We start from the raw sequence: 109,222 nt of genomic DNA, 5'->3' as shown, positions 1-109,222 counted from the left end.
GCCTGGGCGCTGAGCTTGCCCTGGTCGAGCAGCTCCTGCACGGCTTCGGCCACCGGGCGGTACTGGCTGCTCTCGGCGCGGAAGGCTTGCAGATCATGGAAACGGTTGGGGTCGAGCAGGCGCAGACGGGCGAAGTGGCTGTCCTGGCCGAGCTGTTCCGGGGTGGCGGTGAGCAGCAGCACGCCGGGGATGACCTCGGCCAGTTGCTCGACCAGCGAGTATTCGGCGCTGGCCTGCTCCGGGTGCCAGACCAGGTGGTGGGCTTCGTCAACCACCAGCAGGTCCCAGCCTGCGGCGAACAGCGCGTCCTGGGCCTTCTCGTCGTCCTTCAGCCATTCCAGGGCGACCAGCGCCAGCTGGCAGTCCTCGAAGGGGTTGCTGGCGTCGCTTTCCATGAAACGCTCGGCGTCGAACAGCGCGACGTCGAGGTTGAAACGCCGGCGCATTTCCACCAGCCACTGGTGCTGCAGGTTTTCCGGCACCAGGATCAGCACGCGGCTGGCGCGACCGGAGAGCAGCTGGCGATGAATCACCAGGCCGGCTTCGATGGTCTTGCCCAGACCCACTTCGTCGGCCAGCAGTACGCGCGGGGCGATACGGTCAGCCACTTCACGGGCGATGTGCAGCTGGTGTGCAATCGGTTGCGCGCGAGCACCGCCCAGGCCCCAGAGGGACGACTGCAGCAGGCGGCTGTTGTGCTCGAGGCTGTGGTAACGCAGGGCGAACCAGGCCAGCGGGTCGATCTGGCCGGCGAACAGGCGGTCGCTGGCCAGGCGGAACTGGATGAAGTTCGACAGCTGGGTTTCCGGCATGGTCACCGGTTTATGCTGGGCATCGAGGCCGTGGTAGACCAGCAGGCCGTCGACGTCCTCAACTTCCTGCACGGTGAGCTTCCAGCCCTCGAAGTGGGTGATCTCGTCACCCGGGGCGAAGCGTACACGGGTCAACGGGGCATTGCGCGTAGCGTACTGGCGGGTTTCGCCGGTGGCCGGGTAGAGCACGGTGAGCAGGCGGCCGTCCTCGGCGAGGATGGTTCCCAGACCCAATTCCGCTTCGCTGTCACTGATCCAGCGTTGCCCCGGTTGATATTGCGCCATGCCTGTCTGTCTCCCGCGTGAAAAAGCCGGCTATGTTAACGGATGCGGCGTCACGGCCAAAGCGGTCATGGCACTATTGCCGTGCGGCTTAGTCAAAAGTGTAGCGAGCGCCGGCTAAAGTCGCGGCTCACGGGGCCGACAGCCTGACCAAAGGAGGTGCTGCAACGTGCTACCGCCTATCCCCCATAGCCTGGTGCCGGTCACTGCCACGCAGGACGTGATCAAGCCCAAGCCTGAGATTCCCCCGGTGACCCCGGCCGAAGGCAGCGCCAAGGAAAGTGCGCTTAGCCTCGACAAGCGTCATCCACAGGAAACCGAGGAGCTGCTGCGCGAAGAACAGCGCCGCCGCCAGCGTCGTGGCTACACCCCCGAGCAACTGGCTGAGGCCGAGCCGGAAGAGGTGGAGCAAGCGCTGGGTGATCTGCCCCGGCAGGGGCTGTGGGTAGACGTTGAAGTCTGAGACACTCCTTTTCATTCTTGTTCATGTAGATCGTCATGCTGTTCGCCGACCCCTTGCCCGCACTTGCCGATGCCGAGCTGGATTATCTGCCCGGCTGGGTCGACGCTGCCCTGGCCGATAGCTGGCTGCAAGCACTGGTCGAGCAAACGCCCTGGCAGCAACCTGAGTTGTTCATCCATGGTCGCTATCACCGCACGCCACGGCTGACGGCCTGGTATGGCGACCCCGAGGCGCGTTACCGCTATTCAGGGAAGATCCACGAGCCCTTGCCCTGGACGCCGCTGCTGAACGAGATTCGCCAACGGGTCGAGAAAGAAGTCGGTCAATCGCTCAATGCCGTGCTGCTCAATCATTACCGCGACGGCCAGGACTCCATGGGCTGGCACAGCGATGCCGAGCCGGAGCTGGGGCGTGATCCGCTGATCGCCTCGCTCAACCTGGGCGGCAGCCGGCGTTTCGATCTGCGCCGGGTTGGTAGCACGCGCATCGAACATTCGTTGACGCTGGAGCATGCTTCGCTACTGGTCATGCGCGGGCCGACCCAGCATCATTGGCAACATCAAGTGGCGAAGACGCGCCAAACCTGCGCGCCGCGCCTGAATCTGACCTTTCGCCTGATCCGGTTTCCGCTATGAGCCATGACGACAAGCTGATCGACTTTGCCGCCGAGCGCGACAAGCGTATCCACGACCTCAACGACAAGCGCCTCAACGAGATGCGCCAGGTTTTCGAGCAGGTGTTGCCGATCGGCAAGGCCAAGAAGAAGTCCAAGAGCAAACCCAAGAAACGCTGAAAATCCCGCCGTTCAATCGTTGTGCACGGCTGCCAGGCCGTGCTTCCCGCCTCGTACCCTCTCGATTTCTTGACCTGCGTCAGTATTCCCGTAGGCCCGCTCGCGCCTGCTCGTCGGCCATTGACCCAGATCAATTTTCCCGCCGCCAGCGCTGATAACGTGAAGCCATCCCAGACAGACAGGCACAACAGGAGGCAGCCATGTTCGTCGATACAGTGGTTCTCGCCGGAGTCGGCACCGTACTTCTGATGGTCGCGTTCTTCGGGGGTGTTGGTTACTTCATCTGGAAGGATGCGCACAAGCGCAAGCAGAGCTGATCCTTCCAGTTCAATGGGCACGCAAGGCAATTCGGGCGACTTCGGTCGCCCTTTTTTTATTTGCGCGTGGCCCTCCTGAGATCGCAGCACCTTCTGGACATAAATGCTTAGCTAGCTAATAATTGAGTTTCGCACGGAGGCGCAACTCAATCGCTACAGCTATGTTCAGGGCTGAGATTCTTTCAGGTAGCCATCGTGCGTGATTCCTTGCTGGCGTTTCTCGCGCCAAGCTCGCAAGCCGTTCAATTTGCCATCAAGACCCTGCTCGGCGGTGGTCTGGCGTTGTGGTGCGCGCTGCGTTTTGGCCTGGAGCAGCCGCAGTGGGCGCTGATGACCGCGTTCATCGTCGCCCAGCCGCTGTCTGGCATGGTGGTACAGAAGGGCCTGGCACGGCTGCTCGGCACGCTGGTCGGCACCTTCATGGCTGTGGTGATGATGGGACTGTTCGCCCAGGCGCCGCTGTTGTTCGTGCTGGCGTTCGCCCTATGGCTGGCGCTGTGCACGGCATCCTCGACCATGTTGCGCAGCGCCTGGTCGTACTCTTTCGTGCTGGCCGGCTACACCGTGGCGATCATCGCCCTGCCGGCCATCGGCAAGCCGCATGTGGTGTTCGACGAGGCCATCGCCCGTTGCACGGAAATCTGCCTGGGCATCACCTGCGCCACCCTGAGCAGCGCCTTGCTCTGGCCGCAGCGGGTCGAGCGGCAACTGGCGCAACAGGCGCGTAACGCCTGGCAGGCCGGCGTGGCAGCCTCGCGCCAGGCGCTGGCTGGCGAAGCCGACTCGCGGCAAGGCTTGCTGGAAGTGCTGGCGCGCATCGTCGCCGTGGATGCCCAGCGCGAGCACGCCTGGTTCGAGGGCGCGCGTGGTCGCCAGCGTGCTGTGGCGCTGCGCGTGCTGAGCCGTGATCTGCTCGGCATGCTGCGTCTGGCTCGTGGTGTGGCGCGGCAGTGGCGACAACTGAGCAGCAGCGAGGCGCAGGCTGTCGCGCCCTGGCTGCAAGTGGTGGATGAGCGCCTGCAGCAGGCACAACCGGTAGGCTTGCCGGAGTTGGTCAAGCAATTGCGCCAGGCGGCGCAGGATGAAGAACTGAGCAGTGGCCAGCAGCTTTGCCTGGAGCGGTTGATGGTGTTGCTGTTGCGTGTCGAGGATGCCAGTCGCGCCATGCTCGCGGTCGAGGAGGGCAGGGCACCGGACGATGCGCCGCGCGCCTTGTCCTGGCATTACGACTGGCAGACCGCGCTGGTCTACGGCTCGCGCAGCGCGCTGACCTTCCTGGTTCTGGCTGCATTCTGGCTGGCCACTGGCTGGACCCACGCTACTGGTGCGTTGCTGCTGGCCTGCGTGGTCTGCAGCCTGTTCGCCCGGCTCGAAGCGGCGCCGCAGATCGGCATGATGTTCCTGCGCGGCATCTTCTACGCGCTGCCAGTGGCGTTCTTCGTCGGGCAGATTCTGATGCCGCAGATCGACGGCTTCGTGATGCTCTGCATGGTGCTGGGTGTGCCGCTGTTCTTTGGTGTGCTGGGCATGGCCAAGCCAGCGACGGCTGCGACCTCGACCTCGTTTTGCCTGCACTTCATCGTGCTCTGCCTGCCGGCGCCGGGTGTCGGCTACAACGTCGAGTTCTTCCTCAATGAGGCGCCAGGCATGCTGATGGGTGTCGGTTGTGCGGTGCTGGCTTTCAAGCTGGTGGTGCTGCGCAATCCGGTCTGGCATGGCCGGCGCCTGATGCAGGCGATCCTGACCGACCTCGGCCGCTTGACCCGTCGTGACCTGGGCCGCGCCGAAAACTGGTTCGGCGGGCGCATGGCTGATCGTCTGCTGCAGTTGGCGCGGCATTATCCGGCGCGGCCGGATCAAACGCGTAGCGGCTGGGACGATGGCGTGGCTGGCCTTGATCTGGGTGACGAGTTGCTGCATCTGCGCAAGTGCCTGGCCAATGCCGATGCTGGCCTGGCACGGTCGCAGCAGCGTTTCCTGGAACGCCTCGACGACGCGCTGGAGCAAGGCCCCGCGCCAGGCCGCGAAGACGATCTGAACGCAGCGGTGGGCGAACTGCAGGAGGCCCTGCGCGCCTGCACGCCTAGCATCGACAAGCGCCTGGCCGAGGCGGCGCTGTTGCAGCTACAGAACGGCTGGCGCTCCTGGTGCCAGCTCAGAGGAGAGACTAATGGGCTTGCATGAATGGTCGCTGGGCGGCGTGTTGCTAAGCCCGATGGCGGCCTACGCGGTATTGGCGCTGTTGCTGACTGGCGTGTTGCGCCTGGGCTTGCAGCGCATAGGGTTGTCGCGCTGGATCTGGCACGAAGCCCTGTTCGATTGTGCCTTGTATGTCTGCGTGCTGGCGACCGTGATGGTCGTCCTGGCGCATTGAGGAGAGAAAGCATGCGTTCGACCATTCGAGTCGGCATCACCCTGGCCATGGTGGTGGCGGCGATCTTCGCCGGCTCCTGGATCTGGCAGCACTACATGTATTCGCCCTGGACGCGCGACGCCCGCGTGCGCGCCGACGTGGTGACCATCGCCCCGGACGTGTCCGGCTGGGTGGTCGAGCTCAAGGTGCGCGACAACCAGCAGGTCAAGGCTGGTGACCTGCTGATGAGCATCGACCGCGACCGCTATCAGGCGGCGGTAGAGAAGGCCAGGGCGGTGGTGGACATTCGCCGCCAGCAACTGAGCCTGCGTGAACACGAGGCCTCGCGCCGTTCCCGTCTGGGCGCCCAGGCGATCAGCGCCGAATTGCTGGAAAACGCGCAGATCAATGCCGAGATGGCGCGCAGCGAGTACCGCGAAGCGCAGGCTGATCTGCGTGTGGCCGAGCTGAATCTGGCGCGCAGCGAAGTGCATGCCCCGCGCGATGGACAGATCACCAACCTAGTGCTGGCGCAGGGCAACTACGTGAATGCCGGGCAGTCGGTGATGGCACTGGTCGATACCCAGTCGTTCTACGTACAGGCGTATTTCGAGGAGACCAAGCTGCCGCGCATTCAGGTCGGCGCGTCGGTGGAGGTCTGGTTGATGGGCGGTGATCAGCAGCTTCGTGGCCAGGTCGAAAGCATCAGTCGCGGCATCACCGACCGCAACGCCAGTCCGGACGGGCAGTTGCTGGCCGATGTCGAGCCGACCTTAAACTGGGTGCGCCTGGCGCAGCGCATTCCGGTGCGCATCAGGCTCGATGAAGTGCCGGATGGCATGGTGCTAAGCGCCGGCATGACTGCCAGCGTAAGGGTGGAATAGCGCGTTTTCGCAGTTGTAGGAGCGGCTTCAGCCGCGAGCTCTTCAAGGGTAATCGCGGCTGAAGCCGCTCCCACGGTCGCTGTTCGCATGAGTTCATAGGGTGGACTACGCGAAGCTTGTCCACCGCTTGCACTGACGCAATGATGGATGAAAGAAGCGTCATCCACCCTAGGATCCAATGAGCGTGATCAGGCGCGCTCGATGCTGGCCGGCGTACGGCGCATCAGCACCTTGCCGTGGCGGATGGATACCAGCGCGTGGCCCTGGCTGCGCACCATCTCGTAATCGTCCGGCGCCGAGAGGATCAGCAGGTTGGCCGGGCGACCCACTTCCAGGCCGTAACCTTCACCCAGGTTCAGCGCGCGCGCCGAGTTGTCGGTAATCAGGTCCAGGCTGCGCTTGAGGTCCTCGTAGCCGAGCATGTGGCAGATATGCAGGCCGGCTTCGAGGATGCGCAGGATGTTGCCGTTACCCAGCGGATACCAGGGGTCGACGATGGAATCCTGGCCGAAGCAGACGTTCATCCCGGCGCGGTCGATCTCCGCCACGCGGGTCAGGCCTCGGCGTTTCGGGTAGGTGTCGAAGCGCCCCTGCAGGTGGATGCTCTCGGTGGGGCAGGAGATGAAGCTGATGCCGCTCATCTTCAGCAGGCGGAACAGCTTGGAGCAGTAGGCGTTGTCGTAAGAGCCCATAGCGGTGGTGTGGCTGGCGGTGACGCGCGCGCCCATGCCACGCACGCGGGCTTCCTCGGCCAGCACTTCGAGAAAACGCGACTGCGGGTCGTCGGTCTCGTCGCAGTGCACGTCCACCAGGCAGCCGCTGCGCTCGGCCAGGTCCATGAGGAACTTGATCGACGATACGCCCTGGTCACGGGTGTTCTCGAAGTGCGGGATGCCGCCGACCACATCGGCGCCCAGCTCGATGGCCTGCTCCATCAGCGCGCGACCGTTCGCATAGGACTCGATGCCCTCCTGCGGGAAGGCGACGATCTGCAGGTCGATCAGGTGGCGGGTTTCTTCGCGCACTTCGAGCATGGCCTTGAGCGCGGCCAGGGTCGGGTCGGTGACGTCGACGTGGGTGCGCACGTGCTGGATACCGTGGTCGACCAGCATGTCGATGGTCTTCTTGGCGCGCGTCTTGGTGTCTTCATGGGTGACCAGCGCCTTGCGCTCGGCCCAGCGCTCGATGCCCTCGAACAGCGTGCCGCTCATGTTCCAGGCCGGCTCGCCAGCGGTGAGGGTGGCGTCGAGGTGGATATGCGGCTCGACGAAGGGCGGCACGACGAGATTGCCGGCAGCGTCCAGGTCGCCTTCTGCAATGGGATGCAGGGCATGCTGGGCCTCGATGACGGCGATGTGCTCATCGTCCAGGGTGATGCGGTGCAGGCCGTCGCAGCCACGCAGGCGGGCATTGTGGATGATCATGGAAGTTCCTCTCAGGCAGGCGACGACAGGCGCCGGATCAACAGCGCGACGCTGATGTTCAGGCGGTCGTGCGGGTCTTCGAACGAGCAGCCGGTCAGCGCTTCGATGCGCTGTAGGCGGTAGCTCAGGGTATTGCGGTGAACGTTCAGGCGTTGCGCGGCCAGGGCCAGGTTGCCGTTCTCGGCGAACCAGGCCTCCAGCGTCGGCATCAGCACAGGTTGGTGGCGCGAGTCGTCGCCGATCAGCGGGCCGACCACGCGCTCGACGAAGCGATCGAGCAGGCTGCGGTCGCGAATCGCGCCGAGCAGCTCCAGCACGCCTAATTCATTGAAACTGCACAGGCCCAGGCGCTCGGGAAAACGCTGCGCCACGCTCAAGGCCTGGCGTGCTTCACCCAGCCCCTGAGCGAAACGTGGCGCATCGCAACCGGCGCTGCCCAGGCCGAGGAACAGCCGTAGCGGGCCGAGCTGTGGGCGCAGCTCATCCAGCAGCACGGTCATAGCCTGGCGGTTACGCGCTTCGGCATGGGCATCGGGGCAGGGCAGCAGGGCGATCCAGTGGCGGCCCTGGCTGACCAGTGGCAGCGCGTCACCGAGTTCGCCCAGGCTCTGCTCCAGGCGCCGTTGCAGCAGTTGCTGACGGCTCTGCAACTGGCGCTCGGCGTCTTCGTCGGGCAGATCACCGAACAGTTGCTCGCTGCCGTCGAGGCGCAGCAGCGCCACCTGACGCGGCACATGCAGTGCCAGGCCGAGGCTGTCGCCGCGTTGCAGCAGCACGTCGAGTGACTGGTAATCGCCGTCGAGCACCTGCTCCAGCACGTGCTGGCGCGAACGGCCGAGCTGCTGTGCCTGTACCAGCGCCGTGCCGATGGCCTGGGTGACGACCACCATCTTCAGCGCGTAGGGCTGCTCGATCAGCGGCAGGTTCAGGCGCTCGGCTTCGGCGATGACGCTGGTCGGGATGGCTTGGATGAACTCGGCGCCGGTGAGGATGACCAGGCCGGCGACCACGCGCTCATGGCCCTCGCGCACCAGGCGCAGCAGGTTGGCTTCGTCACGCGGGTGGTTGATGCCGGTGACGAAGATCAGCTCGCCGCCCATCACCCAGTCGGCGATGCCTTCGTTCTCGGCCACGTAGGGCCAGCGCACGGCATTGTCGCGCCCGGCCTGGCCAGCACGCAGATGCATGCTGGCCAGGTCGGGCAGGGCGAGCACGTCGGCGACGGTCAGGCTCACGCGCCAGCGACCTGCTGGCGGCCGGCCAGGGCCTTGTTCAGCTCGAACAGTACCACGTAGGCCAGGGCAGCCACGGCGATGCCCACCAGCGGCGCGACCCAGGGCGAGAAGTAGGCGCTCACCGCACCGATCAGATAGGCGCCCAGGCCGACCCAATTGAATGCGGGCAAGCACACATCGGCCAGTTTTGGGTAGCGCGCGCGGTGGCCGTAGAAGAAGTCGGCCATGATCACGCCGCCAATCGGCGGGATGATCGAGCCGAGCAGGATCAGGAAGGGAATCAGCATTTCGTACATGCCGCCGATGGCCAGCAGCGTGCCGATGCCGGCGCCGACCAGGGTCACGGTCTTGCGCTTGCCGGTGCGCAGCAGGTTGCAGCCGGCGGCGGCGAAGTTGTAGATGGTGTTGTCCTGGGTGGTCCACAGATTGAGAAACAGCATGACCACAGCGGCCATGGACAGGCCCTGCAGCACCAGCACTTCGACCACGTCCGGTTGCTGATAGACGATGGCGCCATACGCACCGGCGACGATCATCAGGCCATTACCGATGAAGAAGCCGAACAGGCTGGCCAGCACCGCGACGCGGCCACTCTTGGCGAAACGCGTCCAGTTGGTGGCCTGGGTGGCGCCGCTGACGAAGGTGCCGAACACCAGGGTAATGGCCACGCTCAGGCTCATGCTCTCGGACGGTTCCACCGCGAGCAGGCCGGCGAGGCCGCCGATATCACGGGTGGCGATCCACAGCAAAGCCACCAGCAGCACCAGCATGGCCGGCACGGCGACCCGGGACAACAGATCCAGACCCTTGTAGCCGACGAAGGCGGTGAGGCAGAAACCGAAGCCGAACAGCACCATCAGCGGGATGGTAAGGCCTTCGGGCAGGTCGAGAATTTTCACCAGGACGATGGCGATGGTCGCCGTACCCCAGGCGTACCAGCCGATCTGGGTAAAGCCGAGAAGCATGTCGGACAGCTTGCTGCCCACCTCGCCGAAGCAGAAACGGCCCATCAGTACCGAGTTCAGCCCGCTGCGACAGGCGATCAGGCCCAGCACGGCGGCATACAGACCGAGCAGCAGGTTACCGATCACCGCAGCCCAGAGCAGGGTGGTGAAATCGAAGGCCATGCCGATCTTGCCGCCTGCGAACATGGTGGCGGTGAAGAAGGTGAAACCGAACAGCAGGATGGCGGTGGAGAACAGCCCCTTACGTGCGCCGTTGGGCACCTCGCTCAGGGGGTAATCGCTATCTGGGGTGGCGTTGCTCATGGACCTGGCTCCGGTTAAGGGTGTGAAGCCTTGGCGATAGCAGGGGACGTGCCAGAAAGCAGCGCAGCGGGCTGCTTGGTAAGGTAGTCAAAGGGTTTTGTGCTAAATGCACAAAGAAATGCGCTTATACGGCGCCAGGTCGCTCAAGGTTTGTGAGTGTAGAACAAAAGTGGTGCGCGACGCAGCGGTCGCGCACCAGTGTGTGGCGATTCAGTTGACGGTAACTTGCGGCATCGGTGGCATCGTTACGGTCTGCTCGCTGGTCGGGGCGAGCACTTCGGCTTCGCCGTCGACCACTTGCTTGCCGTCCTGGTTGAACACGCGGGTGGCGATGCGCACGCGGTTCTTCGGCAGTTTTTCCAGCACTTCCAGCTTCACCGTCAGGGTATCGCCGAGTTTTACCGGGCGGGTGAACTTCAGCTGTTGGCCAAGGTAGATGGTGCCCGGGCCAGGCAGGCGGCAGGCAATGGCGGCGCTGATCAGCGCACCGGTGAACATGCCGTGGGCGATGCGTTCCTTGAACATCGTTTCGGCAGCGAAGGCAGCGTCCAGGTGTACCGGGTTGTTGTCGCCGGAGACGGCGGCGAACAGCTGTACATCGCGCTCTTCCACAGTCTTCTCGAAGGCCGCTTGCTGGCCGACGCTGAGGGCCTCGTAAGGGATATTGGTGACCTGAGTCATGGACACTCCTTGATTGGGTTTCGACCATGGCTCAGCGCCTGCTGCAGCCAGTCGATCAGGTGGGCGGTGACCTCGTCGCGATTGCTCTCGTTGAGCAGCTCATGACGGGCCTCGGGATAAATCTTCAGTTGCACGTCGCACACACCGGCCTCGCGCAGGGCGCCAGCCAGATCACTCAGGCGCTTGCCGTCGCTGACCGGATCGCGCGAGCCGCCGATCACCAGTAGCGGCAGGTCAGCATCGATCTGCGCCAGGTTGCTGGGCGGGGTGATGTGCTGCAGGCCATCGAGCAGGTCGCACCACAGCTGCGTGGTGCAGACGAAACCGCACAGCGGGTCGGTCACGTATTTGTCCACTTCCGCCGGGTCGCGGCTGAGCCAGTCGAAGGCCGTGCGGTTGGGCTTGAAAGCCTTGTTGAACGAGCCGAAGGAGAGAAAATCGATGACCTTGCTGCGTCCTTTGGGGCCCAGACGCCAGCGCTCGAAGCCGGCGATCAGTCTGGCGGCCTTGTACAGCGCCACGGGCTGGTAATTGGAGCCACAGAGCACGGCGCCCTGCAGGCTGCAGCTATGGCCCAGCAGATAGGCCAGGCCGATGTAGCTGCCCATGCTGTGGCCGAACAGGAAGATTGGCGTATGCGGGTGCTGCTGGCGAATGTGGTGGTTGAGGGTGGACAGGTCGCCGACCACCTTGCTCCAGCCGTCTTCATCAGCAAAGTGGCCAAGGGTGCCACGTTCGGCGGTAGCGCCATGGCCGCGCTGGTCCAGCGCATAGAGCGCGAAGCCTGCCGCGACCAGGGCTTCAGCCAGGCGTGCGTAGCGCAGGCTGTGCTCGGCCATGCCATGGGCCAGCATGACCGCCGCGCGTGGCGGCTCGTCGCCGTACCAGTGATTGACCTGCAATGGTGTGCCATCGCTGGCGTTGATAACGAAGGCGTCGTGGCGCATGGCGAATCCTTGTGCCGGGAGTTGGCGGCATTGTGCACCTTGGCCGTCATCACGCAAAGCACAGTCGAATTTCTACCCAGCCGCAAAGATCGGTTACGAATCACTATATTTATTGCGAAATTCAGCCCATCAATGACGCCTTCGAGCTATTTGCGGCGCCGCTCTGAACTGCTACTTTCCGGGCAGTCCCGCACTGCGGGCCAGATCACTTCAGGGGAAGAGGACAAGAACAATGCAACCTGATTTCTGGGACGACAAGCGCGCTCCCGGCGTGCCTAACGATATCGACCTGTCCAGCTACAAGTCGGTGATCGAAGTATTCGAGCGCTCATGCAAGCGTTTCGCCGACCGTCCGGCCTTCAGCAACCTCGGCGTCACGCTGACCTATGCCGAGCTGGATCGTCTCTCCGCGACATTCGCCGCCTACCTGCAGAAGCACACCGACCTTAAGCCGGGCGATCGTATCGCGGTGCAGATGCCCAACGTGCTGCAGTACCCCATTGCCGTGTTCGGCGCCATGCGTGCCGGGCTGATCGTGGTCAATACCAACCCGCTGTACACCGCGCGCGAGATGCGCCACCAGTTCAAGGATGCCGGGGTGCGTGCGCTGGTATACCTGAACATGTTCGGCAAGTTGGTGCAGGAAGTGCTGCCGGATACCGAGATCGAGTACCTGATCGAAGCCAGGATGGGCGACATGTTGCCGAGCCTCAAGGGCTGGCTGGTCAACACCGTGGTGAAGAAGGTCAAGAAGATGGTGCCCGACTACCATCTGCCCCAGGCCATTGCCTTCAAGCAGGTGCTCAAGCAGGGCCACGGCCAGACGCTGACGCCGGTCAAGGCCAGCCACGACGACATCGCCGTGCTGCAATACACCGGCGGCACCACTGGTGTGGCCAAGGGCGCCATGCTCACCCACGGCAACCTGGTGGCCAATATGCTGCAGGTCGACGCCTGCCTGGCGCAGCTCGGTGATGACGGCACGCCGCTGATGAAACAGGGCCAGGAGATCATGATCGCGCCGCTGCCGCTGTACCACATCTATGCCTTCACCGCGAACTGCATGTGCATGATGGTCAACGGCAACCAGAACGTGTTGATCACCAATCCGCGCGACATCCCCGGCTTCGTCAAGGAACTGGGCAAGTGGAAATTTTCTGCGTTGCTGGGTCTGAACACCCTGTTCGTCGCGCTGATGGATCACCCCGAGTTCAAGAACCTCGACTTCTCCAACCTCAAGGTTACCAACTCCGGTGGTACCGCGCTGGTCAAGGCCACCGCCGAGCGTTGGCAGCAGATGACCGGCTGCACCGTGGTGGAAGGCTACGGCCTGACCGAAACCTCGCCGGTGGCCAGTACCAACCCCTATGGTGACAAGGCGCGTCTGGGTACTGTCGGCATTCCGGTGCCGGGCACGGCGTTCAAGGTGATCGACGACGACGGCAACGAGATGCCGCTGGGCGAGCGCGGCGAGCTGTGCATCAAGGGGCCGCAGGTGATGAAGGGCTACTGGCAGCGCGAGGAAGCGACCGCCGAAGTGCTCGACGCCGAGGGCTGGTTCAAGACTGGCGACATTGCCGTGATCGACGCCGACGGCTTCGTGCGTATCGTCGACCGCAAGAAGGACATGATCATCGTCTCCGGCTTCAACGTGTACCCCAATGAGATCGAGGACGTGGTCATGGCCCACCCGAAAGTCGCCAGCTGCGCGGCCATCGGCGTGCCGGACGAGAAGTCCGGGGAAGTGGTCAAACTGTTCGTGGTGCCGCGTGATGGCGGCGTTACCGTCGAGGAGCTCAAGGCCTACTGCAAGGAAAACTTCACCGGTTACAAGGTGCCCAAGCACATCGTGTTCAAGGACTCGCTGCCGATGACCCCGGTCGGCAAGATCCTGCGTCGAGAGCTGCGCGACATCGCCTGACCCAAAGCCCCTCCCCACCGTTGGGGGAGGGGCTTTCCCGCCTCAACTGCCCTCGGGCAGTCCAATTGTTGTGATTTGGTAACTACCTTCGCATGTTTCATGCAGCCCAGTGCTGCATCACCGGCAGAGACGAGCTAGGCTCTACGCGCTGCAATATGCGAGCTAGAGGCTTTTCGCGGGGTAACTAAGACAAGGATGGCCTGTGACTGCGCGGTCTTTTTTGGTCACTTTTGCGACTCTAAAGGCCATGTTTGGTGCTGGTCGGCCTCTGGCAAAGCTGCTACTCTCGGCGCGCTTCCGGGCCCTGGGCCAGCGGGAAAGCGAGCTATACACACAACAAACAACCGCCGTCGCGCGGTGAAGATCAGCTGTTGCTTAGGAGTGGGCTTCCATGACCGAAAACTTCTGGAAGGACAAGTATCCCGTTGGGGTTGCTGCCGAAATCAATCCCGATCAGTACCCGAACATCCTCGCGGTATTGAAAGAGTCCTGCCAACGCTTCGCCGACAAGCCTGCTTTCAGCAACCTGGGCAAGACGCTCACCTACGGCGAGATCTACAAGCTCTCCGGTGACTTCGCCGCCTACCTGCAGAAGCACACCGATCTCAAGCCCGGCGACCGCATCGCCGTACAACTGCCCAACGTCCTGCAGTACCCCATCGTGGTATTTGGTGCCATGCGCGCCGGCCTGGTGGTGGTCAACACCAACCCGCTGTACACCGCGCGGGAAATGGAGCACCAGTTCAACGACTCCGGCGCCAAGGCGCTGATCTGCCTGGCCAACATGGCCCACCTGGCCGAACAGGTCGTGCCCAAGACCGGTGTCAAAACCGTGATCGTCACCGAAGTTGGCGACATGCTGCCGACCTTCAAGCGTCTGCTGGTCAATGCCGTGATCAAGCACGTGAAGAAGATGGTGCCGGCCTACAACCTGCCCAAGGCGGTCAAACTCAACGACGCCCTGGCCAAGGGCCGTGGTCAGAGTTTTGCCGAGGCCACTCCGAGCAACGATGACATCGCCGTGCTGCAGTACACCGGCGGCACCACCGGCGTGGCCAAGGGCGCGATGCTCACCCATCGCAACCTGGTGGCCAATATGCTGCAGGTCAAGGCGCTGATGGGGGCCAACCTCAATGAAGGTTGCGAAGTGCTGATCGCGCCGCTGCCGCTTTATCACATCTACGCCTTCACCTTTCACTGCATGGCGATGATGCTGATCGGTGGCCACAACATCCTGCTGACCAACCCGCGCGACCTGCCGGCGGTGGTCAAGGATCTGGCCAAGTACCGCTTCACCGGTTTCGTCGGCCTCAATACCCTGTTCGTTGCCCTGTGCAATAACGAAGACTTCCGCAAGCTGGACTTCTCCAGCCTCAAGCTCACCGTCTCCGGCGGCATGGCCCTGCAACTGGCCACCGCCGAGCGCTGGAAGGAAGTCACTGGCTGCGCCATCTGCGAAGGCTTCGGCATGACCGAGACCAGCCCGGTGGCTACGGTCAACCCGTTCAGCGCCATCCAGCTCGGCACCATAGGCATTCCGCTGCCATCGACCCTGTGCAAGATCGTCAACGACGACGGCCAGGAACTGGCGATCGGCGAGATCGGCGAGCTGTGCGTGAAAGGTCCGCAGGTGATGAAGGGCTACTGGCAGCGTCAGGAAGCCACCGACGAAATCCTCGACGCCGAAGGCTGGCTGAAGACCGGCGACATCGGTCTGATCCAGGAAGACGGCTACCTGCGCATCGTCGACCGCAAGAAGGACATGATTCTGGTGTCCGGCTTCAACGTCTACCCGAACGAACTGGAAGACGTGCTGGCAACCCTGCCGGGCGTGCTGCAGTGCGCCGCCATCGGTATTCCGGACGAAAAATCTGGTGAAGCGATCAAGGTGTTCGTGGTGGTCAAGCCGGGCGAAAGCGTGACCAAGGAGCAGGTGATGGAGCACATGCGCGCCAACCTCACCGGCTACAAGGTGCCCAAGGCTGTGGAATTCCGCGATGTGCTGCCGACCACCAACGTTGGCAAGATCCTGCGCCGCGAACTGCGTGACGAAGAGCTGAAGAAGCTGGGCAAGAAGTGATTCGAGCCTGCTGAAACGAAAACCCGCTACGGCGGGTTTTTTATTGCCTGGCGACCTGGATGGTAGGGCCGGTAGGGCGTACTCGGCTTTGGCTTCCTGCGTCGCTCTACCTCCTGCATTCATGCAGTCGTCGCGAAGCAGTACGCCGCCAAGTTTTCGCTGGAACGTCGTGCTGCCAGGCGTGGCATGGCTGGGCGGGCTACTCGCTTCGCTCGTTAGGCCGCTCTACGCGACGCGAAGAGGGCGAGTGCGGAACTGTCCACTGTCAGGGGTGAAACGGGACGCCAAGAGCATCAACACAAGCGTTGCAGCGGCCATCGCCATCCAGCTCAGGCGCAGGTCGTCGGTGTACTGGCGTAGCAGACCAGCCAGCAGCGGCGCGGTGGCGGCGATCAGATAGCCACCGCCTTGCACGAACGCCAGCAGATCACCGGTCTGACGTGGGTCGTCCAGGTGGTCTTGGGCCACCACCAGCGAAAGCGGGAACAGCGCGCCGATGCCCACGCCCAGCAACATGCAGATCGGCACCACCAGTTGCAGCGGTGCCAGCATCAGACCGAGCAGCCCGGCCAGCAGCGCCAGCAAGACCACCGCCAGCAACACGCGTCGATCCGGGTAGCGTGGCAGCAGGCTCGATGCCAGCAGGCCGGCGACTACTTCGCAGAGCGTCAGCGCAGCCAGCAGCAGGCCGCTGGCCTGTGCGCTCCAACCCAGTGAGGTGTAGTAAGGCGGCAGCCAGGCCAGCACCAGCGTGTAGCCGGCGGTGCCGATGCCGAAGAAACTCATCAATAGCCAGGCCCTCGGTGAGCGCCAGACATCCAGGTGTGGCAGCGCGCTCGACATTGCGACTGCCTGTGCAGGCGCGGCGCGGTGCCAGGATACGGCAGCGAGCAGAGCGGGTAATGTCCAGCTCGCCAGCGCCCACGACCAGCCTATCGACTGCGCCAGCCAGGGCGTCAGCGCCGCGCCGAATGCGGCGCCACCCATGATCGCGCAGCTGTAGAAACCGATCAGGCGGCCGCTGTCAGTGGGGAAGCGCGACTTGATCAGGCCTGGCAAAAGCGCCTGAACGAACGCGATTCCCGCGCCAGCCAGCAATGCGGTGATGATCAGGGTGCTGGAGTCAGGCAGTAAGCCGCGCACCAGGCAGGCGAGGGCGATCAGCAGTACGCCGAAGAGAATTCCGTTGCTCTCACCCAAACGTTTGCGCAGCAGGCCGGCGGCCAGAGCGCCAATGCCCATGATCACCACTGGCAGGCTTGTCAGCAGACTGGCACCGGCATGATCCAGACTGGTATCGAGCTGAATACGGTCGAGCAACGGACCGATGGCCGCCAGCACCGGGCGTAGATTCAGGCCGAGCAGGACGATGGCGATGAGCAGCAAAGTCTGGCGCTTCATGCTTGTGCTTCCTTCGCGCCACGCCAGGCCACCAGCAGCACGCCGCCGACGATGCACAGCGCCGCCAGCAGCATCGACAAGCTGCCCTGTTCGCCGAGCAGGCCGATGGCGATAGCGGCGCCGGTGATTGCCGCCACCGAGCCGATCTGGCTGAGAAACACCGTGCCAGCTAGGTTCTGCAAGACGAAGAACAGCGCATAGACCGCCGCGAACAGCAACATTTGCAAGGCCAGCAGGCCCACTGCCGCGGTGTTTTCCAGACGTGGTGCGAGGTCGACGCCGAACAGGCCCAGCGGTACCAGCAGCAGTGCGCCGCCGAGCAGCATGCCGGGGGCCAGGGACAGCGGGCTCGCGCCAGCCGGCCAGTAGCGGGCGCGGTAGATGTTGCCGAGTGCCAGGAACACCGGCACGCAGAGCGCCGCCAGCACCCATAGCAAGGGGCTGTCACCGGCGTTGAGCTTGCCCAGGGCCAATAGCAGGCTGCCGGCCAGACCGATGCAGATGCCCAGCAGACGAATGCGGCTCAACCTTTCCATGCGTAAGGCCAGGGCCAGCAGATAGGTGATCAGGGGCGGGAAGGCCAGGCACATCGAGGCGAACCCGGCACCGACATGGCCAATCGAGCTGAACAGCAAGCCGTTCGGCACCGCGATGCTGAGCAGACCCGAGGCGAGGTAATAACCCAGCAATCCGGGGCTGATGCCAGGGCGCTCGCTGCGTATCCAGGTGAACAGCAACAGCAGCAAACCGCCGCCCAGCAGGCTCCAGAACAGGTAGGCCATGGCCGGCCAGCCGATGTTGCCGGCCAGTTTCACCAAGATGCTGGTCAGCCCCATCAGGGCGCCGATGGCCAGCAATAATGACAAGGCGAGAACGGGACGAAAATGGGAGCCGGGCATGCAGCTGCCTCCTGAGGGTGGATGCGTTACGATGCGAACATTCTTTTTGAAAAGTATCTTGATGGCAAGATAAATCGAGGGCGATATGCAAGACCGCGCACAATTGGCTGCCGAACAGTGGCTTCGACAGCGGCCAGATCTGGATGGTTTTTCCATGGCGGTGATCGGCCGCCTGGGCGAGCTCAGCCAGGTGATCACGCGTGATCACCTGTTGCCATTCTTCACCGAGCACGGCTTGCAGGCCGGGGAGTTCGACCTGCTTGCGACCTTGCGCCGCTCGGGTGAGCCCTATGCACTGATGCCCACGGCGCTGTACGAGAGCGCGATGATTTCCTCGGGCGGCATGACCAGCCGCATCGACCGCCTGGAGAAGGCCGGGTTGATCGAACGGCGCAAACACCCCAGTGACCGCCGTGGCGTGCTGGTGGCACTGACCCCGGCCGGCTTCGAATTGATCGACGGCATTCTCGAAGCCCATGTGGCCAACCTGCAGCATGTGCTCTCAGGATTGACCGCCGCCGAGCAGCGGACCTTGCATGAATTGCATGGCAAGTTGTTGGCGGGGCTGGTTCAACAGGGCGCCGAGTGATTGTCGATGACACCCGCGCACCTGCGTGTTAGCGAGTCCGTCGCTAAGGAAGGTGCACCTCCAGTGGTGGACGCTGGAGCGTCGAAAGCTGTGTCCCCACGCAGAGTGGGAACCATCATCCGGGCACAGGGAGGCCGCCGATATCGTTATGAAAAAGAGTGCAATCCTGCTCGGGATGGCTCTGGCATTGACCGCGCTATGGCTGAATTTGGGGTTCTATGAGACCTACTTTGCCGAAGACAATCGTGCTGTGTTCTTCATCAAGAAATACCCGACATTGCAGGTTCGGTTCGAGAACATCTTCCTGTCGGATCAGGATGACAAACCCTTGGAGCGCCTCAGCGATGAAGAGCGAAGCGTGGTGATCGATACTGCAAATACCGGCTAGGTATCGAGACTGAGCTGAAGACGCAGGATGAGTTGGATGCTTGCAAGGAGAAGTAAGCAGGTGGGCTGGGTTGCGCGTGGCGATACCCGGATTGCTGGGTCGACGGATTTTGCTGTCGATGACTCCCGCGCTCCAGCGTGGCCGTTATCAAGCGGTCTTTCTTCCGGCAACTACCTATCGCCTGCCTCTTGATCAGCTCACATCCGGTGATGTTCCAGCAAAAAATCCACAAACACCCGTACCCGCGCCGGCATCGCCGAGCCGCCGACGAACACCGCATGAATCGGTTCCCGATCTCCGGGGTTGAAGGCTTGCAGCAGCGGCACCAGATCGCCGCGTTGCAGGTCTTCAGCCACGCTGAATTCGCCGATGCGGGCGATGCCGGCGCCGACCCGGGCGAACTGCGCCAGCGCCTCGCCGCTGCTGCATTCGATATTGCCGCAAACCTTCAGTGAAAACGCCTGGCCGTCGCGGGTAAAAGGCCAGTTGGGTTCGGCGCGGCGGAAGTTGAAGCGCAGGCAGTTGTGCTGCAACAGGTCTTCCGGTCGCTGCGGCGTGCCGTGGCGTTGCAGGTAGTCGGGGGAGGCCACTACTACCTGGCCGGTTTCGCCGATCTTGCGGGCGGTCAGCGGGCTGTCCGGCAGGTGGCCGAAACGCACGGCCACGTCAGCCTGGCCACCAAGGATGTCGACCACCTCGTCGCCCAGGCTGAGGTCGACGGTGATGTTCGGGTAGCGCGCGCTGAACGCCGCCACCATCGGCACGATGGTCATCCGGCCATGGCCGAGCGCGGCACTCACGCGCAGGCGACCTTGCGGCACGCCCTGATCGGCGATGGCTTCTTCGACCTCCGCCATATCGGCAAGGATGCGCCGGGCGCCGCGCAGATACGCCTCGCCCTCGGCGGTAAAGGTGATCGCGCGGGTGGTGCGCAGCAGAAGGCGCGTGCCAAGGCGTTGCTCGGTGCGCGCGATGATGCGGCTGACCGCCGAAGGTGTCAGCCCCAGTGCGCGTGCAGCGGCCGACAGGCTGCCTTCCTCCGCCACGGTGGCGAACACCACCATTTCACCTGACCTGCCGTTGAAATCCATTTGTGCTCCGTAAGCAAAGGTGTTTGCCAGAAATGCCATCTACCGCCGTCAAGGTTTGGATCCTAGCATTCGCGGCATAGATGAGGAGACTTCCATGCGTATCAATCCACCCCTTGTTGCACTCTCCATCGGTGCCTTCGGCATCGGCGTTACCGAGTTCGCCCCCATGGGCATGTTGCCGGGCATCGCCAGCGATCTCGGCGTTTCCATTCCGGCTGCCGGCCTGCTGGTTAGCGCCTACGCGCTGGGCGTGCTGCTCGGCGCGCCATTGATGACCCTGACCACCGGCAAGATTCCCCGGCGCTACCTGCTGATCGGGCTGATGGCCATCTTCACCCTGGGCAACCTGATGTCGGCCCTGGCGACTGACTACACCAGCCTGCTGATCGCGCGGGTAGTGACCTCGTTGAACCACGGCGCTTTCTTCGGCGTCGGCTCCATCGTCGCCGCCAGCGTGGTCGCACCGGACAAACGCGCCGGAGCGGTGGCAGCGATGTTCATGGGCCTGACCCTGGCGACCATCGGCGGCGTACCGCTGGCAGCCTGGTTCGGTGAGGTACTCGGTTGGCGCACGGCGTTCTGGGGCATCACCGGCCTGGGCGTGTTGGCCATGCTCGCGCTGTGGTTCGCCTTGCCCAACGTGCCGCTACCGAAAAGCGACGGCGTGCTGGCTGAGATCCGCGTGCTGGGTCGTGGCCCGGTGCTGGCAGCCTTGGCCCTGACCGTGATCGGTTCCAGCGCGATGTTCACCGTATTCACCTACATCGCGCCGATCCTCAGCAGCGAGACCCACGCGTCCACCGCCTTCATCACCGCCATGCTGGTGCTGTACGGCATCGGCCTGACGCTGGGCAACGTGTGGGGCGGCAAGGCGGCGGATCGCTCCGTCGACCGCACCCTGATCGTCTCGCTCAGTGCGCTGATCCTGGTCTTGCTGGCCTTCACCGTGCTGATGCGCTGGCCACTGCCGGCAGCCGTGGCCATCCTGATCTGGGGCATCGCCAGCTTCGCCATCGTGCCGCCGCTGCAAATGCGCGTGATGAAAGCCGCCAAGGCCGCGCCCAACCTGGCCTCGGCGGTGAATATCGGCGCCTTTAATCTGGGTAACGCGATTGGCGCAGCACTGGGCGGTGCGGTGATCAAGGCGGGGTTGGGCTACCCGGCGATCTCGCTGGCCGGTGCGGCGATGGCCGGGCTGGGGCTGCTGATGGTACTGGGGTTTGCCTGGCGTTCCAGGGCGGTGGCGGCTGCAGTGGTATGTCGGTGATCTGGGGTGAGGCTGCTAGGGTGTAGGGCGTACCGGGACGCCGGCCGCTCGGAAGCAGTACGCCAAGGGAGTTTCGCTGGAGCGTCGTGCTGCCAGGCTTGGTATGGACTGGCGGACTGTTCGCTGGCGCTCCTGAATCCGCCCTACGCGCTAGAGACTTGAGATGATTATTTGATATATTTATCTGTATGGATATACAGTTCTTGCTATGGTATCGCTATGACACTATGGAAGACCATCCAGAGAAGGATCTCCAAATGTTTGTCCTCAAGCACGCCATCATCCACAGCTTCACCAAAGAAGCTCACACCGACGTGATTGGTAAGGTCGTCAAAAAAGACATCGTTCTAGATACTGAGAACCGGGCGCTAATCGCGTTGGCGCAAGGCATTAATGGTCTGATTGGCACCACTGGCAATAGCGTTGTTTACGGCCAGTTTTCCAATGACGAGCGACAAGGGCCTTTCCCTGCTGCCTTTGATGCGTACACCGACAACCTGTCTGACACTACAGCATTTCTTTCGCTCTCACATCTTGTGATGGATCAACTGGTTGAGCAGGCAGCAAAGCGCGTGCTGTCGACCGGTGGCCATATCCTGTGTGCTCTATATGAGTCCCAAGGTTCCCAGTTCTTCCTGGTCGCCAGCATGAAGCAGAGGGGAGGTATCCAGCTCGATGAGAACTATGTACCCAAAGAGATTCAGGAAATTGATCTGAATAAGGTCCAGCAGGCTGCCCGTATCAACGTTAATGACTTTGCATACATCACGCACCAGCTTGCTCAGGAAGAGGCTGAAATTGAGGATGACGCGGAGGCTAAAGAAGCCCTGGAAGAGCGTATTGATACGACTTACCTGTGCTTCGTAAGCCGCGGGAGAGACAGCCAAGCGTCTGACTATTTCATCTACGCGCTTGGGTGTGTGAAAGGCGTTGCATCTGGCAGGGCTACGAAAGGAGCAATCGATGCTGTAGTCGCGTTCTTCCAGTCCAAGCCAGCGCTAAAGGGGTTTAGCTACAAAGCTAAAGAGGCGGTAATTAAGTACCTCGAAAAACAGCTGGAAGATAAAAAGCCAGCGCGACTGGATGGTGTTTGCCTCGCGGCTATAAAAAATGTGCCCGAGGATCTCGCTGAGCATATTGAAGAGATTAAGGATTTTCTTAATGATGAGAAATATAAGGTTCCGGTAGAGTTCTCTGTTAACGCAAAAGGTCTTAAAGAGAAGACTCGAATTAAATCTGAGGCTGCAAGTTGGTCCATTCAATTCGAGCGCGGCGCCTTAGGCAAGGAGGAAGTTGCGGACGTATTTTATGATGAGGGGGCTAAGAGGTTGGTCTTGAATAATTTGCCTGATTCTCTAATATCTCTGGTTGAAGAAGAGATAGCAAGCAGGGATAAATAATGTTCGCTAAGGTCGTTGATTTATACAGATCAACAGGTCGTAAGCCAGTTGTAGATGGCGCCTTTTCCTATGAGGGAGGGTACGACAAAGGCCTTGCGGATAAGCTTGAAGCTCTGAAAGATTTACCTCAGCACTTTGGCCGTTTTTTGGAAGTGGAGGCTTCGCCTGAAAAAGGGTGCTCATTTACTTTTAAGCTACCATCTAATGAGTATGGTAAGTTCTTTCCAGATATCAAGGCGCTCTTGGCTGGTAGCACCTCTATTAATAAAGGCGTTTTTCCTGAAAACATCTACATAGTAGATCTGGATTGGATGTTTTCAGATGAGAATGCACCTGAGCCGATAGCAAACCTCAAGAAGGTCTGTAGGCTGGTGCATCTGCTCTCGGAGCTGGCGATAGGGGTTGATCGGGAGACGAATCGGGCCTTTTTCAATCTGTTTTTCGCCTTACCTCAAGATGGAGTGAAGCCTCCGCGCACGTTCCTGATTGCTACGAAGGTTACTCCTGAAATGGCAGAGGTACGTCTGAAGCATTTAGACCTACTGGAGCAGATTCTCCACCCTAAAAATTCCAGCAAGCCTAACCTGTTTGAGCGCGTGATGATGTTCAGGTTGTCCATAGCTGATGTTTTAGATGCGGCCGGGGACTGTGGTAATCCATTCATGGTTGTAGTTCAAGAGTGGAGTAAAATTCTTTCTCAATACCGAATTAATCTTCAGTCTTATGTTCATGGGTTTTCATTTGAGAAAGTTCGGCAGGAGGTCGCTCGCGCTGAGTTAGAGTATGCGAAGAGCTTAAGCGAAATTCTTGGTGATATTGCAGGTAAGTTACTTGCGTTGCCTGTGTCTGTCGCTGGGATTATATTGGTATACAAGAGCAATGACCCATTGGAAGTGTGGGTGTTGTCAGTTGGGTTGGTGGTTGTTTCGTTCATTCTGCTGTCAACGATTAAGAATCAGAAGCTTCAGGTAAAAAGGCTTCAGCATAGTTTTACCATGGCTTTTGAAGGTTTTGAGTCTAGGATGAATACATACCCTAGAAGAATTCAGGAGTTGCTTGCGGAAACCGCAGCCCAGCTTGATGTGCAAGTAAAATCGTTAAATAATACTTTCGAAATATTGGGCAAGGTGTCATGGTTGCCCGTATGGGGCGTTGCGGTAATTCTTGTAAGCAAGGTAGTACTCTTTTTCAATGGGTGACGGCTATCGCCTGATAGCGTGCACATCGCAAGGCCTCTAGCCTGCTAAAAAGCGTCTGAATAACAGGGGCAGACCGCTATATTGGTTATCAGGAGGCGGCTTTTTGCCGAAAGCCGCCACACCCTTACGCCTTTATTCCGCGCTCTTCCACTGCGTTACAGCCTGCCCGCCATAAGCCGTAATCTGCGACAATCCCGCCTTTGCCCTGATTGCCCCGATCCAGATGACTGACCTCGCCACGCTGCAGAACAACCTCGACCACGTAATGATTGCCGAGCGCCATCGCTTGCGCCGGCAGTTGCATGAGCTGCAGAAGCATCCCGACGAGGCCAAACTGGCGCAGTGGCTGGAGCGTTTTCAGGCGTCCAGCGACAAGGTGGCGGCACGCAGGGCGAGCATCCCGGCGATGCGTTACGACGATGCGCTGCCGATTGCCGCCAAGCGCGACGAAATCAAGGCCGCGCTGGAAAAGAGCCAGGTGGTGGTGATCGCCGGTGAGACCGGTTCGGGCAAGACCACGCAGTTACCGAAGATCTGCCTGGAGCTGGGCCGTGGCGTGCATGGGCTGATCGGCCATACCCAGCCGCGCCGCCTGGCAGCGCGCAGTGTGGCGACTCGGGTAGCGGAAGAGATCGGTACGCCGCTGGGCGAGTTGGTCGGTTATCAGGTGCGTTTCGAGGATCAGAGCAAGGACGGCACGCTGATCAAGCTGATGACCGACGGCATCCTGCTCGCCGAAACCCAGCACGATCGCTTTCTGGAAAAGTACGACACCATCATCGTCGACGAGGCGCACGAACGTAGCCTCAATATCGACTTCCTGCTCGGCTACCTGAAGACCCTGCTGCCGCGTCGCCCGGAGCTGAAGCTGATCATCACGTCGGCGACCATCGATCTGGAGCGGTTCAGCAAGCACTTCAATGACGCGCCGATCATCGAGGTGTCCGGTCGCACCTATCCGGTGGAAACCTGGTATCGCCCGTTGGCGGCGGAGGTGGACGAGGAGGGCGAGCGTCTGCTCGATGACCTGTCCATCGACCAGGGCATTCTTGCCGCGCTGGACGAGATCGCCGAGCACGAGCGCAGCGTGGGCAAGCGCCCCGGCGATGTGCTGGTGTTCCTGCCCGGTGAGCGCGAGATTCGCGAGGCGGCCGAGGTGCTGCGCAAGGCCAACCTGCGTTTTACCGAGGTGCTGCCGCTGTATGCACGGCTGACGCCGGCCGAGCAACAGAAGATTTTCGCGCCCATGGCCGGACGCAAGATCGTGCTGGCCACCAACGTCGCGGAAACCTCGCTGACCGTGCCGGGCATCCGCTACGTGATCGACAGCGGCACGGCGCGTATCAGCCGCTACAGCTACCGCGCCAAGGTGCAGCGCCTGCCCATCGAGCCGGTGTCGCAGGCCAGCGCCAACCAGCGCAAGGGCCGCTGCGGGCGGGTCGAGCCGGGCATCTGCATTCGTTTGTACAGCGAGGAGGATTTTCTCGGCCGCCCGGAATTTACCGACCCGGAGATTCTGCGCACCAACCTGGCGGCGGTGATTCTGCAGATGCTGCACCTGCGCCTGGGCAGTATCGAGGACTTCCCCTTTATCGAGCCGCCAGATGGCAAGGCCATCAGCGATGGCTTCAACCTGTTGCAGGAGCTGTCGGCGGTCAACCGCGAAAGCCAGCTCACGCCCATCGGCCGGCAACTGGCACGCCTGCCCATCGACCCGCGTCTGGGGCGCATGGTGCTGGAAGGTGCCAAGCAGGGCAGTCTGGAGGAAATCCTCATCGTCGCCGCCGCGCTGTCGGTGCAGGACCCGCGCGAGCGACCGATGGATCGCCAGCAGGCCGCCGACCAGGCGCACGCACAGTGGAAGGATGTCGATTCCGACTTCGCCGCGTTGATCAATCTGTGGCGCGGTTTCGAGGAGAAGCGCCAGGAGCTGGGCAGCAACCCGCTGCGCACCTGGTGCAAGAAGAACTTCCTCAACTACATGCGCCTGCGCGAATGGCGCGATGCGCACCGGCAACTGGTGCTGATCGCCCGTGACCTGCAACTGCTGGGCAAGGGCAGCCAGAACCGCTCGGAAGCGCAGGGCGAGCAAACGGCGAACACGCCGCAGCCGACCAAGGACACCCGCGTCAACGCCATCGCTCGTCAGCAGGCCGAGGCTAGCGAGGCGGCGGTGCGGGCGAAGAACTACGCCGCCGTGCACAAGGCAATTCTCGCCGGCCTGCTCAGCCAGATCGGCCAGAAGACCGAGGAGGGTGACTACCTCGGCGCGCGCCAGCGACGTTTCTGGATTCATCCATCGAGCGTGATCGGGCGTAAGAAGCCTAACTGGGTGATGGCCGCCGAGCTGGTGGAAACCACCAAGCTGTTCGCCCGTATGGTGGCGAAGATCGAGCCGGACTGGATCGAGCCACTGGCGGGGCATCTGGTGAAGAAGAACCATCTGGAACCGCACTGGGAGAAGAAGCGCGGCCAGGTGGTGGCGTACGAGCAGGTCACCCTGTACGGCATGATCATCGTCGGTCGTCGCCCGGTGCATTACGGCCCCATCGACCCGCCGGTGGCGCGCGAGATGTTCATTCGCGAGGGCCTGGTGCGCGGCGAGATCAACAGCCGCGTGCGCTGCCTGACCGCCAACCGCCAGTTGCTCGAACGCCTCGACGAGCTGGAGGCCAAGTCGCGCCGCCGCGACATTCTCGCCGACGAGGAAACCCTGTTCGGCTACTACGAGGCGCGCATTCCGCAGGACATCTACCAGGCCGCGAGTTTCGAGAGCTGGTACAAGAAGGGCAGCGCCGCCGACCCGCAACTGCTGATCATGCGCGAGGAAGACGCCCTGGCCCGCGATGCCAAGGAAATCACCGCCGCGCAGTACCCGGACACCTTGCGCATCGGCGAGCTGCAGTTGCCGCTGAGCTATCACTTCGAGCCCAATCACCCGCGTGACGGCGTGACCCTGCGCGTGCCGGCGCCGCTGTTGCCGCAGCTGCAACCCGAGCGCCTGGAGTGGCTGGTGCCAGGCCTGCTGGAAGCCAAGTGTATCGCCCTGGTGCGCGGCCTGCCCAAGGCGCTACGCAAGAACTTCGTGCCGGTGCCGGACTTCGTCGGCGCCGCGCTGGACAAGCTGGTGTTTGGCCAGGGTTCGTTGCCACAGGCCCTCGGTCATGAGCTGCTGCGCATGACGGGCGCGCGGGTATCCGACGAGGCCTGGGCGGAAGCGGCCGAAAGCATCGAAAACCACCTGAAGATGAATATCGAGGTGGTGGATGCGCGCGGCAAGTTCCTCGGTGAAGGCCGCGACCTGGCCGAGCTGACCGCTCGTTTCGCCGAGGCCAGCCAGGCCGCCTTGGCCATCCCGCAGCAGAGCGACAAGCCGAAAGCGGTGGAGGCCAAGGCCTTCGCCGAGGTGGCCGAGAAGGCCCAGCAGAAGATCGCCGGGCTTTCCATGACCGTCTACCCGGCGCTGGTGGAAGAGGGCGGGGTAGTGAAGGAAGGACGCTTCCCGACCCAGGCCGAGGCCGACTTCCAGCACCGCCGAGCGTTGCAACGCCTGCTGCTGCAGCAACTGGCCGAGCAGGCCAAGTTCCTGCGCGGCAAGCTGCCGGGGCTGACCGAGTTGGGCCTGCTGTATCGCGACATCGGCCGTGTCGAGGCGTTGGTCGAGGACATTCTGCTGGCCAGCCTGGATGCCTGCATCCTCGAAGGTGAGGCCACGCTGCCGCGCGACGGTGCGGCCTTGGCGCAACTGGCCGAGCGCAAGCGTGGCGACTGGACGGCGCATGCTGAGCGCATCGCCCGCCTGGTGCTGGAAATCCTCAAGTTGCACCATGGCCTGCAGAAGCGCTTCAAGGGCAAGATCGACCTGGCCCAGGCCATGGCGCTCAACGACATCAAGCAGCAACTGGCCAACCTGGTCTATGCCGGCTTCGTGCGCGAAACGCCGGGCGAGTGGCTCAAGGAGATTCCGCGCTATCTCAAGGCCATCGAACAGCGCCTGGACAAGGTCGGCGCGCAGGTACAGCGCGACCGCGTATGGGCGGGCGAGCTGACCGGCTATTGGGAACAGTACCAGGCGCGTGCTGCCAAACATGCCCAGGAAGGCAAGCGCGACCCGCAGCTCACGCTGTATCGCTGGATGCTGGAGGAATACCGCGTGTCGCTGTTCGCCCAGCAACTGGGCACCAAGATGGCGGTATCGGACAAGCGCCTGAGCAAGCAGTGGACGCTGGTTGAAGGTTGATGATCGGCGCTCGCCCCGGTACTGGGGCGAGCTACCCACTGATGAATGCGGAAACCGAGAAAGATGAGCGCAAGTGAAGAAAACTCTGGGCTGGGGCGCCGTGGCTGCCTGGGCCTGTTCCTGGTCGGCCTGGCCTTTGTCGTACTGATTTTCGCCGGGCTGATCTACATCATGACCCGCCCGCAGGACAGCCAGATCGAAGCCGGCGAGCGCACGGCCATCGAGGCCTGCTGGAAGAGCGCGCAGGCCACCGAGCGCAGTTTCACCGAGGAAAGTTGCCAGGAGATGGAGAAGCAGTTCCTGCGCAAGTTCGGCCATCAGCCATGAACCTACTCAAGCGCCTGAGCTTCAAGCATCTGGTGGTGGGCTTCTGCGTATTGGCGCTGGGCATCGTGGTGCTGATCTGGTGGCTTAGCGGCGCGGCTTATTTGCGGCCCTATGCCGAGCAGACGGTGATCTTCGGTCAGGGTGAGCTGAAGCTGCCGCCTGAACTGGCTGGCCCTGGTCCCATTCGCGTGGTGCACTTCTGGGACCCGGATTGCCCCTGCAACGCGGAAACCGACGCGCACCTGCGCTATCTGATCGGCCTGCATCGCAATGCCGATGTCGAGTTCTACAGCGTGCAGAGGCCGGGCAGCACAGGTGAGATCGCGCCGTTCCTGCGTGGGCGGATGAAGCCCCTGCCGGGGATCGAGGGCATGGAGGCGCTGCCGGCCAGCCCGGCCCTGGCGATCTGGGATCGCGACGGCAACCTGGCTTATGCCGGCCCTTACAGCGAGGGGCTGGTATGCAATTCCAGCAACAGCTTCGTCGAGCCGGTGCTCGATGCGCTGACCCAGGGGCGCCATGTGTCGCTGGCCAGTGGGTTGGCGGTGGGGTGTTATTGCGCCTGGAAGTAGTAGGGGAGGCCGGTTGTCGGGTTGGGAGCAGGGTAGGGTTGCCTGTGCCTGTGGGAGGGGCTTTAGCCGCGATGCTTGTCGCGGCTGAAGTGGAATGCCGCCCAGCTCATCCCACAAAAGCCCCCGAGTCGGCCGCAATTGCGTAGCCCGGATGCAACCGGGGCATGCATCGAATCTGTATGCGGGTTTGGTATAGCTATCGCGGCTTCAGCCGCGATGCGTTTTGGCCGCGCTCAATTGCCCCGGATTGCATCCGGGCTACAACACCAGCCGTCCTCGCCTCTACTTGACCCCGCTCTGCACTCAGCCTTTCGCGAGGCTCACTCTCCTCGCCTACGCGTTCGAAAACCTCGAAATCTCCTAAATGTCAAGGCAGGTCGTGCGGTCAGCTAGAGGCATCTTTCCTTTCCATGATTCCTGTCAATTTGCTGACAAACAGCTCTAAATCGGGACTGTGATCATTTGTCGCACCCCTGTGCTTCTTTGCTGGCTTCTTGCTGCAAAGTGTTTCAAATCTTTGCGTAAATGTTTCGAAACATGTCACAGGGCTGCTGTAAGTTCACTCATAAGTAGGCCGCTAACGAATTGTATGAGGCCCTTTTAGCCGGCAACATCCGCGCTTCCCACGGTTTACCGCTTCGCTTGCACGGATGCTCAAGCTCTGAGTTCTCGCTGCCGGCCTTTTACTCGATGGGCCGCACGGCAACTGAAGCCGATTGTGGGGCTCACTCAGTTGAAGGTCGTGACATGAAAGAAGAGAAATACCATCGTTGTGTGCGCTGGCTGGTGATGGCGATTGCCTTCTCGGCGCTCGGTGGATGTGACTGGGCACTGTTCAACTCGAAAGGGCAGATCGGTGTCGAGCAGGGCAATCTGATCCTGATCTCCATCGGACTCATGCTGATCGTGGTGGTACCCGTGATCATCATGACCTTCCTGTTTGGCTGGCGTTATCGCGAGTCGAACGAGAAGGCCACCTACATGCCCGACTGGGCACATTCGCACAAGATCGAACTGGTCGTCTGGGGTGTTCCGCTGATCATCGTCGCGGTTCTGGCGGTCATCATCTGGCAAACCTCGCATTCGCTCGACCCCTATCGTCCGATCGAATCGGACAAGCCGGCGCTGAACATCGAAGTCGTCTCGCTCGACTGGAAATGGCTGTTCATCTATCCGGATCAAGGCGTGGCCGTGGTCAATGAGCTGGTGATTCCAGAGAAGACCCCGGTGACCTTCCACATCACCTCCGACACGGTGATGAACGCGCTGTCGATCCCGCAGCTCGGCGGGATGATCTACGCCATGGGCGGCCAGCGCACCCAGCTCAACCTGATCGCCAACGAGCAGGGTGAGTTCTTCGGCCAGTCCGGCAACTTCAGCGGCGAAGGCTTCTCGGCCATGCGCTTCACCACTCACTCGGTCAGCGACGAAGGCTTCGCGCAGTGGCTCGACAAGGTCAAGCAAGCGCCCGAGGTCATGGACTTCGCCGCCTTCAAGCAGGTGGGCGAGCCCGGCGAGATGGTCAACCACCGCTATCCGATCTACCCGATCCGTTACTTCGGCCAGGTCGAACCGAACCTGTTCAACAAGGTAATCGGCCAGTACGTGACCCTGAAAGATTCCCACAGCACGGCCATGCACGAAGCAGCGGAGGTGCAGGAGTGAATATGTTTGGAAAACTGACTCTGGACGCGATTCCGTACCACGAGCCCATCATCATGATCACCCTGGCCGTCGTGGCGCTGGGTGGTCTGGGGCTGTTCGCGGCGGTGACCTACTTCAAGAAGTGGGGCTACCTGTGGAGCGAGTGGCTCACCTCGGTGGACCACAAGAAAATCGGTGTGATGTACATCCTCGTCGCGCTGGTCATGCTGGTGCGTGGCTTCGCCGACGCCATCATGATGCGTACCCATCTGGCGATGGCCCACGGTGACGGCCAGGGCTACCTGCCGCCCGAGCACTACGACCAGATCTTCACCGCGCACGGCATCATCATGCTGATCTTCGTGGCCATGCCCTTGGTCACCGGCCTGATGAACATCGTCGTGCCGCTGCAGATCGGCGCGCGTGACGTGGCCTTCCCCTACCTGAACTCGCTGAGTTTCTGGCTGTTCGTCGGCGGCGCGCTGCTGATCAACCTGTCGCTGGGCCTGGGCGAGTTCGCCAAGACCGGCTGGGTGGCTTATCCGCCGTTATCGGGGATCAAGTTCAGTCCGGGCGTGGGGATGGACTACTACATCTGGAGCATGCAGCTATCGGGCTTGGGCACGACCCTGACGGGGGTCAACTTCATCGCCACCATCCTCAAGATGCGTGCACCGGGCATGAGCCTGATGAAGATGCCGATCTTCACCTGGACCATTCTCGTCACCTGCGTGCTGATCTGCGGCGCCTTCCCTCCGCTGACCGCGACCCTGGCGATGCTGTCGCTGGACCGCTACCTGGATTTCCACTTCTTCACCAATGAACTGGGCGGTAACCCGATGATGTACGCCAACCTGTTCTGGATCTGGGGGCACCCGGAGGTGTACATCCTGATCCTGCCGGCGTTTGGTGTGTTCTCCGAAGTGGTCGCGACCTTTTCGCGCAAGACCCTGTTCGGCTATGCCTCGATGGTCTGGGCGACCGCGGCCATCGGCGTGCTGTCGTTCGTGGTGTGGCTGCACCACTTCTTCACCATGGGCTCGGGGGCCAGCGTCAACGCCTTCTTCGGCATCATGACCTCGATCATCGCGATCCCGACCGGGGTGAAAATCTTCACCTGGCTGTTCACCATCTTCCGTGGCCGTCTGCAACTCAACGCCATGACCTGGATGACCCTGGGCTTTCTGGTGACCTTCTCCATCGGCGGTATGACTGGCGTGTTGATGGCGGTGCCGGCAGCGGACTTCGTGCTGCACAACAGCCTGTTTTTGATCGCCCACTTCCACAACGTGATCATCGGCGGTGCGGTGTTCGGCTACCTGGCCGGCATCATCTACTGGTTCCCGAAAGCCTTCGGCTTCAAGTTGCTCGACCGCTTCGGCCGCTACTCCTTCTGGTGCTGGCTGATCGGCTTCTACTTCGCCTTCATGCCGCTGTACGTGCTGGGCTTCATGGGCATGACCCGCCGCCTCAACCACTTCGACAACCCGGCCTGGGTGCCGTGGGTGCAGGTGGCCGTGGTCGGCGCAGTGCTGATCGGTATCGGCATCGTCTTCACCGTGGTGCAGTTCGTCACCAGCTACATCAAGCGCAAGGAAAACGTCGACGTGAGCGGCGACCCCTGGGACGGCCGCACTCTGGAATGGGCGACGTCCTCGCCGCCACCGTTCTACAACTTCGCGGTCATCCCGACGGCGGACAAGATCGACGCCTTCTATGAGGCGAAGAAGAACGGTGTCGAGCTGATGCCTGCGCCGGAGCACTACGAGCCGATCCATATGCCGAAGAACACCGGCAATGGCCTGATCGTTTCGGCGTTCGTCATCGCCTTCGGCTTCGCCATGATCTGGCACATATGGTGGCTCGCCATCGTTGGTCTGGTCGGCGCCGTGGTCAGCTTCATCGTGCGTTCCTACGACGAAGACATCGACTACTACGTGCAGCCCGAAGAGATCGCGCGGATCGAGCAGGCGCACCAGCAAACCAAAGCCAACGCAGTCGTACAGGCCTAACCATGACCGCTTACGAACCCCATTTTCCACATGACGCTCATGGCCACGGCCATGAGCACCACCACGACACCAGTGGCATCAAGCTGTTCGGCTTCTGGGTCTACCTGATGACCGACCTGCTGATCTTCGCCACGGTGTTCGCCACCTTCGCGGTACTCAGCAACTCCTTCGCCGGTGGCCCCACCGCCAAGGAAATGCTCGGTGGCGGCCTGCACCTGGTGCTGGTGGAAACCTTCGCGCTGCTGTTTTCCAGTATCACCTACGGCATGGCCATGCTGGCCACCTACCGTGGCGACAAGGGCGCGGTGCTGCGCTGGTTGGGTGTCACCTTCCTGTTCGGTGCGGCCTTCATCAGCATCGAGCTGTACGAGTTCCGCCACCTGATCCATGAAGGCGCCGGGCCGCAGGTCAGTGCCTACTGGTCGGCGTTCTTCACCCTGGTCGGCACCCACGGCCTGCACGTCAGTGCCGGCTTGCTGTGGATGCTGGTGCTGATGTTCCAGGTTGGCAGCCGTGGCCTGACCGACACCAACAAGACCCGCGTGGGCCTGCTCAGCCTGTTCTGGCACTTCCTCGACGTGGTGTGGATCTGCGTGTTTACCGTCGTCTACCTGATGGGGGTGCTGTAAATGGCTCATCAAGACAATCACGCCGCCCACGCCATGGGCTTCAAGGACTACCTGACCGGTTTCATCCTGTCGGTGATCCTCACCGTGATCCCTTTCATGCTGGTCATGCATCCTGAAGTGCTGGGCCTGAGCCGTGGCGCGACCCTGATCACCGTGGTGCTCTTCGGCCTGGCGCAGGTGCTCGTCCACCTCGTGTACTTCCTGCACATGAAGACCGACGCAGAAGGCCGCTGGAACGTCGTTTCGATGATCTTCACCGTGCTGATCATCGCGTTCGTGGTCGGCCTGTCGGTCTGGATCATGTGGAGCATGCACTATCACATGATGATCAACTGATGCTGGCGCTCCTGAAGCAGTACCTCAACCTCGCCAAGCCGGGCATCGTCTTCGGCAATCTGATTTCCGTCACGGGCGGTTTCTTCCTGGCTTCGCGTGGCGATATCGATCTGGCGCTGTACTTCGCGACAGCGCTGGGGGTTTCGCTGGTGATCGCCTCAGGCTGCGTGTTCAACAACTATATCGACAGGGACATCGACCAGAAGATGGAGCGCACCCGTAACCGGGTGTTGGCGCAGGGGCTGGTTTCACCTGCGCACGCCATCGTCTATGCCTGCGTGCTCGGTGTAGCGGGGGTGGCGTTGCTCTACGCCGCCACCAATACCCTGGCCGTGATGCTGGTGCTGATGGGCTTCGTGGTCTACGTCGGCCTCTACAGCCTGTGGCTCAAGCGCGGCTCGGTGTACGGCACCCTGGTCGGCAGCCTGTCTGGGGCGGCTCCGCCCGTGGTCGGCTACTGTGCGGTGAGCAACGAATTCGACGCTGGCGCCGCCATCCTGTTGTTGATCTTCAGCCTGTGGCAGATGCCGCATTCCTATGCCATCGCCATCTTCCGTTTCAATGACTACCAGGCCGCGAACATCCCGGTGCTGCCCGTCATCAAGGGGATCTCGGCTGCCAAGCGGCAGATCGTGCTGTACATCGCTGCCTTCGTGGTCGCGACCCTGATGCTGACGCTCAGCGGCTACGCCGGCTACAGCTACTTCGTGGTCGCCGCGCTGAGCGGTGCCTACTGGCTGTGGATGGGCGTGTCGGGCTACAAGGCCGTCGATGATCGCGTGTGGGCGCGCAAGCTGTTCACCTTCTCCATCATCAGTATCACCATGCTCAGCGTGATGATGTCGGTGGATTTCATCTCCTCGCCCGAGCAGGTATTGGTGACTTCCATCAATCACCTGTGCAGCCAGTTCGCCGGCAGCGCGCAGGGTATCTGCGCGGTGGTCGCCGGTATCTGACCGGTCTTGTGGGAGGGTTTCAGCCGCGATTGTCGCCGCTGAAGCGCCTCCCACGGCTGCCACGCTTCATTGTCTGTAGGAGCCCCGCCCCGGGGCGAAGCTTTGCCGACACCTGCCAGTCTGTCGCTACTGAAGCCCGATCTACCCTACGCAATCACCTGCAACTTTGGCCAGGTGGCCAGCCAGTTCTTGTCATGCAGGCGCTGTTGGTAGATCTGACTCTTCTCGTTCTGAAAGCGCCCGGCCGGGCGCACGATAAGGCCGAACAGATCCTCCAGGCCGAGCGGCGCGGCGACTTCCAGCCTGTCTTGTTCATCGAGCCTTATGGCCACCGCCGTCGCGGTCTCTGGCCAGTGCCGCATCGCTTCGGTAGCCGAGGCATAAGGTGCATCGCCATTGCGCAGATGCATGCGTGCCTGATTCTTCACCGACCACTGCAGCGATTCGTCCCTATGGCGCAGCACCGTCTCCAGTTCAGCGTCGCGAGCAGGGGTGGTTTGGCTGCGGTCGAACCAGATCACGTCGATATCTTCAGGTAGCGGGGATGGCGTGCGTTGGTGCAGGTCATCCCAGACTGCGCTGCGCACGAAACCGGCGGCCACCCAGCAATCGGGCAGGTCGAGCTCGCGCACCTGTTGCAGGATGCGCAAGCGCTGTGGGTCCTTGGCAATGAGGGTCTGGAGTTGAGCAGCGAGATTCATGTGCGCAGCCTATCAGCGGTGCCCGTTGCTTGCCTGCTCAGTTCATCCAGCGCTTCTGGCCTGCTTCCAGATCACGCAGCCTGCTGAATCGCATGGCACCGATACTGACCTTGAGGACCAACCCAGTGGTGGTCGGGCGTCGCTTTGCACTAAAGTCCCCGAGCCGGTCGCCGGGACGGATTTTCCCGGCCAGAGATTTTCGAGGGAGGCGCTTGATGCGTTTACCGCGCATGCGCAACGTGATGGCCTGGACGCTGGTGGTGGTGCTGTTGATCGTGGTGGTCTTGCTCGGCATACGCATTGCCGGGCTATCGTCGTTGCCCGCACTGGAGCCCTGGCACCGCCTGGTGCCGCAGGAGCTGGAGGTCAGCGAGCTGGACGCTGCCGACTGGCAAGCCTATCTGGCCGCCGAGGCGGCCTTGTTCGAGCGCCTGCAGAGTGAGTTGATCGAGCCGGTCACGGCCTCCGGCACGGCGCCATACAGCCGCTACGCCAGCGACAGCCCGGTCTACCCCGGCAATCTGCCGCGCGACTGGAATCGCTCCTTCACTCTGCAGCCGCCAGGTCCGGCGCGGGGCGTGGTGGTGTTGCTGCATGGCCTGACCGACTCGCCGTACAGCCTGCGCCATATCGCTCAACACCTGAGCGAACAGGGGCTGTTAGCGGTGGTGCCGCGTATGCCTGGCCATGGCACGGTGCCGGCGGCGCTCACTGCTGCGCACTGGGAGCAATGGCTGGCCGCTACCCGCCTGGCCGTTCGCGAGGCGCGGCGCCAGGTACCGGACGAGCCGCTGTATCTGATCGGCTATTCCAATGGCGGTGCGCTGGCGCTGCGCTACAGCCTCGCCGCGCTGGAGGACGAGCAGCTGGCCATGCCGCAACGCCTGGTGCTGATTTCGCCGATGATCGGTGTCACCAGCTACGCGCGTTACGCCGGGCTGGCGGCCCTGCCGGCGTTGCTGCCAGCCTTCGCCAAGTCGGCCTGGATGAACGTGCTGCCGGAGTTCAATCCGTTCAAGTACAACTCTTTTCCAGTGCATGCGGCGCGGCAGACCTATGAGCTGACCAGCGAGGTGCAGTCTGCCTTCGATGCCGCCGAAGCCGATGGCCGTCTGTCACGATTGCCACCGGTGCTGGCCTTTCAGTCGCTGGCCGACAGTACCGTGAGTACACCGGCCGTGGTGCGCCATTTGTTCGAGCGTTTACCGGCCAATGGCAGCGAACTGGTGATCTTCGACATCAATCGCTCGCAGGCGGCCAGCTCGCTGCTGCGGGCGGACATGAGTGGCTTGCTCGAGACCTTGCTGCCACCGGCCCAGCGTGACTACGACCTGACGGTGGTGGGCGTTGCACAGGGCGGTGGTCGTCAGGTCGAGGCGCGGCGAATCACCGCCGGCGAGCGTGAGGCGCGGGTGAAGCCATTGAACGTCGAATACCCGAGCCAGCTGTTTTCGCTGTCACACGTTGCACTGCCGTTTCCCACGGACGATCCGCTGTATGGCAGCGAACCGACCTCAGAGGAGTTCTACGGCGTAGCCCTTGGCACGCTGGCGCCGCGTGGTGAGCACGGCGTGCTGGTGGTGGGGCTCGATAGTTTGCAGCGTATGACGTCCAATCCCTTCTACGCCTATTTGCGCGAGCGCATCGACGAAGACCTGTAGGTGGCTCGGTGCGCACGGCGTCCGACCGTAGGGTGCACCGTGCGCACCGAGTGGTTTGAGGGGTTACAACCGGAAACGCCCCACCAGCCCATCGAGCTGCGTCGATAGCGCCTGCAGGTCGCTGCTGGCCTGGTTGAGCTGGTCGGCGATATGGGTGGTGCCGACGGTCAGCTCGTTGATGTCGACGATGTTGCGGTTGATGTCTTCCACCACGCTGGACTGTTCCTCGGTGGCGGTGGCGACCTGGATGTTCTGGTCGCTGATCTGGCCGATATGGCTGTTGATCTGCTCCAGTGCCGCCGACGCCTTGCTCGCATATTCCACCACCAGCGTGCTCTGCCGTTGGCCCTTGGCCATGGCCTCAACGGCCGAGCGTGATTCGTTCTGCAGGCGGTCGATGACCTGCTGGATTTCCTCGGTGGAGGCGCCGGAGCGGCTGGCCAGGGTGCGCACCTCGTCGGCCACGACGGCGAAGCCGCGGCCTTGCTCGCCAGCACGCGCCGCCTCGATGGCAGCGTTGAGGGCGAGCAGGTTGGTCTGCTCGGAAATGCTGCGGATGGTGTTGAGCGTGGTGCTGATGGCGTCGGTCTGGGCGGCCAGTGCCTCGATCACCTTGGCGGCTTGCTCCAGTTCGCCGTTGAGGGCATCGACCTGGCGATGCGCCTGGCTGACCACGGCGCTGCCGTCGCTGGCATGCTGGGTCGCCTCACGGGCGACTGCTGCGGCGTTCTCGGCGTTGCGCGCGATCTCGTTGACCGTCGAGCCCAGTTCGTTGATGGCGGTGGCCACCTGCACCGTGCGGTCGCTTTGCGCCGTGCAGTTGCTCTGGGTCAGGCGCGCGCGCTCGGCCACATCGCGGGCCATGCCCGAGAGCTGGCGCGAGTTGTCGGCGAGCTGGCGCATGGCGCCGTGCACCTTGTCGATGAACTGGTTGAAACTGCGGGCGATCTCGCTCAGCTCGTCCTGGCCGTGCAGTTCGATGCGGGTGTCCAGGGCCAGGTTGTCGGCCGCCTGGCCCAGGCTGCTCTGCAACACCGCCACACGGCGACGTAGCTGCACCACGATCAGCCAGGAAATGATGATCGACACCAGCAGGCCGGTGGCGATGATGGCGATCTGGCGGGTCAGGCCATCGTCATAGCTTTGCGCGCTGTGCAGGTTCTGCTGCTCAGCCTGTTGCAGCAGGGCATCGAGCAGGTCGTTGGCGCCCTGGCGCATCACGCCGTAGGTCTTGGCGTACTGGTCGCGGTAGATCTGCTGGGCCTTGGCCATGTCGCCGGCGTCGAAGGCGGCGAGCATCGGGTTCAGTTCATTGCTGACCATGGCCTCGAACTGATCAAGCAGTTGCTGCGCCTGGACCTTGCGCTCCGGGTTGACCTGGGCCGCCACGGCCTGGCGCATCGCTTCGCGCATGCCGGGCACATCTTCGTTGCGGGCATCCTGCACGCGCGATTTCACGCCGCGTTCGTCGCGTAGCGGAGTTTCCTGCAGCAGCATCATGTCGAGCCCGACGCGCATACGCGGGATGCGCGAGGCGACCTCGGCCATGGCGCGCATCGGCGCAGCCGTATTGAGATAGAGCACCTGCGTGTCCCGATGCATGCTCGACATGCTGCTCAGGCTGGTCAGCGCCACCAGCAGCAGGGCGATGCAGGGAATCGCCACCGCGATGATCAGGCGGGTTTTCAAAGAGAGGGCGTCGAGACGCATGGGCAGACTCCATTTCGAGATAGGGCGCAGGGCGACGCTCAGCCTATCGGGCCGATGTTGCCGCTTTTGTATCGGCAGCGATGGCCAGGTGCATGAGGGCAAAGACGAGCGCTTTGACGAAAAGCAGTAGGCCGGCACAGCTGTCGGCGCAGAAGGGGTGATGGCCGCCGGCAAGGTCGGCCATCAGGGTTCAGGCTTGCAGCAACGCATCCAGTTCGCCGCCACGTTCCAGTGCGGCGAGGTCATCGAAGCCGCCGACATGATGCTCGCCAATGAATATCTGCGGCACGCTGCGGCGCTTGCTGCGTTGCAGCATTTTCGCCAGCCGCTGTGGCGAACTGCCCACGTCGATTTCCTCGAAGGCCACGCCCTTGCGCGTCAGCAGCGCCTTGGCGTTGATGCAGTAAGGGCAGTATGCGGTGGTGTAGAGGGTGACGGCTTGCATGGTGTACCTCCGGCGTCATCAGACGGCTACTGGTGGAAAGTCGACAACGGTTTCGGCCAGGTTGTTGAGGTAATTGGTCAGCGTCATCAAGGCGACGTTGGCCACCACTTCGACGATAGCGGCCTCACTCAGCCCGTCATCGCGCGCGGCTTGTAGCTGCGCATCGCTGAGGCGGCCGCGGCTGTCGATGATCTGCCGGGTCAGGCGCGCCACGGCATCGAACTCGCCATCGCGGGCGCTGCGAATGTCCGCTGCGCTCAGGCCAGCCTTGCCGGCGAACAAGGTGTGCGCGGCCAGGCAGTACTCGCAGCCGTTGACCTGTGAGCTCGCCAGCGCCACCACTTCGCGCGCCTTGGCGTTCAGTGTGCCCTTGCCGAGGGCCTGGGACAGCGCCAGGTAGCCGCTCAGCGCGGCCGGGGCATTGGCCAGGGTGGCAAAGGTATTGGGGATGAAACCGAGGCCCTTGCGGACGCCTTCCAGTTGCGTCTGGGCGCTGGCAGCGGTTTGTTCGAATGGCAGTGCGGTGATGCGAGTCATGGTGATTCTCCAGTCTTGGGTGGGGAGCTTGTCGTTCAAGCCTGGAGCCATGTTAGGTAATCGATATGGCTTTTCGGAGTCAGATCGTCGATCTTATGCGACAGATCGTCCAATAGTGAGAGATGACCATGGATCGCCTTTCCAGCCTGCTGCATCACTTCAACCTGCACGCCAGCACCTTCCACCGGGGTGGTTTTTGCGGCACCAGCAGCCATGGCGAGCATGAGCCGCACGGCTACATCCACCTGCTGCGTGCCGGGCGCATGAGCTTTCGCGAGGGCGATGGCCGCGAACTGCGTCTGGACGAGCCGAGCCTGATTCTGGTGGCCAGGCCGCGCCTGCACCAGATGACAGCCAGCGAGGCTGACGGTGCCGAACTGGTCTGCGCGACGCTGGCCTTCGACGGCGGCATCGACAATCCGCTGTCGCGTTCACTGCCGGGTGCCATCGTCAAACCGCTGCGCGAGTTGCCGAGCCTGAGCGGTTGCCTGGACTGGCTATTCGCCGAGGCGGCGGGGGAGGATTGCGGGCGCGAACTGGTGCTCAATCGCCTGTTCGAGCTGATGGTGATCCAGCTGCTGCGTCATCTGATGAACAGCCGCGAACTGGCCTCGGGGATGATGGCGGGTCTGGCCGAACCACGCCTGGCGCGGGCGCTCAATCAGTTGCACGAGAAACCGCAGCATGGCTGGTCGGTGGCCGAGCTGGCGGCGCTGGCCGGCATGTCGCGCGCCAGTTTCGCCGCGCATTTTCACGATGTGGTCGGTGCTACACCGGCTGATTATCTGGTGGGCTGGCGCGTCAGCCTGGCGCAGAAGCGTCTGCGCGAGGGCCGGCCCATGGCGCTGATCGCCGACGAGGTCGGCTATGAAAGCCCCTCGGCCCTGGCCCGCGCATTTCGCCGCAAGGTGGGGGCGAGTCCCAGCGAGTGGTTGCGTCAGGTCGCTCAATAGGCGAAATGGGCGATGGCTTGCCTGACCTTGTCCAGCGCGTCTTCCAGTTGCGCCAGGGTGACCGAGCCAAGAGCCAGGCGCAGCGCATGGGGCACCTGTTCCGAGGTGCTGAACGGCTCAGCGGTGGAGACCGCCACCTGCTCGTGCAGCAGGCGCGCCACGACCTGATCGGCGCGCACCTCGGCCGGTAACGGCAGCCAGAGGAAGTAGCCGGCCTCATGCCCGATCGGTTGCAGGCCGGCCAGTACGCGCCGCGCCAGTGCTTGCCGGCAGCGGGCGTCCTCGCGCTTCTGCGCTTGCAGGCGGGCCAGTGTGCCGTCTTCGATCCAGGCGCAGACCAGCGCCGTCATGATGCCCGGGGTGTTCCAGGTGCTGGCGCGGATGCTGCGCTCCAGTGCTGCGACCCAGACGGCAGGCGCAGTCAGGTAGCCAACCCGCAAGCCGGTGGCGATGTTCTTCGAAAAGCCAGATACATGCACCGTGCGTTCGGGCGCCAGGGCGGCCAGTGGCGCGGGTGCCGAGCTGGCCAGGAAGGCGTAGGCGGCATCCTCGATGATCAGCAGATCGTGCTCGCGGGCGATGTCGATCAGGCGCTCGCGCTGTCGCTGATCGAGTACCCAGCCCAGCGGGTTGTGCAGGGTCGGCATGCTGTAGATCGCCCGTACCCGGCGCGTTCTGCACAGCGTCGCCAGGGCATCGAAATCGGGGCCGCTGGCGTCGCAGGGTACTGCCAGCAATTCCACGCCGCGCGCGGCGGCGGCTGCCTTGAAACCGGGGTAGGTGAGGGCGTCGACCGCGACCACGTCACCGGGCTTGAGCAAAGTCTGCAGGGTCAGCGCCAGTCCATGTTGGGCGCCGTTGACGATCAGCACCTGTTGCGCCGTGACCGGGATTCCCTGATCCGTCAGGTGTCTGGCCAGCAATGCCCGCTCATGGGGGCGCCCGGCATGCGGCTGGTAGCGCAGCAGCGCCTCCAGGTCACCGGACAATGCCAGTTGACGCAGGGCCTGGCGCAGCAGGTCGGCCTGCCCCGGCAGCGTGGGGTAGTTGAAGTTGAGGTCGAGCATGCCGCGCTCGGTCGCCGGCTGGTCGATACCGTGGCCAGGCGCCAGGCTGGTCTCGCGCACGAAGGTGCCGCGTCCGGTTTCGCCACTGACCAGGCCCATGGCGTGCAGCTCCGTGTAGACCCGTGATGCGGTGACCAGGGCGATGCCGTGCTGCGCGGCCAGTTCGCGATGCGTGGGCAGGCGTGTGCCGGGCGCGAGCGCGCCACAGCGGATGTCGGCGGCCAACTGATCGACCAGTTGCTTGTAGCGCGCGCGAGGCATGGGTTGTATCCATGACAATTATTTGATTGTCATGATCATTGCCCCGAAGCTGCGTGGCAACCCGTTTCATGACAGGAGCTGCCATGCACATCGCCATTCTGACCTTCGAGGGTTTCAACGAGCTCGACTCGCTGATCGCTTACGCCATTCTCAACCGCATTCGCCGGCCCGACTGGCGCGTCAGCATCGCCAGCCCAGCTGCGCGCGTGACATCCATGAACGGGTTGGTGATCGATAGTCAGATCGATCTGCAGCAGGCCTGCGCGGCCGATGCGGTGATCGTCGGCAGTGGCATGCGCACCCGTGAGGTGGTGGCGGATGAAGCGCTGATGGCGCAACTGCGCCTCGACCCGGCGCGCCAACTGCTGGCGGCGCAGTGTTCCGGCACGCTGCTACTGGCTCGGCTCGGCTTGCTCCACGGCGTCGCCGCCTGCACCGATCTGACCAGCAAACCCTGGGTGGAGGCAGCGGGCGTGGCAGTGCTCGATCAGCCACTGTTCGCCCATGGCAATGTCGCCACGGCGGGTGGCTGCCTGGCGTCGACCTATCTCGCTGCCTGGGTCATCGCCCGTCAGGTTGGCCTCGACGAGGCGCGCCAGGTGCTGCACTACGTGGCGCCGGTGGGTGAGAAGGTGCAGTACCTGGCGAGGGCGATGGCGGCGATCGGTCCTTATCTTCAAGGCCGTACAGAGGCGTGACGGGTTCATGCATCGCGGCAAGCTGTCGTACCATCGCCGACTGACCCCGCCACGAGCCTTCGCGCATGTTCGAAATCCAGCCCATCGACCCCGCCTACTACCGCCAGCAGACCCGCCGCAGCACCGTGGTGATCGCGGTCATCTTCGTGGCGCTGGCCATGCTCTGCGCCACGCTGAGCACGCAGGCATTCGGCACGCCCGGTGGCGACAACTTCAAGTGGAACCTGCTCGGTGTGCTGGCGGGGCTCGGCCTGACCATTGCCCTGGTGCGCCAGCAACTCTGGTCGCGGCCATTCATGGCGCCGGCCGTCTACGGCTGGCGACTCAAGCGCAGCCTGATGCGCGTCACCAACGTCATGCATCACGTCAAGGCGGGTGTGGCGCAGGGCGATGACAGCGCGATGAAGCTGCTGCGCTTCTACCACTTGGGGGTGACTCAGATGCATCAGCTCGATGGCAACTCCAGCGAGCTGAGCCAGATGGTGCGCGAGATCGACAGCCATCGCGAGGCGATGGAGCAGCAGGGGCTGGACATCGAGCAGACGCGGCTCGACCTGGCTTGGCTGGAGCGGGTCAAAACGTTTAGCTGAACACTTCTTGTCGATCCAGGTTTGGAGTCACAATGACTTTAAAGTGGTCATTGTGACTTTATTTCCTTGTTGTCATTAGTACCTGTTTTTTCTTATCTATCTGTTTTTGATAGAGAAAATGCATGGCATGGAATCTGACTATCTCCGGGTGCAATACCCATTAAAGGAGACATCAGATGAAATCGATTGCCTTGCTTGCCCTTTCCCTCGGCCTCGCGGCCGCCAATGTTCTGCAGGCTGCCGAAGTGCTGGCCGAACGTGAAGAAAACTCGGTGGGTGCCGGTTTCGGTGGTTTGTCCGGCCTGATGCTGGGCGCCGCCGCGGGTGGCCCTGTCGGTGCGCTGGTCGGTGGCGCCGCCGGGCTCTGGTCGGGCGCACAGGTGCAGGCTGCCACGGGCAATAGTGGCACCGCCTATATGGTGCGCCACGAAGACGGTCGTGAGCAGTGTGTGCGCTCGCCCAAGGAGCGCTTCGCGCTGGGTCAGCAGGTGGAGATGAACGGCATCCGCCTGCAAGCGCAGTAAGTCGATCTCAGCGCGGCTCTTGGAAGCCGCGGCACTCATGCTCTTTTTGCTTCGAGGAACTTCATGAATACGAATTTTCAGGGTCGTCTGGCTGTCGTCACCGGGGCCAGCTCGGGTATCGGCCTGGCTGTATGTGATCTGTTGCTGCAGCGCGGCGCGCGCGTGCTGGCTTTTTCACGGCGTCTGGGCGCGTTGGAAGCGCTGCAGGCGTTGCATCCAGAACAGCTGCATTGGTGTGCGGGGGACGTCACCGATATCGACGCGCTGCATGGGCTGGCCGAGCGGGCGGGGCGGCTCGGGGCAGTCGACTATCTGGTGCCCAACGCCGGAATCGCGCGGCTGGCGCCGGGCTGCGACATGCAGGCGTTCGAGCAGCAGTGGCAGGTCAACGGCGCCGGTGCAATCAATACCTTTCAGGTGCTCAGGCCGCATCTGGCGCGTCCTGCGTCGGTGGTGTTCATCAGTACCTTTCTGCGGCAACTGGGGTTTGCCGGGCTCGGCGGTTACATCGCCAGCAAGGCGGCGCTCTCGGCGCTGGTACGTAGTCTGGCGCTGGAACATGCCGGCGATGGGCTGCGGCTCAATCTGGTTTCACCAGGGCCGACGGCGACACCGATCTGGAACAGTCTGGGCCTGGCCGACGATGCCTTGGCGGGCGTCGCCAGTGAGGTTGGCAAGCGCCTGGTCGACGGTGAGTTCCTTGATCCGCAGGCGATTGCCGAGGTGGTGCTGTTCCAGCTGAGCAATGGTGCACGCGGCGTCCACGGCCAGGATTGGGTGGTGGACAAGGGCTACACACTGCAATAAGTCAAGTCGGGGTGGCAGGGCTGCCGCCCCGATTCGGCGACATATCCACTGACATTTGGCGTGGTGCACGCCCGCCGCTTAAAGGTTTTTGAAAGGTTCGCCTCTTAGCCTCCGCACGCGCCTTTCGCGTGCCTTACAAGAAAAAGAGGAGAAAGCGGTTTGTTGACCCTGATTGGCCTGTTGACCATCTGCAGCCTGGTTGTGCTGCTGCTTATCGGGCGCATGTCGCCTGTTCTGCCATTGATCGTGGTGCCGTTGCTGGGCGCTCTGGCCGCGGGCTTTGGCCCGGAGGCGATTTCCGGTTTCTTCACCGATGGCATCGGCCGCGTGACGGCGATTGCCACCATGTTCGTGTTTGCCATCACCTTTTTTGGCGTACTGCAGGACACCGGGCTGTTCCGCCCGCTGATCGGTGGCATGGTCCGGCTTACCCGTGGCAACGTGATCGCGGTGACCGTCGCCACGGCGGTGATCGGCATGCTGGCGCATCTCGACGGCGCCGGCGCCACCACCTTCCTGCTCACCGTTCCCGCCTTGCTGCCGCTGTACAAGCAGTTGCGCATGAGCCCCTACCTGATGCTTCTGTTGCTGGCGCTGGGTGCCGGCATCTTCAACATGCTGCCCTGGGCCGGGCCGCTGGGTCGTGCCTCGGCGGTGACCGGTATCGAGGTCACCGAGCTGTGGCGTCCGCTGATCACCATTCAGGGCATCGGCGTGGTGCTGTTGATTGTCCTGGCGGCGCTGCTGGGCTGGCGTGAACAGCGCCGTATCGCTGCCGGCAAGAGCGGGGACGAAGGTGTGCTGGTGGAAACCAGCACTGACCTGCATGAGCCGAGTGCCGAGGAGCGTGAGCTGGAGCGCCCGCGTCTGCTCTGGGCCAACGCCACGCTGTTCCTGGCGGTGCTGGTTTCACTGTTCTCTGGCGTGTTGCCGGCTGGCTACATCTTCATGATCGGCCTGTGTCTGGCGCTGCTGATCAACTATCCGGGCGGCAAGGCGCAGATGCAGCGCATCTCGGCGCATGCCCCGGCTGCCCTGAGCATGGGCATGATCATCCTGGCAGCGGGCTCGATGCTTGGCATCTTCACCGGCACCGGCATGCTCACTTCCATTGCCCAGGACCTGGCGCAGGTGCTGCCGGCACCGCTGGTGGGGCAGATGCACATCGTGCTGGGGCTGTTCGGCCTGCCGATGGAGCTGATGCTGAGCACCGATGCCTACTACTTCGGGCTGCTGCCGGTGACGCTGGAAGTGGTCGGTGCCCAGGGCGTCGAGCCGGCCAGCGTGGTCTATGCGCTGACCATCGGCAACATCATCGGCACCTTCATCAGCCCGTTCTCGCCGGCACTGTGGCTGGCACTGGGTCTGGCCGGGCTGGACCTGGGCCGGCACATTCGCTACTCGCTGTGGTGGATGTGGGGCTTCTCGCTGGTGCTGTTCGGCGCGGCCTGGGGGCTTGGGTTGTTCTAGCGACGGTCTGCAGTGCATCTGACGCCCGGGCTTGCCCGGGCGTTTTGCGTCAGGACAACGGCCTGTTAGCTGATTTCCACCTGGTAACGGAAGCTCTCCGCCGCCGCACGTGACAGGCGATATTCCAGCGGCGTGCGGTCGTAGCCCAATGCGGTGCGTTCGATGACCACGCTCGGGCTGGTTTCGGCCACATCCAGAATGACAGCGAGCTCTGCATCGGCTGCGGAGACGGTAAGGGTTTCCTGGGCCGAGGCGATGCGCTGGCCGCAATGCTGCTCGTAGAAGGGATAGAGCAATTGCGGGAAGTCGTCGGGGGCGATATCCAGCAGAGCGCTGAAGCGCGAGGCGGGCAGCCAGATACGTTCATGGAACAGCGGGCGGCCTTCGATCAGGCGCAGGCGCTGGAGAAAGACGCAGGGCTCGTCTTGGCCCAGTTTCAGGGCCTGGCTGACGGCGGCGTCGGCAGGCACCTGACGGCAGTCGAGGACACGGCTTTGCGGCACCTGAGGCTGGCCGCTGGCGCTGACCTGACGAAAGAAGCGAAACAGCGAGCCGTCGAAGTTCGGCCGCCGCACGAAGGTGCCGCGGCCCTGGGCACGCAGCAGCAGGCCTTCTGCGACCAGGGTTTCCACCGCCTTGCGCACCGTTCCCACGGCCACGCCGTACTGGCGGGTCAACTCCGCTTCGGTGGGGATGGCTTCGCCGGGCAGCCATTCGCCTGCGGCGATCTTGCCCAGCATTTCGTCGCGTAACCGCTGATACAGCGGCAGGCGTTCGTCCTGTCCGAGAGCCGTGGTGCTCATAAACCTCACATCCGCAATTCGACCGGCCGTCACTTTACCACCGGGTAGCGCGTTGACAGCACTCAATCTCTATCTATACAGTCATCTATTCATATATATGACTACATGTCTTTATAAAAATAGCCGCTTCATGTGATCGGCTCGAACAAGAATCGACAGAGGTATCGCTTCGTGACGCCCATGCCTTATGCCGCAATCGCCGGCATCGACACCCACGCGCACATCTTTCGCCAGGACCTGCCCATGGTTCCCGGCCGCCGCTACAACCCCAGCTATGACGCTTCCGTGGAGCGGTACCTGGCCCACCTGGAGGCTTGCGGGCTGTCCCACGGCGTGCTGATCCAGCCCAGCTTTCTCGGCACCGACAACCGCTACATGCTCGAGGCGTTGCAGCGTTTCCCGGAGCGTTTGCGTGGCGTCGCGGTGGTCGACGCGCAGGTCAGCGATGCCGAGCTGGACGAATTGGCCGCCGCGGGTGTGGTGGGCATACGCCTGAACCTGATCGGCAAGGTGCTGGAGGACCACACGGGGCCGGCCTGGAACGGCCTGTTCCGCCGCCTGGCGCGACGCGGCTGGCAGGTGGAGATCCAGCGTGGTTTCGACGACCTGGCGCTGATCGTGCCGGCGATTCTCGAGTCAGGCGTCACCCTGGTGATCGATCATTTCGGCCTGCCGGCACCGAGCGTGCAGCTGGACGATCCGAAGCATGACGCTTTCTTCGATCTGCTCGGCCAGGCGCCGGTGTGGATCAAGCTGTCGGCGGCCTATCGCAGCCAGTCCGATCTGAGCCGTGCCCAGGCCATCGAGGCGCGTCTGCGTGAGGCCTGTGGTGGCGTCGGTCGCTTCCTCTGGGGCAGCGATTGGCCTAACACCCAGTTCGAGTCGCAGACCCGTTACGATCAGCAGTTCGCGCTGCTCGAGGCCCTGCTGCCCAACCCCGAGGAGCGCCGTCGCGTTCTGGTGGACAACCCCGCAACCCTGTTCGGTTTCGCCTCGGCGTAACCGTCGCTCACATCAGAACAACAAAAGGAATCAAATCATGATGAGCCTGCTCGTCGTCGCCGCGATCGTCCTCGCCGTCGCGTTGGGGTACACCACCAAGATCAACATCGGCCTGTTCGCCATTGCCTTCGCCTACCTGCTGGGCTGCTTCGGCATGGGTCTGAGCCCGGGCGACATCATCAACATGTGGCCGCTGAAGATTTTCTTCGTGATCTTCTCGGTCTGTCTGTTCTACAGCTTCGCCACCGTCAACGGCACCCTGGAAAAACTCGCCGGGCATCTGCTGTATCGCTGCCGTGGCGTGCCGCACCTGCTGCCCTATGCCATTTTGCTGACCTCGGGGGTGATCGCTGCCATGGGCGCCGGTTACTACACCGTGCTGGCCTTCATGGCGCCGCTGACCCTGCTGCTGTGCCAGCGTACCGGCATGAGCCTGATTCTCGGCGGCATGGCGGTGAACTATGGTGCGCTGGCCGGGGCCAACTTCGTTTCCAGTCAGAGCGGCATCATCTTCCGCGGCCTGATGACCGGTGCCGGCATGCCCGAGAGCGAGGCCTTCGTCAACGCCCTGGCGATCTTCGCCAGTACCGCGATCATTCCGGTTCTGGTGATTTCCGCCTTCGTCTTCCTCGGCGGCCATGGCCGCAACCTGAAGAATGCTGTGCTCGCCGCCGACCTGCCGGAGGCCTTCAATCGCGAGCAGAAACTGACCCTGCTGCTGACCCTGCTGATGATGGTGCTGGTACTCGCCGCACCGCTGGCGCTGCTGGCCTTCCCGGACAACGCCACGGTCAGGTTCATCAACAGCAAGGTGGACATCGGTCTGATCGCCAGCGTGTTCTCGGTGATCGCACTGCTGCTCAAGCTCGGTGATGAGCGCAAGGCCATCGCTTCCGTGCCCTGGGCCACGCTGATCATGATCTGCGGCGTCGGCATGCTGATTTCGATCGCGATCAAGGCCGGCACCATCGACGCCCTGGCGTCCTGGATCGGCGGCAACATCCCACCGTTGATGGTTCCGGTGGCCTTCGGTGTGGTGGCGGCACTGATGTCGATCTTCGCCAGCACCCTCGGTGTGGTGACGCCGGCACTGTTCCCCATGGTGCTGCCGCTGGCGGCTTCGATGTCGATCGATCCGATGATCATCTTCATCGCCATCGTGGTCGGTGCCCAGGCCACCTCGATCTCGCCGTTCTCCTCGGGTGGCAGCCTGCTGCTGGGCTCGTGCACCGATGACAAGGCGCGCTCGACGCTGTTCTCGCAACTGCTGCTACGCGCCGCGCCCATCGGCTTCGTCGCCGCCATGCTGTTCAACCTGGCGCTGACTTTCCTGTTCTGATGTAAAGGGTTCTTCGTATAGTTGGGGAAGGTGTGAGTTGATACCGGACTGGCAAGTTTCTGTGCGTATCGCTTACTGGCTTAGCACTATCCATTACCGCGTCTGCTGAACGTTTGGGTTGCGCCCCTTACGGGCGCCACACCTTTCTTGCTTGCCCAAGAAAGGTGTGCCAAAGAAGGGCACCCCGACATCCGGGTTTCGCTACGCGAAACTTCCCTCGCTCCGGCGCTGCTCCGGGGGCCGGCTTACATGGGCCATCCCTGGCCCATTAAGCCTTTCGCCGCATCCATGCGGCTCATCCCCCTGCGCAACACCTCCACTCGGCCTCCTGAAGGGGACCGGGCCGCGAGCTTGCGTAATCTTCGCAAAATTGAAATTAGCGGCGTCTGGCTTTTGCCTTTGCTCTTCAACTGCGATGGGACAGACGACGCCCAAGTCCCCTTCAGGAGGCCGAGTGGAATCGCCGTGGAAGGGGTTGAGCGACATGGATGTCGCGAGAGCTGCGATGGGCCAGGGATGGCCCTTCGCAGCGTGCCCCTGGAGCGGTGATGGAGCGAGGGAACCCCGGCGTAGCCGGGGCCGTATGCAGGGGTGTGTTTCTTTGCTTACTTTCTTTGCACAAGCAAAGAAAGTGAGTCGCCCGTAAGGGGCGAAACCCATCAGTCCAGGCGACGCGTTAACGGATAGTGCCAGCACCGAAAGAACACACATAGTTGCCAGTCCGGTGCCAAGCGTATCCCCCGCGAGAGTGCGAAGAACCTGAAAAAAGCCCCGAAATCGCGTGATGCCGGGGCTCTATCCCCGCAAGTCCGTATCGCTATTTCAGCCGATAACGCGCCAGTTCATCCGGGCCCAGCAGGCGCAAGCGTCCCGGCTCTAGCTGATAGATGTCTTCCGCCAGACGCACGTCGACGCCCATGTCGCGCAAGTAATTGGCCGGGCTGAACGACTGGCTGCCATGGGCGGCCTGTGCCAGTGCCGAGTCACCAGCGGGGAAGGGTGGTCGGCGCAGGGCAACGTGGCCGTTGATGGTTCGTTTGGTGCCAGCAGCGAGCAGGTAGATGCAACTGCCCTGGCACAGGCCGCCTGAAGGCACCAACGCCTCGAAGCCGGTTTCCCGTAGCAAGCGGCCCATGCGTATGGCCTCCGGGGCGCTGCCGCCGATGCTGTCGAGCAGCACGACCTTGCGCTTGTGCTTGCCCGGGTTGGCGCGCAAGCCCTGCAGCAATTTCTCGTAGTCGCCCGGAACTATCTCTTCGGAAATCTTCACCGCCAGCAGGCCGGCGTTTGCTTCGACTTCCACCTGTGCGTGGGCGGTCAGCGCGGTGAACAGGGTGGTAGCGACCAGGACGAATCGTAAACGCTGGGCAATCATCGGGCGGGTTACGCGATAGTGGTTCGGGAGGTAGACGATACCTGCCGGCGCACCATCTCGCATCTGTCAGATTGGTCCGTCTTTGTGCTGCACCTTCCAGGCCCAGGCGAACAGCAGCAGGCCGCCGATGGCGGTGGCTGCACCGATGTAGCCGGTGACCGTCCAGCCCATGCCGGCGCTGATGGCCAGGCCGCCGAGCCAGGGGCCCAGCGCGTTGGCGACGTTGAACGCGGCGTGATTGGACGCGGCGGCGAGTGTCTGCGCGCCGGTGGCGACGTCCATCAGATGGGTCTGCAGGGCCGGGCCGAGGGCGATCATCGTGCCGAGGGCGAAGATCGCCGGCAGGATCGTCCACAGGCTGTGCGCGGCGAATGGGAAGACCAGCAGCACCAGGGTGCTCCAGGCCAGAATCCAGGCCACGGCGCGCAGGCGCAGGCGGTCGAACAGCCAGCCGCCGGCACTGTTGCCGACGATGCAGCCGGCGCCGAACACGCCCATGGCCAGGGGAATCCAGCCGGGGCCGACCTGGGTAACGTGGAGCAGAGTCGGCGCCATGTAGCTGAATACGCAGAACATCCCGGCGAAACCGATCGAGCCGATGCCCAGCGCCAGCCAGATCGGCGCGCGGTTGAAGGCGCGCAGTTCGCCCGAGGGGCTGCTGCGTTGCTCGTGCGGGTCGGCGGGGAGGAAGATCGCCACCATGGCGATGGTGGTGATGGCGATGATGCCGACCAGGGCGAAAGCGTAGCGCCAGCTCATGAACTGGCCGAGCCAGGTGGCCAACGGGTTGCCGATCAGGATGGCCACGGTCAGGCCGGCCAGCACCCGGCTCACTGCCTTGGCGCGCTTGTGCGGGGGCGCCATGGAGGCGGCCACCAGCATGGCGATGCCGAAGTAGGCGCCATGCGGCAGGCCGGCGATGAAGCGGAAGATCAGCAGCGGCTCGTAGCTCGGTGCCAGAGCGCTGGCGAAGTTGCCGAGGGCGAAGCAGCCCATCAGCAGCAGAAGCAGGATGCGCCTTGGCAGGCGGGCGCCGAGCAGGGCCAGCAGCGGCGCACCGACCACCACGCCGAGGGCATAGGCGCTGATCACATGGCCGACCTGCGGCTCGCTGACGCCAAGATCGGCGGCGACGTTGGGCATCAGGCCCATGATGGCGAACTCGCCGGTGCCGATGGCGAAGCCGCCGAGGGCCAGGGCGAGTTGAATGAGAAGGATCGCGCCCGGCGACAGACTCGTCGCGGCGTCGGATGCAGAACTGTTCATGAGAGACCTGGAAGGGCGAGAAGCAAGCGCGCAATTATAATCTCCGAGCGCCTTGCTTGGGTATTGGCCAGCGCTCTATTTCGGGCTTGGAGATGGATGGCCGGAGTCGTTCAGGGCCTTCACGTAGTCGACGAAGGCACGCAGCGGCGCCGGTACGTGACGCCTGCTGTGGTAGTACAGGTACGGCCCGTCGAAGTGCTGCCACCAGTCCTGCATGAAGGGTTGCAGCTGGCCGCTGGCGAGGTGCGCCGCGATGTACTCCTCGAAGGTGTAGAGAATGCCGTGACCGGCGCAGGCTGCAGCGATCAACAGATCCTGCGACGAGCTGACCAGGCGGCCCTCGGGGGCGATACGCAGGGTGCGTCCCTCCTGTTCGAACTCCCACACGCCGAGCTTGCCGCTGGCGAAGCGGTAGCCGAGCAGGCGATGTTCGCTCAGTTCGCTGGGGTGTTGCGGCGTGCCATGGCGCTGCAGGTAGCTGGGCGCCGCCACTGCCATGAAACACTGCCGGCGTGGCCCGATGGGGATGGCGATCATGTCCTTGGCCAGGCTTTCCTCGTAGCGAATACCGGCGTCGTAACCGGCGCCGATCACGTCGATGAAGGTATTGTCCATGTTCACTTCCAGCGCGATGCCAGGGTAGCGAGCGAGAAAACCGTCCAGCAGCTGCGGCAGGATGTGCCGCGCGATCACGCCGGGCACATGCAGGCGCAGTGAGCCGACCGGGTTCTGTGGATCTTCCTGCAGGTCGTTGAGCGCCGTGTTGATCTCGTCCAGCGCGGGGCGCAGGCGCTCCAGCAGGCGTGCGCCGATTTCCGTCGGCGTCAGGCCGCGGGTGGTGCGGTTGAGCAGGCGCACGTCCAGTTCCTTTTCCAGGCGGCGCACGCAATCGCTCAGCGACGAGGCCGACATGCCGCGGCGTTGCGCTGCGACGCGAAAGCCACCGGCCTCGACCACGGCAGCGAACAGAGCGACGTCGGATAGATTTGGTTGGCGCATGGGCGTCGACTGGGTGATGGCGAAGGGTCCGATAATGCGGCGCAGCGGCCGCTTTGCCAATCCTGAGGGGCGCATGCAGGGATGTAGCCCGGATGAAATCCGGGAATGTAGATCCATGACTCCGGATTGCATCCGGGCTAGGTTTTGCGTCCGCGAAACACCTGGTAACTGTCCGCCTGACCGTATGCGCTGTTCGGCTTTGGACGGCTTATCGTACGCGTCGTCTGCCCGCACTCTATGTCCTGTACGTGCGCCTGGTCTGGCGCATCGAGTCAACGGACACGAGGAATCAGCCGATGGACAAGAAGAATGCTGTGGGGCGAGGCCATTCGCGTCGTGATGCCCTGAAACTGTTTGGCGCCGTGGGCGGTAGCCTGGCCTTGCAAGGAGTGTTGGGCGGGATGCCGACATTCGCCTGGGCCAGTCCCACACCGGGGTGGCAGGCGAGCGACATGCCGGCGCTGACCGGCAAGCGCATGCTGGTCACCGGCGGCACCAGTGGTATGGGCTTCGAGGACGCCCTGGCCCTGAGCGGGGCTGGGGCGCAGGTGATCATCGCCGCGCGCAATGCACAGCGCGGCGCCGAGACTATCGAACGTATTCGTGCTCAGGTACCCGATGCGCGGGTGCGTTTCGAACAGCTGGATCTGGCCGACCTGGCTTCGGTACGCAGCCTGGCCCAGCGCCTGAACGCCGAAGGCGAGGTGTTGGATGTGCTGATCAACAACGCCGCGATCATGGCGCCGCCTCAGCGCGGCGTATCTCGCGATGGTTTCGAGATGCAGCTGGCAACCAACTTCCTCGGCCATTTCGCGCTCACTGGCTTGCTCCTGCCATCACTGCGCAAATCGCCCGACCCGCGCGTGGTGACGCTGGCGAGCATCGCCGTGAACCGTGGCCGTATCAACTTCGATGACCTGCAGTCGGAGAACAACTACAACCCCTACGCCGCCTATGCGCAGTCGAAGCTGGCCTGTCTGATGATGGCCTTCGAGCTGCAGCGGCGCAGCCTGGCCAATGGCTGGGGCGTGCGCAGCGTCGCCGCGCACCCTGGCGTCGCCGTTACCGAGCTGGTCGAGCGCGGGCCAGGACTGCAAAGCGAGTTCGCTCAGCAGTGGGCGAAGGATCGCGATGTCTATCACTCGGCGGCGCAGGGTGCGCTGTCGTCGCTGTTCGCGGCGACGGCTGCCGAGGCCGAGGGCGGGCGCTACTACGGGCCGACCGGCGAAGAGGAAAAACGCGGCCCTTTGGGGCTGGCCAAGGTGCCGGAGGCTGCGGCGGATGCCGATGATGCGGCGCGCCTGTGGTCGGTGGCCGAGCGCCTGACGGGCGTCAGGTACGGCTGAGTCATGCCGGCGCGCTGTACCGGCGCGCCCTTTCGAGGAATTTCGCATGTCATCGTCAACGATGGCGCAGCGCGTGGCCGTGGCCATCAACGCGCAGCGCAATGAGCTGTGGCCGGCGCTGGCCGGTTTCACCCTGTTCTTCTGCCTGTTCTCGGGCTATTTCATGCTGCGGCCGATCCGCGAGGCGATGGGCATCGTCTCGGGGGTGGAGAACCTGCAATGGCTGTTCACCGCCACCTTCGTGGTGATGCTGATCGCGGTGCCGTTGTTCGCCTGGCTGAGTTCGCGGGTGCCGCGGATTCACTTCATCGACTGGGTGTATGGTTTCTTCACCCTGAATCTGGCGTTGTTTGCCCTGTTGTTCTTCAGTGCTGAAGAGAGTGTGTGGCTGGCGCGCAGCTTCTACGTGTGGATTTCGGTCTATAACCTGTTCGTCGTCTCGGTGGCCTGGAGCCTGATGGCTGACGTGTTCGACAGTGAACAGGCCAAGCGCCTGTTCGCCTTCATCGCCGCCGGTGCCAGCGTTGGCGGCCTGGTCGGCCCGGCGTTGAGTGCCTTGCTGGTGAGTACGCTGGGGCAGAGTGGGCTGATTCTGCTGGCTGCAGTGCTGCTGGCCGTGGCGCTGTCGCTCAAGCAGGTGCTGATGCGCTGGCGCGAGGAGGGTGGCGCGGGGCGTGCCGGTGCCGTGCGGGCGGAAAGCCCGCGGCGCCCGGTGCCGGGCAATCCGTTCAGTGGCCTGATGCGCGTGCTGTCTTCGCCCTACCTGTTTGGCATCGCCGGTTTCGTTATCCTGCTGGCGACGGCCAGTACCTTTCTCTATTTCGAACAGGCCCGCCTGGTGGCCGAGCTGTTCCCGGATCGCGCCGCGCAGGTTCGGGTGTTCGGCGTGATCGACTTCGTGGTGCAGGCCGGCGCGCTGATTGCCCAGTTGTTCATCACTGGGCGTGTCGCGCGACGTATGGGCGTGCGGGTGTTGCTGGCCTGCGTGCCGCTGCTGGTGTGTGTCGGCTTCATCGGTCTGGCATTGATGCCGACCTTCGCCATGCTGGCGGCGCTGATGATCGTGCGCCGTATCGGTGAATACGCCTTCGTGCGGCCAGGACGGGAAATGCTCTTCGCGCCGCTGGATGCCGAGAGCAAGTACAAGGCGAAGAACTTCATCGACACGGTGGTCTATCGCGCGGGCGATGCCATGAGTGGCTGGCTCAAGAGCCTGCTCGACATGCTGGCTCAGGGCGCCTGGCTGGTGGCATTGGTGGGCGCTGCCTGTGCGGCGCTGTGGGGATTGCTCGGTTGGTACCTCGGCGGGCAGGCCGATCAGCGTAGTGCCGAGCAGCAGTTGGCGGCGACCAGCTAGCTCAGTGCAACTCTGCCTTTGCAGCGATACGGGAGTCGGTGGTCGACTCCCGTAACAACCCCATCAATCTCGTGCGGGGATGGTCAGGCCGCGTTGCACTGCCGGGCGGGCGAGGAAGGCATCGAGTACGCGGCGCACGTTGGCGAAGCGTTCGAACTGCACCAGGTCACCGGCCTTGTAGAAGTCCACCAGGCAGCGCACCCAGGGCAGCACGGCGATATCGGCAATGCTGTACTCGCCCATGATCCAGTCGCGGCCTTGCAGGCGCTGATCGAGTACGCCAAGCAGGCGTGCGGATTCGGCCACGTAGCGGTCACGCGGGCGTTTGTCCTCGTACTCGGCACCAGCAAATTTGTGGAAGAAACCGAGCTGGCCGAACATCGGTCCCAGGCCGCCCATCTGCCACATCAGCCATTGAATCGTCTCGTAGCGGGCAGCGGCGTCCTGTGGCAGCAGCTTGCCGGTCTTTTCCGCGAGGTAGATCAGAATTGCCCCGGACTCGAACAGCGCCAGCGGATGGCCATTGGGTCCATCGGGATCGAGGATGGCGGGAATCTTGTTGTTCGGCGCCAGCGAGAGAAACTCGGGGCTGAATTGATCGTCGCTGGCAAAGTCGACCAGGTGAGGTTCGTAGGGTAGGCCGATTTCTTCCAGCATGATCGAGGCCTTGACGCCGTTGGGCGTGGGCAGCGAGTAAAGCTGCAGGCGCTCGGGATGCTGGGCGGGCCATTTACGGGTGATGTGAAAGGGGCTGAGGTCGGTCATGTGGAGTTCCATGTCGAATGGGCCTAAGAGCCTGTTCACGATCTGCTGCGCGTCGGTGCTACTGCGTTAAAAACAAGCTCTAGCTCGCGAGATCCTGAACAGCCTCTACGAAAGGGGCGATCAGAACACGAGTGGCAGGGGGGCAGGAAATCGATCCAGTTGCTAGTAGTCATCGACTCGAGCAATCCTGCCTGGTTCCATGCGTGCGAGCGAGGCGGTATGGTGGGTTTTTCATCCACCCGGCACGGAACCCATCGGCATGAGCCTGCACGGTACTTACGATTCCCAGAACATCTTCGCCCTTATCATTCGTGGCGACTTGCCCTGCTACAAACTCTACGAGGACGACGATGTGCTGGCCTTCCTCGATCTATTCCCGCAATCCAGGGGCCACAGCCTGGTGATCCCCAAGCGCGCTGCTGCGCGCAATATTCTGGAAATCGACGACGCTAGCCTGGCCAAGGTCATGGCCGTGGTGAAGAAGGTCACCCAGGCAGTCGTCGACGAACTGCAACCCGCTGGTGTGCAGGTGGCACAGTTCAACGGCGCGCCTGCCGGGCAGACGGTGTTTCATATCCACATGCACGTGATCCCGCGCTTCGAGGGCGAGGGGCTGGGTATTCACGCGGCCACCAAGGCCGACCCGGCCGAGCTGGAAGCGCTGCAGGCACGTCTGGTCAAACGCCTGCAGGGCTGAAGCGGTATTGCCCCGGACGAGTGACTCGGCCGGGGCATCAGGCAACCTGTGGGTTAGCCGTTCTGGTTGCTCAGCCCGCCCCACTCCACGAAACGCACGGCGTGCACTTCGCCCTGGCTGTCGCGGTAGACCATGACGCTGGGCACTACACCGCTCTTGCGGCTGTTGTCGGTGCGCTGCAGAACCTGGTCGATGTCCAGCTGCATGCCGTACTGGTATTCCTGCACTTCCACTTTGGTGCTGGCAGGTGCTTTCTCGCTGGCGAAGGCCATGGGGGCGAAAGCGGCGAGGAGGGTGGCGTTGAGGGCTGCGAATTTCATCTGGGTAGTCTCCGATCAGTTGCGCCGACTCAGGTGGCGTTGGGTTCGAGAGAGATGAAAACACCGCGCCCTTCATTGCAGAAATCGATGCTTGTGCTAGCGAAAATCGCTGTCATCGATATCTTGCCCACAGGCTCGCCAAGCCCAATACTCAGGCGGCATTCATCTGCCCACGGAGGGCTTCATGCGCTCGATCCTCATCGCTCTACCGCTGTTGCTGCTGGCCGGTTGTTCATCGTTTCGGGGCGACCCCGAGCACATCAAACCGGTACCGGAAGATCGCCTGCTGGCCTTTCAGGAGGCGCAGGCGAACAGTGCGCAGATCGTGGTCAATCGCGACTTCGGGGTGATGGGAGGCGGCTGCTTCGTGGCCATCGAGGTGGATCGCAAGGTCGCTGCACGCATCGGCGTCGGCGAGGTCGCGACCTTCCAGGTGCCGCCCGGCACGCGCGTGGTCGGCATCACCCCAGACCGCATGGACGACACCCTGTGCGGCATGGGCCGCCTGCTGCGGGAGGTGGCAGTGCCGGTGAAAAGTGGGGAGATCCAGCACCTGCGCATCGTCAGCCAGAACAAGGGTGGCTTCGATATCCGCCCGGACAAGCCCTGATTCGGTGAGAGCGGTTGCGGGTCGGTGACCCTGCGCAAATGCTTCACTGACGATCAACCTCATCGGCCAGCAGCGTTTCCAGCCAGTTCATGAAGGCGCGCACCCGTCGCGGCAGATGACGCCCGTGCGGGTGCAGCAGATGCACCGGCATGGGCGGCGCGACCCAATCGTCCAGCAAGCGACACAGACTCCCACTCTGCAAATGTGTGCGCATGCCGATCAGCGGCGCTTGGATGATGCCCAGACCGCCGATGCAGGCCCCGTGGTACGCGTCGATATTGTTCACCGTTATCCGGCCACTCATGGGCAATTGCTGCAGCTTGCCGTCACGTTGATATTCGAAACCGTCTGGGCGTGTGCCAAAGGCGGTCACGTAGTGGATCAGGCTGTGCCCGCTGAGGTCGTCCAGGTTTTCGGGCGTTCCATGCTCGGCCAGATAAGCCGGGCTGGCACAGTTGACCATGGACAGCTGGCCCAGTGGTCGCGCTACCAGGCTATCGTCGTCGATGGCGCCAATGCGCAGCACGCAATCGAAACCTTCGCGCAGTGGGTCTACGCGGCGGTCACTGCAGCCTAGTTCGATCTCCAATGCCGGATGTTGCGCGAGAAATTCATCCAGACGTGGCGCCACCAGACGCCTGGCTATTTCCGTTGGCATATCCACTCGCAGGCGCCCGCTCAGTGCGCCGGCATCCTGGCGGAACAGGTTCTCCAGCTCGTCCATCTGTGCCAGCACTTCACGGGCGCGTTCGTACAGCGCCTGGCCGTCCTGGGTCGGACGCACCCGTCGGGTGGTGCGGTGCAACAGACGGGCATCGACCAGGCGTTCCAGGTCACGCACCTGTTCAGACACCGTCGAGCGCGGCAAGCCCAGACTTTCGGCGGCCTGGGTAAAACTGCTCAGTTCGGTGACACGTTGAAAGGTACGCAGCAGCTCCAGCTTGTTCATGATGGCGGCCCATATTGTTCGCTCGTGGCGATCAGTATTTCCGGTTTTTCTGGATTTATCAGTATTTGATCGATCAATAACCTGTGATTGAACTTCATCACCCATCACAGGAGATTCACCATGACTCGCAAAATCGCACTCATCACAGGCGCCAGCCGTGGCCTCGGCCGCAGTGCGGCTAAACATCTGGCTGCTCAAGGCGTGGATATCATAGGCACCTATCGCAGCCAGGCGGATGACGCGCAGCAGTTGGCCCACGAGATCGAAGCGCAGGGTGGCCGAGCGCTGATGCTGCAATTGGATGTCAGCGACAGCAGCAGCTTTGCCGCATTCGCCGAACGTGTGGCGGTTGGTTTGCGTGAGACCTTCGCGGCTGAGCGTTTCGATTTCCTGATCAATAACGCCGGTATCGGCATCCATGCCGCCTTCAGCGAAACCACTGAGCAGCAGTTCGACGAACTGATGAACATCCAGCTCAAGGGCCCATTCTTTCTCACCCAGCGCCTGCTGCCGCTGATGGTCGACGGCGGCCGGATCATCAATGTCTCTACCGGCTTGGCCCGTTTCAGCTTGCCGGGTTACAGCGCCTATGCGGCGATGAAAGGCGGCGTCGAAGTGTGGACGCGCTATCTGGCCAAGGAACTGGGTCCGCGCGGCATAAGCGTGAATGTACTGGCTCCCGGCGCCATCGAGACCGACTTCGGCCATGGCGTGGTCCGCGACAATGCTGAGGTCAATGCCTTTATCGCCGGCAATACGGCGCTGGGGCGAGTCGGTTTGCCCGATGATATCGGCGCAGCCTTCGCGCTGTTGCTTAGCGATGCTGGCCGCTGGATCAATGGCCAGCGTATCGAGGCGTCAGGCGGGATGTTCCTCTGAGAGCCTGAGCGGCAGTTCCCGACGGCACCGGCTGTGGCGGTTAGAATCTCTGAGCCAGAACAGGGAGATAAGCCGCAATGGGATTACCGATAGCGATAGTGGGAGCGGGTACAGCCGGCCTGGCCAGTGCCATATTCCTCGCCCGCCAGGGTTACGCGGTGCGTTTGTTGGAGCGTGTCGAACAGCTGCAGCCGGTGGGCGCCGGCATCCTCTTGCAGCCTTCCGGTCTGGCTGTGCTGCAGCGTCTGGGCCTGCTGGCCGAATGCACCGCGTTGGGTGCGCCGGTCAGCCGCCTGTGCGGCACCAGCTGTCAGGGCCGGGTGATCCTCGACACCCGTTATCACGACTGGCAGCCGGGTAGTTTCGGCCTTGGCATTCACCGCGGCGTGTTGATGACGGCATTGCTCAATGCCGCGCAGCGTAACGGTGTGCAGGTGGAAACCGGTGTGGCGGTGAGCCGCTTCGAGCAGGCCAGCGGCCATGTTCGCCTGCTGCAGGAGCAGGCGGGTGGCGGTGAACAACCGCTGGGTGATTTCGCCGCGCTGATCCTGGCCGATGGCACACGTTCGACCCTGCGTGCGCAGATGCAGGTGCGTCAGTGGTCGCGCCCCTATCCCTGGGGCGCTCTATGGAGCATGTTGCCAACTTCGCCTGCGACCGAGTCCGGCGAGCTGCGCCAGTGGTACCGCGGCTGCCGCGAGATGTTCGGGCTGATGCCGACCGGCTGCACCCATCAGGCACGCGAGACCTCGCTGACCAGCCTGTTCTGGAGCCTGCCGCTCAGTGAACATGATGCGTGGCGCAAGAATGGCCTGGAGGCCTGGAAAACCCGCGTGCGCAACCTCGCCGGCGAGGCTTCAGAGGCCTATCTGCAGCAGATCGATGATCCCGCGCAACTGACCCTGGCGGCCTATGCCGACGTGCGCATGCAGCGCTGGAACGATGGTCGCGTGCTGGCCATCGGTGATTGCGCCCACGCCATGAGCCCGCAACTGGGGCAGGGCGCCAATATGGCGCTGGTCGACGCCGCTGCACTGGCCGATGCGCTCGGCAATGCCGGTGACGAGCATCAGCACACGCTCGACTGGAACGCCATCTTCACCCGCTACGGTGATACGCGCCGTGATCACCTGCGCTACTACCGCCAGGCCAGCCGCTTGCTGACGCCGCTGTTCCAGTCCAACAGCAACGCCCTGGCGGTGTTGCGCGATATTGCCCTGATGTTGGCTCGGCACAACCGTTTCGGCCGCCAGCATGCCGTCAGCACCCTGGTCGGTGCACGCGGCGGCTGGCTATGGTCGGGGGCGCAGAAGCGCGAGCTGCATGCCTGGAAGGGTGAGCGCGAGGCGTGGGAGTAGCCTATCTGCCGCTGTCGCTGGCAAAGGGCTGTTCCAGAGCAGCGACGACTTGATGTAGCGCATCCATCGGATCGACATCGTTTTGCGCGTAGATGCTGCATGAGGCCATATCGTCCGGGTAGCCGAACTCCGCATAGAGTTCCTGCAACCGTTCGATCTTGTTCTCATCGGCAAGCGAGGAGTGTTGCAGTTCCGAGAGCATGGCTAGCCGCCATTTCTCCAGAGCATGCGGCCGTTTTTCCTGAAGATCGATACCCTCTTTCTTGCACAGGGTTGCCAGCAAGGCGACTACTTCGTCATCACTCAGGGCGTCGCTGCCGGCCAGAACGGCAATATCACTGTCCTGCTGACCAGCAGACAGTAGCTTGAAGGCATGCTCGGATACCGCGTCTTTGTTTATCCAGCCATTATTCAAGCCGATCGCCAGGGTCGGCCAGTCAACCAGGTTGCGCTTAGCAAGCTCGGGAATATATTCGTTCATTACTACCCCTTAAGGTCTGGCAACTTGGTTGGGGAGGTCTGTCACTTTCCCGCCAGGGCTGCACCTAATCGATGCCGGAGGTAGCTGGATCATTGTTGGCTTTCTTGCAATCAATAAGCTCGATGGTTGATCGTTGTACACGTGTGTTGCTCTATCAGCTGTGAAGAGTGCGCGTGTAGGTATCATTGATCCGTGCTTATGGCTATCAGGGGGTAGTCACTCCAGGCAACCTGGTTCTCAGCGAATAGGCTGTGGAGCGCTGCGACAAGCCCCTGACTTAGCTCCCCTTGAGGAAGATCACGAATTCCATACTTATCGATAAGGCTATGGCATCTGTCTGTGGCACTGATATCCCATAGATACCAATGTGAGGTTTCCTCGATGTCCGAGCTGAAAGGGTCATGACGGGCAAGTGACTTTATATAATCGAGTGCAGCAGACTTCATCATTGACGAGTCGTCAGCTTTCAACGCTGGGATATAGAGGAGGTCGCTAGCGAGAAGGCGATAGAGGGTGTCTACGGCTAGCTGCCAACGCAGAGTGGTGTCCTTGCTGTTTGTCAGCCCACTGGTCATGGCATCCGCGCAATAACTGTCGTAGCAGAACACACGCAGCCAATCTTGAATTTCCAGTGCTGGGTATTCAGGTACGCTCATTGGCTATTTCCGGTTTGTGGGAATTTAAGTTTCAACGGCTTTCCATTGTTTATCTGATTTCCGGCCTCTCTGTAGTTTATTTCAACCGTAGAGGTGGTGGGCGCTGTCTCGGCACTCGCTTTGCCTGCTGGCCGATAGGTAATGTAGCTTTTTCCTTCGTCAGGTGATGCAACCCAGCAGCCGGCACAATCGCCCTTGTTCATTCGGCTACCAATAGCTCTCTCGGCTTGTGTCGGATCTCTCCCCAACGCTTTTATTGCAAAGTCTTCTGCAGTAGCGCTCGGTGCGATTGATGCTGGCATCTCTCTGGGTGTGCCTGGGCCACCGATTGGCTGTCCGGGTAAACGACCTGCTTGCAGGTCGTTTACTGCTTGCTGGTTCGCCACTGTGCCTGGGGGCCTCTGACTGAGATCCGGGCCTTTGGGGTTGTTTCTGATTCGCTCAAGCGCCACACTTTCTGAATCCAGACGCGAAGATGGTCTGTCGACCTGAGAGGTCGGCGCGAGCGGCGGTCTTTCCACCTCAACCGTTCGTGCCCCAGTCCCGCTACCTGTCGCCCTGCCACCTCGTCTGATCCTTGCCCGTTTCAGCGCCGCGCCCAGGCGTCTGAAGGCATTGCCCAGACGTGCAAGCTTGTCCAGATAGCTTACCGATGCTGCACCGCGAGCGGCCAGGCCGACGCCGCCGGTGAAGACGATCAGCAGGGCTGCCAGTACGATTTCGAACAGTGCGCCGCCGCTGAACTCGGCCACTTCCTCGACGTTCTGCGCCTTGGCGTAGTCGACGGCGAAGCGGCCGAGCATGGCTTTGCTGGGGCCGTCTTCGTAGATGAAACAGGCCAGTTCGTAGGCTTCGGCCAGTTGCTCACGGGTGATGCTGCTCGGGTCGAAGCCCAGCGCCTCCACCAGCTCTCGATGCTGTTCAGCGCTGAACTGGCGATTGTATGCGGTCAGCCAGGTTTCTCCCTCGCTGGCGCGCGCCTGCCAGGCGCTGCGCAGGGCATTGGAGAAGGCGGTGAAAGGATTGACCAGGTCGGAGAATTCCTTGGCGGTCTTGAGCAGGCCCCAGGCGCCGAGGAAGAACCCTTTACCCACTGCGAGTCGGCGATGCACGTAGTTGGAGAGGGCGCTGCGCTGATCCTGAATGGCCTGCAGGCGGGCGGCTTCGGCCCTTTCCGCGGCGAGGATTTCATCCAGCACGGCCTGCAGTTCGGCGCGCGCGCTGGCGATGTCGCTGTCCACATCGGCATCGGCGAGTAGTTGCGCCTCGTATTCTCTGCCCTGGATGGTCTGAATCAGACTGCTTCGGGCGTCCAGGCTGCCGCGCACGGGGTTGCCGCCGGCCGGGGTGAGGCTGTAGGGCAGGTTGGCGCCAAGGCATTCGCCGTTGTCCCAGACGAAGCGCAGCCCGACCAGGCAACTGCTGTTCTGCGCGGCGGTGCCTTCCAGCGGGCGCGGTGCTTGTCTGTGGAAGTCGCCGTTGTAGGGCGCCGGCGTCGGTGCGGGGCGTTCGTTGCGATTGTTGGGGACGTAGCCGCTCATCGTCGTGCATCCATGCTGCAGCCGGCGATATGCCGGCAGGGTCGATCATCAACGCCGATGCTAACCAAGGACCTATGCGCAAAGTCTTGCGCAGTGGCGGGCCAGCTTTGCTTTTTGTGATCCATGCACGCAAAAAATGTCGTGGCGGTTCAGCCGCGCTGCAGCTCGAGCAGCGCCTTCTGGCTCAGGTCCAGCCACTCCTTGTGCAGAACTCGATAGTGCCGGGCGGAGCGGCGGGCGTGGGTCTGGATCTGCTGCAGCAGTTCGATGGCCTCGCGCTGGCGTCCCAGTCGGCGCAGCAGCAGGGCATAGCGATAGTTCGCTTCGGGGCTGGCGCAGTAGCTGCCGAGGGCGCGGTATTCCTCTTCGGCCTTGAGGTCGTTGCCCTGGCCTTCCAGCGCGCGGGCATACAGCAGGTGGCCGTCGGAGGAACGGAAGTCGGGGTTGTGGGCGATCAGTTGATCGAGGCTCGCCTGACAGCCGGCGAAGTCGCCCAGGGCGAAACGTGCCCGGGCCAGGCCGAGGAGGATATCCGGGGCGTCGCTGTGGATGCCGCGCAGGGCTGTCTGATACTGCTGGGCCGCTTCTTCGGCCTGCCCCATGCGCAGCAGTTCATCGGCCAGGTTGACGCGGGTATCACGGGTGTCGCGAATCTCCAGTTCGTCGCGCAGGGCGCGCAGGTGGCGCTCGGGGTCGATGCTGTCGTGCAGGCGGTTGAGTGTCTGCCGGCCGCGTCGGCTGCCGAGCAGATCCGGCAGCATGATGCCGAGGAAGTAGATCAGGCAGCCGAGGCCAGGCAGGGCGATGATCAGGTACAGCCAGTAGCGTTCCTGGCCACTGCGCACCACGTGGAGGCCGCAGGTGACTTGGCAGGCGATGACCAGCAGGGCGAGCAGAGGCATGAGGCGGTCCAGTCCTTTGGAGTGCGAGGGGAGGCTTATCAGAGCATGGATCGGCCCCGTTGTCAGGTGACGCATGCACGGCTGTGGCCTGCGTCACGTGGTAGGCTGCGCGGCGGATTCCATGTTCATAAGGATGCGTGCATGCCGTCGTCGCTGGAGATTTTCGCCAACCTTTTCTATCTGGTTTCGGTCGTGCTGGCGGCGCGCAATTCGGTGCACACCTGGGCCGTCGGCCTGGTCGGCTGCGTGCTGTTCGGTTGGCTGTTCTTCAGCGTGCAGCTGTATGCCGATGTCACCTTGCAGATCTTTTTCATCGCCACCAGCCTGCTGGGTTGGTGGAGCTGGGTGCGCGGGCGCCAGGGCGAGGCGTTGCCGATCAGCCGTGCCAGCATGGCCGGATTGGGCCTGGCGCTGCTGCTCGCGGTGGTCGTGGCGGGCGCATACGGCGCCCTGCTGCACTATTTCACCGACGCCTACGCACCTTTCATCGATTCCCTGGTGCTGACTTTCAGCGTGCTGGCGCAGTTGCTGCTGATGCGCCGCAAGCTGGAAACCTGGTACGGCTGGCTGCTGGTGAACACGCTCGCGGTGCCGCTGTTCGCCTCGCGCGAGCTGTACCTGACGGCGTTCATCTACCTGCTGTTCTGGTGCAATGCCTGGTACGGCCTGTATCGCTGGCGCCGTGAACTGAACGCGCAGGCTGCCTGAATGAGCAAGCGATTCGCCAAAGGGCTGGTGGTCGGCAAGTTCGCGCCGCTGCACCTGGGGCACGAATGGCTTATCCGCCAGGCGCAACAGCAGTGCGAGCAACTGGTGCTGCTCAGTTGGGCCTACCCGGAACTTGCCGGTTGCGAGCCGGATCGACGGGCGACCTGGCTGCGGCTGCGCTTTCCCGAACTGCGCAGCTGGGTGGTCACGCCTGAGTGGGTTGCCCAGCAACGCGCACGCGGCCTGGCGCTGCCAGAGCTTCCCCACGAATCCGATCCCGATGCTGTTCAGCGCCAGTTCGTCGCCGACTTTTGCCAGGCAGTGCTCGGCCACCCGGTGGACGCGGTGTTTACCAGCGAGGCCTACGGCGATGGCTTCGCCGCGCACTTGAGCGAATGTTTCGGTCGGCCGGTGCAACATGTCGAGATCGACCGCGCGCGCGTTCAGGTGCCGGTGTCCGGTACGCGTCTGCGCGCCGATATTCATAGCCTGCGCCACTACCTGGCGCCGCAGGTGTATGGCGATTTCGTCGAGCGCATCGCCTTGCTCGGCGGCGAGTCCACCGGCAAGAGCAGCCTCGCCCTGGCATTGGCCGAGGCCTTGGGTACGCGTCACGCCGCCGAGTACGGTCGCGAACTCTGGGAAGAGCGGGGCGGTGTGCTCGCCTATGACAACCTGCTGCGTATCGGCCGTACCCAGGTCGCCCGTGAGCAGAGCCTGGCCGGGCAGTGCCAGCGTTATCTGGTGTGCGACACCACGGCGCTGACCACGCTGTTCTATTGCCGCGAGCTGTTCGGTCGGGCCGAGGCTGAGCTGGAGCAGTTGGCCGAGCGGCACTATCACCACCTGTTCCTGTGCGCCGATGACTTCCCCTTCGTGCAGGACGGCACCCGTCAGGACGAGATCTTTCGCCGCCGGCAGAACCAGTGGTACGCGCAGGAGCTGACGCGGCGCGGCTGGCCATTCACACGGCTGACCGGCTCTCTGCAACAGCGCATCGAGCAGGTGCTGCATCGCCTGAGCGGAACCTAGTCGGAGGCAGTTGGTGCGCACGGCGCACCCTACGTTCGAACGAGCGAAGCACTTGCCGGGATAGCCGCAGGTGGTTTTGCGTAGGGTGCGCTGCGCGCACCGGCTTGTGGGACACGCCTGGAGTTCAGCCAGCCATAACTGCAATTAGCGGCGCGCAACGTCTGGTCGGCCTTGCGACACGCTACGAGACTTGTCGGCCATCCATGGCTGGGCGAGGATGCGCGTTTTCGACCGAATCGGGATCGTCATGCGTCGTCTGCCTTCGCTCACCGCCCTGCGCACTTTCGAAGCGGCCGCGCGGCATGCCCACTTCGGCCGCGCAGCTGCTGAGCTGTGCGTCACCGACAGCGCCGTCAGCCACCAGATTCGCCAGCTCGAAGAGCAACTCGGCAGCACGCTGTTCGAGCGCGACGGCCGTCAGGTACGCCCGACGCCGCAGGCCAGGCGCTTGCTGCACAGCCTGCAGCAGGCCTTCGAGCTGATTGGCGAAGCCTGCGACGAGCTGCGCGATCCCGGTTCGCAGGCGCAACTGCGCGTCGCGGTTACCGCAGAGTTGGCGCAGAAATGGCTGGTCGGGCGCCTGGCCGACTTCGCCGAGCGCCACCCGCAGATCACCCTGCATCTGCATGAGCAACCGCTGGAGGCGACGCTGCCGGGCAGCGAGATCGACATCGCCATCACCTATGGCACCGGCCCGGACGATGCCAGCGCCTATTTCGTGCGGCCGCTGCCTACTCTGCAGTTCTTCCCGGTGTGCAGCCCGGGCCTGTTCAACCAGTCGCCGCTCAAGCACCCGCGCGACCTGGCGCGTCATTGCCTGCTGCATGACGATCAGGACGGCAAGACCTGGACCGCCTGGCTGACCACTCATGCTGGCGATATCCAGCCGACCCGGCATCTGTACCTGGGCCATGCCGGCCTGACCATGGAGGCCGCAGCACGCGGCCAGGGCGTGGCCATCGGCGACAACCTGACCAGTGCCGAAGACCTGGCGAGTGGTCGCCTGGTGCGCCCCTTCGCGGCCCAGGTGCCGTCGCTCGGCCAATACGCGCTGGTGTGCGAGCGCCTGCGTCTGGACAAGCCGGCAGCCGCTCATTTTATCGAATGGTTCACTGATCAGCTGGTCGATCTGTGAATTGAATTCAAGGGTTCCGCGATTATCGTCATTGGTCGTAGTGGCATCGCCGGGCGTACTGTCGGGCTACTTCCAGCCACTGACGAGGAGCCGCGAGATGGCCCGTACCCTGACCTCCCTGCCCAAGGCCGACGGCTTTCGTCTGCCCGGCGAATTCGAAACCAAGAGCCGCTGCTGGCTCGGCTGGCCGGAGCGCCCGGACGTGTGGCGCAACGGCGGCAAGCCGGCGCAGAAGGTCTGGGTCGAGATCGTTGCGGCCATCGCCAGCAGCGAGCCGGTCACCGTCTGCGCCTCGGCGGCGCAGTACGCCAACGCTCGGCGCCTGCTGCCGGCGCATGTGCGGGTGGTGGAAATGACCTGCAACGACACCTGGTTCCGCGACAGCGGCCCGGCGTTTCTGGTGCATGACGAGACGGCCGAAGTGCGCGGCGTGGACTTCGAGTTCAACGCCTATGGCGGGCTCGATGGCGGGCTTTACTACCCCTGGGACAAGGACGACCAGATCGCGCAGAAGATTCTCGAAATCGAAGGCTTCGATCGCTATCGCGCGCCTTTCATTGCCGAAATGGGCGGTATCCAGAGTGACGGCCAGCGCACCCTGTTGACCACCGAACAGTGCCTGCTCAACCGCAATCGCAACGCCCATTTGGGCAAGGACGAGATGACCCGCAGGCTGTCGGATTACCTCGGTGCCGAGCAGGTGATCTGGCTGCCGCGCGGCTGCAAGTTCGACGAAACCGATGGCCATATCGATGACCTGGCCTGCTTCGTTCGCCCTGGTGTGGTGGTGATGCAGTGGACCGACGACCGCACCGACCCGCAATGGGAAATCTACCAGGAGGCTTACGACATCCTGCGCAGCGTGCGCGATGCCCGTGGCCGTGCGCTGGAAGTGCACAAGCTGCCGCAACCGCGCGTATTGGAGTGGACCGAGCAAGAGGCCGAAGGTCTGGATCAGGATGACACCACCCACACCCGTCAGGCCGGCACGCAGATCTGCGCCTCGTACATCAATTACTACGCCGGCAACTCGGCCATCGTCCTGCCGCTGTTCGGCGACGCCAACGACCGTGTGGCCCAGGCCACCCTGGCCGAGCTGTTCCCGCAGCATCGCATCCTCGGCATCGAGAACTCGCGGGAAATCCTGCTGGGTGGCGGTAACGTCGCCTGCATCACCATGCCGCAATACGCCGCGCCCCAGCGCGCCTAGGAGGCCCGGATGAAACTGCCCGTCAGTCTGCTGGCCGTGGCCCTTGCCGCCTGCGCACACGTGCAGGCCGGCGCGGCGCCGCAGCAGGTCAACCTGTATATCTGGAGCGAATACCTGGCCCCGGACACCCTGGCTTCATTCGAAGAGAAGACCGGTATCCGCGTGGTGGTCGATCACTTCGATTCGCTGGAAACCGTGGAAACCAAATTGCTCACCGGCGGCAGTGGTTACGACCTGGTGCTGACTGCCGGCCAGCACCTGAGTCGGGCCATCGCCAGCGGTGCGTTGCGTGAACTGGACAAGACGCAGCTGCCGCATTTTGCCGGGCTGGATGACGAGTTCACCCAGCACATGGCCAAGTTCGATCCGGGCAATCGCTACGCCGGACTCTACGTCTGGGGCACCACCGGTTTCGGCTACCAAGAGCAGGCCATCGCTCAGCGCATGGCTGATGCCCAGACCGATAGCTGGGCGATGCTGATGGACCCACAGGTGGTAGCGCGTTTCGCCGATTGCGGAGTGAGTTTCCTCAATGATCCCAATGAGGTATTCGCCGCTGCGTTTCGCTACCTGGGGCTGGATATCAACCGGCAGAATCTCGATGACCTGAAACAGGCCGAGGCCCATCTGGCCAAGGTGCGACCGTTCATTCGCTACTTCGACAATGACCGCAACATCAGCGATCTGGCCAACGGCAACACCTGCCTGGCGATGGCCTGGAATGGCAATGTCGCCATCGCCGCGGCACAGGCCGAGCAGGCCAACAAGGACTTCCAGCTGAGCTACCGCATCCCGCGTGAAGGGGCTCTGCTGTGGTTCGATGCCATGGTCATCCCGCGTGATGCGCCGCACCCGGAAGCCGGGCTGGCGTTGATGGACCACCTGATGACGCCTGAGGTGATCGGCGCCATCAGCAACAGCATCTACTACGCCAATGTGGTGCCAGCGGCCGACGCCTTCGTCGATCCGGCGATTCTCGCAGACGCCGGCACCTATCCGCCGGCCGAGCTGCGCGCCACGCTGTACACCAAGAATGACAACCGTCGCGAGTTCAACCGGGCGCTGACCCGTGCGTTCAGTCGGCTGAAGTCGGGTCGGTAGCTGTCAGCGATAGCGAGCGAGGATGGCCTCGAACTCGCCATCCTGTCTCATCTGCACCAGGGCACGCAGCAGCGCCTGGGTTGGTACATCCGGCTCGTCGCGGACGATGCAGGCGATCAGGTCAGCGCTGATTTCAGCGAGCGCATGCAGACGTTGCTCGGCTGGCCGGTCGCGATTGAACCAGGCCAACGCCAGGTGATTGCTGATGGCATAGCGGTAGCGGCCGGCTTCGAGTTTCTCCAGGGCCAGTTCCTGGGTGCGGGCGTCTTCGCGGTGTATGGCACCACTGGCCAGCAGCGTCTCCAGGTTTGGATAGCTGAAGCCCAGCACCGTACCCAGGCGCTCATCCCGCAACTGCTCCAGCTTGAAGTCAGGGTCGGCTTTGCGCGCGACGATCAGGTCGCGCTGCACCATGAAGGGCAGGCTCCAGATGTACTGATGATGGGATTCGACGAGCCAGTCTGGATTGACGTAGCAGCGCACGTCGATCCCGCCGCTGACCAGCAAACGTTGGACGCGCAGGCGCGGCAGCACCAGCATCTCTGCACGGCGGCCGACCTTCTGCGCCAGGCGCATTTGCAGATCGTAGAGAATCCCGCCCGTAGCCTGGCCATCGACGATCTTTATCATCGGCATGGCCCAGCTCTCGGACACCGAGAAACGTAGCGGGCGCTGCTCCTCGGCCGAGGCTGCGAGGCACAGTAGAAACAGCAGGGCGCAAAGCGAAAGGCGCATGCGGTTACCGGTTCAAGACGTTAAGCGATGCCGCGCCGAGCTTGGCCGTGACAGACTGGGCGACGACCTCTCAGGCAGGTGCCGGCTCGAAACTGTCGGCGCGCGCCATGCGCCACATGCGTTCGTAGAACTCTCCTGCGATCTGGCCGCTGAGCAACTCGCCCGGCGCGAGAAACACGTGCTGTTGGGCGAACAGCTTGATCTCTGTAGCCGACATGCGCTGCACCAGGTGCTTGGCATCGATCTGCGAGGGGTGGTCGAGGCCGGCGGCGGCGAGCATTTCGGCTAGCGCCTTGAGCGTGTTGCGGTGGAAGTTGTAGACGCGCTGGGCCTTGTCCTCGACCACCAGGGCGCGCTGGCGCAGTGGGTCCTGCGTCGCCACGCCTGTAGGGCACTTGTTGGTGTGGCACGACTGCGACTGGATGCAACCAATGGCGAACATGAAACCGCGCGCCGAGTTGGCCCAGTCGGCGCCGATGGCCAGCACGCGGGCGATGTCGAAGGCGCTGACGATCTTGCCGCTGGCGCCGAGCTTGATCTTGTCGCGCAGGTTGCTACCGACCAGGGTGTTGTGCACGAACAGCAGCCCTTCGCGCAGCGGCACGCCCAGGTGATCGGTGAATTCCAGCGGCGCCGCGCCAGTGCCGCCTTCCTTGCCGTCGACGACGATGAAGTCGGGCAGGATGCCGGTCTCCAGCATGGCCTTGACGATGCCCATGAACTCCCAGGGGTGGCCCAGGCAGAACTTGAAACCGACCGGCTTGCCGCCGGACAGTTCGCGTAGCTGGGCGATGAACTGCAGCATCTCGGTCGGCGTGGAGAAGGCGCTATGGCGCGAGGGCGAGATGCAGTCCTCACCCATGGGTACGCCGCGGGTGTTGGCGATTTCCTCGGTGACCTTGTGCTTGGGCAGGATGCCGCCATGGCCCGGTTTGGCGCCCTGGCTGAGTTTGATCTCGATCATCTTCACCTGCGGGCTGGCGGCCTGGGCGGCGAAACGCTCGGGGTCGAAGCGCCCGTCCGAGCTGCGGCAACCGAAGTAGCCGCTGCCCAGCTCCCAGACCAGATCGCCGCCGTGCTCGCGGTGATAGGGGCTGATGCTGCCTTCGCCGGTGTCGTGGTAGAACTCGCCGAGTTTCGCCCCTTCGTTGAGCGCGCGAATGGCGTTGGCGCTGAGCGAGCCGAAGCTCATTGCCGAGATGTTGAACAGCGACGCCGAGTACGGCTGGCTGCACTGCGGCCCGCCGATCTCCACGCGAAAGCTGCACGGGTCGGTCAGCGGCGCCGGGCGCATGGAGTGGCTGATGAACTCGAAGCCGTTCTGGTACACATCGCTCAGGGTGCCGAAGGGTTTGTCGGCGCCTTCGTTCTTGGCGCGGGAATACACCAGCGAGCGCTGTGCGCGGGAGAAGGGCAGTTGCTCGGCGTCGCCTTCGAGCAGGTACTGACGGATTTCCGGGCGAATGCCTTCGACCAGATAACGAATGTTGCCGAGGATCGGGTAGTTGCGCCGCACCGCATGGCGCGTCTGCAGCAGATCGCCGATGCCGATCAGGCTGAGCACGCCGCTGAGCAGGGTGAACGGCCACAGCCATTCATGGCCAAGGAAGGGTAGGCTGGCCAGGGTGAACAGCACGCAGAAGGCGAAGAATGCGTAGCGGCTGAGCAGGGAGAGGTTCATGCAAGCTCCAGATGCGCGGATCGAGATAAGACTTTAGACCAAACGGCTATATTGGGTCATGTTCTGTCCACCTAGACACTCTCAAGGGCTGAGGACGAACCCCCTCGCCCTGTGGCACACTCAGTGGCCCGGAGCCAACCGTCGCAAGAGCTTGGCCCAAGTCTCCCGATTTTCGGCCTGCGCCATTGTCGCCGGCCAACTGCCTGAGGCCGCCAGCGGCCGAGAAGAGGAATGAGCGTGCATAACGTCGTCATCAGTGGTACCGGCCTCTATACCCCGGCCAACAGCATTTCCAACGACGAGCTGGTGGCATCCTTCAATGCTTATGTACAGCAGTTCAACGCCGATAATGCCGAGGCCATCGCCCGCGGTGAGGTGGAGGCGCTGAGCGAGTCCAGCAGCGGCTTCATCGAAAAGGCGTCGGGCATCAAGAGCCGCTTCGTCATCGACAAGGAAGGCATTCTCGATCCGCTGCGCATGGTGCCGCGTATCCCTGAGCGTTCCAACGAAGACTGGGGCATCCTCTGCGAAATGGCCGTGGGCGCCGCCAAGGAAGCGCTGCAGCGCGCCGGCAAGACCGTCGCCGACATCGATGGGGTGATCGTCGCCTGCTCGAATTTGCAGCGCGCCTATCCGGCGGTGGCCATCGAAGTGCAGGCCGCGCTGGGCATCCAAGGCTGGGGCTACGACATGAACGTGGCCTGCTCATCGGCCACCTTCGGCATTCAGGCCGCGACCACCGCGATCCAGACCGGCCAGGCCCGCGCGATCCTCATGGTCAACCCGGAAATCTGCACCGGCCACCTGAATTTCCGCGACCGTGACAGCCACTTCATCTTCGGCGACGCCGCCACTGCGGTGATCATCGAGCGTGCCGACCTGGCCACCTCCAACCACCAGTTCGATGTGGTCGGCACCAAGTTGCTGACCCAGTTCTCCAACAACATCCGCAACAACTTCGGCTTCCTCAACCGAGCCGCGGAGGAGGGCATCGGCGCGCGCGACAAGCTGTTCGTGCAGGAAGGCCGCAAGGTGTTCAAGGACGTCTGCCCGATGGTCGCCGAGCTGATCGCCGCGCACCTGGCCGAGCACCAGCTCAACGTCAGCGACGTCAAGCGCTTTTGGCTGCATCAGGCCAACCTCAACATGAACCTGCTGATCGCGCGCAAACTGCTCGGTCGCGACGCCGAGCCGCACGAGGCGCCGGTGATTCTCGACACCTATGCCAACACCAGCTCGGCCGGTTCGGTGATCGCCCTGCACAAGAATCAGGACGACCTGCCAGCCGGCAGCCTGGGTGTTCTAAGCTCCTTTGGTGCCGGTTATTCGATTGGCAGTGTAATTTTGCGCAAGCGTTGAACTCTCTGTAGGAATGCCTGGCGCGTACGCAGAGTGTGATTGTGCGCGCAAGGCCCTACCCATGGGAGTTCTATGTCCGATACCGATCTGTTGGATCGTCTGCTCGCCGGTGAGCAGGCGGCCTATCGCGAGCTGGTAGCTCGCTACCAGGGGGCGATGCGCGCGGTGGCCTATGCCATCGTCGGCAGTCGCCACGCCGATGAGGTGGTTCAGGATGCCTGGCTCGCCGTGGTGCGCAGCCTCGGCGGCTTTCAGGGGCGCTCCAGCCTCAAGACCTGGCTGCTGACCATCACCGCCAATACCGCCAAGACGCGCCTCAAGCACAACCGCCGCGAGGTGCTGCTCGATGACTTGGCCGCACCGCACGGCACGGTGGGTGACGAGCGTTTTGCCGATGACGGCCACTGGCTGCTGGCGCCACATGCCTGGCATCAGGACAGCCCCGAAGCGCTGCTTACCGAAGACGAACTGCGCCAGTGCCTGGAACACACCCTGGCCAGCCTGTCCGAGTTGCAGGCCAGTGTGCTGGTGCTGCGCGAGCGTCAGGGCCTGGAGTTGGAGGCGATCTGTAATCTTCTCGACATCTCGCTCTCCAATGCCCGTGTGCTGCTGCATCGGGCACGCCTGAAAGTCTTTGCCACCCTGGAACATTTCGAGGAGACAGGCCAATGCTGACCTGCAAGGAATTGGTCGCTCATTCCAGCGATTATCTCGACGGCCAACTGACGCTACGCCAGCGCCTGGCCGTACGCGCGCACCTGGCGATGTGCGGCAACTGCCGTCGTTTCATCCGCCAGATGAAGCTGACCCAGGCGGTGATCCGGCAGATGCCGGATGAGGAGTTACCCGAACTCGACGCCCTGGCCGAGCGCTTGGCGCAGGACCGGCGTAATCAGGGGTGAGCGAGGGCGTTGTTGGTTTTCGGATGTTTATTCCGGGTGCAGCGTTTTGTTGAAAGCTATGGCGTCGCCCACCCAGGTGGGCACTGCGTAGGGTGGATCGGGGCGCGTAGCCGACGCTTTTTTCATCCACCGTTTGCGGTGGCTGTCCGGGCTACTTGCTAGCGCCCCGCAGCTAATTTACCGCTTTTAGAAAATTGTTCCTTAAGGCCAATTTTCAACCACAAACTACCACCTGACTGTATTGAAAGCGCTTTCGTCTTTTTTGCCTTGCGCTTCAATACGGATGGTTTCTCGTAATAACCAAATCTTCGCTTGTGCCAGCGCCGGTCTGTCTCGTGCTTTACCTTTTTCTTGAGCTTGCGTAATGCAACCTCAATTGATTCACCATCTTCTACGCTGATTGTTACTGTCATGCCTTGTGTTTTAAGGACTGACGCCTGTCCATGTTTGTTTTCTAACGCTCCACAACGAAGGTCCAGCCAAATTGCCGGAGTTTTTGAGCAATTTGTTAGGTTTTTTACAGGTCAATACTCACCATGTGCAACTCCTCTCAGGCCTGGTCAAGTTTGCAATCAACTCATATTCATTACCCTTAAGTTTTTTAATGCTAGATTTGACATAAGTTTCGCCGTGCAGAGTTATCAAGTATTCTTCATTTTCTTTGGGAGTGAATTCGATTGTAGAGTAATACCACGTTAAGTGCGAATTGGAGGTTTGAAGAAGACGAAATGTATTTATAAATTTCTTGCCAGCCTGAACGTATATCGTGTGTCGCTGCCTAGTCTCAGATTGTTTAAAAGACTTTATCATTTCGGGCTTGTTGCATTCGTACGATTTGAAATAAAATACCTGCAAAGCGTTGTTATTTGCTTCGGAAATATATGTTACCTTTGCTTGCGAGCCAGAGGTTGGTGGGGTGTACTGAGATGCGCAGCCGTTTATAAAAAAAGCAAAAGCTATCACTATGAATGTTTGTATATTTTTCATCCGTGACTCCATTTTCATTGAAATTTAACGCCGCATTCAGCGGCTTGTCCGCTGCAATGCATTGTTATGCGCCAACCTGCTTCACCCAGTCGCGCAGAAAAACACCAAGTCTTTCAATATCGCCTTGCTCAAGAATTCCACTATGCATGATTACGTTCCTTGACCTCTCTACAGCGTCAAAAACGCTAGCAACCCAATCTATAGAGCGAACATGGGGCTCAAAGTGGTCCCAGTTATTTCTCATTACATTTACAAGATCAGCCATTGTCGTGTAATTAATTGGGTTTACGCCCCTTTGTGTATGCCACTTTATTTTTCGTTCCTCTTCAGCGCGCTTTTCGGCCCGCCCTCTTACATTCTGAGAGACACATTGCTCCCACCACCCCTCTCCATAATTCTCTAAAAGAACTCCCGATATCAACTCTCGTACGGCATTTTCAAATGCCGCTACAGCAGTATAAATGACTGCCATAGAGCGAGCGTTGGCAACTAGATCTGATGGCAGTAAATCCAAGGATAAAGTGGCCGCTATGGCTTCATCTGATAGAGCGATTTCAGAACGATTCTTGCGTCCTGCTTTATCTAGAGATTCTTCAGTAAGGAGACCTTTTAGAACGAAGCTATAGAGCTGGTCATTCCCAGTCATGACAGATGCTCTTTAAGGCTTTTAAACAACGCGTCGTAAACAACTGGATCTCTCGACTCGGGAAGGACTATTTGAATGTTGTAGACGAGCCCTCCAAATTCGAGCTTACTTCCACCTCCATGGCCACTGGAGCTAGAGTCCATTTTGGTTTTATCGACTTCTTTTGGCTCACTTCTCTCTGTCTCAACTTTCGGCCTCTGCCGTACGCTATGACTAGTAAAATCCGCATTCTTAACCAGCGCGCCAAAGGTCATATAGTGGCAATCAATTACGCGGTCACTTAGCTGGCCCTGCGAAAGCGTCTTTAATTTACCCACGAATTCCGCTTTTTGCATTTGATGAGCGTTGACGTTTATCGCGAAAAGATCTGACCATGCCTCGCGGATACCTTCAGCCAGTACAGCACCTGAATGCGATTGATCTAGGAATCGGTAGTAGCGTTCAGTTGGGGTCCCCTTTTCATCTAGAAAGCCTAAGTCCTTCAGAACCCCTATAACTAGTCGATCTCCTTTCGATTTGAACCCTAGCTGCTCAAGAAATCTGGTATGAAATGTTTGAGGAGCTTGTGCAGTTTGAATCGCCTCCAAAATGTCTGGTATCCGCTTTACTGAGTTCATGTAAGAGGTAGGTAAACTCATTAATTATTCTCCTTGTTTCTACCGTGTATTGATTGCATAACGATTAAGCTAAAGGGCGGGCTTCAGCCCGTCCCAGCGAACGAAGTGAGCGATTTGAGCGCATAGTTAGAACCTTGCCTGACGGTGATTTTTTCTCTTACAAGTCTTGGTCCGTTCTCAGTGACAAGGGTAATGGCGTCCATCACTTTTTTGTAATGTTCTATAAGTGGCTCTGCGCTTATTTCAAGTTTTGCAATGTACATTGCTGATGCGAATATGTGATATTTGATTGCCATCAAAGCCATGTATAGAGAAAAATTGTACTGTTCAATGAAATGTGCCTCATCTAAGCCGTCGACACTTGCGCAAACTCGTGCGTAAATTTTGTTTAGTGCGTCCTCTGCATCATTGTGGGCCTGGGAGCAGAGAGCTGCATAGATGGTTCTATATCCAATCTCGTCGTTTATTGCGCAGAATCTGTCAAATATGCTTGGCCACTTTTCATTGATGTCATCAAAGCTAACTTGAACCAGCGAAAGAGATTCTCGGAGCATGTCTTCGTAATTGTTAAGAGCAATGTTTTTTTGATCTATTTTTTCAAAGTGATACTGTTTCAGTTCCTCGGAGTGGCTGCTGCTTGCTACGCTATTTTTCCAGTTGATGTTTTGTTTTCTTTCTGTCTCAAGGTGGTTCTTAAAGTATGCAATTTGTTTGCTTAAAGAGTCGCCAAGACTTGTGTAGTGTAAATTTACTGCGCCTTCAATAGCTGTTCTGCACAGGGCTTCGCTTGACTGAAATTGGGCGATTAAAAAGCATCCAAGTACGCCACAGCAATACTCATAACTTCTTTCGTACATGTCGTGTAGTGAAGGCCAATAAACAAGATCCTCAAGGAGTGCCTTGTTTGATTCAAGCAGTTCTCTGGCTAATTTGTCCGTTGCTTCTAGGCGATATATTGCTTCATGAAGCGGGGCATTTAGCTCCATGTCGGACGAAAGTGTTCTTTTGGTTATAAATTCTCTAACTAATTCGTTCATTTTCATGGCGTGGTTCTAACAGTGATTAGATAGTCTTCCGTACTAATCCAATAGCATGGAAGGCGGTATAACTCCGAAAAGTGGCAGCTTTAAACTCAGAAAAATTTAAAAATTTCAACGACTTAGAGCGTGAAGCATGCGTCAGCGCGTATTCGCTTGACCTCCACATTTCACGCTTTCATTACTACTGGATAGGTATACACAAAGGCACTGGAAAGGTGCAAGGCACACAAGAGACTGTGTCGAATCAAGGGGCGATGCAGAGTTGCAATGCATGGATGGCACCTTGTCCATCTAACGCTTGCACTGGCTGTTCGTGCCACTGGCTATCGAAAGCCTCGCCGCTGAAGCGCCTCCCACGGTGCGGTGGATGTTCCTATAACTGTGGGAGGGGCTCTCGGCTCTGACATCCTGCTTCGCTCTACCTCCTGCATCCATGCAGTCGTAGCCGCGACTGGTAGCGGGCAACGCTCACGGATTTCATCCGGGCTACGAAAAACTTTTTTCGCCCGCTGTAACGCCCGCATCTCTACCTCGTCAATTGCTGCGAGGGCGCCAACCTGGCCCCGCATTCGAAACCGATGGAGAGATGCCATGAAACAACTCAATACCCTGACTGCCACCCTGGGCGCTGCGCTGCTGACTTCCGTGGCCTTCACTGCCCATGCCGCCAGCAACCCCTTCGCTGCGCAGGAGCTGGCCAGCGGCTACAGCCTGGCCGCTGCCGAGAAGGCGCAGGAAGGTTCCTGTGGCGAAGGCAAATGCGGTGGCGAGATGAAAGCTGACAAGGAAGGCAAGTGCGGCGAGGGTAAGTGTGGCGGCGAGAAGAAGGCCGATGCCGAGGGTAAATGCGGCGAAGGCAAGTGCGGCGGCGAGAAGAGCGAGTAAGGGCAGGGGAGGACGGATCATGCACCTCGCACACCTCACCGGCGCCGGTCTCGGCCTGCGTCGCGGGCTGCTCGCCGAGCTAATCGGCGATCATGCCAGCGGCGCCGACTTTCTCGAAGTGGCGCCGGAGAACTGGATCGGTGTCGGTGGTCGGCTGGGCAAGCAGTTACGCGCCCTGAGCGAGTGCCGGCCGTTGCTATGCCATGGTCTGTCCCTCAACCTAGGCGGCTTCGCGCCGCTGAACCTGGAACTGCTACACGCCATCAAGGGCTTTCTCGACGAGCACGGCGTGCTGGCCTACAGCGAACACCTGTCGGCCTGCGCCGACGATGGCCAGCTGTATGACCTGATGCCGCTGCCGTTTTCCGAAGAGTCGGTGTTGCGCATCGCCGAGCGCGTGCGCATCGTCCAGGAGGTGCTGGAGCGGCCGCTGATCATCGAGAACGTATCGGCCTATGCGCGCCTGCCCGGCGAGCTGGACGAGGCAGATTTCGTTCGCGCCGTGCTGGAACGTGCCGACTGCCAGCTGCTGCTGGACGTCAACAACGTCTACGTCAACAGCCTGAACTTCGGCTTCGATGCCGAAGCCTACATTGCCGCGATGCCCAGCGAGCGCATCGCCTATCTGCATGTCGCCGGGCATTACGACCAGGCGGCAGACCTGAAGATCGACACCCACGGTGCGCCGGTGATCGACCCGGTGTGGGCGCTGCTGAGCAGCGCTTACGCGCGGCATGGCGTACGCCCGACGCTGCTGGAACGCGACTTCAATTTCCCGCCGCTGGCCGAGCTGTATGCCGAGCTGGCGCATATCCGCAGCCTGCAACAGGCTGCACAACCGCTGAGCAGGTACGGCACATGAGCGGCGTTCAGCAGCAGCGCGACTTCGCTGCGCGTATTCGTCAGCCCGAGGCGCAGTCTTTGCTGCCGGGCATCACGGCCGAGCGCATGGTGGTCTACGAGGAGCTGTTCTTCAACAACGTCGCCAGCCTGGTGGGCGGCGCCTTTCCGGTGCTGCGTGGGGTTCTCGGAGTCGAGCGCTGGCAGCGGCTGTTGCGCGCCTTCTTCGCCGAGCATCGGGCGAGCACGCCCTACTTTCTCGAGATCAGCCAGGAATTCATCGCCTGGCTGCAGCAGGGCTATCGCGCCGAGCCTGACGACCCTGCGTTCATGCTGGAGCTGGCCCACTACGAGTGGGTCGAGCTGGCGCTGGATGTCAGCGATGCGCAGTTGCCCGAGCGCGGTTGGTCGCCATTGGCCTGGCCGCTGGCGTATCGCTGGCCGGTGCAGATGATCGGTGTCGATCATCAACCCACTCAGCCGCCTGCCGAGCCGACCTGCCTGCTGGTCTGGCGCGACCGCCAGGATCAGGTGCGCTTCATGCAACTGGCGCCGTTCGCCTACCAACTGGCGCTGCGCTTACAGGCCGGCGAGCCGCCTGTGCAGGCGCAGCTGGAGTTGGCCACGGGCCATGGCCTGGCGGCGGATCGCGCCTATTTCGACAATGCCCGCGCGCTGCTGGATGACTGGCAGGCGCGCGATATCTGGTTTCCGTATTCCGAGGACTGACCACCATGATCGCTTTGCTCAATCGTTTCCAGGATGCGCTGGAGGCTACCCGGCGCCTGGATTTTCTCGGCCCGCTGTTGCTGCGCCTGTATCTGGTGCCGGTGTTCTGGATGGCCGGTACACAGAAACTGGCCGACATCGACGCTACCGCCGCCTGGTTCGGCAATCCGGACTGGGGCCTGGGCCTGCCATTCCCCGAACTGCTGGCCTGGGCGGCGGCGCTGACCGAGGCTGGCGGCGCGATTCTGCTACTGTTCGGCCTGGCGGTGCGCTGGGTGAGCATTCCACTGATCGTCACCATGCTGGTGGCGATCTTCGCCGTGCACTGGCCCTATGGCTGGCAGGCGATTGCCGACCCATCCGCGCCCTTTGCCAACGAGCGCGTGCTGGCAGCAGCAGAGAAACTCGAACGGGCGCGGGCGATTCTGCGCGAGCACGGCAATTACGACTGGCTGACCGCCAGCGGCAGGTTCGTGGTGTTGAACAACGGCATCGAGTTCGCCGCCACCTACCTGGTGATGCTGGTGGCGTTGTTCTTCAGCGGGGCAGGGCGCTGGTTGAGCGTCGATTACTGGCTCGCGCGGCGTTTCAGAACTCCGCGCTAACCCAGCGGATTACCCCGGCGCCGGCTCTCGCGAAACTCGCCCGGCGTCTGCCCGGTCCAGCTCTTGAAGCTGCGGTGGAACGAGCGTGACTCGGTGAAACCCAGGTAGCAGGCGATGTCCTGGATCGCCAGGTCGCTGCGCAGCAGGTAGTGCTCGGCCAGCTCCTGGCGTAGCTCGTCGAGTATCTGCTGGTAGCTGGTGCCGGCCTGCTGCAGGTGGCGCTGCAGGGTGCGCACGGTTATGTCGAACTTTTCCGCCACCCGTTCCTTGCGCGGCAGGCCGTCCTTGAGCAGCAGGCGCAGGGCGTTCTTCACCCGTCGCGGCAGCGGCTCGTCCTCGTCCAGCCCGGCCATCAGGGTCAGAGCATGTTCTTCCAGGGTGCGCAGCAGGTTGGCGTCGGCCTGGCGCAGCGGCACGCCAAGGTAGTCCAGCGGCACCAGCAGGGCGTTGCAGGGTTGCTCGAACAGTACGGGGCAGCCGAACAGTTGCTGGTATTCGGCCAGGTCGGTGGCAGCCGGTTGTACGTGCTCGAACCAGACTTCGCGCGGCGAATGCTCGGAATCGGCGATCCAGCGCGCGTACAGCAGCCAGGAGGCGAGCACGTTCTCCACCATGTGCCGGCGCACGTCCGGCGCCTGATGACGGCAGCTCCAGATCAGCCGCACGTGATCCTCGGCGGCTTCGATGCGGCTGGTGCCCATATCGCCCACCAGTTTCTCGTAGGGCACGATGCGGCCCATAGCTTCGCCCAATGTGGCGCAGTTCATGGCGATGTAACCGAGCACGCTCCACGAGCCGGGCTGGACGAAACGCGCGGCGTGCAGGCCGAACAGCGGGTCGCCGGACACCTCCAGCAGATGTGCCAGCAGGCGTTCGTGCACCTCGCTGGGCATGCGCTTGCCGTTGTCGGCCAGGTCCTGCGCGCCAATGCCGGCTGCGGCCAGGGCGCGGTCGATGTCCAGGCCGAGTTGTTCGGCCTGCCGCAGGTATTTGAGCAGGACGGGAACCGAGGTATAGCCGAGGTTTTCCATGGATTCTTCTTGTTCTGGGGTGCCTGTCTTGATTGGCGATAAGGCCTGTCCCGATTCGACAGTGACGGAAATCGGCGGCTGGCTAGTATAGGCAGCCATAAGTGCTGATCGAAATGGGGGATGCGATGCGACGCTGGAACGGATGGGGAGACGAAGCGACCGAGGTGGAACTGCCGGCCCATGGCGAGGCCTTTCTCGCCGAGCTGATCGGGCCGGGCCAGCGTCTGGCCGATGCCAGCTTGCAGGAGGTGCTGGCGCGCGTGCCGGCGTCGCGCCTGGCGCCGCATCCACTGATTTGTCAGGACGCCGAAGTGCGCGTGCGCCATGCCCGTGGCCAGAGCCTGCCGGACTGGCTGGCGATGCGCTCCGGTGAGTTCGGCCTGTTTCCCGATGGCGTCGCCTGCCCGGAAAGTGCCGAGCAGATCCGCGAGCTGCTGGCTTGGGCGCAAAAGCATGACGTCACCCTGATTCCCTACGGCGGCGGTACTTCAGTGGCCGGCCACATCAACCCGCAGGCCGGCCAGCGCCCCGTGCTGACCCTGTCGCTGGAGCGCATGACGCGCCTGCTGGATATCGACGAAGACAGCCTGATCGCCACCTTCGGCCCCGGCGCCAACGGCCCGCAAGTGGAGAGCCAACTGCGCGCCCGTGGCTATACGCTGGGGCATTTCCCGCAGTCCTGGGAGCTGTCGACCCTCGGCGGCTGGGTCGCCAGTCGCTCCAGCGGCCAGCAGTCGCTGCGCTACGGGCGTATCGAGCAACTGTTCGCTGGCGGCAAGCTGGAAACCTTCGCCGGCACTTTGGAGATTCCCACCTTCCCGGCGTCGGCCGCCGGCCCCGATCTGCGCGAGCTGGTGCTGGGTTCGGAAGGGCGCTTCGGGGTGATCTCTGAGGTGCGCGTACGCATCAGCCGCCTGGCCGAGCAGGAGCGCTTCTACGCCGTGTTCCTGCCCAGTTGGCAGCAGGCGCTGAGCGCCATTCGCAGCCTGGCCCAAGCACGCGTGCCGCTGTCCATGCTGCGCCTGTCCAACGCCATCGAAACCCGCACGCAACTGGCCCTGGCCGGCCACCCGCAGCAGATCGCCCTGCTGGAGAAGTATCTGGCCCTGCGCGGCGCCCGCGACGGCAAGTGCATGCTGACCTTCGGCGTCACCGGTAATCGGGTGCAGAACGCCGCCTCGCTGAAACAGGCGCGGCGCCTGCTGAAAGGCTTTGGCGGTGTGTTCACCGGCACCCTGCTGGGCAAGAAGTGGGAGCACAACCGCTTCCGCTTCCCCTACCTGCGTCATGGCCTGTGGGAGCGCGGCTACCTGGTGGACACCCTGGAAACCGCCACCGACTGGTCGAACGTCGACAACCTGCTGAACAAGGTCGAGGCCAGCCTGCGTGACGAGTTGGCCGGCGAGGGCGAGCGTGTGCATGTCTTCACCCATCTGTCGCATGTCTACGGCGAAGGTTCGAGCATCTACACCACCTACGTATTCCGCCCCGGCGCCGATTACGCCACCGCCATGGCGCGCTGGCAGCGGCTCAAGGCGGCGGCCAGCCGTACCATCGCCGAGAACCGCGGCACCATCAGTCATCAGCACGGTGTTGGTCGCGATCACGCGCCATACCTGGCGGCGGAGAAGGGCGAGCTGGGCATGGCCACGCTGCGCAGCCTGGCCATGCATTTCGACCCCGACCAGCGCCTGGCGCCTGGCGTGTTGCTGCAGGACTGAGCATGGAGCCCTGGAACGCCACCTGGCGCATGCGCGCGCTGCCCGAGTTGGCCGCGAATGACTGGGATCTGCTGGTGATCGGCGGCGGCATCTGCGGCGCCGGCATCCTGCGGGAGGCGGCGCGGCGTGGCTGGCGCTGCCTGCTGCTGGAACAGCGCGATTTTGCCTGGGGCACCTCCAGCCGCTCGTCGAAGATGGTCCATGGCGGGCTGCGTTACGTGGCCAAGGGGCAGTTGGGGCTGACCCGCGATTCGGTGCGCGAGCGCCAGCGCCTGCTTGGCGAGGCTCCAGGACTGGTAGAGTCGTTGAGTTTCGTCATGCCGCACTACCGCGGCGGCTTCCCTGGGCCGAAGGTATTCGGCGGCCTGCTCAGTCTATACGACGCCCTGGCCGGCAAGCGCAATCACCTGTTCTACCCGCTGCAGCAACTGCGTTACCTGGCGCCGGGCATTCGCGAAGATGGCCTGCTCGGTGGCACGCGCTTCTTCGACGCGGTAACCGATGACGCCCGCCTGGTGCAGCGCGTGCTGGGCGAGGCGCGCGCCGAAGGCGGCGAGGCGCTCAATGGCATGCGCGTGGTCGAGTTGTTGCGTGAAGCAGAGCAGGTGGTCGGCGTGCTGGCCGAGGATATCGAGACGGGCAACCGCTACCGTCTGCGCAGCCGCGCCGTTGCGCAGGCCACCGGCGCCTGGGCCGATCGCCTGCGCCAGCCCGGCAATGGTCGCATTCGTCCGCTGCGCGGCAGCCACCTGCTGCTGCCAAACTGGCGCCTGCCGGTGGCGCATGCCTTCAGCTTTATGCACGAGAGCGATGGGCGCCCGGTATTCGTCTTCCCTTGGGAAGGCGCGACGGTGATCGGCACCACCGATCTCGATCATGATGACGATCTCGATCATGAAGCCGCCATCAGCGCCGAGGAGGTCGACTACTTGCTGGCCGCCTGTGCCCAGCAGTTCCCGACCGCCGAGGTCACGCGTGCCGACGTGCTGTCGACCTGGGCCGGCGTGCGTCCGGTTGTGAGCGATGGTGGCAGCGCACTGAAACCCTCCGACGAGAAGCGCGAACATGCGCTATGGATCGAGCCGGGCAGCGTGACCCTGGCCGGCGGCAAGCTGACCACTTTCCGCCTGCTGGCGCTGGAGGTGCTGCGCGCCTGTGCCACGTTCGTCGGCAAGCCGGTGGATGATCAGGGCGGCGCGGTCTTCGCTGCGAGTACGCCGACACCGATGCCGGCATTGAGCCCGGCGCAGCAACGCCGTCTGGCCGGCCGCCATGGCCGCCAGTTGGATGAGGTGATGCGCCTGATCGACGAGGTGGGCGGCGATTGCGTCGCGGGTACGAACACCCTGTGGGCCGAACTGGCCTGGGCCGCCGAGGGCGAGCTGGTGCTGCACCTGGACGACCTACTGCTGCGCCGCACCCGCCTGGGCCTGCTCTTGGCAGGCGGCGGCCGCGCTGAGCTGCCGCGCATCCGCGCGCTGTGCCAACCACGCCTTGGCTGGAGCGATGCGCGCTGGCAGCAGGAAGAGACGGATTACCTGGCGCTGTGGCGGCGCTGTTACAGCCTGCCGGATGACAGCGAATGATGTGCGTAGGGTGCGCCGTGCGCACCGGCAATCCGCTGCCACCCGGTTGTAGCCCGGATGCAATCCGGGGATGAACGACGATGCAGCTCCCGGATTTCATCCGGGCTACGTAGCCACACGTATAACAAAAAGGACTGCACCTTGAGCGAACCAAGCTACCTGCTGAGCATCGACAACGGCACCCAGAGCGTGCGCGCGTTGTTGTTCGATACCCAGGGCAACCTGCTGGCCAAGGGCAAGGTGGAGCTGGATCCCTATTTTTCCAGCCAGCCGGGCTGGGCCGAGCAGGACCCGGAATACTACTGGGCCAGCCTCGGCGAGGCCTGCCGGCTGCTGTGGCAGCAGGTGGATATCGACCGCCGCCTGATCAAGGGAGTGGCCGTGACCACCCAGCGCGGCAGCATCATTCATGTCGATGAGCAGGGCACGCCGCTGCGCCCGGCGATGCTCTGGCTCGACCAACGCCGCGCCGAGGTTGCGGGGCGGATCAAAGGGCTCTGGGGCTGGCTGTTCAAGCTGGCGCGTGCCGAGGAGGCGGTCGATCATTTCCGTGGCCAGGCCGAGGTCAATTGGGTGGCTCAGCATCAGCCGGACATTGCGGCACGCACGCACAAGGTGCTGTTGCTTTCGGGTTTTCTCACCCATCGCCTGTGTGGTCGCTTCGTCGATTCGGCCAGCAGTTGCGTGGCCTACCTGCCGTTCGACTACAAGTGCCTGCGCTGGGCGGCGCCGGGCGACTGGAAATGGCAGGCGCTGAAGGTGCGCCCCGAGCAACTGCCCGAGCTGTTCAAGCCGGGCGAGCGACTGGGCCAGATCAGCGCCGAGGCCAGCCGCTATACCGGTATTCCCGAGGGCCTGCCGCTGATCGCCGCCGGGGCCGACAAGGCTTGCGAAGTGCTCGGCTCCGGCGCGCTGGAGGCCAGCACCGCGTGCCTGTCCTACGGCACCACGGCGACCATCAACACCATACGCAGCCGCTATCTGGAAACCATCCCGCTGATTCCGCCGTATCCGGCGGCGCTGCCGGATCACTTCAATACCGAGGTGATGATCTATCGCGGTTTCTGGATGGTCAGCTGGTTCAAGCGCGAGTTCGGCCTGCGCGAAATGCAGCGTGCAGAGGCCATGGGCGTGCCGCCCGAGGTGTTGTTCGACGAACTGGTCAACGCCGTGCCGCCTGGCTCCATGGGCCTGATGCTGCAGCCGTACTGGACGCCGGGCATCCGCGAGCCGGGCCTGGAGGCCAAGGGCTCGATCATCGGCTTCGGCGACGTACATACCCGCGCGCATCTGTATCGGGCGATTCTGGAGGGATTGGCCTACGCCCTGCGCCAGGGCAAGGAGCGTATCGAAAAACGCTCAGGCACCCGCATCGAGCGCCTGCGCGTGTCCGGCGGTGGTTCGCAGAGCGATGCGGCGATGCAGCTGACCGCCGACATCTTCGGCCTGCCGGCCGAGCGTCCGCACCTGTACGAGACCAGCGGCCTGGGCGCGGCGATCAACTGCGCGGTGGGCCTGGGACTGCACGCCGACTACCCGAGCGCCATCGCCGCCATGACCCGCGTCGGCCAGGTATTCCAGCCGAACCCGGAGGCCCAGCGGGTTTACCAGCAGCTCTACGGGCAGGTCTATCAGCGCATGTACCGTCAGCTCAAACCGCTGTACCAGCGCATTCGCAAGATCACTGGCTACCCGGCGTAGGGCGGACTCAGGAGCGAAGCGAACAGTCCGCCATTCTTTGGTGCTACACCAACTCAGCGGCGTACTGCTTCGCGACGACTGCATGGATGCAGGAGGTAGAGCGACGCAGGAAGCCAAAGCCAAGTACGCCCTACGTCACTTCAGAAAAAAGATCGCCCTCCGAAGTGGAGGGCGATTGGTTTGTGCATCAGGCGACATCCACCAGCACGATCTCGCTGTCTTCCTGCGCCTCGACGCGGATCAGCGTTTCATCGGCGATGGCCACGCCATCGCGTGCCTTGACGGCTACGCCGTTGACACTGAAAGCACCAGTCGCGCCCACCAGATAGGCCTTGCGACCCGGTTGCAGGGCGTATTCGGCGCTCTCTCCCGCCTTTACCGTGGCAGCTACCAGGCGTGCGTCGGTACGGATGCGCAGGGCGTCGACATCTTCCTCGTATCCACTGGCCAGGGTGACGAACGATCCCGAGCGGTCGCCTTTGGGGAAAGGCTTGGCGCCCCAGGAGGGCGGCAGGCCGGCCTGGTTCGGCTGGATCCAGATCTGGAAGATCTTGGTGGTTTCATCTTCCAGGTTGTACTCGCTGTGGGCGATGCCGGTGCCGGCGCTCATTACCTGCACATCGCCGGCTTCGGTACGGCCTTTGTTGCCCAGGTTGTCCTCATGGCTGATGGCACCTTCGCGAACGTAGGTGATGATCTCCATGTCGCGGTGCGGGTGCGGCGGGAAGCCCGAGTGCGGTGCGATCTCGTCGTCGTTCCAGACGCGCAGACGGCCCCAGTTCATCCGCTCGGCGTCGTAGTATTCAGCGAAGGAAAAGTGGTGACGGGCGTTGAGCCAGCCGTGGTGAGCACCACCGAGTTGTTCGAACGGACGTACATCGATCATGGTCAATCCTCCAGTCATGCACGAGTTCAGTCCCGTGCAGCGTTGATGGATGAATGATCCATTTGGATTGATCGATTTAAAAGCGCAATTTTTGCGGTATTGATATCGATTAATTTGATTAATTTCTGCGGGAGCCAGGCACTGGGCTTTCGCTGATCCTTTCAAGGAGGACGCGCAATGCGCGAACGCATGGCCTGGTTGATCCTGCATGGCAAGCAGGCGCTGAACGAAGAAGTGAGGGCAGCGGTGAACGGCCTGCGTGAGCGCGGCTGGGATCTGGCCGTGCGCCTGACCTGGGAGGCCGGCGACGCCGAGCGCCTGGTGCAGGAGGGGCTGGCCGGCGGCTACCCGACCGTGATCGCGGGCGGCGGCGACGGTACCTTGCGCGATGTCGCCGAGGCCATGCTGGAGGCCGGCGGCGAGGCCAGCCTGGCCATGCTGCCGCTGGGCACCGCCAACGACTTCGCCCGTGCTGCCGGGGTACCGCTGGCGCCGATGGAAGCCCTGCAGTTGCTCGAGATCGAAGCCCGCCCGGTGGATCTGGGCCTGGCGGACGGACGGGTATTTCTCAACATGGCGACCGGCGGCTTCGGCTCCACCGTTACCGCGCATACCTCCGAGGATCTGAAAAAGGTTTTCGGCGGCGCTGCCTATCTGCTCACCGGCCTCAGCCGATTTGCCGAACTGCGCTCGGCGTTCGGCCGTTTCCACGGGCCCGGTTTCGAGTGGGAAGGAGATTTTCTCGCCATGGGCATCGGCAATGGTCGTCAGGCCGGGGGCGGCCACGTGCTGTGCCCGGAAGCGCTTGCCGACGACGGCATGCTCGACCTGTGCATCGTGCCAGCGCCACAGGACATTCCGGCGACCCTTGGCACCCTGTTGTCGGGAGGCATGCTCGGGCTGGAGACGGTGTCGATCCGTGCGCGGCTGCCCCAGGTCGAGCTGGAGGCGCCGGAAGGCCTGGCCCTGAATCTCGATGGCGAGCCGACGCAAAGCAATCGCCTGCGTTTCGAAACCCGCCCGGCAGCGTTGCGCATGCACCTGCCGCCGGGGTGTGCGTTGCTGGGCGGTGCCGGCTAGGCAGCCGCTCAGTCGTCCGGGCTGATGATGCCCTCGCGTACCGCGTAGAGCACCAGGCTCGGCACGTCGTGGATCTGCAGACGTTTCATGATCTGTGCACGATGTGCCTCGACGGTCTTAACGCTCAGCCCCAGGCCGTTGGCGATGGAACGGGTCGATTCACCACGGGTTATCAGACGCAGGATCTCAAGCTGACGTTGGGTCAGGCCGTGCTCGGAATGGGCGTTGACCTTGGAGACCGCCTGTTCGATCACCGGTTGCACGATGGCCGAGCTCAGATAACGGTCGCCGCGGCGTACCGCCTCCAGTGCCAGGCGTAGCTCGAAGGCGGCGGCGTCCTTGAGCAGGTAACCGTGGGCACCTTTTTGCAGGGCTTCGAGTACCACTTCCGGGCCGGTGTGCATGGACAGGATCAGCACCTTGCAGTCCGGCGAGCGACGGTTCAGCACCTGCAGGGCTTCGAGGCCGCTGACCCGCTTCATGGAGATGTCCAGCAGGATGATGTCGGGCTCCAGCTCGCGGGCCAGTTCCACGGTTTCCTTGCCGTCCTCGGCCTCGCCGACGATGGTGTAGTCGTCGATGTCCTGGATCATCGCGCGCACGCCGGCGCGAATTACCGCATGGTCGTCGGCCAGCAATACCCGGCAGGTCATGGCCGCACCGCCCTGGCTGGTCGAAGTGGGATTTGAAGAGAGGAACTGTGCATGAGGGACGCTCCCTTTTTTGTCCGGACAGAAGTCCGGAGATCCATGGCAAGCGGCCGGCCTGCAGGTGACGCGGAGGGTGTTGCGAATCCGAGGGATAAAACTGCGGCGCCGCACCGGCAGAGCATAGTCGATGCTGCCGAGATGTCAGGTCGGGCCTGACGGATCGGTCAAGCCAAGCGGCCTCAGCCGCGCCCGTACTGCTCGATCAACCGCGGTATGCCCTGCAGCGATTCGGTGCCCTGTGCTGCGCCGAGGCGCAAGGCCTCCTTGGGCATGCCGAAGACCACACAGCTGGCCTCGTCCTGGGCCACGGTGCGCGCGCCGGCTTCGCGCATGCTGAGCAGACCGCGGGCGCCGTCGTCGCCCATGCCGGTCATGATCACCCCGAGTGCGTTGTGCCCGGCATGCCGGGCCACCGAGCGGAACAGCACGTCCACCGAAGGCCGGTGGCGGTTGACCGGCGGGCCGTCGAGCACTTCGACGAAGTACTGCGCGCCGCTGCGCTTGAGCTGCATGTGGCGGCCGCCCGGCGCCACCAGTGCCAGACCGGGGCGTACGCGGTCCATATGCCGCGCCTCGCGCACCTCGATGGCGCAGACGCTGTCCAGGCGCTGGGCGAAGGCGGCGGTGAACTTCTCCGGCATGTGCTGGACGATGACGATGCCGGGGCAATCCACCGGCAGTTGACGCAGCACCACCTCCAGGGCCTGGGTGCCGCCGGTGGAAGTGCCTAGCGCTACCACCCGGTCGGTGGTGGTCAGGTGAACAACAGCCGGGGCGCGTTCGCTTTTTACTGCCGCGGCGGGCGGCGCTTCGACGGCCTTGCGCGGCATGGCGCGTGGCTGACTGCGGGCGGCGATCTCGATCTGCCGGATCAGGTCGCCGGACATCTGCTGCAGGCTTTCGCGCAGGCCCAGCCTGGCCTTGGTGAACACGCCCACCGCGCCGGCTGCCAGTGCATCCAGGGTCACCGCGGCACCGGCCTCGGTGAGGGTGGAGCAGATGATCGCCGGCGTCGGCCGTTCGGCCATGATCTTGCGCAGGAAGGTGATGCCGTCCATGCGTGGCATTTCCACGTCCAGCACCAGCACGTCTGGCCATTGCTTGTGCATTTTCTCCAGGGCGAACAGCGGGTCGGCGGCCTGACCGATCACCTGAATGCCGGGATGGCTTTCCAGGCAGGCAGTCAGCACCTGGCGCACCAGCGCCGAGTCGTCGACGATGAATACCTTGATCTGTGCGGCGCTGGGCATCGTGGCACTCCAGGCTGTGGCGTCATTGGCGCTCGAAAACCGACGGGCGCAGGGTACGCAGCGGCAGGCCGAAACCATGCAGGCTTTCGGCATGGCCGATGAACAGCAGACCGCCCGGGCGCAGGCGCTCGAGTAGGCGGTTGACGATCTCGCGCTTCTGTTCAGCAGCGAAGTAGATCAGCACGTTGCGCAGGAAGATCACGTCGAACGGGCCGATGCCCTGAGGCAGCGGACGCATCAGGTTGACCTCGGCGAAGGTCACCCGATGGCGCAGCGGCTGGTTGATGCGCAGCAGCCCCTCGCTTTCCTCCACGCCGCGCAGGCAATGGCGCTTGAGCCAGCCGGCGGGAAACTGCCCGGCCTGGTCGATGGAGTAGGTGGCACTGCGCGCACGATCCAGCACCCGACGGCTGATATCGCTGGCGAACACCGACCAGTCCTGGGTGCGTGCATGTTCGGCCACCGTCATCGCCATGCTGAACGCCTCTTCGCCGGATGAGCTGGCAGCGCTCCATAGATGCAGCGGCCGGCGCTGCCTGGCCACCCACTCGCCGAGCACAGTGAAGTGCTGCGGCTCGCGGAAGAAGTAGGTTTCGTTGGTGGTCAGCAGATCGATCACGGTACGCCGTTCGTCCACCGATTCCGGCCGGTTGAGCAGTTGCAGATACTGGCTGTAGTCCTGCAGCTGCAGCGAGCGCAGGCGGCCCATCAGGCGTCCTGCGACCAGGGTGCGCTTCTGTTCGGCCATGCGAATGCCCGATTCCTCCAGCATCAGGCGCTGGAGGAAGCGGAAGTCTTGATCGTTGAGTTTGGGCAGGTGACCGCTGGGCATCAACTGGCCTGCTGGGCGAGGCTCAACTGGCGGATATCGTCGAGCGAGAGCACCCGCCGCACGTCGATGATGATGGTGAAACCACCATTGTCCCGTGCCATGCCGGCGATGAAGTCAGTGCGGATGCCGGCGCCGAACGGCGGCGCCTGCTCGACCTCGTCCGACTCGATGTCGAGCACCGCGTCGACCGCATCGACCACCAGGCCGATGCGCTGCTGTTGCTCATCCAGGTTCAGCTCGATGATCACGATGCAGGTGCGTTTGCCCGGCCGGGTCAGCTCGAAGCCGAAGCGCGCGGCCAGGTCCAGCACCGGTACCACGTTGCCCCGCAGGTTGATCACGCCGTGGATGAAGCTCGGCATCATCGGCACCGTGGTTACCTGGCCATACTCGATGATTTCCCGCACCAGTTCGATGGGCAGGGCGTAGCGGGCATCGCGCACGCGAAACGACAGGTGCTGCACGCTGTCCGGTGGCGCCACCTGATGGCTGGCGGATAGACCATTCATGTCGGGGCCCTCAGTTGAAGTTGACGAACTGGCCTTCATCGGCCGGTGCCGCAGACGTCTTGCGTTCGCTGCGGCGCAGCTCGCGCACGTTGCTCTGGCTGCGCTCGTCGCGCCGCGGCGCCTTGGCTGGGCTGCCGGTGCCCAGGTGGAAGTAGCTGATCAGCTCCTGCAGCTGGCTGGCCTGGGCGTTCATTTCCTCGGCGGTGGCCGCCAGCTCCTCGGAAGCCGAAGCGTTCTGCTGGGTGATCTGGTTCATCTGGCCCATGGCGATGTTGATCTGCCCGGCGCCGGTGCTCTGTTCCTGTGAGGCGGCGGTGATCTCCTGCACCAGGTCCGAGGTCTTCTGGATGTTCGGCACGATCTGATCGAGCAAGGCGCCGGCCTGTTCGGCCAGGTGCACGCTGTTGCTGGCCACGCCGCCGATTTCCTGGGCGGCCACCTGGCTGCGTTCGGCGAGCTTGCGCACCTCGGCCGCCACCACGGCGAAGCCTTTGCCGTGATCACCGGCGCGCGCCGCTTCGATCGCCGCGTTGAGGGCCAGCAGATTGGTCTGGTAAGCGATGTCGTCGATGATGCCGATCTTGTCGGCGATCTGCTTCATGGCCAGCACCATGTCGCGCACGGCCTGGCCGCCCTGCACGGCATCGTTGGCGGCCTTGCCGGCGATGCCGTCGGTGATCTGCGCGCTCTCGGTGTTCTGCGCGATGGAGGCGGACATCTGTTCTACCGAGGCGGTGGTTTCCTCGACACTGGCGGCTTGTTCGGTGGCGGCCTGGCTCAGTGATTGCGAAGTGGCGCTGACCTCCTCGGAAGCCGAGGACAGCGAGTCGGCGGCACTGCGCACGTCGGCCATGACGCTGCGCAGGCGCTCGGTCATGTGCTGCATCGAGGCCAGCAGGCGGCCGGTCTCGTCGCGGCTATCGACCTCTACGCTGACCGTCAGGTCACCCTCGGCCAGGCTGTTGGCGACGCCCACCGCGCGGTTCAGCGGCCGCGAGATGGAGCGGGTGATGAAGATGCCGATGGCGAAGCCGAGCGCGGCGGCGATCAGGATCAACACGATCATCTGGGTGCGCGAGCTCAGGTAGATATCGGTGATCTGCTGATTGGCATCCTTGGCCCGCTCGCGCTTGTGCACAACCACCTCGCTGAGCAGGTTGTCGATGATATCGCCGCGTCGGGCCAACTCGGGCATCTGCGCGCTGGCCAGCGTCTCCGAGGCTAGTGCGCCGGAGGCCAGATAGGACCTGAGTACCTGCTCCAGCAGCACGGCGTAGTCGTTCAGCGGATCGTCCAGACGATCCACGTAGGCCTTGCCTTCTGCGGTCAGGAAGGAGTTCTTGGATTGCTCGATCAGCGCCTTGGTGTCGCTCAGGGCCTTGAAAGCTCTGTTGGCAGCCGTGTCACGGCCGGCTTCGTCGCTGGCCAGCAGCGCGGCCCGCAGCGAGCGGCCGGCGACGATCAGCTGGGTATTGGCTTCCTGCAGGGCATTGAGACCGAGCATGTCGTTCTCGTACATGCGGTCGGACAGATGGCTGACCTCGGCCAGGTTGCGGATGCCCAGCGCACCGATGGCGACCGTGAGGATCACCACCAGGGTAAAGCCGGCGATCAGCCTGACACCGATCTTGAGATTGCGGATGAATTGCATGGTGGGTTACTCCTCAGGAGCCGCTGATGTGCGGATGCGACTGGCGACGATCGCCGCCGTTGGCTTCGACATGGTTTTGCAGATGACGGAAAAGGCTGGGGATATCCAGGATCAGGGCGACCTGCCCGCTGCCCAGGATGGTCGAGCCGCCGATGCCTTGGAGATGCTGGAACAGCAGGCCAAGCGGCTTGATCACGGTTTGCAGTTCGCCGTGCAGGTGGTCGACTACCAGCCCGGCCTGTTGCCGGCCGAGGTTGACCACCACGATGTTGCGGCGCTTGCTGCGACTGGCCGGCAGGTCGAAGTGCGCGGCCAGGGAAATGCACGGCAGCGGTTTGCCGCGCAGGGTCAGGTAACCGTAGGTGCTGTCGCCGAGCTGATCGGCATCCATTTCCAGGCACTCGGTGACCATGTCCAAAGGGACTACAAAGAATTCTTCGCCGAGGCTGATCAGGAAGCCGTCGATGATCGCCAGCGTCAGCGGCAGGCGGATGCGGAAGGTGCAGCCGGCGCCGAGCACGGAATCGATCTCGATGCTGCCGCGCAGGCCGTCGATGACGCTGCGCACCACATCCATGCCGACGCCACGGCCGGAGAGATCGGAGACACTGTCGGCGGTGGAGAAGCCGGCGGCGAACACCAGGGCGTGGATGTCCGGTTCGGCCAGGTTGGCCTGGGCGTCGATCAGGCCGCGGTCGATGGCCTTCTGGCGGATACGCTCGGTATTCAGCCCGCGGCCGTCGTCGGCCACTTCGATGACGATCATTCCCGACTCGTGGTAGGCATTGAGCTGCAGTTGGCCCTCGGCCGGCTTGCCGGCGGCCAGGCGCTGCTCGGCGGACTCGATGCCGTGGTCGATGGCGTTGCGTACCAGGTGGGTGAGCGGGTCGGCGAGCTTGTCGATCACCGACTTGTCCAGCTCGGTATCGGCACCACGGATCTGCAGGCGAATGTCCTTGCCCAACTGTTGGCTGACATCGCGCACCACCCGGTGGAAGCGGTTGAAGGTGTCGCCGATCTCGATCATGCGCAGTTTCAGCGCCGCCTCGCGGATCTGCTCGACGTGCTGGTTGACGGTCTGCGTGCTTTCCACGCAACCGGCATCGCCGTGGGCCTGGGCGCGCAGCTGGGCGCCGGCGGCGCTGATCACCAGCTCGCCGACCAGGTTGATCAGTTCGTCGAGCTTGTGCGCGGCGACGCGGATCTGCGTACTTTCCTGGCTGCGTTTTTCGCGCACCGACTGCTGCTTGGCCAGGGCGGCATTGACCACCTGCGGCGCCACCATGCCTTCTTCCACCAGCAGGCTGCCCAGTGGCGCCTTCTCCGGTTCTGCCTGTGCCTGCAGGGCCAGGCCCTGGTTGAGTTCGTGCTCGGTGAGCAGGCCGCTGGCGACCAGCATGCTGCCGATGCGCTGGTCGGTTTCCGGCAGCTCCTGGATCAGCCGCAGATAATCCTCCTGGGCGCCGTGTGGCGGCAGGATGCGCAGGGTGCAGAAGTCATGAATGAACGCGAAAACTTCCTCTATCTCGGCCTTGCTGGCTTCGCTGCACAGGTCGATTTCCAGACCGATGTAGCAGCTCTCCGGGTCCATCTCGGCCAGCGAAGGCAGGGCCTCGTCGATCACTTCGAGGCGAAGGATGTCGCCCAGACGCGTCAGGTAGCGAACGAAGGACGCTGGGTCGAAGCCGTTGCGCAGCAGATCCGCTTCGAATCGCAGGGAAATGTGCCAGGCTCCATCCGCGTCGCAGCCGGCGCAGCGCTCGAAGATGCCGCGTTGCGCACAGGAACGTGAAGGGACCACTGGCGCGGTAGTGGGCTCGACGCTTGCGGGCGCGCCATAGGCGGCGAGGGCGGCGAGCAGTTCGTTCTGGTGCGTCTCGTCCACCGGCAGCTCGCCGGAGTCGACGTCGATCAGCCCCACCATGCTGGCGATTTCGTCCAGGCAACGCAGCATCAGCGAGACCAGCGCGGGCTCCAGCGTGCGCTGGCTGTCACGCACCGACATCAGCAGGCTTTCCAGGTGATGGGTGAAACTGACCAGTGGCGTCAGGGAAAACAGCCCCGCCGAGCCCTTGAGGGTGTGCATGGCGCGGAACAGGCCGTTGACCGCATCTTCGTCCTCGGGCGTCTGGTCCAGCTGCAGCAGGTACTCCTCGGCCTGTTTGATCAGGTCGCCGGCTTCGTCGATGAAACCGCGGAGCAGTTGGCTCCATTGATCTCCATTGAGCATCTGCGTCTCCGGCTCAGGCCTGCGCCGTTGGGGGTGTGGGAAGGAGCGACTGCAGACGCAGCATCTCCAGCAGCTCGCGCGGAGCGTCGGCGGTGCTGACGACTTCCAGGCGCGTCTGCTGTTGCCTCAGCTGACGCTGCAGGGCCAGCAGCAGCTGGGCGCCGGCACTGTCCAGTTCTTCCAGCTGGCCGAGGTCGAGCTGCCAGTGGCCGCCCGCGGTGCTGCCGGTCAGCGCGGCCAGCAACGCCTCGTGGGCCTGGCGCACCTCGTAGATGGTCAGGCTGCCGACCAGCGCCAGGCGCTCGGGCTGCTGCCGTGGGTCATGGATCAGTTCGAACATTTCAGCTGGCCAGCTTGTCGACGGCCGCCAGCAATTGCTGCGGCTGGAACGGCTTGACGATCCAGGCCTTGGCACCGGCGGCCTGGCCTTCGGCTTTCTTGCCCTGTTCGCTCTCGGTGGTGAGCATGACGATGGGGGTGAAGCGGTATTCGTTGCGCGCCTTCACTTCCTTGACCAGGCCGATGCCGTCGAGGTTGGGCATGTTCACGTCGCTGATGATCAGGTTGATCTTCTGTCCGTTGAGCTTGCTCAGGGCGTCGCGCCCGTCCACCGCCTCGATGACGGTGTGGCCGGCGCCGGAGAGGGTCATCTTCACCAGTTGGCGCATGGAGAGGGAGTCGTCGACTATCAGAATGGTCTTGGCCATGCCGGGTTGCTCCTTGGCTGATCAGAAAAAGGTCACGTCGTCGTGCTGTTTGGCGCTGCGCCGGCCACCATGGCGCTCTTCATCGGTGGTGAAGCGGTCGCGCAGTTCCTTGAGCCAGCGTGTCGGGTTGGCGAGGATGCCGTCCTGCTCGCGTACGGCCTGCTGCAGGCGACCCAGGTCGATCTGCAGATGGTCGAGCATCTGGTCGCTGCGGTCCTGGAACTGCAGGCTGACGATGATTTCCTGGATGTCTGCCTGGGTGGTGCGGGCGTCCTGCTGCAGCTGCAGGGAGCTGCTGGACAGTTCGTCGAGGTTGGCGCTTAGGCGCTGCATCACTTCGCCGGCAACCTGGTCTAGGTAATCGAGATTGCTCTTCTCGCTGCCGGACAGTTCCTCGGCGGCGGTCACCGTGGCGCGGATCGCCTGGTTGATTTCGCCGACCTTCTCGCCCATGCGCTGGCCGGTTTCGGCGGACAGGCTGGAGAGCTTGCGCACTTCGTCGGCGACCACCGAGAAGCCGCGGCCATGCTCGCCGGCGCGAGCGGCCTCGATGGCGGCGTTGAGGGCAAGCAGGTTGGTCTGGCTGGCGATGTCCTGCACCAGTTTCGACATCTTCTGCAGCTCGCTGGCATAGCTATCGAGATGGGCGATGGTGCCAAGCAGCTCGTTCTTGCGCGCACTGGCGCCATGGAACGAGGCGATGACTTCGTCCAGGCGCTGATGCGCCTCGCGCAGGCTGTCGGCTACGCCGCCACCGCCGATGGCCTGTTCCGAACTGCTCAGGGTCTGCTCCAGGCGGCCGCTGAGGCCGGCGAAGCGTTCGAACAGACGCTGGATGTTTTCCTGTACCAGCTGGCGCACCTGGCCGAGGTTCTGGCTCCAGGCCGGCAGCACTTCGAGCAGCAGCGGCTCGACACTCGGCTGCGGCGCCGCGTCGATGGGGGCTTCATCCAGGCTTGCAGCGAGAGGCAGGGGCGCACGCACGGGGCGCTGAAAAATCGCGGCCAGCGCACTGATGGCGCAGCCTGCACCGATCAGCCAGGGCATGCCGGCGGCAAGCCCGGCGAGGCTGATGGCGATACCTGACCAGAGAGCGGAGTAGGCGAGCACGGGAGCTGATCTCTATCGGAGGGGGAATGCTTCAACGATAGAGACTGGTACGTCGGTGCGATATCGGGGACTCCCCTAGGGGCCCCTAGGGGCGCCCCGATGACGATTGCCCCAGGTAGGGCAGGCTGGTATCTGTAAAGGGCAGCGAGTATGGTGGCAGAAAGCCAAGCTGCGGCTTTTTCAGGGCCTGCCGATAACCTGGTACCAGGGCTTCGCGCCTGGTCCGCATCCGTTCATATTTCAGCAGGAGCAGGCGATGGCCGGCATTCTCGACTCCGTCGATCAACGTACACAGCTGGTCGGCGAGAACCGTCTGGAAATTCTCATGTTTCGCCTGGCAGGTCGTCAGTTGTTCGCGATCAACGTGTTCAAGGTGCAGGAAGTCCTGCAGATGCCCAAGCTGACGCTGATGCCGCAGCGCCACCGCTTCGTCTGCGGTGTGGTCAACCTGCGCGGTCAGACCTTGCCGGTAATCGATCTGTCCCAGGCCATCGGCATGCGTCCGCTGGTGCCGGATGAGCGCAGCACCATCATCGTCACCGAGTACAACCGTTCGGTTCAGGCCTTCCTGGTCGGCAGCGTCGACCGCATCCTCAACCTCAACTGGGAGTCGATTCTGCCGCCCCCGGGGGGCGCCGGACGTCAGCATTACCTGACCGCCATCACCAAGGTCGAGGACCAGATCGTCGAGATCATCGATGTGGAGAAGGTGCTCGCCGAGATCGTACCGATGAGTACCAAGGTTTCCGCGGAAAAGCTCGCCGACCCGCTGCTGGAGAAGGCGCGCGGGCGTGAAGTGCTGCTGGTGGATGATTCCAGCGTGGCGCTCAGCCAGCTGCGCGATACCCTGACGCAGTTGGGGCTTCGCCTGCACATGGCCAGTGACGGCCTCAAGGCCCTCAACCTGCTGAAGAAGTGGGCTGACACCGGTGAGGTGATGACCGACAAGCTGCTGATGATCTTCACCGATGCCGAGATGCCGGAGATGGACGGCTATCGCCTCACCAGTGAAATTCGCAACGACCCGCGCCTCAAGGATCTCTACGTGGTGCTGCACACATCGCTGTCGGGCAGCTTCAACGAGGCGATGGTGAAGAAGGTCGGCTGCGACAATTTCCTCTCCAAGTTCCAGCCGGACAAGTTGGTCGATGTGATCCGTCAACGTCTCGAGTTGGACGAACCTCGCTGAAGTGGCGGCAGGGCGGGTGAACCTGCCGAGCGTTGCCGTCGCACGGGCAGCGTTTTCCGGGGCTCGGTGCTTGTGAGCATCGCCGCCAGCTCGTATAACGGCGTTTTGCCGACAGGAAGCTGACCCATGCTGAGTCTCTCGGGGCTGTACCGTTACCCGCTCAAGTCCGGCCGCGGCGAAGCGCTGCAGCGCAGTGCGGTCGACGGACTTGGGCTGCATGGCGATCGGCGCTGGATGCTGGTCGACGCCGACAACGGCCGTTTCATCACCCAACGTCTGCTACCGCAGATGAGCCAGTTGAGCGCCCTGTACGATGCGCGCGGTGGCCTGACCCTGAGTGCGCCGGGTCGTGAGGATCTGTCCGTGGCGCTGCCCGACCCCGAGCAGGATCTGCGTGGCGTCGTCGTCTGGCGTGACAGCCTGCGCGTGCCGGATGCTGGCGATGCAGCGGCGGTCTGGCTCAGCGACTTGCTGGGCAAGCCTTGCCGCCTGGTGCAGGTGCCGGAAGGCCGCGCCCGCCAGGTCGACACTGCCTATGCGCAGCCGGGGGATCGCGTGGCCTTCGCCGATGGCTTTCCACTGTTGCTTATTGGCCAGGCATCGCTGGACGATCTTTCGCAGCGAGTCGGGCAACCCCTGTCCATGCTGCGTTTTCGCCCAAACCTGGTGGTCACCGGCGGTGAGCCTTATGCCGAAGACAGCTGGAAGCGCATCCGCATTGGCGACGTGGAGTTCGAGGTGGCCAAGGGCTGCTCGCGCTGCATCCTCACCACTATCGACCCGCAGACCGGCGAGCGCAACGCCCAGCGTGAGCCGCTGGCCACGCTCAAGACCTATCGTGAACGCGAGGGTGACGTTTTCTTCGGGCAGAATCTGTTGCCGCGCGGTGTCGGCGAACTGCAGTTGGGCATGACGGTAGAAGTGCTGGAATAGCAGGGCAGGCGTCATAGCAAGCCCCGATCAGACAGTATCTGATCGGGGCTTTTCTCTTACTGATCGTCGAAGAAGCGCTCGTTCCACGCCACCAACGGATGCGGCGCGTTGAGTTTCTGACCGTAGATCACCGAGTAGGACAGCACGTTCTGCACGTACTGGCGGGTTTCGTCGAACGGGATGTTCTCCACCCAGACGTCGTAACTCAGGTGATTGGCGCCGCGCAGCCACTGGCGGACACGGCCGGGGCCGGCGTTGTAAGCGGCCGAGGCGAGTACGCGGTTGCCGTTGAATTGGCCATATACCTGGCTCAGGTACGCAGCGCCCAGCTGGATATTGGTATCCGGGTTGAGTGCCTGTTGCGGCGACGCCAGGGGGATGCCGAACTTGCGCGCGGTTTCCTTGGCGGTGGCCGGCATCAGCTGCATCAGGCCCATGGCGCCTGCATGGGAGCGGGCGTCGGCCATGAACGCGCTTTCCTGGCGGGTGATGGCGAACACCCAGCTCGAATGCAGGTCACGGCGCTTGGCTTCGCGTACCAGCTCGTTGCGATGGGCCATGGGGAAGCGCACTTCCAGGTCGTCCCAGTACTGGGCCTGGCTGATGGTGCGGATGGCCGGGAAGTACCACTCCATTTCATAGGCCAGGCGTGCCTGGGCCACCAGTTCGTCACGGCTGAACAGGCGGCTGACGTGATACCACTCGCGGCGACCGTCGACGATCTGGCCACGCGCATGAAACTCCATCGCGCGCTTGATTCCGGCTGTGTTGCGTACCTTCTGCACCACCTTGGGATCGAGAACCAGCGGCTGGTTGTTCAACTGATAGGGCGCCTTGACCTGATCGGCGGCCATGAAGCCATAGAAGTCGCGTTCCTTCGCCAATGCCTGGAACAGCACCGCCGGTTGCTGGCTGTTGGGTTGTGCCAATTGCAGGCTGCGCGCATTCCAGTAACGCCAGCGGTTGCTGCTGGCCAGGTCGGACGGCATGTTCTGGGTCAGCTGATAGGCCTCTTCCCAGCGGCCGTGACGCAGCAGCAGGCGCGCACGCCATTCGCTGACGGTGTTGTCACGCAGTTGTGGGTCGTACTTGGCCATCACCTGAAGACCACGCAGGTCGAAGCGTTGTGCCAGGCGCAGGCCGATCTGCCGGGCGATGGCCACCTGCTCGTCGGCGGAGAACTTCATGCGTTGGGCATAGCCGTCGAGCAGGGCCAGGGCATCTTCCGGGTTCTGCCGAGCCAGGCGACGCAAGCCGAGGCCGACCACGTCGCTCATGGCGTCATCGGCGGGGGTGAAGCGCGCGGTGTTCTTCAGCAGTTGCGGTTTCTGCGCCACTTCGACCATCAGCTTGCCGCGCTCACCGAGCGTTGGCATGCCTTTGATCAGGAAGTTGGCCAGGCCGTAGTTGCCACTTTCCACCGCCAGCTTGGTGCGCTGCCAGCGACGCTGCTCGGTGAGCTGGCCATTGGCGGCCCAACGCTCGAACAGTGGGTCACAGGCGTTGGGTTGGGATTTGCCCACCAGCCAGAGCTTCTCGGCAGTGGCGTTGCCTTCGGCGGTCAGGCCGTGGCTGAGCTGGTATTGGCCGTACAGGCAGTCCAGCTCGGTGAAGTTGAGCTTGGCATCGTAGTGATCGAGGAAGGGCTTCCAGTCGCCACGCTCGGCCAGCCAGCGTAACCAGCGCAGTTTCATCCAGCTGGCCTGGGGCAGGTCACCGTGTTCGGCGAGAAATTTCTCGATCTCGGCATTGCTGGCCGACTTGAGTCGGTTGGTCAGTTCGTCATAGGCCAGATAAGGCGTCAGCGGGTAATCGCGTAGCGCGCTGGCGTACTGGCGATAAGGGCCGCTGTCGCCCTTGGCCAGGGCCCGCTTCGCCTCATCATAGTACTGGCGCTGCTGGGTGAGGCTGGCAGCTTCGACACCGGCGACGCCGGTGGCGGTGAGAATCAGACAGGAAACTACAGAGAGAAAGCGACTGCGCATGGCATTTCCAGGAGAAGCAGAGGTATGGGGCAACACGATCCGTGTCGTTGCATGGCTCTAGCTTAGCGCTTCATCGGTGCGTGGTGAATGCCGTCGGGCCAGATGGACACATGCAGCAAAGATGCGCTTTGCCTGCGCCAGATGATGAGCTGGGGCGACACCTGTTGCGTCTGTGGAAACGGCAACAGCCGGCCGGCAACTCGGGTAGAATGCGCCCCCTGTTTCTGGAGATGCCCATGACCCTGCTCAAGTTTGCCGACGTATCCCTCGCCTATGGCGCCATGCCCCTGCTCGATGGAGTGTCCTGGCAGATCGCACGGGGCGAGCGGGTGTGCATCATCGGCCGCAACGGCACCGGCAAATCGAGCATGCTGCGTCTGGTCAAGGGCGACCAGATGCCCGACGACGGTGAAATCTGGCGCGCCCCGGGATTGAAGATCGGCGAGCTACCGCAGGAGCTGCCGCGTGCCGACGAGCGCACGGTGTTCGACGTGGTTGCCGAAGGCCTGGCCGGCGTTGGCGAGCTGCTGGCGCGCTATCACCATCTGGCGCAGAACATCGACGGTGATGACGACCTCGAGCAGTTGATGCACGTGCAGCAGGAGCTGGAGGCCAAAGATGGCTGGCGCCTGCAGCAACTGGTCGACAGCACCCTGAGCCGCCTGCAGTTGCCGGCCGACAAGACTCTGGCCGAGCTCTCCGGGGGCTGGCGTCGTCGCGTGCTGCTGGCTCAGGCACTGGTGTCCGAGCCGGATCTGTTGCTGCTCGATGAGCCGACCAACCACCTGGACATCGGCGCCATCGCCTGGCTGGAAGAGGCGCTGAAAGACTTTGGCGGCGCCGTGCTGTTCATCACCCACGACCGCTCCTTCCTGCAGAACCTGGCTACGCGCATCCTCGAACTGGACCGTGGCGGCCTAATTGACTGGAACGGCGACTACGCCAGCTTCCTGGTGCACAAGGAGCAGCAATTGGCTGCCGAGGAAACCGCCAATGCGCTGTTCGACAAGCGCCTGGCCCAGGAAGAGGTGTGGATTCGTCAGGGCATCAAGGCCCGTCGCACCCGTAACGAAGGGCGTGTACGTGCGCTCAAGGCGATGCGTGCGGAACGCAGCGAGCGACGCGAGCGCCAGGGCAAGGCGAATATCCAGCTCGATACGGCGGACAAGTCCGGCAAGCAGGTGATGGTGGCGGAGAACGTCAGTTTCGCTCACGCCGGTGGACCCTTCCTGGTCAAGGATTTCTCCATGGTCCTGCAGCGCGGCGACCGTATCGGTCTGCTCGGCGCCAACGGTACCGGCAAGACCACTCTGCTCAAGCTGCTGCTCAGCGACCTGCAACCGAGCAGCGGCAAGATCGAGGTCGGCACCAAACTGGAAGTGGCGTATTTCGACCAATTACGTCACCAGCTTGAGCCGGAGAAGACGGTAATCGACAACGTCGCCGAAGGCCGCGATTTCATCACTATCGACGGCCAGAACCGTCATGTACTGAGCTATCTGGGCGACTTCCTGTTCAGCCCGCAACGCGCCCGTACGCCCGTCAAAGCACTATCGGGCGGTGAACGGGCACGACTGTTGCTGGCCAAGTTGTTCAGCAAGCCGGCCAACCTGCTGGTGCTCGACGAACCGACCAACGACCTGGACGTAGAAACCCTGGAACTGCTCGAAGAAGTACTGCTCAACTTCCCTGGCACCGTGCTGATGGTCAGCCACGACCGTGCCTTCCTCGACAACGTGGTGACCAGCACCCTGGTGTTCGAGGGTGAAGGCAAGGTGCGCGAGTACGTCGGCGGGTACCAGGACTGGCTGCGTCAGGGCGGCTCACCGCGTCTGCTCGGTGTGGGTGAAAGCAAGTCCGGCAAGGCCGAACTGGCCACGGCCATCGTCGAAGCGCCGGCCCCGGCCGCAGTGGCTCCCGTGCAAGAGAGCCTCGAACCAGCGAAGAAGAAACTAAGCTACAAGCTACAGCGCGAGCTGGAAGCGATTCCCGGGCAGATCGATGCCCTGGAGCAGGAAATGGCCACGGTACAGGAGCAGGTATCCGATCCTGCCTTCTACCAGCAGCCGGTGCAGGTCACCACGGAAGTATTGGCGCGTCTCGAGGGCTTGCAGAAGGAAATGGACGAGTTGCTCGAGCGCTGGGCAGAGCTGGAAGGCTGACGAAGGAACGAACGGGCAATGGCCATCGAGTACCGCATTACTCTCGACGACAATCATCAGTTCAGCTACCGGATCGAGCTGAACCGCGAATATGACCCAGTCCAGGCGCAACAGGCCCCCGCCTGGACGCGCCTTGAACATCAGCAATGCAGCAATTGCCCGCTGAGTCGCGAGCAGTTCAGCCATTGTCCGGCAGCGGTCGATCTGCATCGGGTGATCGAGGATTTTCGTGGCCTGCCAGCTTTCAAGAAGGCCAGCGTCTGGGTGCGCACACCGGAGCGTGAGTACACCAAGCAGGTCGGCCTGGAGGAGGGCCTGCGTGCGCTGCTCGGGGTTATCATGGCCACTAGCGCCTGTCCGGTGCTGGCGCGCCTGAAACCCATGGCGCAGCACCATCTGCCCTTTGCCAACAATCAGGAATTCATCCTGCGCGCGGTATCGCTGTACCTGACGCGGCAGTATTTCAACATGCGCGAGGGGCGTCTGGCCGATTGGGAGCTGAAAGGGCTGGTGCGCCTGTTCCAGCAACTGAAGCTGGTCAATCAGGCTTTCTGGCAGCGCATTCACGACACCTGTGAAGGTGACTCCAACCTCAAGGCCTTCCTCACTTTCTTCTCTATGTCATCGAGCATGACGGTGTCGCTGGAAACCCAGCTGCAGAAGATTCGCCCGCTGGTCATGAGCGCGGGTGATTCGTTCGAGTAAGAGGGTGTCTACAAAATGGCTGCACTTGGCAATACTGCGTTGTGTGCAGGCTTGAGAAAAATAACACAGGGAAAGCGCGATAAAGGCGGGATATAAAGGAACGAAGGGGAAAATAGCGGGACGGGTTTTGTAAGACCGTTGCCGTAGGTGAAACGGCGGCGACCGCTAGGAAGGGTCGTCGCCGAGGTCTAGTTTCTGCTGGTCTCGGTTTGCGTTGCGGCGCTGGTGCTCGCGCAACACTGAGTAGATCCAGTCCTCGGTGATGCTGTACTTGCGCACCAGCTCGTCAGCGTTCGATCCATTGTACTCCTTGACGACATGCAGCTTCAGCCGCTGATGTGCCAGCTCGTCCCTGGTCGGGAATGTGAAGGTGATCCCGCGCCAGCGGCGGTGAAGCTGGAAGCACAGATCCTCGGCTTCGTTCTTGGCCTTGGCCTCGTCCGCACCGTTGCGAACCAAGGCGACGGTCACCATCTCGCTCAGCTCTCGCAGCATCGAGTTGCGCCGGCGGATTTGCTGTGCTCTGACCTTCATGCGTTCCCCCTTGCCGCTGCAATGCGGCGTTCGGCTTCCTCTTCATTAATAAGGCCCAGGCGGCGATCGGCTTCGATGCGGCCGAGGGCGTCCTGCAGGATCTGTTGTGTGGTGGCAGCCGCGCGGGCCGGCTTGGCCGGCGCGGCGGCTTGGGCCTGGGCGGGGTCGCTGGCTATGCCAAAGACCACCACGCGCAGGTAGTTGTGGTTTTCCAGCGGCAGCGACAGGCGCTCGCGGCCGATCAGCATCTGCTCGATGCCGGCCACCCACAGCCGTGGCGGCGCGGGCTTGGTGTCGCTCTTGCGAGCGTCCTTTTGCACGGTGCCGGCGTTGACCAGGTCGAGCAGCTCCTCCAGCAGCTTGATGGCGCGGGTCATGCGCAGGCCGCGCTTGGCCGGGCTGAACAGGCGCAGGTAGTTGAGCACCGCCCGGCCCAGCTTCGGATCGAGGCCGGCGAGCATTGCCGCCAGCTTCTTGCCGTCCGCGTCTGCGAAGCCGGCCTCGATCGGAAACTGCTCACCGCAGCAAGGGCATTGCAGCTGCATCAGTCGCCCCTCCGCGCGATGACCAGGTTATTGAGGGCATCCACCAGGGCCTTGAGGATTGGACGCTGCCGCTTCCACCCCTTCGGCAGGGCTTCCAAACCGTCAATGCGTTCTGGATCGCTAACGCCCAATGCCTTACACAGCTCTTCCACCTGGTGGAGCAGCTCGCGCTTCTCCTGCTCGACGTGCAACGCCGCTAGTACCGCCGTTAGCTGCTTGGGCGTTTTCAGCCATGCGACCTTTTCTACGCCGAACTGGCGCTTGGCGATCGCATCGGCATAGCTCCAGGGCAGGCCCATGTTAGTGAGCTGAGCCTCGATCACCTCGATCTCGCCAGACAGCTGGGCGAAGTTGTGCGGCTTGCCCTTCGCCTTGCCGCTGGGCTTCGGTTTGAAGCCCAGACGCTCCAGCTCGACCATCAGCCGGCCGGCCTGGCGTGTGTTGAGGTCTTTTGCAGACTCGACGCCGGCCACGCGGCGCAGCAGTGCGCGATAGCTGTCGTCATCCATGCCCAGTTGGCCCTTGGCGATGTGGATCTTGCCGAGTACGCCTTTCGAGATACTCATGCGCGACCACCCATGGAGCAGCTCAGGCGATTAAGGCGGCGGTTGATGGCTGCAGTCTGCTTGCGCAAGGCGCGCAGCTCGGCACTGAGGTCGATAGTAGCCACCACCACCGGTTCGGCTGGCACCTCCGGTACCGGCTTGGCCTTCACCGGTGCAGCAGGCTTGGCCGGCTTTGCCTTGATGGGCGCAGCCTGGACGGGCTTCTGCTGCTCGGGATTGATCGACTTCGAGCGCCACGGACCACTCTCGACCTGGCGGCAGAGGTTGTCATAGGCCTTGATCTCGCCGCCCTTGGCCAGAAACTCAGCGATCTGCGCATTCAGCTCGTCCTGACGCTCCTGGGGCTTGGTCATGTCGGTGGACGGTGCGTCCCTGAATATTGGGTGGCTCATCGGATGGCCTCCCCTGGAACGATCAACCATTTGCTGTGCAGCCGGCCGACAGGCGAGCACGGCTGACGCTCAATGGTTTTATGGAAGTCAGGGAAGAGCTTGTCGGCCAGCCGCTCAACAGCCAGCTTGGCGTCATAGGTGCAGGATGCCTTCTTACCCTTGATGGTTTTGGTCCTGTAGCCGGAGTGATCCAGATGTACGAAGACCTCTACTGTGGTGTTGGTAGCCATCTCACACCTCCCACTCGATCAGGTGGCCAGCGAAGGTCTGGCCGTGCGTTGCGGCGAAGTACTCGAAGAAGTCGGCAGCAGTGGCGAAGCCGTCGGCCTGTGCAAGGTGATTGACCTCTTCCGCGTCCAGCTCGCCCATGACGTCGCCGGTCTGGACGCGAACGCGCCGGGCGGCCAGATCCATGGCGATCGGATAAACAGCCTTGCAGGGTGCGGTGCGCAGGAGGCGGCAGTTGCGCGTGCGCATGCCCGTGTACAGCTGCAGTTGCTCGCCACGACGTGGCGGACGACGCTTGCCTGCAGCGCGTATGGTTTGGCGCTTGGTGCCGTCCTCTACTGAGGGTGCGAACCGGGCCATAAAGTTGAAGGCGACCATCTCACACCCCCGCGATATCGAGCAGGATGGTCCGGTATGCCTTCTCGCCGACGCGCTCCTGGACTTGGATGTACACGGCCTTGCCGTTGACGATGATGCTGTCCTTCACCGCTTCCATGGCCTTCTTCCAGTCCTCATCGTCGATATCGACGCGAGTCATCTCCTGGACGCGGGACAGGCTGATCTCGCCTTGCCTGGTCAGGCGGAACGCGTTGGTGGCCAGAGTGAACAGGTGCCTATGCGCATCCTCACTGACGGTCTTGCCCCAGCGGCTGATGCACTCGAACACCTTGACCTTGGCCACTTCCATCTCTTCGGTGAAGGTCTGGACGTTGGAGTAAACACGCTTGACCTTATAGCGGCCATCGAAGCTGATGAGGCTGACGTTGCCCTTCGGCCCGCCCAGCTTCATGTCGAACTTCTCGCCAGCGATCGTGACTAGGTCATCAATCTCTTCCAAGGCGCGCTTCTTCAACGCCTTGAGTTCCTCATGCAGGCGGACGGCATCCTTGACGATGCCCATCACAACCATGTCGCGCATCTTGTCCTGCTCGCGGATTTCGCTTTCATGCTGCAGGCCGCCAGCGGCATTGCGCAGCCAACCTTCAGGGACTTGGATTTGCTCAGCCATGGGTTTCTTCCTCGGCTTGTTGGGTGGCGTTTTCGAGTTCGGCCTGGACGACTCGGCGGAACTCAACGATCTCGATGCTCAGCTTGTGGCCGCCGATGCTCGGATAGGCTGATGCGTAGCCGGCGCCGCGCTTGAGCAGCTCCAGGGCTTCGCGCAGGCGCCGTTCGACGGTTAGCTGTACGGCGGACTTGGCCATGGTGTTCATCAATGCACCCTCCGTTCGACGGGCTTGTTGTTCTGCTGGTACGCCGTGGCGAACCGGCCGATGCCGTTCAGCACGGTCTCGGTATCGCCGGCCAGGTAGGCTTCGCAGATTGCGGCGAGGTCATTGCCCAGGCGGTTGTTCCAGTAGATGAGGTTGGCCAGGCGCAGCGTGATTTGGGAGTTGAGCCGGCATTGCGTCTGCAGGTTCTCGTTGGCCTCCTGCAGCTCGCGCTGCAGGGATGCGATGCTTTCCTCAGGGGTCATGACGGCAGCCCCTTTGCCGGCGTCAGCCAGCAGACTTGGCAGCCGCCGAGGCGGACGCAGTTGATGTTGTGGACGCCCTTGGTGCTCCAGACCGGGCTGCGCCATTCGCTGCGGAACGATGCGGCGAGCTGATCGGAGTCCTCGGCGTTGATGAAGATCTTGGCGTCTAGCGGCGATGCGGCCTCGATGCGCACGCCCACCGCGCGCAGGCGGCGGGTCATGTCGTTGAGGGCGCGCAGCTTGTCGGCCAGTTCAGGGGTCAGCACGGTGCACATGGGCAGCGCGTGCTGGATGGAGATCTCGGCGGCGATCTTGGCGCTGAGCGGGATGACGTTGGGTGCGCGCATGGTCATGCCCCCTTGAACTCAAGATCGAGGTCGACTTGCACATCGGCATCAACCAGGCGGATGCCGCACCAGCCGAAGGGGTTGCCCTCTTCGCTGCCGCCCCAGCCTTCCTCTTCGTGTAGCGAGCGCTTAGTCCAGTGGCCTGCGTTCCAACCGTCTTTTTCGACGAAGGCGCCGCCGATTTCCAAGAAGGCGAAAACAAAGCGCTCGGCAGCCAGCTTGACTAATGCGCGGATCACATCGCCATCCGCATCGCTCAGGCGATCATCGTGACTGCTCCAGAACTCATTGATCTCGGTGGCGCGCTCTGTGGTGAGGATGTCGAGGTCAACTTCCAGTGTGATCGACCAGTCCTTCCAGTCGTCGCTCAGGGTGAATTTCTGCAGGTTGGCCATGGCTCACACCTCCGCAATGATGTCCGCCGACAGGCGGGTGGCGCCGACCAGGGCGGCCTGGTTGAAGGC

111 protein-coding genes (1 of these 111 cut by a window edge) are annotated in these 109,222 nt (G+C 62.7%); 57 read left to right on the top strand and 54 right to left on the bottom strand.

The features are described 5' to 3' along the window. On the bottom strand, positions 1-1,097 hold the start of the coding sequence (gene rapA / locus BM186_RS00545; RefSeq protein WP_074912995.1) for an RNA polymerase-associated protein RapA. The gene continues 1,747 nt to the left of window position 1, outside the view; 1,097 of the gene's 2,844 nt are visible here — the first part of the coding sequence; its start codon is at positions 1,095-1,097; its stop codon lies beyond the left edge, outside the window. Between the two features lie 166 nt (positions 1,098-1,263). Here rapA and BM186_RS00540 point away from each other — a divergent pair, with 166 nt between their 5' ends. The 7 genes from BM186_RS00540 to BM186_RS00520 all read left to right on the top strand — a co-directional run bounded on the left by BM186_RS00540 (position 1,264) and on the right by BM186_RS00520 (position 5,904). Next, complete coding sequence (locus tag BM186_RS00540; RefSeq protein ID WP_024307452.1) at positions 1,264-1,557, top strand: hypothetical protein; 294 nt, start codon at positions 1,264-1,266, stop codon at positions 1,555-1,557. A 35-nt stretch (positions 1,558-1,592) separates the two neighbouring features. After that, positions 1,593-2,192, top strand: a complete 600-nt coding sequence (locus BM186_RS00535; RefSeq protein WP_074912993.1) for an alpha-ketoglutarate-dependent dioxygenase AlkB family protein — start codon at positions 1,593-1,595, stop codon at positions 2,190-2,192. Next, positions 2,189-2,350 carry a hypothetical protein gene (locus tag BM186_RS26530; RefSeq protein ID WP_093049229.1) on the top strand — a complete coding sequence of 54 codons (162 nt, stop codon included), beginning with the start codon at positions 2,189-2,191 and terminating at the stop codon, positions 2,348-2,350. The genes BM186_RS00535 and BM186_RS26530 overlap by 4 nt, the downstream gene beginning before the upstream one ends. A 200-nt stretch (positions 2,351-2,550) precedes the next feature. After that, positions 2,551-2,667: a cytochrome c oxidase subunit CcoM gene (gene ccoM / locus BM186_RS26940; RefSeq protein WP_017361612.1), complete on the top strand. Its 117-nt coding sequence runs from the start codon at positions 2,551-2,553 to the stop codon at positions 2,665-2,667. Positions 2,668-2,862: 195 nt separating this feature from the next. Beyond that, on the top strand, positions 2,863-4,851 hold the full coding sequence (locus tag BM186_RS00530; RefSeq protein ID WP_074912991.1) for an FUSC family protein: 1,989 nt from the start codon (positions 2,863-2,865) through the stop codon (positions 4,849-4,851). Then, a complete protein-coding gene (locus tag BM186_RS00525) occupies positions 4,838-5,041 on the top strand; it encodes a DUF1656 domain-containing protein (protein WP_074912989.1) in 204 nt (67 codons plus the stop codon). Before BM186_RS00530 ends, BM186_RS00525 begins: the two co-directional genes overlap by 14 nt. 11 nt (positions 5,042-5,052) lie before the next feature. After that, the gene (locus BM186_RS00520; protein WP_074912987.1) at positions 5,053-5,904 is read left to right on the top strand and encodes an efflux RND transporter periplasmic adaptor subunit; all 852 of its coding nucleotides are present in this window, start codon (positions 5,053-5,055) and stop codon (positions 5,902-5,904) included. A 188-nt stretch (positions 5,905-6,092) separates the two neighbouring features. Here the strand turns inward: BM186_RS00520 and codA are convergent, their stop codons facing one another. The 5 genes from codA to BM186_RS00495 all read right to left on the bottom strand — a co-directional run bounded on the left by codA (position 6,093) and on the right by BM186_RS00495 (position 11,459). Then, positions 6,093-7,328 (bottom strand): cytosine deaminase, encoded by a 1,236-nt coding sequence (gene codA / locus BM186_RS00515; protein WP_074912985.1) that lies wholly within the window; start codon positions 7,326-7,328, stop codon positions 6,093-6,095. Between the two features lie 11 nt (positions 7,329-7,339). After that, positions 7,340-8,563 carry a PucR family transcriptional regulator gene (locus tag BM186_RS00510; RefSeq protein WP_074912983.1) on the bottom strand — a complete coding sequence of 408 codons (1,224 nt, stop codon included), beginning with the start codon at positions 8,561-8,563 and terminating at the stop codon, positions 7,340-7,342. Continuing rightward, a complete protein-coding gene (gene codB, locus BM186_RS00505; protein WP_074912981.1) occupies positions 8,560-9,831 on the bottom strand; it encodes a cytosine permease in 1,272 nt (423 codons plus the stop codon). Before codB ends, BM186_RS00510 begins: the two co-directional genes overlap by 4 nt. Positions 9,832-10,041: 210 nt before the next feature. Next, complete coding sequence (locus BM186_RS00500) at positions 10,042-10,512, bottom strand: MaoC family dehydratase (protein ID WP_074912979.1); 471 nt, start codon at positions 10,510-10,512, stop codon at positions 10,042-10,044. Further along, positions 10,509-11,459 (bottom strand): alpha/beta hydrolase, encoded by a 951-nt coding sequence (locus BM186_RS00495; protein ID WP_074912977.1) that lies wholly within the window; start codon positions 11,457-11,459, stop codon positions 10,509-10,511. The genes BM186_RS00500 and BM186_RS00495 overlap by 4 nt, the downstream gene beginning before the upstream one ends. A 232-nt stretch (positions 11,460-11,691) precedes the next feature. Between BM186_RS00495 and fadD2 the strand changes: the two genes are divergently transcribed. Together fadD2 and fadD1 are read left to right on the top strand one after the other, a co-directional pair. Then, positions 11,692-13,380, top strand: coding sequence for a long-chain-fatty-acid--CoA ligase FadD2 (gene fadD2 / locus BM186_RS00490; RefSeq protein ID WP_072422578.1), 1,689 nt, complete (start codon positions 11,692-11,694; stop codon positions 13,378-13,380). Positions 13,381-13,771: 391 nt separating this feature from the next. Continuing rightward, positions 13,772-15,460: a long-chain-fatty-acid--CoA ligase FadD1 gene (gene fadD1, locus BM186_RS00485; RefSeq protein WP_072422577.1), complete on the top strand. Its 1,689-nt coding sequence runs from the start codon at positions 13,772-13,774 to the stop codon at positions 15,458-15,460. 225 nt (positions 15,461-15,685) lie between these two features. On the opposite strand, the gene BM186_RS00480 is transcribed toward fadD1, so the two are convergent. Both BM186_RS00480 and BM186_RS00475 read right to left on the bottom strand, forming a co-directional pair. Further along, positions 15,686-16,861 carry a cyanate transporter gene (locus tag BM186_RS00480; RefSeq protein WP_074912974.1) on the bottom strand — a complete coding sequence of 392 codons (1,176 nt, stop codon included), beginning with the start codon at positions 16,859-16,861 and terminating at the stop codon, positions 15,686-15,688. Then, positions 16,858-17,760 carry a DMT family transporter gene (locus tag BM186_RS00475; protein ID WP_074912972.1) on the bottom strand — a complete coding sequence of 301 codons (903 nt, stop codon included), beginning with the start codon at positions 17,758-17,760 and terminating at the stop codon, positions 16,858-16,860. Before BM186_RS00475 ends, BM186_RS00480 begins: the two co-directional genes overlap by 4 nt. 85 nt (positions 17,761-17,845) lie before the next feature. On the opposite strand from BM186_RS00475, the gene BM186_RS00470 reads away from it, so the two are divergent. Together BM186_RS00470 and BM186_RS00465 are read left to right on the top strand one after the other, a co-directional pair. After that, complete coding sequence (locus BM186_RS00470; protein ID WP_072422573.1) at positions 17,846-18,349, top strand: MarR family winged helix-turn-helix transcriptional regulator; 504 nt, start codon at positions 17,846-17,848, stop codon at positions 18,347-18,349. A gap of 148 nt (positions 18,350-18,497) precedes the next feature. Then, positions 18,498-18,737, top strand: coding sequence for a hypothetical protein (locus tag BM186_RS00465; RefSeq protein WP_338153411.1), 240 nt, complete (start codon positions 18,498-18,500; stop codon positions 18,735-18,737). Positions 18,738-18,934: 197 nt separating this feature from the next. Here BM186_RS00465 and BM186_RS00460 read toward each other — a convergent pair whose 3' ends face one another. Next, positions 18,935-19,828, bottom strand: coding sequence for a LysR family transcriptional regulator (locus tag BM186_RS00460; protein ID WP_074912971.1), 894 nt, complete (start codon positions 19,826-19,828; stop codon positions 18,935-18,937). Positions 19,829-19,922: 94 nt separating this feature from the next. Between BM186_RS00460 and BM186_RS00455 the strand changes: the two genes are divergently transcribed. The 11 genes from BM186_RS00455 to cyoE all read left to right on the top strand — a co-directional run bounded on the left by BM186_RS00455 (position 19,923) and on the right by cyoE (position 34,410). Next, positions 19,923-21,095, top strand: a complete 1,173-nt coding sequence (locus BM186_RS00455; protein ID WP_074912969.1) for an MFS transporter — start codon at positions 19,923-19,925, stop codon at positions 21,093-21,095. A 257-nt stretch (positions 21,096-21,352) separates the two neighbouring features. Then, a complete protein-coding gene (locus tag BM186_RS00450) occupies positions 21,353-22,495 on the top strand; it encodes a nucleoid-associated protein (protein ID WP_074913512.1) in 1,143 nt (380 codons plus the stop codon). Beyond that, entirely contained in the window at positions 22,495-23,694 is a 1,200-nt protein-coding gene (locus BM186_RS00445) for a hypothetical protein (protein WP_074912967.1), read from the top strand. The genes BM186_RS00450 and BM186_RS00445 overlap by 1 nt, the downstream gene beginning before the upstream one ends. A gap of 223 nt (positions 23,695-23,917) precedes the next feature. Next, entirely contained in the window at positions 23,918-27,934 is a 4,017-nt protein-coding gene (hrpA, locus tag BM186_RS00440; RefSeq protein ID WP_074912965.1) for an ATP-dependent RNA helicase HrpA, read from the top strand. A gap of 63 nt (positions 27,935-27,997) precedes the next feature. Beyond that, positions 27,998-28,261 (top strand): hypothetical protein, encoded by a 264-nt coding sequence (locus BM186_RS00435; RefSeq protein ID WP_074912963.1) that lies wholly within the window; start codon positions 27,998-28,000, stop codon positions 28,259-28,261. Beyond that, the gene (locus BM186_RS00430) at positions 28,258-28,833 is read left to right on the top strand and encodes a DUF6436 domain-containing protein (protein WP_074912961.1); all 576 of its coding nucleotides are present in this window, start codon (positions 28,258-28,260) and stop codon (positions 28,831-28,833) included. The genes BM186_RS00435 and BM186_RS00430 overlap by 4 nt, the downstream gene beginning before the upstream one ends. 747 nt (positions 28,834-29,580) lie before the next feature. After that, entirely contained in the window at positions 29,581-30,498 is a 918-nt protein-coding gene (cyoA, locus tag BM186_RS00425; RefSeq protein ID WP_074912959.1) for a ubiquinol oxidase subunit II, read from the top strand. A gap of 2 nt (positions 30,499-30,500) precedes the next feature. Next, a complete protein-coding gene (gene cyoB, locus BM186_RS00420) occupies positions 30,501-32,489 on the top strand; it encodes a cytochrome o ubiquinol oxidase subunit I (RefSeq protein WP_074912957.1) in 1,989 nt (662 codons plus the stop codon). Positions 32,490-32,491: 2 nt separating this feature from the next. Next, on the top strand, positions 32,492-33,118 hold the full coding sequence (gene cyoC, locus BM186_RS00415) for a cytochrome o ubiquinol oxidase subunit III (protein ID WP_074912955.1): 627 nt from the start codon (positions 32,492-32,494) through the stop codon (positions 33,116-33,118). Next, complete coding sequence (cyoD, locus tag BM186_RS00410; RefSeq protein WP_024307481.1) at positions 33,119-33,454, top strand: cytochrome o ubiquinol oxidase subunit IV; 336 nt, start codon at positions 33,119-33,121, stop codon at positions 33,452-33,454. Continuing rightward, a complete protein-coding gene (gene cyoE / locus BM186_RS00405) occupies positions 33,454-34,410 on the top strand; it encodes a heme o synthase (RefSeq protein WP_072426018.1) in 957 nt (318 codons plus the stop codon). Before cyoD ends, cyoE begins: the two co-directional genes overlap by 1 nt. Positions 34,411-34,556: 146 nt before the next feature. Here cyoE and BM186_RS00400 read toward each other — a convergent pair whose 3' ends face one another. Continuing rightward, on the bottom strand, positions 34,557-35,111 hold the full coding sequence (locus BM186_RS00400) for a nucleotidyltransferase family protein (RefSeq protein WP_074912953.1): 555 nt from the start codon (positions 35,109-35,111) through the stop codon (positions 34,557-34,559). 215 nt (positions 35,112-35,326) lie between these two features. On the opposite strand from BM186_RS00400, the gene BM186_RS00395 reads away from it, so the two are divergent. Next, positions 35,327-36,772 carry an alpha/beta hydrolase gene (locus BM186_RS00395; RefSeq protein WP_074912951.1) on the top strand — a complete coding sequence of 482 codons (1,446 nt, stop codon included), beginning with the start codon at positions 35,327-35,329 and terminating at the stop codon, positions 36,770-36,772. A 63-nt stretch (positions 36,773-36,835) separates the two neighbouring features. On the opposite strand, the gene BM186_RS00390 is transcribed toward BM186_RS00395, so the two are convergent. The 3 genes from BM186_RS00390 to BM186_RS00380 all read right to left on the bottom strand — a co-directional run bounded on the left by BM186_RS00390 (position 36,836) and on the right by BM186_RS00380 (position 39,464). Then, positions 36,836-38,482 (bottom strand): methyl-accepting chemotaxis protein, encoded by a 1,647-nt coding sequence (locus BM186_RS00390; RefSeq protein WP_074912950.1) that lies wholly within the window; start codon positions 38,480-38,482, stop codon positions 36,836-36,838. Positions 38,483-38,672: 190 nt separating this feature from the next. Further along, the gene (grxC, locus tag BM186_RS00385; protein ID WP_074912948.1) at positions 38,673-38,927 is read right to left on the bottom strand and encodes a glutaredoxin 3; all 255 of its coding nucleotides are present in this window, start codon (positions 38,925-38,927) and stop codon (positions 38,673-38,675) included. Positions 38,928-38,945: 18 nt separating this feature from the next. Beyond that, positions 38,946-39,464 (bottom strand): carboxymuconolactone decarboxylase family protein, encoded by a 519-nt coding sequence (locus BM186_RS00380; protein ID WP_074912946.1) that lies wholly within the window; start codon positions 39,462-39,464, stop codon positions 38,946-38,948. Between the two features lie 122 nt (positions 39,465-39,586). Here BM186_RS00380 and BM186_RS00375 point away from each other — a divergent pair, with 122 nt between their 5' ends. Next, positions 39,587-40,417: an AraC family transcriptional regulator gene (locus BM186_RS00375; protein ID WP_072426012.1), complete on the top strand. Its 831-nt coding sequence runs from the start codon at positions 39,587-39,589 to the stop codon at positions 40,415-40,417. On the opposite strand, the gene BM186_RS00370 is transcribed toward BM186_RS00375, so the two are convergent. Further along, on the bottom strand, positions 40,411-41,745 hold the full coding sequence (locus BM186_RS00370; RefSeq protein WP_074912944.1) for an aminotransferase-like domain-containing protein: 1,335 nt from the start codon (positions 41,743-41,745) through the stop codon (positions 40,411-40,413). The two genes, BM186_RS00375 and BM186_RS00370, sit on opposite strands and share 7 nt — an antisense overlap. Before the next feature lie 83 nt (positions 41,746-41,828). Here BM186_RS00370 and BM186_RS00365 point away from each other — a divergent pair, with 83 nt between their 5' ends. The 5 genes from BM186_RS00365 (at position 41,829) to BM186_RS00345 (ending at position 45,834) form a co-directional block, all read left to right on the top strand. Then, the gene (locus tag BM186_RS00365; RefSeq protein ID WP_074912942.1) at positions 41,829-42,443 is read left to right on the top strand and encodes a DJ-1/PfpI family protein; all 615 of its coding nucleotides are present in this window, start codon (positions 41,829-41,831) and stop codon (positions 42,441-42,443) included. A 65-nt stretch (positions 42,444-42,508) separates the two neighbouring features. Then, positions 42,509-43,033 carry a DUF3087 domain-containing protein gene (locus BM186_RS00360; protein ID WP_074912940.1) on the top strand — a complete coding sequence of 175 codons (525 nt, stop codon included), beginning with the start codon at positions 42,509-42,511 and terminating at the stop codon, positions 43,031-43,033. A 176-nt stretch (positions 43,034-43,209) separates the two neighbouring features. Further along, positions 43,210-43,557: a hypothetical protein gene (locus tag BM186_RS00355; RefSeq protein WP_074912938.1), complete on the top strand. Its 348-nt coding sequence runs from the start codon at positions 43,210-43,212 to the stop codon at positions 43,555-43,557. Between the two features lie 63 nt (positions 43,558-43,620). Beyond that, the gene (locus tag BM186_RS00350) at positions 43,621-44,364 is read left to right on the top strand and encodes an SDR family NAD(P)-dependent oxidoreductase (RefSeq protein ID WP_017677706.1); all 744 of its coding nucleotides are present in this window, start codon (positions 43,621-43,623) and stop codon (positions 44,362-44,364) included. Between the two features lie 159 nt (positions 44,365-44,523). Beyond that, a complete protein-coding gene (locus BM186_RS00345) occupies positions 44,524-45,834 on the top strand; it encodes a CitMHS family transporter (RefSeq protein ID WP_074912936.1) in 1,311 nt (436 codons plus the stop codon). A 65-nt stretch (positions 45,835-45,899) separates the two neighbouring features. Here BM186_RS00345 and BM186_RS00340 read toward each other — a convergent pair whose 3' ends face one another. Next, positions 45,900-46,637: a GntR family transcriptional regulator gene (locus BM186_RS00340; protein WP_074912934.1), complete on the bottom strand. Its 738-nt coding sequence runs from the start codon at positions 46,635-46,637 to the stop codon at positions 45,900-45,902. Between the two features lie 180 nt (positions 46,638-46,817). On the opposite strand from BM186_RS00340, the gene BM186_RS00335 reads away from it, so the two are divergent. Both BM186_RS00335 and BM186_RS00330 read left to right on the top strand, forming a co-directional pair. Then, positions 46,818-47,639, top strand: coding sequence for an amidohydrolase family protein (locus tag BM186_RS00335; protein ID WP_174892469.1), 822 nt, complete (start codon positions 46,818-46,820; stop codon positions 47,637-47,639). 37 nt (positions 47,640-47,676) lie between these two features. Then, on the top strand, positions 47,677-48,978 hold the full coding sequence (locus tag BM186_RS00330) for an SLC13 family permease (RefSeq protein ID WP_074912930.1): 1,302 nt from the start codon (positions 47,677-47,679) through the stop codon (positions 48,976-48,978). 817 nt (positions 48,979-49,795) lie between these two features. On the opposite strand, the gene BM186_RS00325 is transcribed toward BM186_RS00330, so the two are convergent. From BM186_RS00325 to BM186_RS00315, 3 genes are all read right to left on the bottom strand, one after another. Next, positions 49,796-50,353, bottom strand: a complete 558-nt coding sequence (locus tag BM186_RS00325) for a COG3904 family protein (RefSeq protein ID WP_074913511.1) — start codon at positions 50,351-50,353, stop codon at positions 49,796-49,798. Positions 50,354-50,419: 66 nt separating this feature from the next. After that, the gene (locus BM186_RS00320; RefSeq protein ID WP_074912919.1) at positions 50,420-51,619 is read right to left on the bottom strand and encodes an MFS transporter; all 1,200 of its coding nucleotides are present in this window, start codon (positions 51,617-51,619) and stop codon (positions 50,420-50,422) included. Positions 51,620-51,694: 75 nt separating this feature from the next. Next, complete coding sequence (locus tag BM186_RS00315; RefSeq protein WP_074913510.1) at positions 51,695-52,618, bottom strand: LysR family transcriptional regulator; 924 nt, start codon at positions 52,616-52,618, stop codon at positions 51,695-51,697. 296 nt (positions 52,619-52,914) lie between these two features. Here BM186_RS00315 and BM186_RS00310 point away from each other — a divergent pair, with 296 nt between their 5' ends. Together BM186_RS00310 and BM186_RS00305 are read left to right on the top strand one after the other, a co-directional pair. Beyond that, positions 52,915-53,964 carry an SDR family oxidoreductase gene (locus BM186_RS00310; RefSeq protein ID WP_074912918.1) on the top strand — a complete coding sequence of 350 codons (1,050 nt, stop codon included), beginning with the start codon at positions 52,915-52,917 and terminating at the stop codon, positions 53,962-53,964. A 46-nt stretch (positions 53,965-54,010) separates the two neighbouring features. Then, entirely contained in the window at positions 54,011-55,321 is a 1,311-nt protein-coding gene (locus tag BM186_RS00305; RefSeq protein WP_074912916.1) for an NTP/NDP exchange transporter, read from the top strand. A 63-nt stretch (positions 55,322-55,384) separates the two neighbouring features. Here BM186_RS00305 and BM186_RS00300 read toward each other — a convergent pair whose 3' ends face one another. Next, positions 55,385-56,086 carry a glutathione S-transferase N-terminal domain-containing protein gene (locus tag BM186_RS00300; RefSeq protein WP_064494418.1) on the bottom strand — a complete coding sequence of 234 codons (702 nt, stop codon included), beginning with the start codon at positions 56,084-56,086 and terminating at the stop codon, positions 55,385-55,387. A gap of 259 nt (positions 56,087-56,345) precedes the next feature. Between BM186_RS00300 and BM186_RS00295 the strand changes: the two genes are divergently transcribed. Beyond that, positions 56,346-56,783 carry an HIT family protein gene (locus BM186_RS00295; protein ID WP_017677695.1) on the top strand — a complete coding sequence of 146 codons (438 nt, stop codon included), beginning with the start codon at positions 56,346-56,348 and terminating at the stop codon, positions 56,781-56,783. Positions 56,784-56,836: 53 nt separating this feature from the next. Here BM186_RS00295 and BM186_RS00290 read toward each other — a convergent pair whose 3' ends face one another. Continuing rightward, positions 56,837-57,103 (bottom strand): DUF2790 domain-containing protein, encoded by a 267-nt coding sequence (locus BM186_RS00290; protein WP_059391847.1) that lies wholly within the window; start codon positions 57,101-57,103, stop codon positions 56,837-56,839. Between the two features lie 184 nt (positions 57,104-57,287). On the opposite strand from BM186_RS00290, the gene BM186_RS00285 reads away from it, so the two are divergent. Continuing rightward, positions 57,288-57,713, top strand: a complete 426-nt coding sequence (locus tag BM186_RS00285) for a 3-isopropylmalate dehydratase (protein ID WP_045734523.1) — start codon at positions 57,288-57,290, stop codon at positions 57,711-57,713. Positions 57,714-57,756: 43 nt separating this feature from the next. On the opposite strand, the gene BM186_RS00280 is transcribed toward BM186_RS00285, so the two are convergent. Further along, the gene (locus BM186_RS00280; protein ID WP_017677692.1) at positions 57,757-58,662 is read right to left on the bottom strand and encodes a LysR family transcriptional regulator; all 906 of its coding nucleotides are present in this window, start codon (positions 58,660-58,662) and stop codon (positions 57,757-57,759) included. Between the two features lie 120 nt (positions 58,663-58,782). On the opposite strand from BM186_RS00280, the gene BM186_RS00275 reads away from it, so the two are divergent. Both BM186_RS00275 and BM186_RS00270 read left to right on the top strand, forming a co-directional pair. Further along, positions 58,783-59,541, top strand: a complete 759-nt coding sequence (locus BM186_RS00275) for an SDR family NAD(P)-dependent oxidoreductase (RefSeq protein WP_017677691.1) — start codon at positions 58,783-58,785, stop codon at positions 59,539-59,541. A 77-nt stretch (positions 59,542-59,618) separates the two neighbouring features. Next, entirely contained in the window at positions 59,619-60,899 is a 1,281-nt protein-coding gene (locus BM186_RS00270) for an FAD-dependent oxidoreductase (RefSeq protein WP_074912914.1), read from the top strand. 1 nt (position 60,900) lies between these two features. Here the strand turns inward: BM186_RS00270 and BM186_RS00265 are convergent, their stop codons facing one another. The 4 genes from BM186_RS00265 to BM186_RS00250 form a co-directional block, all read right to left on the bottom strand. Continuing rightward, positions 60,901-61,380: a DUF2247 family protein gene (locus BM186_RS00265; protein ID WP_074912913.1), complete on the bottom strand. Its 480-nt coding sequence runs from the start codon at positions 61,378-61,380 to the stop codon at positions 60,901-60,903. A 182-nt stretch (positions 61,381-61,562) separates the two neighbouring features. Further along, a complete protein-coding gene (locus BM186_RS00260) occupies positions 61,563-62,036 on the bottom strand; it encodes a hypothetical protein (protein WP_074912911.1) in 474 nt (157 codons plus the stop codon). Continuing rightward, complete coding sequence (locus BM186_RS00255) at positions 62,033-63,577, bottom strand: hypothetical protein (RefSeq protein WP_241519840.1); 1,545 nt, start codon at positions 63,575-63,577, stop codon at positions 62,033-62,035. Before BM186_RS00255 ends, BM186_RS00260 begins: the two co-directional genes overlap by 4 nt. A gap of 149 nt (positions 63,578-63,726) precedes the next feature. Then, a complete protein-coding gene (locus tag BM186_RS00250; RefSeq protein ID WP_074912910.1) occupies positions 63,727-64,479 on the bottom strand; it encodes a tetratricopeptide repeat protein in 753 nt (250 codons plus the stop codon). 141 nt (positions 64,480-64,620) lie between these two features. Here BM186_RS00250 and pnuC point away from each other — a divergent pair, with 141 nt between their 5' ends. The 5 genes from pnuC to BM186_RS00225 all read left to right on the top strand — a co-directional run bounded on the left by pnuC (position 64,621) and on the right by BM186_RS00225 (position 69,665). Continuing rightward, positions 64,621-65,187: a nicotinamide riboside transporter PnuC gene (gene pnuC, locus BM186_RS00245; protein ID WP_074912908.1), complete on the top strand. Its 567-nt coding sequence runs from the start codon at positions 64,621-64,623 to the stop codon at positions 65,185-65,187. Next, the gene (locus BM186_RS00240) at positions 65,188-66,219 is read left to right on the top strand and encodes an AAA family ATPase (protein ID WP_074912906.1); all 1,032 of its coding nucleotides are present in this window, start codon (positions 65,188-65,190) and stop codon (positions 66,217-66,219) included. A 247-nt stretch (positions 66,220-66,466) separates the two neighbouring features. Continuing rightward, positions 66,467-67,354, top strand: a complete 888-nt coding sequence (locus tag BM186_RS00235; protein WP_074913509.1) for a LysR substrate-binding domain-containing protein — start codon at positions 66,467-66,469, stop codon at positions 67,352-67,354. A gap of 97 nt (positions 67,355-67,451) precedes the next feature. Continuing rightward, positions 67,452-68,564, top strand: a complete 1,113-nt coding sequence (gene aguA, locus BM186_RS00230; protein WP_045734535.1) for an agmatine deiminase — start codon at positions 67,452-67,454, stop codon at positions 68,562-68,564. 9 nt (positions 68,565-68,573) lie between these two features. Beyond that, positions 68,574-69,665: an extracellular solute-binding protein gene (locus BM186_RS00225; protein WP_099481797.1), complete on the top strand. Its 1,092-nt coding sequence runs from the start codon at positions 68,574-68,576 to the stop codon at positions 69,663-69,665. 3 nt (positions 69,666-69,668) lie between these two features. On the opposite strand, the gene BM186_RS00220 is transcribed toward BM186_RS00225, so the two are convergent. Together BM186_RS00220 and BM186_RS00215 are read right to left on the bottom strand one after the other, a co-directional pair. Then, on the bottom strand, positions 69,669-70,400 hold the full coding sequence (locus tag BM186_RS00220; protein ID WP_074912904.1) for a substrate-binding periplasmic protein: 732 nt from the start codon (positions 70,398-70,400) through the stop codon (positions 69,669-69,671). A 70-nt stretch (positions 70,401-70,470) separates the two neighbouring features. Then, positions 70,471-72,081 (bottom strand): FMN-binding glutamate synthase family protein, encoded by a 1,611-nt coding sequence (locus BM186_RS00215; RefSeq protein ID WP_074912902.1) that lies wholly within the window; start codon positions 72,079-72,081, stop codon positions 70,471-70,473. Positions 72,082-72,318: 237 nt separating this feature from the next. Between BM186_RS00215 and BM186_RS00210 the strand changes: the two genes are divergently transcribed. The 3 genes from BM186_RS00210 (at position 72,319) to BM186_RS00200 (ending at position 74,342) form a co-directional block, all read left to right on the top strand. Continuing rightward, on the top strand, positions 72,319-73,440 hold the full coding sequence (locus tag BM186_RS00210; protein ID WP_072426027.1) for a beta-ketoacyl-ACP synthase III: 1,122 nt from the start codon (positions 72,319-72,321) through the stop codon (positions 73,438-73,440). A 72-nt stretch (positions 73,441-73,512) separates the two neighbouring features. After that, the gene (locus BM186_RS00205) at positions 73,513-74,115 is read left to right on the top strand and encodes an RNA polymerase sigma factor (RefSeq protein ID WP_074912900.1); all 603 of its coding nucleotides are present in this window, start codon (positions 73,513-73,515) and stop codon (positions 74,113-74,115) included. After that, entirely contained in the window at positions 74,109-74,342 is a 234-nt protein-coding gene (locus BM186_RS00200) for an anti-sigma factor family protein (RefSeq protein ID WP_041977963.1), read from the top strand. Before BM186_RS00205 ends, BM186_RS00200 begins: the two co-directional genes overlap by 7 nt. Positions 74,343-74,500: 158 nt before the next feature. Here the strand turns inward: BM186_RS00200 and rpsU are convergent, their stop codons facing one another. The 4 genes from rpsU to BM186_RS26185 form a co-directional block, all read right to left on the bottom strand. After that, on the bottom strand, positions 74,501-74,755 hold the full coding sequence (rpsU, locus tag BM186_RS00195) for a 30S ribosomal protein S21 (RefSeq protein ID WP_074912898.1): 255 nt from the start codon (positions 74,753-74,755) through the stop codon (positions 74,501-74,503). Between the two features lie 638 nt (positions 74,756-75,393). Continuing rightward, positions 75,394-75,975, bottom strand: a complete 582-nt coding sequence (locus BM186_RS00190; protein ID WP_074912896.1) for a Swt1 family HEPN domain-containing protein — start codon at positions 75,973-75,975, stop codon at positions 75,394-75,396. Continuing rightward, positions 75,972-76,613 (bottom strand): DUF5343 domain-containing protein, encoded by a 642-nt coding sequence (locus BM186_RS00185; protein WP_074912894.1) that lies wholly within the window; start codon positions 76,611-76,613, stop codon positions 75,972-75,974. Before BM186_RS00185 ends, BM186_RS00190 begins: the two co-directional genes overlap by 4 nt. A gap of 62 nt (positions 76,614-76,675) precedes the next feature. Next, on the bottom strand, positions 76,676-77,635 hold the full coding sequence (locus BM186_RS26185) for a DUF5677 domain-containing protein (protein ID WP_099481796.1): 960 nt from the start codon (positions 77,633-77,635) through the stop codon (positions 76,676-76,678). Positions 77,636-78,223: 588 nt separating this feature from the next. Between BM186_RS26185 and BM186_RS00175 the strand changes: the two genes are divergently transcribed. Genes BM186_RS00175 through BM186_RS00160 form a run of 4 tightly spaced genes read left to right on the top strand, consistent with a single transcriptional unit; the run spans position 78,224 to position 80,691 of the window. After that, positions 78,224-78,517, top strand: a complete 294-nt coding sequence (locus BM186_RS00175) for an HvfA family oxazolone/thioamide-modified RiPP metallophore (RefSeq protein WP_003245323.1) — start codon at positions 78,224-78,226, stop codon at positions 78,515-78,517. Between the two features lie 19 nt (positions 78,518-78,536). Beyond that, positions 78,537-79,379: an HvfB family MNIO-type RiPP peptide maturase gene (locus tag BM186_RS00170; RefSeq protein WP_074912891.1), complete on the top strand. Its 843-nt coding sequence runs from the start codon at positions 78,537-78,539 to the stop codon at positions 79,377-79,379. Continuing rightward, complete coding sequence (locus tag BM186_RS00165; RefSeq protein WP_074912889.1) at positions 79,376-80,086, top strand: HvfC family RiPP maturation protein; 711 nt, start codon at positions 79,376-79,378, stop codon at positions 80,084-80,086. The genes BM186_RS00170 and BM186_RS00165 overlap by 4 nt, the downstream gene beginning before the upstream one ends. Positions 80,087-80,091: 5 nt before the next feature. After that, positions 80,092-80,691: an HvfX family Cu-binding RiPP maturation protein gene (locus tag BM186_RS00160; protein WP_074912887.1), complete on the top strand. Its 600-nt coding sequence runs from the start codon at positions 80,092-80,094 to the stop codon at positions 80,689-80,691. On the opposite strand, the gene gliR is transcribed toward BM186_RS00160, so the two are convergent. Then, complete coding sequence (gene gliR, locus BM186_RS00155) at positions 80,688-81,722, bottom strand: AraC family transcriptional regulator GliR (RefSeq protein ID WP_074912886.1); 1,035 nt, start codon at positions 81,720-81,722, stop codon at positions 80,688-80,690. The two genes, BM186_RS00160 and gliR, sit on opposite strands and share 4 nt — an antisense overlap. Positions 81,723-81,847: 125 nt before the next feature. Here gliR and BM186_RS00150 point away from each other — a divergent pair, with 125 nt between their 5' ends. The 3 genes from BM186_RS00150 (at position 81,848) to BM186_RS00140 (ending at position 86,730) form a co-directional block, all read left to right on the top strand. Then, a complete protein-coding gene (locus BM186_RS00150) occupies positions 81,848-83,443 on the top strand; it encodes an FAD-binding oxidoreductase (protein WP_074913507.1) in 1,596 nt (531 codons plus the stop codon). A 2-nt stretch (positions 83,444-83,445) separates the two neighbouring features. Then, positions 83,446-85,029 (top strand): glycerol-3-phosphate dehydrogenase/oxidase, encoded by a 1,584-nt coding sequence (locus BM186_RS00145; RefSeq protein ID WP_074912883.1) that lies wholly within the window; start codon positions 83,446-83,448, stop codon positions 85,027-85,029. Positions 85,030-85,170: 141 nt separating this feature from the next. After that, positions 85,171-86,730 carry an FGGY-family carbohydrate kinase gene (locus BM186_RS00140; protein ID WP_074912881.1) on the top strand — a complete coding sequence of 520 codons (1,560 nt, stop codon included), beginning with the start codon at positions 85,171-85,173 and terminating at the stop codon, positions 86,728-86,730. A 187-nt stretch (positions 86,731-86,917) separates the two neighbouring features. Here the strand turns inward: BM186_RS00140 and BM186_RS00135 are convergent, their stop codons facing one another. Then, on the bottom strand, positions 86,918-87,616 hold the full coding sequence (locus BM186_RS00135; protein WP_074912879.1) for a pirin family protein: 699 nt from the start codon (positions 87,614-87,616) through the stop codon (positions 86,918-86,920). A gap of 177 nt (positions 87,617-87,793) precedes the next feature. On the opposite strand from BM186_RS00135, the gene yegS reads away from it, so the two are divergent. Then, on the top strand, positions 87,794-88,696 hold the full coding sequence (gene yegS, locus BM186_RS00130; protein WP_074912877.1) for a lipid kinase YegS: 903 nt from the start codon (positions 87,794-87,796) through the stop codon (positions 88,694-88,696). Positions 88,697-88,704: 8 nt separating this feature from the next. On the opposite strand, the gene BM186_RS00125 is transcribed toward yegS, so the two are convergent. The 9 genes from BM186_RS00125 to BM186_RS00085 form a co-directional block, all read right to left on the bottom strand. Next, positions 88,705-89,349 (bottom strand): response regulator, encoded by a 645-nt coding sequence (locus BM186_RS00125; RefSeq protein ID WP_072425972.1) that lies wholly within the window; start codon positions 89,347-89,349, stop codon positions 88,705-88,707. A 236-nt stretch (positions 89,350-89,585) separates the two neighbouring features. Continuing rightward, on the bottom strand, positions 89,586-90,656 hold the full coding sequence (locus tag BM186_RS00120; protein WP_074912875.1) for a protein-glutamate methylesterase/protein-glutamine glutaminase: 1,071 nt from the start codon (positions 90,654-90,656) through the stop codon (positions 89,586-89,588). Between the two features lie 22 nt (positions 90,657-90,678). Continuing rightward, on the bottom strand, positions 90,679-91,488 hold the full coding sequence (locus tag BM186_RS00115) for a CheR family methyltransferase (RefSeq protein ID WP_072425970.1): 810 nt from the start codon (positions 91,486-91,488) through the stop codon (positions 90,679-90,681). Then, on the bottom strand, positions 91,488-91,997 hold the full coding sequence (locus tag BM186_RS00110; RefSeq protein WP_074912873.1) for a chemotaxis protein CheW: 510 nt from the start codon (positions 91,995-91,997) through the stop codon (positions 91,488-91,490). Before BM186_RS00110 ends, BM186_RS00115 begins: the two co-directional genes overlap by 1 nt. A 10-nt stretch (positions 91,998-92,007) precedes the next feature. Beyond that, positions 92,008-93,648 (bottom strand): methyl-accepting chemotaxis protein, encoded by a 1,641-nt coding sequence (locus tag BM186_RS00105; protein ID WP_074912871.1) that lies wholly within the window; start codon positions 93,646-93,648, stop codon positions 92,008-92,010. Positions 93,649-93,661: 13 nt separating this feature from the next. Beyond that, positions 93,662-95,878 (bottom strand): chemotaxis protein CheA, encoded by a 2,217-nt coding sequence (locus BM186_RS00100; protein ID WP_074912869.1) that lies wholly within the window; start codon positions 95,876-95,878, stop codon positions 93,662-93,664. A 13-nt stretch (positions 95,879-95,891) separates the two neighbouring features. Next, the gene (locus BM186_RS00095; RefSeq protein WP_074912867.1) at positions 95,892-96,218 is read right to left on the bottom strand and encodes an STAS domain-containing protein; all 327 of its coding nucleotides are present in this window, start codon (positions 96,216-96,218) and stop codon (positions 95,892-95,894) included. 1 nt (position 96,219) lies between these two features. Further along, positions 96,220-96,585, bottom strand: a complete 366-nt coding sequence (locus BM186_RS00090) for a response regulator (RefSeq protein WP_003245288.1) — start codon at positions 96,583-96,585, stop codon at positions 96,220-96,222. 21 nt (positions 96,586-96,606) lie between these two features. Beyond that, positions 96,607-97,632 carry a methyl-accepting chemotaxis protein gene (locus BM186_RS00085; protein ID WP_394327879.1) on the bottom strand — a complete coding sequence of 342 codons (1,026 nt, stop codon included), beginning with the start codon at positions 97,630-97,632 and terminating at the stop codon, positions 96,607-96,609. A gap of 319 nt (positions 97,633-97,951) precedes the next feature. Here BM186_RS00085 and BM186_RS00080 point away from each other — a divergent pair, with 319 nt between their 5' ends. Next, positions 97,952-98,884, top strand: a complete 933-nt coding sequence (locus BM186_RS00080; protein WP_072425964.1) for a chemotaxis protein CheV — start codon at positions 97,952-97,954, stop codon at positions 98,882-98,884. A gap of 126 nt (positions 98,885-99,010) precedes the next feature. Next, the gene (locus BM186_RS00075) at positions 99,011-99,817 is read left to right on the top strand and encodes an MOSC domain-containing protein (protein WP_074912863.1); all 807 of its coding nucleotides are present in this window, start codon (positions 99,011-99,013) and stop codon (positions 99,815-99,817) included. Between the two features lie 56 nt (positions 99,818-99,873). Here BM186_RS00075 and BM186_RS00070 read toward each other — a convergent pair whose 3' ends face one another. Continuing rightward, complete coding sequence (locus tag BM186_RS00070; RefSeq protein WP_074912861.1) at positions 99,874-101,802, bottom strand: transglycosylase SLT domain-containing protein; 1,929 nt, start codon at positions 101,800-101,802, stop codon at positions 99,874-99,876. Between the two features lie 236 nt (positions 101,803-102,038). Between BM186_RS00070 and BM186_RS00065 the strand changes: the two genes are divergently transcribed. Further along, positions 102,039-103,964 carry an ATP-binding cassette domain-containing protein gene (locus BM186_RS00065; RefSeq protein WP_074912859.1) on the top strand — a complete coding sequence of 642 codons (1,926 nt, stop codon included), beginning with the start codon at positions 102,039-102,041 and terminating at the stop codon, positions 103,962-103,964. An 18-nt stretch (positions 103,965-103,982) separates the two neighbouring features. Further along, on the top strand, positions 103,983-104,669 hold the full coding sequence (locus BM186_RS00060) for a DUF6901 family protein (protein ID WP_003462081.1): 687 nt from the start codon (positions 103,983-103,985) through the stop codon (positions 104,667-104,669). Between the two features lie 165 nt (positions 104,670-104,834). On the opposite strand, the gene BM186_RS00055 is transcribed toward BM186_RS00060, so the two are convergent. From BM186_RS00055 to BM186_RS00005, 11 genes are read right to left on the bottom strand one after another with little or no spacing between them, the layout of a single operon-like run. Next, positions 104,835-105,203 (bottom strand): Mor transcription activator family protein, encoded by a 369-nt coding sequence (locus BM186_RS00055; RefSeq protein ID WP_074912857.1) that lies wholly within the window; start codon positions 105,201-105,203, stop codon positions 104,835-104,837. Further along, entirely contained in the window at positions 105,200-105,748 is a 549-nt protein-coding gene (locus BM186_RS00050; RefSeq protein ID WP_074912856.1) for a hypothetical protein, read from the bottom strand. Before BM186_RS00050 ends, BM186_RS00055 begins: the two co-directional genes overlap by 4 nt. Then, positions 105,748-106,314: a gp16 family protein gene (locus tag BM186_RS00045; protein WP_074912854.1), complete on the bottom strand. Its 567-nt coding sequence runs from the start codon at positions 106,312-106,314 to the stop codon at positions 105,748-105,750. The genes BM186_RS00050 and BM186_RS00045 overlap by 1 nt, the downstream gene beginning before the upstream one ends. Continuing rightward, positions 106,311-106,706, bottom strand: coding sequence for a hypothetical protein (locus tag BM186_RS00040; protein ID WP_139227996.1), 396 nt, complete (start codon positions 106,704-106,706; stop codon positions 106,311-106,313). The genes BM186_RS00045 and BM186_RS00040 overlap by 4 nt, the downstream gene beginning before the upstream one ends. Continuing rightward, positions 106,703-106,936, bottom strand: coding sequence for a hypothetical protein (locus tag BM186_RS00035; protein ID WP_074912850.1), 234 nt, complete (start codon positions 106,934-106,936; stop codon positions 106,703-106,705). Before BM186_RS00035 ends, BM186_RS00040 begins: the two co-directional genes overlap by 4 nt. A gap of 1 nt (position 106,937) precedes the next feature. After that, positions 106,938-107,294, bottom strand: a complete 357-nt coding sequence (locus BM186_RS00030) for an ASCH domain-containing protein (protein ID WP_143520410.1) — start codon at positions 107,292-107,294, stop codon at positions 106,938-106,940. A gap of 19 nt (positions 107,295-107,313) precedes the next feature. Continuing rightward, the gene (locus BM186_RS00025; protein ID WP_074912846.1) at positions 107,314-107,943 is read right to left on the bottom strand and encodes a DUF3164 family protein; all 630 of its coding nucleotides are present in this window, start codon (positions 107,941-107,943) and stop codon (positions 107,314-107,316) included. Continuing rightward, positions 107,936-108,148, bottom strand: coding sequence for a hypothetical protein (locus tag BM186_RS00020; protein WP_074912844.1), 213 nt, complete (start codon positions 108,146-108,148; stop codon positions 107,936-107,938). The genes BM186_RS00025 and BM186_RS00020 overlap by 8 nt, the downstream gene beginning before the upstream one ends. Beyond that, positions 108,148-108,411: a hypothetical protein gene (locus BM186_RS00015; RefSeq protein WP_074912842.1), complete on the bottom strand. Its 264-nt coding sequence runs from the start codon at positions 108,409-108,411 to the stop codon at positions 108,148-108,150. The genes BM186_RS00020 and BM186_RS00015 overlap by 1 nt, the downstream gene beginning before the upstream one ends. Then, entirely contained in the window at positions 108,408-108,758 is a 351-nt protein-coding gene (locus BM186_RS00010; protein ID WP_074913506.1) for a hypothetical protein, read from the bottom strand. The genes BM186_RS00015 and BM186_RS00010 overlap by 4 nt, the downstream gene beginning before the upstream one ends. A gap of 2 nt (positions 108,759-108,760) precedes the next feature. Continuing rightward, positions 108,761-109,153: a DUF2528 family protein gene (locus tag BM186_RS00005; protein ID WP_099481847.1), complete on the bottom strand. Its 393-nt coding sequence runs from the start codon at positions 109,151-109,153 to the stop codon at positions 108,761-108,763. Between the last annotated feature and the right edge of the window lie 69 nt (positions 109,154-109,222).

Source organism: Ectopseudomonas toyotomiensis (genome assembly GCF_900115695.1).
Taxonomy (GTDB): domain Bacteria; phylum Pseudomonadota; class Gammaproteobacteria; order Pseudomonadales; family Pseudomonadaceae; genus Aquipseudomonas; species Aquipseudomonas toyotomiensis.
This window is presented reverse-complemented; position numbering and strand designations above follow the sequence as displayed.

What these genes read in the sequence shown, in the direction of transcription:
- BM186_RS00535 (WP_074912993.1), top strand. Translation starts at nt 1,593, where the DNA reads ATGCTGTTCGCCGACCCCTTGCCCGCACTTGCCGATGCCGAGCTGGAT.
- BM186_RS26530 (WP_093049229.1), top strand. Translation starts at nt 2,189, where the DNA reads ATGAGCCATGACGACAAGCTGATCGACTTTGCCGCCGAGCGCGACAAG.
- ccoM (WP_017361612.1), top strand. Translation starts at nt 2,551, where the DNA reads ATGTTCGTCGATACAGTGGTTCTCGCCGGAGTCGGCACCGTACTTCTG.
- BM186_RS00525 (WP_074912989.1), top strand. Translation starts at nt 4,838, where the DNA reads ATGGGCTTGCATGAATGGTCGCTGGGCGGCGTGTTGCTAAGCCCGATG.
- BM186_RS00520 (WP_074912987.1), top strand. Translation starts at nt 5,053, where the DNA reads ATGCGTTCGACCATTCGAGTCGGCATCACCCTGGCCATGGTGGTGGCG.
- codA (WP_074912985.1), bottom strand. Translation starts at nt 7,328, where the DNA reads ATGATCATCCACAATGCCCGCCTGCGTGGCTGCGACGGCCTGCACCGC.
- codB (WP_074912981.1), bottom strand. Translation starts at nt 9,831, where the DNA reads ATGAGCAACGCCACCCCAGATAGCGATTACCCCCTGAGCGAGGTGCCC.
- BM186_RS00500 (WP_074912979.1), bottom strand. Translation starts at nt 10,512, where the DNA reads ATGACTCAGGTCACCAATATCCCTTACGAGGCCCTCAGCGTCGGCCAG.
- BM186_RS00495 (WP_074912977.1), bottom strand. Translation starts at nt 11,459, where the DNA reads ATGCGCCACGACGCCTTCGTTATCAACGCCAGCGATGGCACACCATTG.
- fadD2 (WP_072422578.1), top strand. Translation starts at nt 11,692, where the DNA reads ATGCAACCTGATTTCTGGGACGACAAGCGCGCTCCCGGCGTGCCTAAC.
- fadD1 (WP_072422577.1), top strand. Translation starts at nt 13,772, where the DNA reads ATGACCGAAAACTTCTGGAAGGACAAGTATCCCGTTGGGGTTGCTGCC.
- BM186_RS00480 (WP_074912974.1), bottom strand. Translation starts at nt 16,861, where the DNA reads ATGAAGCGCCAGACTTTGCTGCTCATCGCCATCGTCCTGCTCGGCCTG.
- BM186_RS00475 (WP_074912972.1), bottom strand. Translation starts at nt 17,760, where the DNA reads ATGCCCGGCTCCCATTTTCGTCCCGTTCTCGCCTTGTCATTATTGCTG.
- BM186_RS00470 (WP_072422573.1), top strand. Translation starts at nt 17,846, where the DNA reads ATGCAAGACCGCGCACAATTGGCTGCCGAACAGTGGCTTCGACAGCGG.
- BM186_RS00465 (WP_338153411.1), top strand. Translation starts at nt 18,498, where the DNA reads ATGAAAAAGAGTGCAATCCTGCTCGGGATGGCTCTGGCATTGACCGCG.
- BM186_RS00460 (WP_074912971.1), bottom strand. Translation starts at nt 19,828, where the DNA reads ATGGATTTCAACGGCAGGTCAGGTGAAATGGTGGTGTTCGCCACCGTG.
- BM186_RS00455 (WP_074912969.1), top strand. Translation starts at nt 19,923, where the DNA reads ATGCGTATCAATCCACCCCTTGTTGCACTCTCCATCGGTGCCTTCGGC.
- BM186_RS00450 (WP_074913512.1), top strand. Translation starts at nt 21,353, where the DNA reads ATGTTTGTCCTCAAGCACGCCATCATCCACAGCTTCACCAAAGAAGCT.
- BM186_RS00445 (WP_074912967.1), top strand. Translation starts at nt 22,495, where the DNA reads ATGTTCGCTAAGGTCGTTGATTTATACAGATCAACAGGTCGTAAGCCA.
- hrpA (WP_074912965.1), top strand. Translation starts at nt 23,918, where the DNA reads ATGACTGACCTCGCCACGCTGCAGAACAACCTCGACCACGTAATGATT.
- BM186_RS00435 (WP_074912963.1), top strand. Translation starts at nt 27,998, where the DNA reads ATGAGCGCAAGTGAAGAAAACTCTGGGCTGGGGCGCCGTGGCTGCCTG.
- BM186_RS00430 (WP_074912961.1), top strand. Translation starts at nt 28,258, where the DNA reads ATGAACCTACTCAAGCGCCTGAGCTTCAAGCATCTGGTGGTGGGCTTC.
- cyoA (WP_074912959.1), top strand. Translation starts at nt 29,581, where the DNA reads ATGAAAGAAGAGAAATACCATCGTTGTGTGCGCTGGCTGGTGATGGCG.
- cyoB (WP_074912957.1), top strand. Translation starts at nt 30,501, where the DNA reads ATGTTTGGAAAACTGACTCTGGACGCGATTCCGTACCACGAGCCCATC.
- cyoC (WP_074912955.1), top strand. Translation starts at nt 32,492, where the DNA reads ATGACCGCTTACGAACCCCATTTTCCACATGACGCTCATGGCCACGGC.
- cyoD (WP_024307481.1), top strand. Translation starts at nt 33,119, where the DNA reads ATGGCTCATCAAGACAATCACGCCGCCCACGCCATGGGCTTCAAGGAC.
- cyoE (WP_072426018.1), top strand. Translation starts at nt 33,454, where the DNA reads ATGCTGGCGCTCCTGAAGCAGTACCTCAACCTCGCCAAGCCGGGCATC.
- BM186_RS00400 (WP_074912953.1), bottom strand. Translation starts at nt 35,111, where the DNA reads ATGAATCTCGCTGCTCAACTCCAGACCCTCATTGCCAAGGACCCACAG.
- BM186_RS00395 (WP_074912951.1), top strand. Translation starts at nt 35,327, where the DNA reads ATGCGTTTACCGCGCATGCGCAACGTGATGGCCTGGACGCTGGTGGTG.
- BM186_RS00390 (WP_074912950.1), bottom strand. Translation starts at nt 38,482, where the DNA reads ATGCGTCTCGACGCCCTCTCTTTGAAAACCCGCCTGATCATCGCGGTG.
- grxC (WP_074912948.1), bottom strand. Translation starts at nt 38,927, where the DNA reads ATGCAAGCCGTCACCCTCTACACCACCGCATACTGCCCTTACTGCATC.
- BM186_RS00380 (WP_074912946.1), bottom strand. Translation starts at nt 39,464, where the DNA reads ATGACTCGCATCACCGCACTGCCATTCGAACAAACCGCTGCCAGCGCC.
- BM186_RS00375 (WP_072426012.1), top strand. Translation starts at nt 39,587, where the DNA reads ATGACCATGGATCGCCTTTCCAGCCTGCTGCATCACTTCAACCTGCAC.
- BM186_RS00370 (WP_074912944.1), bottom strand. Translation starts at nt 41,745, where the DNA reads ATGCCTCGCGCGCGCTACAAGCAACTGGTCGATCAGTTGGCCGCCGAC.
- BM186_RS00365 (WP_074912942.1), top strand. Translation starts at nt 41,829, where the DNA reads ATGCACATCGCCATTCTGACCTTCGAGGGTTTCAACGAGCTCGACTCG.
- BM186_RS00360 (WP_074912940.1), top strand. Translation starts at nt 42,509, where the DNA reads ATGTTCGAAATCCAGCCCATCGACCCCGCCTACTACCGCCAGCAGACC.
- BM186_RS00355 (WP_074912938.1), top strand. Translation starts at nt 43,210, where the DNA reads ATGAAATCGATTGCCTTGCTTGCCCTTTCCCTCGGCCTCGCGGCCGCC.
- BM186_RS00350 (WP_017677706.1), top strand. Translation starts at nt 43,621, where the DNA reads ATGAATACGAATTTTCAGGGTCGTCTGGCTGTCGTCACCGGGGCCAGC.
- BM186_RS00340 (WP_074912934.1), bottom strand. Translation starts at nt 46,637, where the DNA reads ATGAGCACCACGGCTCTCGGACAGGACGAACGCCTGCCGCTGTATCAG.
- BM186_RS00335 (WP_174892469.1), top strand. Translation starts at nt 46,818, where the DNA reads ATGCCTTATGCCGCAATCGCCGGCATCGACACCCACGCGCACATCTTT.
- BM186_RS00330 (WP_074912930.1), top strand. Translation starts at nt 47,677, where the DNA reads ATGATGAGCCTGCTCGTCGTCGCCGCGATCGTCCTCGCCGTCGCGTTG.
- BM186_RS00325 (WP_074913511.1), bottom strand. Translation starts at nt 50,353, where the DNA reads ATGATTGCCCAGCGTTTACGATTCGTCCTGGTCGCTACCACCCTGTTC.
- BM186_RS00320 (WP_074912919.1), bottom strand. Translation starts at nt 51,619, where the DNA reads ATGAACAGTTCTGCATCCGACGCCGCGACGAGTCTGTCGCCGGGCGCG.
- BM186_RS00315 (WP_074913510.1), bottom strand. Translation starts at nt 52,618, where the DNA reads ATGCGCCAACCAAATCTATCCGACGTCGCTCTGTTCGCTGCCGTGGTC.
- BM186_RS00310 (WP_074912918.1), top strand. Translation starts at nt 52,915, where the DNA reads ATGGACAAGAAGAATGCTGTGGGGCGAGGCCATTCGCGTCGTGATGCC.
- BM186_RS00305 (WP_074912916.1), top strand. Translation starts at nt 54,011, where the DNA reads ATGTCATCGTCAACGATGGCGCAGCGCGTGGCCGTGGCCATCAACGCG.
- BM186_RS00300 (WP_064494418.1), bottom strand. Translation starts at nt 56,086, where the DNA reads ATGACCGACCTCAGCCCCTTTCACATCACCCGTAAATGGCCCGCCCAG.
- BM186_RS00295 (WP_017677695.1), top strand. Translation starts at nt 56,346, where the DNA reads ATGAGCCTGCACGGTACTTACGATTCCCAGAACATCTTCGCCCTTATC.
- BM186_RS00290 (WP_059391847.1), bottom strand. Translation starts at nt 57,103, where the DNA reads ATGAAATTCGCAGCCCTCAACGCCACCCTCCTCGCCGCTTTCGCCCCC.
- BM186_RS00285 (WP_045734523.1), top strand. Translation starts at nt 57,288, where the DNA reads ATGCGCTCGATCCTCATCGCTCTACCGCTGTTGCTGCTGGCCGGTTGT.
- BM186_RS00280 (WP_017677692.1), bottom strand. Translation starts at nt 58,662, where the DNA reads ATGAACAAGCTGGAGCTGCTGCGTACCTTTCAACGTGTCACCGAACTG.
- BM186_RS00275 (WP_017677691.1), top strand. Translation starts at nt 58,783, where the DNA reads ATGACTCGCAAAATCGCACTCATCACAGGCGCCAGCCGTGGCCTCGGC.
- BM186_RS00270 (WP_074912914.1), top strand. Translation starts at nt 59,619, where the DNA reads ATGGGATTACCGATAGCGATAGTGGGAGCGGGTACAGCCGGCCTGGCC.
- BM186_RS00265 (WP_074912913.1), bottom strand. Translation starts at nt 61,380, where the DNA reads ATGAACGAATATATTCCCGAGCTTGCTAAGCGCAACCTGGTTGACTGG.
- BM186_RS00260 (WP_074912911.1), bottom strand. Translation starts at nt 62,036, where the DNA reads ATGAGCGTACCTGAATACCCAGCACTGGAAATTCAAGATTGGCTGCGT.
- BM186_RS00255 (WP_241519840.1), bottom strand. Translation starts at nt 63,577, where the DNA reads ATGAGCGGCTACGTCCCCAACAATCGCAACGAACGCCCCGCACCGACG.
- BM186_RS00250 (WP_074912910.1), bottom strand. Translation starts at nt 64,479, where the DNA reads ATGCCTCTGCTCGCCCTGCTGGTCATCGCCTGCCAAGTCACCTGCGGC.
- pnuC (WP_074912908.1), top strand. Translation starts at nt 64,621, where the DNA reads ATGCCGTCGTCGCTGGAGATTTTCGCCAACCTTTTCTATCTGGTTTCG.
- BM186_RS00240 (WP_074912906.1), top strand. Translation starts at nt 65,188, where the DNA reads ATGAGCAAGCGATTCGCCAAAGGGCTGGTGGTCGGCAAGTTCGCGCCG.
- BM186_RS00235 (WP_074913509.1), top strand. Translation starts at nt 66,467, where the DNA reads ATGCGTCGTCTGCCTTCGCTCACCGCCCTGCGCACTTTCGAAGCGGCC.
- aguA (WP_045734535.1), top strand. Translation starts at nt 67,452, where the DNA reads ATGGCCCGTACCCTGACCTCCCTGCCCAAGGCCGACGGCTTTCGTCTG.
- BM186_RS00225 (WP_099481797.1), top strand. Translation starts at nt 68,574, where the DNA reads ATGAAACTGCCCGTCAGTCTGCTGGCCGTGGCCCTTGCCGCCTGCGCA.
- BM186_RS00220 (WP_074912904.1), bottom strand. Translation starts at nt 70,400, where the DNA reads ATGCGCCTTTCGCTTTGCGCCCTGCTGTTTCTACTGTGCCTCGCAGCC.
- BM186_RS00215 (WP_074912902.1), bottom strand. Translation starts at nt 72,081, where the DNA reads ATGAACCTCTCCCTGCTCAGCCGCTACGCATTCTTCGCCTTCTGCGTG.
- BM186_RS00205 (WP_074912900.1), top strand. Translation starts at nt 73,513, where the DNA reads ATGTCCGATACCGATCTGTTGGATCGTCTGCTCGCCGGTGAGCAGGCG.
- BM186_RS00200 (WP_041977963.1), top strand. Translation starts at nt 74,109, where the DNA reads ATGCTGACCTGCAAGGAATTGGTCGCTCATTCCAGCGATTATCTCGAC.
- rpsU (WP_074912898.1), bottom strand. Translation starts at nt 74,755, where the DNA reads ATGACAGTAACAATCAGCGTAGAAGATGGTGAATCAATTGAGGTTGCA.
- BM186_RS00190 (WP_074912896.1), bottom strand. Translation starts at nt 75,975, where the DNA reads ATGACTGGGAATGACCAGCTCTATAGCTTCGTTCTAAAAGGTCTCCTT.
- BM186_RS00185 (WP_074912894.1), bottom strand. Translation starts at nt 76,613, where the DNA reads ATGAGTTTACCTACCTCTTACATGAACTCAGTAAAGCGGATACCAGAC.
- BM186_RS26185 (WP_099481796.1), bottom strand. Translation starts at nt 77,635, where the DNA reads ATGAAAATGAACGAATTAGTTAGAGAATTTATAACCAAAAGAACACTT.
- BM186_RS00175 (WP_003245323.1), top strand. Translation starts at nt 78,224, where the DNA reads ATGAAACAACTCAATACCCTGACTGCCACCCTGGGCGCTGCGCTGCTG.
- BM186_RS00170 (WP_074912891.1), top strand. Translation starts at nt 78,537, where the DNA reads ATGCACCTCGCACACCTCACCGGCGCCGGTCTCGGCCTGCGTCGCGGG.
- BM186_RS00165 (WP_074912889.1), top strand. Translation starts at nt 79,376, where the DNA reads ATGAGCGGCGTTCAGCAGCAGCGCGACTTCGCTGCGCGTATTCGTCAG.
- BM186_RS00160 (WP_074912887.1), top strand. Translation starts at nt 80,092, where the DNA reads ATGATCGCTTTGCTCAATCGTTTCCAGGATGCGCTGGAGGCTACCCGG.
- gliR (WP_074912886.1), bottom strand. Translation starts at nt 81,722, where the DNA reads ATGGAAAACCTCGGCTATACCTCGGTTCCCGTCCTGCTCAAATACCTG.
- BM186_RS00150 (WP_074913507.1), top strand. Translation starts at nt 81,848, where the DNA reads ATGCGACGCTGGAACGGATGGGGAGACGAAGCGACCGAGGTGGAACTG.
- BM186_RS00145 (WP_074912883.1), top strand. Translation starts at nt 83,446, where the DNA reads ATGGAGCCCTGGAACGCCACCTGGCGCATGCGCGCGCTGCCCGAGTTG.
- BM186_RS00135 (WP_074912879.1), bottom strand. Translation starts at nt 87,616, where the DNA reads ATGATCGATGTACGTCCGTTCGAACAACTCGGTGGTGCTCACCACGGC.
- yegS (WP_074912877.1), top strand. Translation starts at nt 87,794, where the DNA reads ATGCGCGAACGCATGGCCTGGTTGATCCTGCATGGCAAGCAGGCGCTG.
- BM186_RS00125 (WP_072425972.1), bottom strand. Translation starts at nt 89,349, where the DNA reads ATGACCTGCCGGGTATTGCTGGCCGACGACCATGCGGTAATTCGCGCC.
- BM186_RS00120 (WP_074912875.1), bottom strand. Translation starts at nt 90,656, where the DNA reads ATGCCCAGCGCCGCACAGATCAAGGTATTCATCGTCGACGACTCGGCG.
- BM186_RS00115 (WP_072425970.1), bottom strand. Translation starts at nt 91,488, where the DNA reads ATGCCCAGCGGTCACCTGCCCAAACTCAACGATCAAGACTTCCGCTTC.
- BM186_RS00110 (WP_074912873.1), bottom strand. Translation starts at nt 91,997, where the DNA reads ATGAATGGTCTATCCGCCAGCCATCAGGTGGCGCCACCGGACAGCGTG.
- BM186_RS00105 (WP_074912871.1), bottom strand. Translation starts at nt 93,648, where the DNA reads ATGCAATTCATCCGCAATCTCAAGATCGGTGTCAGGCTGATCGCCGGC.
- BM186_RS00100 (WP_074912869.1), bottom strand. Translation starts at nt 95,878, where the DNA reads ATGCTCAATGGAGATCAATGGAGCCAACTGCTCCGCGGTTTCATCGAC.
- BM186_RS00095 (WP_074912867.1), bottom strand. Translation starts at nt 96,218, where the DNA reads ATGTTCGAACTGATCCATGACCCACGGCAGCAGCCCGAGCGCCTGGCG.
- BM186_RS00090 (WP_003245288.1), bottom strand. Translation starts at nt 96,585, where the DNA reads ATGGCCAAGACCATTCTGATAGTCGACGACTCCCTCTCCATGCGCCAA.
- BM186_RS00085 (WP_394327879.1), bottom strand. Translation starts at nt 97,632, where the DNA reads ATGCCCTGGCTGATCGGTGCAGGCTGCGCCATCAGTGCGCTGGCCGCG.
- BM186_RS00080 (WP_072425964.1), top strand. Translation starts at nt 97,952, where the DNA reads ATGGCCGGCATTCTCGACTCCGTCGATCAACGTACACAGCTGGTCGGC.
- BM186_RS00075 (WP_074912863.1), top strand. Translation starts at nt 99,011, where the DNA reads ATGCTGAGTCTCTCGGGGCTGTACCGTTACCCGCTCAAGTCCGGCCGC.
- BM186_RS00070 (WP_074912861.1), bottom strand. Translation starts at nt 101,802, where the DNA reads ATGCGCAGTCGCTTTCTCTCTGTAGTTTCCTGTCTGATTCTCACCGCC.
- BM186_RS00065 (WP_074912859.1), top strand. Translation starts at nt 102,039, where the DNA reads ATGACCCTGCTCAAGTTTGCCGACGTATCCCTCGCCTATGGCGCCATG.
- BM186_RS00060 (WP_003462081.1), top strand. Translation starts at nt 103,983, where the DNA reads ATGGCCATCGAGTACCGCATTACTCTCGACGACAATCATCAGTTCAGC.
- BM186_RS00055 (WP_074912857.1), bottom strand. Translation starts at nt 105,203, where the DNA reads ATGAAGGTCAGAGCACAGCAAATCCGCCGGCGCAACTCGATGCTGCGA.
- BM186_RS00050 (WP_074912856.1), bottom strand. Translation starts at nt 105,748, where the DNA reads ATGCAGCTGCAATGCCCTTGCTGCGGTGAGCAGTTTCCGATCGAGGCC.
- BM186_RS00045 (WP_074912854.1), bottom strand. Translation starts at nt 106,314, where the DNA reads ATGAGTATCTCGAAAGGCGTACTCGGCAAGATCCACATCGCCAAGGGC.
- BM186_RS00040 (WP_139227996.1), bottom strand. Translation starts at nt 106,706, where the DNA reads ATGAGCCACCCAATATTCAGGGACGCACCGTCCACCGACATGACCAAG.
- BM186_RS00035 (WP_074912850.1), bottom strand. Translation starts at nt 106,936, where the DNA reads ATGGCTACCAACACCACAGTAGAGGTCTTCGTACATCTGGATCACTCC.
- BM186_RS00030 (WP_143520410.1), bottom strand. Translation starts at nt 107,294, where the DNA reads ATGGCCCGGTTCGCACCCTCAGTAGAGGACGGCACCAAGCGCCAAACC.
- BM186_RS00025 (WP_074912846.1), bottom strand. Translation starts at nt 107,943, where the DNA reads ATGGCTGAGCAAATCCAAGTCCCTGAAGGTTGGCTGCGCAATGCCGCT.
- BM186_RS00020 (WP_074912844.1), bottom strand. Translation starts at nt 108,148, where the DNA reads ATGAACACCATGGCCAAGTCCGCCGTACAGCTAACCGTCGAACGGCGC.
- BM186_RS00015 (WP_074912842.1), bottom strand. Translation starts at nt 108,411, where the DNA reads ATGACCCCTGAGGAAAGCATCGCATCCCTGCAGCGCGAGCTGCAGGAG.
- BM186_RS00010 (WP_074913506.1), bottom strand. Translation starts at nt 108,758, where the DNA reads ATGCGCGCACCCAACGTCATCCCGCTCAGCGCCAAGATCGCCGCCGAG.
- BM186_RS00005 (WP_099481847.1), bottom strand. Translation starts at nt 109,153, where the DNA reads ATGGCCAACCTGCAGAAATTCACCCTGAGCGACGACTGGAAGGACTGG.